This is a genomic window from Stutzerimonas stutzeri (assembly GCF_009789555.1).
Taxonomy (GTDB): Bacteria; Pseudomonadota; Gammaproteobacteria; order Pseudomonadales; family Pseudomonadaceae; genus Stutzerimonas; species Stutzerimonas stutzeri_R.
Genome location: NZ_CP046902.1, coordinates 510,218 through 625,560 on the forward strand (window position 1 = coordinate 510,218; position 115,343 = coordinate 625,560).

The window sequence follows — 115,343 nt, forward strand, 5'->3', positions numbered from 1 at the left end:
TCATGATGTGTGCCGGGCTGAAGAAATGCAGGCCCACGACCTGCTCTGGGCGCCGGGTCGCGGCAGCAATGGCATCGATATCCAGCGCCGAGGTGTTGCTCGCCAGGATACCCGTCGGCTTAACGATTGCGTCCAGCTCGCGAAAAATGGCCTGCTTGAGTTCAAGGTTCTCGTACACCGCCTCGATCACCAGGTCGACGTCGGCCAGCGCCTGGTAACCGTCTGCCTTGCTGATGCAGGCACGACGGGCTTCAGCCTGCGCCTCGTCGATACGTCCCTGGCGCACGTTGTGCGCGTAGGTATCGGCGACCACGCCCAAGGCTTGTTCGAGCATGGCCGGGTTGTTGTCCAGCCACAGCACCTTCACACCGGCGTTGGCCAGGCTCATCACGATGCCGCGGCCCATGGTGCCTGCACCGATAACGGCAGCGGTCTGGATATCGAAGCGGGTTTGGCTCATTGCAGCAGTCCTCGTCGCAAGGCAGAAAAAACAGAAGACCTACCTTAGTTGATGACGCTACTATTTTTGAAATTTAGTCTTGTGATACTTCCGATTCATCCGATGAATATCTATAACTTCGATCTCAATCTACTCCGCGTGCTAGACGCCTTGCTCCGCGAACGCAACGTGTCACGCGCCGCCGAACGTCTGTCGCTCAGCCAGCCGGCGGTCAGCAATGCGCTCAATCGCTTGCGCGAGCTGCTCGATGATCCGCTGCTGGTACGCGTGGGCCGCGCCATGCAACCCACCCCGCGCGCACTGAGCCTGGAGGCGCCGATTCGTGACGCACTGCAACAGATCGAGCACACCCTCAATGCCGGGGACCTGTTCGATCCGGCCACCAGTCATCAACGCTTCGTCATCGCCGTGACCGATTATGTCGAGCTGATCTGCATGCCCGCCCTCATGGCGCATCTGGCGCGAGTGGCCCCGGGTATCCAGTTGGCGATCCAGCACCTGACTCCTTGCTTGCCGTCCGAAGCGCTGGACAACGGCGAGCTGGATCTGGTGCTGGGCCGCTTCCTCGAGGTCCCGACGCGCTTCCACACGCGCCGCTGGGCCACCGAAACGTTGCAGGTCGCGGTGCGCCGCGGCCATCCGCTGATGGGCGAAACGATGGACCTGACGGGCTTCCTGCGGCTGCGCCATCTATGGGTGCATGGTGGGCAAACGCGTGGGATGGTCGATCAATGGCTGGAAGACAATGCGCTCGCCCGCGAGGTGGTCTACACGACGCCTAATTACCTCCAGGCTGCCCATATTGTCGCCAGCAGCGACCTGGCCGCCGTGCTTCCCACCCAGTTGGCCCGGCATTTCGCCAAGCTGCTGCCGCTTCACCTGTTCGACCTGCCCTTCGATCTGGGCTCCTTTCAGCTGGATATCGTCAGCGTGGCTCAACGGGAGCGGGATGCGGCTTTGCAGTGGCTGATCGAGCAGATCGTCGCCGTCGCTCGCCGCTGACGGCCACGCGCCTTGCTCGACAAGGCCTAACGCAGACCGTCCGATGGAGCGGCTGCGGCGCTGCGATCAGACGGTGCGCCAGTAGCCGGGACGGTTTTCTGCAGACAACAAAAAACCCGCCGAAGCGGGTTTTTCCTGACCATTTCGAATCCGTTCGACTACCGTCCTGGCGTGGCCGATCATCCGTGATCCTGAGCGCGTCCTGCGCTTCAGAGTGGGTGTAGATTAATTATTCGAGACCCCGGAGTGAAGCGGCGAATGGCGATCTCTTTTGTAAGCCTTTCGCTATAGATGCGTGGGCGTGGTGCGTCCCGACGGCTTGAGCAAAAACGGGCCTGAAGCGGAACGCACCGACTGCAGGGCGCGGTCGAGAGCGCTTTGACTGATCCGCCCGGATGCGCGGTCGCCCGATGCCCGACTCGCGCCACACAGCGGGCAGGCACACCACCGGATGCAGGCGGATCGCCAGGAAATTGCGCGTATTAGCTCTATGGCGCGGATCGACCAGGACACGCGTGTCGCCGCGACGGCCTTCCGAAAGACCCGACTGAGCGGAGCGCGGCAACGTCGCGATCCGGAGCGCTTGGGTGACGGTCGCGGCACTGCTGGAACGGCCCGGCACGCCGCCGGGCTCGGGCCCTAGCGGTCGAGTTCGTCCTGCTTTTCCAGGAATTCCTCCTCGAGCATGGCATCCTTGACGGCTTGTGGCTGCTCGTCTCGCAACGGGTCGTTGAGCTCGCCGCCGGACAGAACCTTGCTGTCCAGCTTGCCCATCACATGTTCGAGCGCATGGCGCATCTTTTCCGCCGCGCCATCGACCGCCAGCTGCAGCGATTCGGCCTTGTGGGTAACGGAAACCGCCTGGTAGCCCTTGGGCCGTGCCTCGATCTGGCAACGCTTGTCATCGGCGCCAGCCTTCTGCGCGTTCTCGTCGCTGACGTGCACCTCGACCCGGGTCAGGAAATCATCGAAGCGCTCCAGCCGCTCCTCTACGGTCGAACCCACCCATTCATGCAGCTCGACACTACCGGGTATGTGATGGCTGTTGACTTGAACATGCATGCGACTACTCCTGATTGATGGCGTATCTACACAGATTCGAGGCGTCTGGACCGTCGAGGTTCAGCAGCTTCGTCTGATCGGATTGTCACACCGGTGCGGTCGCCACGCCTGACCCAGATCAGTGAATCGCCGCCAGCCGCGGGGGCCGCACGAGGCGCTAACCACGCTCAGCCATCGCTGCCGCGCTGGAACGGTCGGCGCGTGCGCCCAGAAACCAGCCCACGGCACCCCAGACCCCGGCACAGACGGCACCGACCAGCGCCACCAGCGCCGCGCCCTGGCCGAGGCTGTCGAGCAGGCTCTTGGCCCATCCGCTCAACGCATCGCCGCCGCGATAGACCACCGTGTCGATGAAGTTCTTCACCTTGTATTTGCTCTCTGCGTCCAGCGGGGCGAACAGCATTTCCCGCCCAGGACGAACGAAGGCGTACTCGCCGATCCTGCGCACGATCATGACCGCCGCCAGAACGGCGAAGGTCGGAGCCAGTGCCAGGCCGACGAAGCCCAGGCAAACCAGTGCCGGCACGGCCGTGAGCAGTACCCGCACACCGAGGCGTTGGGCAATGTGTCCGGTGATGAACAGCTGAGACAGCAGCGCACCGGCCTGGACCACGAAATCGATGACGCCGAATACCCGCACCTGCTCGGATCGGTCCTCGAACAGCTCGGCGACCAGTCGCGCCTGCTCGAAATAAAGAAAGGTGCTGGCCGTGGTCAGCAGAAGGACGAACACGGCGATGCCCATCAGATAGCGCGAACCGAGTACCCGCGTGAGTCCGCTGAAGGGATTGCCAGCCACCGGTCGGCGAGGGCTTTCGGCCGTTTCGGCGCCGGGTCGGCCCGCGCCAAGCACCTCGCGCCAGGCCATCAGGTAATGCTTGAGCGCTACGGCAACGGCCAGCAGCAGCGCCGCCAGCAGCATCAGGCCGAACTGCCCCAGCAGCCCCACCAGCAATGCACTCATGGCAGGCCCGAACAGGCCGCCGACGCTGGCGCCCGCCGCGATGAACGCAAACAGGCGACGGGCCTGCGGCGCATCGAACACGTCGGCCATCAGACTCCACGCCACGGACACCACGAACAGGTTGTAGACCGATATCCACACGTAGAACACCCGCGCCAGCCAGAGGCTGTCGCGCAGCACGTAGAACAAGCCGGCGAACAGCATCAGGTTGAGGCAGAAGAAGCCGTATACCCAATCGATGTAGTGAATGCGCGCCACCCGTGAGTTGAGCCAGGCGAACAGCGGCACCGCCAGCAACATGGCGAAGAAGGTGGCGGTGAATAACCATTGCAGGTTGTCGACACCGCCCTGAATGCCCATCGATTCGCGGATCGGCCGCAGCATGAAGTAGCCTGTGAACAGGCAGAAAAACAGCCCGAACCCTGCCAACGCCGCGCGCAGCTCTCCGGGACGGGCGTTGATCGATGTGCAAAATCGCGTAACCAGATCTGCGAGCACGCGGCCTCCCGTCGGCTTCGATCCCAAGCGGCCTTACCGCAGCAATCAGCTGAAGGCGTCGATGATCAGCCGCCGTTGCCGCTCATCCGGCAAACGGCCCTGCCCCGCCATGAGGTTGTCGGCCATGTAACGCGGATTGGAGGTCGCCGGGATCACGGCGGTAACTGCCGGCGCGGCGAGGATGAACTTGAGCAGCAGCTGCGCCCAGGAACTGGCATCGATTTCGGCCGCCCAGTCGGGCAGTGGCATGCCCCTGACCCGCGAAAGGAGGTTGCCACGGGTAAAGGGTCGATTGATCAGCGTGGCGATGCCCTTGTCGGCGCAATAGGGCAACAGCCCCTTCTCGGCATTGCGCTCGCCGACCGAATAGTTGAACTGGACGAAGTCGACAGGCTCCTTCTCGAGCACATCGAGCAAGCGCTCATGCGCCGACTCCAGGTAGTGAGTGATACCGATGTAACGAATGCGACCCGCCTCCTTCAGCTCGCGCAGCACACCGAGCTGTGTGTGGGTGTCCTGCAGGTTGTGCACTTGCACCAGATCGATGCTGTCGGTCTGCAGCGCCTGGAACCCCGCCTCGATCTGCGCCAGACCGCGCTCGCGTCCCGTGGAGGACACCTTGGTCGCCAGGAACACCCGCTCACGGGCGTTCTGTTGCCGCACCAGCTCGCCCACCACGCGATCGGCATTGCCATAGCTCGGGGCGGTGTCGATCACCCGCGCACCGCCTTCTGCGAATACCCGCAGCACATCGAGCAGTGCGCTCATCTCGGCATCATCGAGGCCGACATCATGGGTGCGCGAGGTGCCCAGCCCGATCACCGGCAGCTTCTCACCCGAAACGGGTATCGGCCGCATGTGCAACGATTGCGAAGCCCGCGTGACCGTTGGCATCAATGGCCCAAGGGCGGCGATCGCCGTCAGCACGGCGGTACGGTGAAGAAGCTGGCGGCGCGTCTGCATGAGCGGATTCTCCAATTCGTGGCGACGACGACGCTTGAGTATGGTCGACCTGCGCCGATGCATCGGCGCGTGCCCCGTCCAGAGCTTTTCCGTTTGTTTCAAAAGGCTGCCAGACGGGCGTCGATGGCGACCCGGACGGTTTTACGCGGCGCAGACGCCGCAATGCTGGCAAATAGCCTGCATTTCAGGTCTACTTTACGGGCGCAACGGCTACTACATTGCGCCCGCCCGCAGGTGGCGGTGCAGGTTCGCAACAGATCGAGACACAATGCCCAGCCATCCGCCCAAACCCAACCAACCGTTATCGGCGCCGCAGCCCGAACCCCGGGACCGAGCTGCCCGACCACTCGAGACCCAGCGGCGGCGCCGCCAGAAACTGGTCAGCCTGGCCTACACGCTTGGTCTTTTGTTGGTATTCATCGTCAGCCTGCTTTTATTGCCCGCCGACACCGGCCTCGGCAAGGTGCTGCGCGGCGCGCCGGGGGCGGGACCGATCGTTTCCCAATAGGTGCCCCGGCAGTGCCTGCCAGGGCCACTCGCTTCAGACGCGAAACCGACCGACCAGTGTCGCAAGCCGTTGCGATAGCCCGGAGAGCTGCTGGCTGGCACGCATCCCCTGGGCGGAGTTGGCGGCGGCATCGTTGGACACATCACGGATATCGGTGATGTTCCGCGCGACCTCTTCGGTCACGCTGCTCTGCTCCTCGCAGGCCGCCGCGATCTGCGCGGCCATGTCGTTGATGCGCTGCACCGCGAGCGTTGTGTCAGCCAGTACCTGGTCGACGCCGCTCGCGCGCTCGACACTGTCGCGGGCGATGCCGCTTCCCACCTGCATCGCCTGGACAGCCTTGCCCACGCCGTCCTGAAGGCGCGCGATGCGAACCTGAATGTCTCGGGTCGATTCCTGGGTCCGCGCAGCCAACGCCCTCACCTCGTCGGCCACCACCGCAAAACCTCGCCCTTGCTCACCGGCACGCGCGGCCTCGATGGCGGCGTTGAGTGCCAGTAGATTGGTCTGCTCGGCAATGCCGCGAATCACATCCAGGACCGCCCCGATGCTGGACGCCTCCTGCGCCAACGCCTCGATCGTGCGGGCGGCACCTTCCACTTCCCCGGCAAGCTGGCGAATCGACTGAATGGTGTCGCTGACCACCGCGGCGGCCTTGCGCGACTGAATCTCGGCCTGGCCCGCGGCATCGGAGGCGTTCTGTGCATTGAGCGCAACCTCATGCACGGCGGCGCTCATTTCGGTGGCGGCGGTGCTGACCTGGTCGACGGCTGCATGCTCACTGCTGATCAGCCGGTCATTGCTCGCGGCCATGTCCGCCATGCCCCGCGCCGCGCCCTCGATGTCGGCGGTGACCCGTCCAACGTCGGCGATCAGTGGCTGCAGCTTGTCTAGAAAACCGTTGAAGGCATCGCCGAGCTGGCCCAGCTCATCGGCCGAACGCACCTCCAGCCTGTCCCGCAGATCACCGTCGCCTTCGGCAATCTGGTGCATGCGCTCAAGCAACCGTCGCAACGGCCGCAACACCACCAGCGGTAGCCCGAGCACGAGCAGCACGCAGCCGAGCAGGCCGGCGCTCAGAACCATCGCCTGTTGCCTGGCCGTTGCCGCCCCCTCGGCAATCGCCGCCTCGCCTTCCCTGGCGGCGGCCTGGTCTTCAAGCTCGCCCAGTTTATCGATGGCATCGCGCATGGCATCGAAGCGCGCTTCGCTGTCACCGAAGCTCAGCGCGCTGGCCGCCAGCGGGTCAAGGTCGACCTGATCGATGACACGCCGCGAGACGTCCGCCCATTGCCGGAATCCACGGTTGAATTGCTCGACCAGCGCGAGCGCCTCGCTGCTCGGCTGTTTGGCGGCGTATGCCTGGACGCGCTCATAGGCCTGCCGGAGATTTTCGGCATGGCTGTCGTGCAGTTCCTGCCGGTATTCGCCAGCATCGCTGTCGAGCATGCTGCGCTCGGCAATGAACGCCTGGTACAGGTCTCGGTCGGCATTGAGCAGCAAGCTGATGGCAGGCAAGTGCCGCGTCGCCAACCGCTGGCTGGACTCTGCGACGTGCTCGATACCGCGCATGCCGAAGACGCCCATCAGCATCAGCAGCAGGGCCAGAACACCTATCGGCAGGGTGATTTTCCAGCGGAAACCGAGATCGGCGAGAACGCGGGGCATGGCGGCGCTCCTTTGAGGGGGTGTCTGGCTATCGGCCATTTCCCCAACCGCAAGAGGCCGCTGGTCGACTGTTCCATGCGCTCGGCAAGCGCACCTTCGGCCCGGAACACCGGCACGCTGATGCCGCAGAGAAACGTGTCAGCACCGCGGAGCCGCCAGCACAGGCAGCAAGGCAAGCGCGACGGCGAGACATTTCAATCAATGACGCTCATTGGAATCGACAATTATCGTTAGCAGGCTTACTACTTCTACGATGACCGGGTTCCTGAATACAACCATAAGCGAAGCCGGATCGGGTGATGCGGCTTGTGAACAGGACAGACATACGAACCAGAAACAGGATGCTTGCCATGCGCTTTACCCTAGCGACCTCTGCCCTTTTGCTCTCCTTCGCCTCGCTCGTTCATGCCAATAGCGGCGAACCGGAAACCTACACGTACGGCACCAAGGTCGATATCGCCTCGGTCCTGTCGATCAAAGTCGAGCCGACCCCTTATTGCGAAGTCACCGACGCGGTCATGACGTACCGCGACTCCGCGGGCGAGGTGCGCAAGCTGTCGTATCGGACCCTGGCCGACACCTGCAAGAACCAGAACTGAAAGGCGGTATCCCCCGCTCGGCGAATTGCGGCCAGAGGCCGCAACCCAGGGGTCGAACAGTCAGGAACGAGCAGGTTGGCGTGACTGATCCCTGGCCCAGCCGGCCTACCCCAACGGTGCAAGCCGACCGACCGTCAAAACGAGGTGCCCTCTCGGGTGCCCCGTTTTGACCTGGTCAGAAGCGATCGCGGATGATCACCTCGTCGAACGGCAGCTTGCCGACACGAGGTTTCGGCTCGACGGTGCGCTTGCCCACCGCGACCATCATGGCAATGACATGGTTGTCCGGCAGGTTGATCAGTTTGCCCACCGCCTCGAAATCGAAGCCGTCCATCGGGCAGGAGTCCAGGCCCTTGCCCCGTGCGGCGAGCATCAGCGTCTGCGCCATCAGGCCGCAGCTGCGCATGGCTTCGTCACGCTGCACCTGGGGTTTGTCGCGGTAGTAGGTATCGATCGCGCCGGCCATGTAATCCTGCACGTCCGGCGGCGTGCCCTCCCAGACCCGACGCACATTCTTCTCCCAGCTATCGACCTGCGCGCAGACCACCACCAGCATCGAGGCATCGGTCATCTGCGCCTGGTTCCAGCCCACCTCGCGAATCTGCGCGCGCAGCGCCGGATCGCTGACTTCAACGAAACGAACGTGCTGAAGATTGAACGCCGACGGCGCCAGCAATGCCAGTTGCAGCAGCTCGTTCTTTTCTTCCTGGCTCAGCTGGAAGTTCGGGTCGTAGGCTTTGACGGCGCGGCGTGTCTGGATGGCTTCTTCGATATGCATGAACGGCTCCACGGGCTGGAAAGGGGATGGCCATGCTAAGCGCAGTGGATTGATCGAATCCATGCGTCTTTCTCGATGGGATTCATCATCTACGTCGATCCCTAGCGCAGGCAAACCCCGATGCGCGCCCACGAAAAAGCCGCCCGAAGGCGGCTTTTTTCATGCAGCGGGGCTTAGAGCTGCGGGCCGGCGGCCTTGATGGCGTCGGAGACATCGAACTTCTTGAAGTTTTCGATGAACTTGTTCGCCAGTTCCTTGGCCGCCTCGTCGTAGGCATGCTGGTCGGCCCAGGTGTTGCGCGGGTTGAGCAGCTGAGTGTCGACGCCTTCGACGGCCTTTGGCACGTCCAGGTTGATGATCGGCAGGTGCTCGGTTTCGGCACCCACCAGCGCACCGCTCTGAATCGCCGCGATCACCGCACGCGTGGTCGGAATGTTGAAACGCTTGCCGACGCCGTAACCGCCACCGGTCCAGCCGGTATTGACCAGATAGACCTTGGAGCCGAACGCCTGGATGCGTTTGATCAGCAGCTCGGCATAAACACCAGCCGGACGTGGGAAGAACGGCGCGCCGAAGCAGGTGGAGAAGGTCGACTTGATGCCGCTACCCGAACCCATCTCGGTGGAGCCGACCAGCGCGGTGTAGCCGGACAGGAAATGGTAGGCCGCCTGCTCGTTGTTCAGGATCGACACAGGCGGCAGTACGCCGGTCAGGTCGCAGGTCAGGAAGATCACCGCGTTCGGCTCGCCGCCGAGGTTCTTCTCGGAACGCTTCTCGACGTGCTCCAGCGGATAGGCGGCGCGGCTGTTCTGGGTCAGGCTGTCATCGGCGTAATCGGCGATGCGCTCCTCGTTCAGTACGACGTTCTCGAGCACCGCACCGAACTGGATGGCCTTCCAGATGACCGGCTCGTTCTTCTCGGACAGATCGATGCACTTGGCGTAGCAGCCGCCCTCGATGTTGAACACCACGCCGGTGCCCCAACCGTGCTCGTCGTCGCCGATCAGGTAGCGCGACTCATCCGCCGAGAGGGTGGTCTTGCCGGTGCCGGAGAGGCCGAAGAACAAGGTGACGTCGCCGTCTTCGCCGATGTTCGCAGCGCAGTGCATCGGCAACACGTCGGCTTCGGGCAGCAGGTAGTTCTGCACCGAGAACATCGCCTTCTTCATTTCGCCGGCGTAGCGCATGCCCGCGATCAGGACTTTCTTCTGAGCGAAATTGATGATCACGCAGCCGTCGGAATGGGTGCCGTCGCGCTCAGGGGAACACTCGAAATTGGCGACGTTCAGCACCTGCCATTCGTCTTTGCCGGCCGGGTTGTACTGCGCCGGGTTGATGAACAGCTGGCGGCCGAAGAGGTTCTGCCAGGCCGTCGCGGTGGACATCTTCACCGGCAGGTAGTGACCTTCCGAAGAGCCTACGTGGACATGGGAAACGAAGTGGTCCTGGGCCTTGTTGAAGGACTCGACACGATCCCACAGGGCATCGAATTTGTCGGCCGGGAACGGTCGGTTGATCGGTCCCCAGGCGATGGAACCCTGTGTGCCGGGCTCTTCGACGATAAAACGATCGGCAGGCGAGCGACCGGTCCGGTGGCCGGTTTTCACGACGAGCGCGCCGTTGGCGGCCAATTCACCCTCACCGCGCTTGATGGCTTCTTCGATCAGTTGGGCGATGCTGATATCGGTGTACACGGCGTTATTGGCTTGCGTCATGAGTTCCCCGTCGGCCCTGGGCCGATTCCTCCATGCTGTTGTAGCCCGCCCGAAGGGGGACTACATCGAAAAAAGTGCGCGCGATTATGACAGAAAAGGCGCTGCGCTGGGTATGAGCCCGTGATGGCGAAAAGGTTCCTGGCAGCCAAAGCCTTTAGTGTCGGGTGCCGGAAGGCCCTTCGATGCCCGCGCCGGCAAACAGCTGGGCGACATCGGCAGCATCGAAACGATAGCTGTGATTACAGAACTGGCAATCGATCGTGATCGCGCCGCCCTGCTCCTCGAGCAGCTGTTGGGCGTCATGCTGGCCGAGGCTCACCACGGCGTTGGCCGAGCGTTCGCGCGAGCAGCTGCAGCGGAACGTGATCGGGCGCGGCTCGAATAACCGGACCTGCTCTTCATGATAAAGACGGTGCAATACGGTCTGGGTGTCCAGGGCCAGCAATTCCTCTGTCGACAAGGTGTCGGCCAGCGTGCGCAGATGCTGCCAGCTGGCCTCTCTAGCCTCGCCATCGCGAATGCGATCGGCCGGCAACTGCTGCAGCAACATGCCGCAGGCACGACGCCCGTCGGCGGCCAGCCAGAAACGTGTCGGCAATTGCTCGGACGAGGCGAAATAGCTCGACAGGCTGTCCGCCAGGTCGACGCCGTCCAACGCGACGATTCCCTGATAGCGCTGGCCGTTGGCGGGGTCGATGGTCATCGCCAGCACCCCGTCGGGCATCAGCTCGGCCAGCGTGGCCCCCGGGGCCAGTTGTTCGGCGTGATAGCGGGCAATGCCGCGCAGTTCCCGGTCGCTCGAACACTCCACCATCAGCAGAGGCACCGCACCGGCCGATCGCGCCTGAAGCACCATCAGGCCATCGAATTTCAGCGTGCCGACCAACAGGGCGGCGGCGGCGAGCAGCTCGCCCAGCAGTTGCGCCACCGGCTCGGGATACGGGTGTTTGGCCAGCACCTCGGCATAGCTTCGCTCGAGCCCGACCCACTCACCACGCACATCGGTGTCATCGAAAAGGAAACGCTGGGTGTAATCGGAATCGAGCATGGGCATGACCAGAGCAGGTTGAAGGCCGGAGCCAGTGGCTGGGGCGCCGAGCGTGATCGGCTCGGTCAACGCCCACGGCGCCTGAAAGAAGGGACCGCATTCTAGGTCGAAAGTCGCGACTCTCCAACCGCTGCCGCTCAACCGGCGTCGGAGCGAAACCGCTGCAAGGCACGCCGCTGCTTCTTGCTCGGCTTGCCGTCGGTTTCGACACCCAGGGTCCCGGCCTTGCGCATCGCGGCGGCATGCTCGCGGCGGGCCAGGCTTTGCGCGGTTTCCTCATACAGCAGTTGTGCTTCTGGCGCGCCTCGGCGTACCGAAGACAGCGCCCGGATGACCACGGTGCGCTCGTCGAATCCGGCTCGAATCACCAGCTCCTCACCGATTCTGGGTTCCTTGCCCGGCTTGCAACGTTCGCCACGGCAATGCACCTTGCCGGCCTCGATGGCGGCCTTTGCCAGGGCGCGCGTCTTGAAGAAACGCGCGGCCCATAACCATTTGTCCAACCGGACCTTGCCATCGTCTTTTTCGCTCATCGCTCAACTCGGTCAGCCGTCGTGTTGTCATAGAGTCGTACAGGTAGATGCGGTTGTCATGCACCCCGTCTAGAATGCGCGGAAATCTACTGGATACCTGTTTTTGAACGAACCCGACCCTCAGATAATCATCGGTTTGCGCGAATGGATCGCCCTGCCCGAACTTGGCGTGGTCGGGCTGCGCGCGAAAATCGATACCGGCGCCAGCACCTCTGCCTTGCATGCCACCGATATCAGCGAATTCGAACGCGGCGGCAAACGCTGGGTCCGATTCACCGCACACCTTGGCACGCTGGTGCAGCGACGCCACCGCTGCGAAGCGCCGCTCGTCACCCGCAAGATCATCAAAAGCTCCAACGGCCAGGTTCAGACCCGCTATGTGGTGCGCACACTGCTGGCGCTGGGCACGCATCTGTGGCCGGTGGAATTTACCCTTACCTGTCGAAAGACCATGCGCTATCGCCTGCTGTTGGGATCAAAAGCCCTGATGGACGGCAAATGGCTGGTCGACCCTGCTCGCACCTACGTGCAGGAAAAACCCCAGACCCTTACCTCTCCCGGTGCCCAATGAAAATCGCCGTGCTGTCGCGCAACCCACGCTTGTATTCGACCCGCCGCCTGGTAGAAGCCGGCCAGCAACGTGGCCATGAAGTGGTGGTGATCGACACCCTGCGCGCCTACATGAACATCGCCAGCCACAAGCCGCAGATCCACTATCGTGGTCGTCCGCTCGAAGGGTTCGATGCGGTGATCCCGCGGATCGGCGCCTCTGTCACCTTCTACGGCTGCGCGGTGCTGCGCCAGTTCGAGATGCAGGGCGTGTTCCCGCTCAACGAGTCGGTGGCCATCGCTCGCTCGCGGGACAAGCTGCGCTCGCTGCAGTTGCTCGCGCGGCGCGGCATCGGCCTGCCGGTGACCGGATTCGCGCACTCACCCGACGATATCGCCGACCTGATCCGAATGGTCAACGGCGCGCCGCTGGTGATCAAGGTGCTCGAAGGCACCCAGGGCATCGGCGTGGTCATGTGCGAAACCGCCACCGCCGCCGAATCGGTCATCGAAGCATTCATGGGCCTGAAACAGGACATCATGGTGCAGGAATACATCAAAGAGGCCGGTGGCGCCGATATCCGCTGTTTCGTCGTGGGCGACAAGGTGATCGCCGCGATGAAACGCCAAGCCAAGCCCGGAGAGTTCCGCTCCAACCTGCACCGTGGGGGCACCGCCAGCCTGATCAAGATCACCCCGGAAGAACGCATGACCGCCATTCGCGCGGCCAAGGTGATGGGCCTGAGCGTGGCAGGCGTCGATATCCTGCGCTCCAATCACGGCCCGCTGGTGATGGAAGTGAACTCCTCGCCGGGCCTGGCAGGGATCGAAGAAACCACCGGCAAGGATGTCGCCGGACTGATCATCCAGTACCTGGAAAAGAACGCCGGCCCGCACCTGACCAGAACCAAGGGAAAGGGCTAGGCAAGCGCCGGACGCCGGAACAACCGCCGGACCGGCCGGCTGCTGGCGCGCCTATTCCTTCCTCGCATCCCGAGGCAGCAGCAGGCCCAGCGGCAGGCTCACGCGCGCCTCCAGCCCACCGCCTTCGCGGTTGCGCAACTCGACCACGCCGCCGTGCTGCGAGGCGATGCGCTTGACGATCGCCAACCCCAGCCCGGCGCCCTGCCCACCGCGCGCGCGGTCGCCGCGGATGAACGGATTGAAGATTTCCCCCAGTTCGCCCGGATCGATGCCGACCCCACGGTCAAGCACGCTGAGCACCACATAGGGCGCGCTGCTGTCGCCGGAGACATGCGCGGCGACTTCGACGCCGTGGCCGCCGTAGCGCAGGGCGTTCTCGATGAGGTTGACCAGCAGTCGCTTGATCGACACCCGACGCAGCGCCAGCGGCGGCATCGGCTCGACGCACAACCGTACGTTTTCGCTGTACTGGTTGTAGGGCGCCACCACTTCGCGCACCAGTTCACCGAGGTCGACGCTTTCGACCGGCTCGTCGCTGCCGTCGCGGACGAAGGCGAGAAACTGGTCGAGAATGGCGTTCATGTCCTCGATATCGCGCACCATGTCTTCGGTGAGCTCGGAGTCGCTGGTCATCAGCTCCAGCGACAGGCGCAGGCGGGTCAGTGGCGTGCGCAGGTCGTGGGAGACCCCGGCGAGCATCAATTCGCGCTCGCGGCCAGCCTGCTCGACATCTTCGGCCATCTGGTTGAAGGCGCGATAGACCTCTGTCATCTCGCTCGGCGTATCGCTGATGGGAAGCCGCACACGTCGGCCCTTGCCGATCTGCCGGGCCGCATAGACCAGGCGCTTGAGCGGCAGGTTGAGCTGGCTGACGAAAATCCACGCCGCCGCGGTGGACAGCAGGCCGATGCCGAGGAACCAGCCGAGCACGCTCCAGATCCGTTGTCCGCGCAGCGGATACGCGTAAAGCGGCACCTGCAGCCAGTCTGGCCCGAGGCTTGGGGCCCGTACCCAGATCGCCGTCTGCGGCTGAATACGCACCCGCACTTCGGTTTCGATACCCAGTTCGGTCTGCATCTGGCGCTGGAAGATTTCCGTGTAGGGCCAGTGGTATTCGCTGGGCGGCACGTCGGCGGCGCTGACCCGCTGCAGGCCGGCCGCCTCCGCAATGCGCTCGCGGTTCTGCTCGTCGGCCGCCCAGTAGGCGCGCAGTGTCAAGGCCGCTCCGTGGCTGTACTGGCGGTCGACCATGACGTCCTCGTTCATCATCAGGTACACCAGCATCAGTACCTTGGAGAAGAGCACGACGATCAGCACCATCCAGAGGGTGCGTGCGAAGAAGCTTTGCGGGAACCAGAGCGGGGTTTTCATCGGAACGGCAGAGTCAAGCTACGCGCCTCGCGCTACAGGGTGAACGCAGGGGTGCGTTGGCACCACCGCGCTTGCGGCACATCGCCCAGGGTCTGCCAGTCACTTGTTGCCGTCCGGCACGAACACGTAGCCCACGCCCCAGACGGTCTGGATATAACGCGGTTTGGATGGGTCCGGCTCGATCAACCGACGCAGACGGGAAATCTGCACGTCGATGGAGCGCTCCAGGGCATCCCACTCGCGACCGCGGGCCAGATTCATCAGCTTGTCGCGGGTCAGCGGCTCACGTGCGTGCTGGACCAGCGCCTTGAGCACGGCAAATTCACCGGTCGTGAGCATGTGTACCTGGTCGCCCTTCTTCAGCTCGCGAGTGCCGAGAAACAACTCGTAGTCACCGAAGGTCACCGTCTGGTCCTCACTGCCTGGCGCCCCCGGCACGACAGGCGCCTGGCGGCGCAGCACCGCACGAATCCGCGCCAGCAGCTCGCGCGGATTGAAAGGTTTGGCGAGGTAGTCGTCTGCGCCCTGCTCCAGTCCCTGAATCCGGCTGGCCTCGTCGCCCTTGGCGGTGAGCATGATGATCGGGATCTGGTTGCCACTCGCACGCAGCCGGCCGCAGGCGGAAAGGCCGTCCTCACCGGGCATCATCAGGTCCAGCACGACCAGGTGGAACAGCTCGCGGCTGAGCAGGCGGTCCATCTGCTCGGCGCTCTCCACGGTGCGTACGCGATAGCCCTGCTCGTCGAGAAAGCGCTCGAGCAGGCGCCGCAGACGCGCGTCGTCATCGACTATCAGAATCTTTTCGCCTTCGCTGGCGGACGCAGTGCTGCTCATGGGAACCCCCGAAAAATTCATCGGCGCATTATGCGCGCAGTGAGACAAACGCAACTGGCAGCCATTGTTAGCAGATTTTGCGGAACAGGCGGCCAGGAACCGGACTTTGAACAGCGCATCGGCCCCTGTCTTGCGGCGATCGATCGATACCGATAGAACGCGCAACAGGTGGCTCTGTCAGGTTTTTCGTCCAGCTTCGAGCTTCACGCTTGCCGCTGCCTTTATAATCCCGCCCTTTCGCGCAGGCTCGGCCTGCATGGTTTGACTGACCCAGGTAGGTTCATGGACAGCATCAATTCCCGCATCGCCGCAGAACTGGGCGTGCGCCCGCAACAGGTTGCCGCCACCGTGGCGCTGCTCGACGAAGGGTCCACCGTGCCCTTCATCGCCCGTTACCGCAAGGAAGTCACCGGCAGCCTGGATGACACCCAGCTGCGTACGCTCGAAGAGCGCCTGCGCTACCTTCGCGAGCTGGACGACCGTCGCGTCTCGATCCTGGCCAGCATCGAGGAACAAGGCAAGCTCACGCCCGAACTGAAGCGCGAGATCGACCTCGCCGACACCAAGACCCGGCTCGAAGACCTCTACCTGCCCTATAAGCAGAAGCGCCGCACCAAGGGCCAGATTGCCCTGGAAGCCGGGCTCGGCGAGCTGGCCGACGCGATATTCGCTGATCCCGAGCTGAATCCGGATACCGAGGCCGCGCGCTTCGTCGATGCCGAAAAGGGCTTCGCCGACATCAAGGCCGTCCTCGAAGGTGCCAAGTACATCCTCATGGAGCGCTTCGCCGAAGATGCCAACCTGCTGGCCAAGCTGCGCGACTTTTTGACCCACAACGCCACCCTGAGCGCGCGTCTGATAGCGGGAAAGGAAAACGAAGGCGCCAAGTTCAGCGACTATTTTGAGCACGACGAACCGCTCAAGAGTGTGCCGTCGCATCGCGCCCTGGCGATTTTCCGTGGCCGCAACGAGGGTGTGCTCAGCGTCAGCCTGAAAGTCGGCGACGAAGCCCCGGGCACCCTGCACCCGGGCGAGGTGATGATCGGCGAGCGCTTCGGCATCGCCAACCGTGGCCGTGCGGCGGACAAGTGGCTCAGTGAAGTGGTGCGCTGGACCTGGAAGGTCAAGCTCTACACTCATCTGGAAACCGATCTGCTCGGCGAGCTTCGGGAAAAGGCCGAGGACGATGCCATCGGCGTGTTCGCCCGCAACATGCATGACCTGCTGCTGGCTGCGCCGGCTGGCCCGCGCGCCACCCTCGGCCTCGACCCGGGCCTGCGTACCGGCTGCAAGGTGGCGGTGGTCGATGCCACCGGCAAACTGCTCGATACCGCGACCGTCTATCCACACGCCCCGCGCAACGACTGGGACGGCACGTTGGCGGTGCTGGCCCGGCTCTGCGCCAAACACAGCGTCGATCTGATCGCCATCGGCAATGGCACCGCCAGCCGCGAAACCGACAAACTCGCGGCCGACCTGATCAAGCAGGTGCCGGGCCTCAAGCTGACCAAGGTGATGGTGTCCGAAGCCGGCGCCTCGGTGTACTCGGCGTCGGAACTGGCCGCCAAGGAGTTCCCGGATCTGGACGTGTCGATCAGAGGCGCGGTCTCCATCGCCCGCCGCTTGCAGGACCCGCTCGCCGAGCTGGTGAAGATCGAACCCAAGGCCATCGGCGTCGGCCAGTATCAGCACGACGTGTCACAACTCAAGCTGGCACGCTCGCTGGATGCGGTGGTCGAAGATTGCGTGAACGCCGTCGGTGTCGACGTCAACACCGCCTCGGTAGCCTTGTTGGCGCGCATCTCCGGCTTGAATACCACGCTTGCGCAGAACATCGTCGCCTATCGTGACGCCAATGGCGCCTTCGCCGCGCGCAGCGAGCTGAAGAAGGTGCCACGCCTGGGGGAAAAAACCTTCGAGCAGGCCGCCGGCTTCCTGCGCGTGATGAATGGCAGCAATCCCTTGGACGCCTCGGCCGTGCATCCGGAAACCTACCCACTGGTCAAGCGCATCGCGTCCGATACCGGTCGCGATATCCGCTCGCTGATCGGTGATTCGGCGTTTCTCAAGCGCCTGGACCCGAAGCAGTTCACCGATGAACACTTCGGCCTGGTCACCGTCAGCGACATCCTTCAGGAACTGGAAAAACCCGGTCGCGACCCGCGCCCGGAATTCAAGACCGCCGAGTTCCAGGACGGCGTCGAGAAACTCAGCGACCTCACGCCCGGCATGGTGCTCGAAGGCGTGGTGACCAACGTGACCAACTTTGGTGCATTCGTCGATATCGGTGTCCACCAGGATGGGCTGGTGCACATCTCCGCCCTGTCGGAGAAGTTCGTCAAGGACCCCTACGAGGTGGTCAAGGCCGGCGACATTGTGAAAGTCAAAGTCATGGAGGTCGACATCCCGCGCCAGCGCGTCGGGTTGTCCATGCGCATGAGCGACACCCCAGGCGAGAAGGCCGACACGATGCGGGGCGGCAACAACCGGGGCGGCCAGGCGCGCGGCGAGCGCAAGCCCGCCAAGCCAGAAACCAGGCCGGCACCGGCCAACAACGCCATGGCGGCACTGTTCGCCAATGCCAAGAGCCTGAGGAAATAAACGTGCGCGAAGTCGAAACGGTGGGAAGCAGCAGCGCCTTCGGGCGCCTGCTGGGCCTTGAGATTCTCAAGGCCGAAAACGGCGAAGCGGTGCTGCGCCTGGTGATGCACGACGGCCTGCGCAACCTGCACGGCAAGCTGCACGGCGGCGCACTGTTCTCGCTGATCGACACGGCCATGGGCCAGGCCAGCCACAGTCTGAACGGCGGCGAGCCGAACAGCGTGACGCTCGAATGCAAGGTCAACTACATCCGCCCGGTTACCGACGGCGAGCTGCTTTGCCGCGCCTGGGTGGTGCATGGCGGACGCCGCACCCAAGTGCTGGAGGCCGAAGTTCATCTCGGCGAGAAGCTCGTGGCCAAGGCGCAATCGACCTTCGCCTGCCTTTGAGTGCACGCGGGGCATATGCGCGCCCCGCCGTGCTTCTTCTTGATGCCTGTGGCTTGAAGCTTGTCACTCGCCGCCCCATATTGTGCCGACTGATGCGTGAAGGAACCCAAACTTGAGCGACCTCCTCTCCCACCGCCTGGCATTGCTGGCCGAGCACCCCAACCTTGAGCTGCTCTCACAATGCCTGCACGGGATCGAACGCGAGTGCCTGCGCGTCGACGGTCAGGGCGCGCTGGCAATGACACCGCACCCTCGCGCGCTGGGCTCGGCACTCACGCATCCGAAGATCACCACCGATTATTCCGAGGCGCTGCTGGAGTTCATCACCGGCACCGAGACCGACCCGCAGCGAACGCTGGCCGAACTGGACGCGATTCATCGCTACACCTACAGCAAGCTTGGCGATGAATTTCTCTGGAGCCCGTCGATGCCCGGCCATTTGCCGGAAGAGTCGCAGATCCCGATCGCCGAGTACGGCAGTTCGAATATCGGTCGGCTCAAGTATGTCTACCGGCAGGGGCTGGCGCTGCGCTACGGCAAGACCATGCAGTGCATCGCCGGCATCCACTACAACTTCTCGCTGCCCGAGGCGCTGTGGTCGTTGCTCCAGGCCGACGAGGATGACCAGCGCTCGCCTCAGGACTACCAGTCCTGGCGCTATATCGCGCTGATCCGCAACTTCCGTCGCTACAGCTGGCTGCTGATGTACCTGTTCGGCGCCTCGCCCGCACTGGATGCGAGCTTCATGCGGGGCCGCGCGCACCAGTTGCAGCAACTCGATGACGACACGCTCTACCTGCCTTGGGCGACCAGCCTGCGCATGAGCGACCTGGGCTACCAGAGTAACGCCCAGGCCGGCCTGACGCCCTGCTACGATGACCTGCCGAGCTATACCAGCAGCCTGCACAACGCGGTCTCGACGCCCTACCCCGAATACGCGGCGCTGGGCACCAAGGATGCGGATGGCCGTTGGCAACAGCTCAACACCAACATCCTGCAGATCGAAAACGAGTACTACTCGAACATCCGCCCCAAGCGTGTCACTGCCACCGGCGAGCGCCCGCTGCATGCCTTGCGCTCGCGCGGCATCCAGTACATCGAAGTGCGCTGCCTGGACATCAACCCCTTCCTGCCGTTGGGCATCGACGTCTGCGAGGCCCGCTTCCTCGATGCCTTCCTGCTGTTCTGTGCGCTGCAGCAGAGCCCCTGCCTTGTCGAAGGCGAATGCCGCGCCAGTAACGATAACTTCCTCAAGGTGGTCAAGGAGGGCCGCAGGCCTGGGCTGGAACTGCATCGCGGTGGCGAACACGTCACGCTGCAAGCCTGGGCCCGCGAGCTGATCGATGAGATCGGCAAGGTGGCAGCGGTTCTGGACCAGAGCCACGGCGGCGAACAACATGCCCTGGCCGTGGCCGCCCAGCAGGCGAAGATCGCCGACAGCTCGCTGACGCCGTCGGCGCAGGTGCTCCATGCGCTACGCAGCAATGGCGAGACGTTCGGCCAGTTCGCCCTGCGCCAGACTCGCCAGCACGCCGAGAATTTCCGCAGTCGCGCATTGCCCGCCGCAGATGCGGCCTGGTTCGACGGAACTGCGCGCGACTCGCTGGCCCAACAGGCCGAGATGGAAGCAGGCGATACCCAGGACTTCGACAGCTTTGTCGAGGACTACCAGCGAAGCCTGACCAGCCTGACGCCTTCCTGACCCACAGCCCCATGGCCGCCCGGACGCGACCATGGGGATCATGCCGCCGCGCTTACAGTGCCTTTTCGAAGATTTTCGAGTTGCGCTGGAAGTTGTACAGCGAAGCCCGCGCGGCCGGCAAACGCTCCACACCGCTGGGCTCGAAGCCGCGCTCGCGAAACCAGTGCGCCGTACGCGTGGTGAGCACGAACAGGGTTTTCAGCCCCAGCTTGCGCGCCCGCGCCTCGATGCGCTCAAGCAGCTCGTCGCCTCGACCGCCGTGACGGTACTCCGGATTGACCGCCAGGCACGCCAGCTCGCCTGCATCGGAATCGGCGATGGGGTACAGGGCGGCGCAGGCGATGATCAATCCGTCACGTTCGACGATGCTGAACTGCTCGACCTCACGCTCCAGCACTTCGCGCGACCGGCGCACCAGGATGCCCTGCTCCTCCAGCGGCGTGATCAGATCGATCAGCCCGCCGACGTCTTCGATGGTCGCCTCGCGCAGCTGCTCGAACTGCTCCTGGGTCACCAGGGTGCCGTCACCACCATCGCGGGTGAACAGTTCGTTGAGCAGTGAGCCATCTTCGGCGTAGCTGATCACGTGGCTGCGCCGCACGCCGCCCTTGCAGGCTTGCGCCGCGGCGTCGAGCAACTCGCCCTGGTAGCTGCTGCCGAGCCGCTCGATATACGCCGGAATCTGTTGAGGCCGTAGCTCGCGAACCAGCTTGCCAAGTTCGTCGCGCAGGCCGCGCTCGGCGCCGTAGAGCACCAGCTTGTCGGCCTGCAGATCGATGGCCGCGCGCGTGGCGATGTCTTCACAGGCGATGTTGAAGATTTCGCCGGTCGGGGAATAACCGAGCGGCGAAAGCAGGACGATGGTGCGCTCGTCGAGCAGACGGCCAATACCCTTGCGATCGACCCGACGCACCTCGCCGGTGTGGTGGAAATCCACCCCGTCGAGGACGCCAATCGGGCGCGCGGTGACGAAATTGCCACTGGCCACGCGCAACCGTGCGCCCTGCATCGGCGAAGCGGCCATGTCCATCGACAGCCGTGCCTCCAACGCGATACGCATATGGCCGACGGCATCGATCACGCATTCCAGGGTTGCCGAATCGGTAATGCGCAAGTCGCGGTGATAACGCGGCTCGATGCCACGCGCGGCCAATCTCGCCTCGATCTGCGGGCGCGAGCCGAACACCAGAACCAGCCGCACGCCGAGGCTGTGCAACAGCACCAGGTCATGGACGATGTTGGCGAAATTGGGGTGTTCCAGGCCATCGCCTGGCAGCATGACCACGAAGGTACGGTCGCGGTGCGAATTGATATAGGGCGATGAGTCGCGAAGCCAGGTGACGTAGTTGTGCATTGCAGAAAGCCTTCAGATAACCGCTGTTCCAGCCCGGTAGCCGGGTCGAATGATAAGGAGCCGGGAGCAGATCCATGCTGCGAAGAAGATCGCGGGGGCCTGCTCCTATCCTCGGCCCGCCGGGAGCAGGCAGTAATGTTCGATCATCGCGCGCAGCAGCCTTACGGTGGGTTCGATTCTGTCGAGGTCCAGGTATTCGTCTGGCTGGTGGGCACAGGCGATATCGCCCGGGCCCAGCACCAGGGTTTCGCAGCCCAGTTGCTGAAGATAAGGCGCTTCGGTGGAGAAGGCCACCGCCTCGGCGACATGGCCGGTAAGCCGCTCGGCCAGTTTCACCAGTTCACCCTCGGCGGGCTGTTCGAAGGGCGGCACGCTGGGAAACAGTGGCGCCAGGTCTATCTTCACCTGATGCCGCTCGCCCACCGGACGCAAACGCTGGGCAATGACGTCGCGAAGCTGCTCCGGCTGCATGCCCGGAAGCGGCCTCAAATCGTACTCCAGCGAGCACTGGCCACAGATTCGGTTGGGGTTGTCGCCCCCATGGATGCAACCCAGATTCAGCGTCGGCTGCGACACGTCGAACAGTGGATTGCGGTACTGGCTCTGCCACTCGCGGCGCAGCGCCAGCAGCTCGCCCATCACCTCATGCATGGCCTCCAGGGCGCTGTGTCCGTAATCCGGATTGGATGAATGCCCGCTCTGGCCGCGAATCTCGATGCGTTCCATCATGATGCCTTTGTGCAGGCGCACCGGCCGCAGCCCGGTCGGTTCCCCGATCAGCGCCGCGCGCCCCAGCGGCCGACCCGCCTCGGCCAGCGCACGCGCGCCTGCCATGGAGCTTTCCTCGTCGCAGGTCGCGAGTATCAATAACGGTTGCCTGAATGGTTGCTCGAGCAGCGGCAGCACGGCTTCGATGATCAGGGCGAAAAAACCCTTCATGTCACAGCTGCCCAGGCCGTACCAGCGATCATCGGCTTCGCGCAGTTGCAGCGGGTCTGCGCTCCACAGCTCGGCATCGAAGGGCACGGTGTCGCTATGCCCGGCCAGGACCAGGCCACCCGGACCGGTGCCGTAGCTGGCGAGCAGGTTGAATTTGCCGGGCGCGACTTCCTGCGTCTCGCAGGCGAAGCCGAGATCGCCGAGCCAGCCGGCGAGCAGCTCGATGACCGGTCGGTTGGTCTGGTCCCAGTGCGCCTGAGTGCAGCTCACCGAAGGTGCAGCGACAAGCGCGGCAAACTGGTCTTTGAGCGAAGGAATGGGCACCGGATACCTCCGTGGCGGGGTCGGAACAGAGCCCTCAGTGAAACATGAAACGCCCCGTGAGGGGACCCAGACGAAAACGCCCCGTCAGATTGAAGGGGCGTTTGGGTGATGGCCGATACCGCGGACGATCAGGTGAAGATGCCGCGCAGAACCAGGAAGAAGATGATCGCCAGCCCCGCACCGACCGGCAGGGTAACCAGCCAGGACATGAAGATCTTGCCGACCACGCCCAGGTTGAGCGCGCCGATACCCCGCGCGATACCCACGCCCAGCACCGCACCGACCAACGTATGCGTGGTCGATACCGGCAGGCCAATAGCCGAGGCGCTGACCACCGTGGTGGCCGTCGCCAGTTCCGCAGCGAAGCCGCGGCTCGGCGTCAGCTCGGTGATCTGCTTGCCGATGGTGGCGATCACCTTGTAGCCGTAGGTGGCCAGACCAATGACGATGCCGACCGCGCCCAACAGCAGCACCCAACCCGGCACGGCCGATTTGGCAGTGATCGCAGCGCCGCCTTCCGATTGCAGGACGCCGACCACCGCAGCCAGCGGGCCCACGGCATTGGCCACATCGTTGGAGCCGTGGGCGAATGCCATGGAGCAGGCGGTGAAGATCATCAGGACGGCGAACACCTTTTCAACACTGGAGAAGTGGAATGCCTTATCCGCCTCGACGTCCACCTTGATGCGCGTCAGCAGCACGATACCGATCAGCATCACCAGCACGCCGACGCCGACCGCGAGCATGAAGCTCTCACCCCCGCTGAGGTCCAGACCAATGTGCTTGAGGCCCTTGGACAGGGTCATCAGCGCAACCATGAATCCGGTGAGGAACATATACAGCGGCACGAAGCGCTTGGCGTTATGAAACGGGTCCTCGGTATCGATGATCAGACGCTGCACGCTCATAAATACGCCGAAGGCGATGGTTCCGGACAGCACCGGCGAAACGACCCAGCTGGCGACGATCGGACCGACGCCGCTCCAGTGCACCGCATCCACCGAGACGCCCACCGCAGCGAAGCCGATCACCGCGCCGACGATCGAGTGGGTGGTCGACACCGGCCAACCCTTCATCGAGGCCACCAGCAGCCAGGTACCGGCCGCCAGCAAGGCGGACATCATGCCCAGCACCATCAGGTCCGGCGGTATCATCGAAGCGTCGACGATACCGCTCTTGATCGTCTCGGTGACCTCGCCACCAGCCAGATAGGCGCCACAGAACTCGAACACCATCGCCACGAGGATGGCCTGCTTGATGGTCAGCGCCTTGGAGCCGACCGAGGTGCCCATGGCGTTGGCCACGTCGTTGGCGCCCACGCCCCAGGCCATGAAGAAACCGAAGACGCAGGCGAGCACCAGGAGTACGAAGCCGTATTCCGCGATAAAGGACATAAGGAATTACCTGTTGAACCCAGAAAGGATGCTGGCGCCTCAGCGCGCCAGCAGTTGTTCCAGACGGTTGCCGACGCGCTCGGCGCGGTCAGCCACGTCACCGATCCATTCGATGATCTTGTAGAGGAACATCACGTCTACTGGAGGCAATTCCTTTTCCAGCTTGAACAGCGCACGGCGCACCGTGATTTGCATGCGGTCGGTTTCGCGCTCGATTTCCTCGAGCTCCTCGACCATTTTCTCCACCAGCGTGGCCTCGCGACCGCTGAAGCCGGTCTCGAGCAGGGAATCCAGTTCCTTGAGCGCCTTGAGGGCCTGGCAGCTGGCGTCGACGCTACGCTGGACGAATGCGATCATTTCCGGCTGCAGCGCCAACGGAATGGTCATGCAGCGCCCCAGCATCAGGCCGGCGATGTCCTTGGCGCGGTTGGCGATTTTGTCCTGTACACTCAGCAGCTCCAGCAAATCCGAGCGCGGCACCGGCAGAAACAGGCTTTTCGGCAGATGCTGGCGGACGCTCTTCTTGAGCTTGTCGGCCTCGTTTTCCAGTCGGGCCATCTCTTTCTGGATCTGTTCGACCCGTTCCCAGTCTTCTGCCGTGATCGCCTGGAAAAGCGGTACCAAGTTGGCGGCACATTCGTGAGACTTGGCCATGTGCTGCTGCATCGGACCGATGGGTGAGCGCCCGAACAGGCTGACGAAAGGATTGATTGGCATAGGGAACACCCCGGCTTCAGAAGGCGGCAAGTATACGGATGACCTCAAAGGGCCGCTACCGCGTGACATCAGTCACACTCAAACATAGGCATCATCTGGGCATCATGCAGAAAGAAACCGAAATCAAACTGCGCGCCAGCCGCGAAACCCTGCTGGCGCTGCGCGATCACCCGCTACTGAAAAAACGCAACAAGGGCGGCTGGCAGCGGCATGAACTGTTCAACCAGTATTTCGACACGCCTGAACGCCAACTTGCTCAGGCCAAAGTGGCGCTGCGCCTGCGTCGCGACGGCGATCAGTTCATTCAGACGCTCAAGAGCCGGGGCCAGAGCGTAGCCGGTCTGTCCGAGCGCAACGAGTGGGACTGGTACCTGGACAAGGCCAAGCTCGACCTCAGGAAGCTCACCGACGATTGCTGGCCCGCCAGCCTTGCCGAGCTGGACAAGAAAACCCTGAAACCCATCTTCACCACTGACTTCGTCCGTGAAAAAGCGGAAATCGCATGGGGTCGGGGCAAGGCCAAGGTGGTCATCGAAGCCGCATTGGACCTGGGCAAGGTCGTGGTCGGCAAACAGAGCGAAGAAATCTGCGAGCTTGAACTCGAGCTGCGCCAAGGCGAGCCCGACGCCCTGCTGGAACTGGCTGCCGAACTGGCGGCCGACCTGCCGCTGATGCCCTGCGACATCAGCAAGGCCGAGCGCGGCTACCGCCTGTATGACGCCGACAGCTACTCGCTGAGCCTGCCAGCGCCGATGCTGGAGGCCGCGATGCCGCTGGATGACGCCTTCGCCGCGCTGGCCTGGCAACTGCTGGGCAACAGCCAGCGGTTGGCCGAACAGTACCGCTTCAACGGACGCTGGAAGCTGCTCGGCGAATGGCTGCAGCAGCTGATCGAGCTGCGCGCCCTGCTCGGCAGCCTCGGCCAGGCCGCACCGCGCGCCACCAGCCGCGAACTGCGCGAGCAGCTCGACGCACTGATACACGACTGGCGCCCGCGCATCGAAGCCGGCCAGGATGACGAACGTGTCCGCCAGGCTGCACCGGAGCACTTCACCGCCGAATTGGCCCAGCCGCGCTGGGGCCTGTTCTCGCTGAACGCCTCGCTGTGGCTGTTGCGCCGAGGCTGGACCGCAGCGCGTAACAACCGCGGCAATCGGCAGGGCGCCGCCGAGCTGGGCAACTGGTTGCCACGCCTGTTGGGCGAAGAAGCCGCAGCCCTGCAGCTGCAACGCTATCAACAGCAACCCGAAGACCTCGCCGAGCAACGTCCACGCATGGAACGCTTGCTGGTCTGGCTGCATCTGGCCCGCACGACGCTGGAGCTGCCGGAAAGCGACCGCCTCTATGGTGAACTGGCCAAGCTCTACGCGCTGACGCAGGAGCCGTTGACCAACGAGCTGCTCGACGCCCGGGTGGCGCAGGCGCATACGGTCTGGACGCTCAAACCCTGGAAGCAGTTGCTCAAATAGCGACAAGCAGGCGCAGCGCAAGCCGGCCCTGTCCGACGAACCTGCGCCTGCGCCTGCGCTGCATCGATTCGATCGCACGCCAACGATGCCCTAAAGTTGAACCGCCCCGGCAGACAGGGCGTGCGTTTATCGGCAAGCTTGGCCTACGTCTCCGCCATGATCGAAGGGCCCCATGTCCGTGTTGAATTCCACCGCCCAGGACCGCTTCCTCGACCTCAACGACCTGCTGCGCGATCTGGTCGGCCAGGGCCGGTTGCAGCAGGAAACCGCCGAACACTGCATGACCCTTCGGCGCAGCGCGGCGAACGCCCAGCAGCATCCGCTGGAGTTTCTGGCCGCACAACAGCTCGATGACCTGGCGCGACCGGGCAGGAAGCTCGACCTGGAGGCCCTGACCCTCTGGCTGGCCGAGCAGGCGGGACAACCCTACCTGCGCATCGATCCGCTGAAGATCGACGTGGCCGCGGTCACGCCACTGATGTCTTATGCCTTTGCCCAGCGCCACAAGATCCTCGCCGTGGCGGTGGACAGCTCGGCCGTCACCATCGCCAGTTGCCAGCCGTTCGTGAAAAGCTGGGAAGCCAACCTGACCCATGTGCTCAAGCGCCCGATCAGGCGGGTCGTGGCCAACCCGGTCGACCTGCAGCGCTTTACCGTGGAGTTCTACCGCCTGGCCAAATCGGTCAGCGGAGCCACCGCAACCGATCAGAAAATCAGCGGCACCGGCAATTTCGAACAGTTGCTAAACCTTGGCGCCAGCGATCAGGAGCCGGACGCCAACGACTCGCACATCGTCAACATCGTCGACTGGCTGTTCCAGTACGCCTTCGACCAGCGCGCCAGCGATATCCACATCGAGCCGCGGCGCGAACAGGGTACGGTGCGCTTTCGCATCGATGGCGTGCTGCACAACGTCTATCAGTTCCCGCCACAGGTGGCGATGGCCGTGGTCAGCCGGCTGAAGACGCTGGGACGGATGAACGTCGCGGAAAAACGCAAACCGCAGGACGGTCGGGTCAAGACCAAGACACCCGACGGCGGCGAGGTGGAGTTGCGGCTGTCGACACTGCCGACCGCATTCGGCGAGAAGATGGTGATGCGGATCTTCGATCCGGACGTGCTGCTCAAGGGGTTCGACCAGCTGGGGTTCTCCGCGGAGGACCTGCGCCGCTGGCAGAGCATGACCGGCCAGCCCAACGGCATCATCCTGGTGACCGGGCCCACCGGCTCGGGCAAGACCACTACCCTCTATACCACGCTCAAGCAACTGGCCACGCCGGAAGTGAATGTCTGCACCATCGAGGACCCGATCGAAATGATCGAGGGCGCGTTCAACCAGATGCAGGTGCAGCACAATATCGACCTCACCTTCGCCAGCGGTGTGCGCGCGCTGATGCGCCAGGACCCGGACATCATCATGGTGGGCGAAATCCGTGACCTGGAAACCGCCGAGATGGCGATCCAGGCGGCACTCACTGGCCATCTGGTGCTGTCCACCCTGCACACCAACGATGCACCCAGCGCCATCACCCGCCTGCTCGAACTGGGCGTACCGCACTACCTGCTACGCGCCACGCTACTGGGTGTCATGGCGCAACGCCTGGTGCGCACCCTGTGCCCGCACTGCAAGGCGCCGGTACAACTCGATGCAGACGACTGGCAGGCCCTGACCAGGCCCTGGAACGCACCGCCACCGGGTCATGCGCAGCAGGCGGTGGGCTGCATCGAATGTCGCGAAACCGGTTACCGCGGCCGCGCCGGGGTCTACGAGATCATGCTGCTCAACGATGCGATCAAGCCCTTGATAACGGCCGACACGGACATCGTCGCCCTGCGCCGCCAGGCCTTCAAGGACGGCATGCACAGCCTGCGCCTGTCCGGCGCTCAGAAAATCTCGGCCGGCCTGACCACGCTGGAGGAAGTGCTGCGGGTAACGCCGCAGAGCGAGCAGAAATAGCCGCCGAGCTGGAAGCTCATCGGCCAATGCACCGGACCCTGGCGCGCGAAGCCTGTCAGCCTGTATGACCGGCTTCCATGGACAAATGCCCGGCTTGCAGCTGGACTACCCCTGCCTTGCCGCCAATATCCCCGCCACGCGCGAAGGCTCGCAGTTCAGGTAGGCCGAGGACTGCAACCACTGCCGATCGGGATACCAGGAAAACATGAACTGGCCGCCCTTCAGGCTATCGACCACCATGCGCGCCACTTCCGGACGCACCGCTGGGCACCCCTGGCTACGGCCGATGCGGCCTTGCGTCTCGATCCAGGCGGGATTCACGTAGTCGGCGGGGTGGATCACGATGGCCCGCTCACGCGCCAGATCGTTCACGCCGGGCTCAAGCCCATCCATGCGCAGCGAATAGCCATGCTTGCCGCTGTAACTCTCGGCGGTGCGGAACAAACCCAGGCTCGACTGATGACTGCCGAGCACGTTGGAGAAGCGCGTGGCGAGGTTGTCGCCGGACTTCATGCCGTGGGCGACAAACTCTTCCAGCAACAATCGCCGCTGTTTCAAGTCAAAGATCCAGAGTCGACGCTCCGAGGACGGCAGAGAGAAATCGATCACCGCCAGCCGCTTCGCGGCACTGGCGCCGTTGTTTACCGCGCACTGCATGGCCGCTACGGCATGGGTAAGCACTTCGGGGTTCAGTGTCGGTGCCAGCGGGGACAGTTCGTCGACCACCGGCTGATATGAAGGGCTTGCGGCCAGAAGCGGCGCTGAGAGGAACAGGCCAGCCAAGAGACAAAGGCGGCGCAACGAAACCATCATGTATCGCAATACCTCGTCGACGCCCACGCCGAACCACTCGTTCGGCTGGCGCCTTGATACACCGCCGACCCGCACAGGCGGCAGCGGAAGAAAAAGAGGGCAGACGGGCGCGAGCAGCGCCCATGTCGTCTGACAGATCATGTTGTAATGGCCCGCAAGGGTCTGGTATTCCCAAAACCGCAGCGGATCAGCGGCGGAGTCTAGCAGTCGGTGGGACGACCGGGAGTGAAGCGTTGTACAAAAAACATGCATTTCGTCTGGTGAGCGCGCTGTTGTTTGCGCCTTTTCTGGCGCTGGCACAACCCGCCAGCGAACCAGCCACCCCGCTACAGCGCGCGTTGCAGATATTGCCCAACGCCTGCGACGGCCCCCTCGCCGGCATCGACCGTACCGCTCAGGGACAACTGACCGAGCTTTATCGCCGAAACGGATTCGAAGCACTGTGGGCCACCTACGGGCAGCTCGACGCATTGCTGGAACAGCTCGAAGCGCTGGCCGATGACGGGCTGAACCCCTCGGCCTACCACCCCGAACTCATTCGCCAGGCCATGCACACCGCCACGGACGACCCTCGACACCGCGAATGCAGTGACTTCCTGGCCAGCCATGCCTATCTTCTGGCGCTCCGCCACCTGACCCAGGGACGCTTGACGCAGGACCGCCTCGAGCCGGTCTGGCGCAGCCCCGATGCCGCGGCCCAGCAGCAGGCCGATAGCCGGTTGCTGGACATAGCCCACGATGGCCTGTCGCGTCCCGGACACGCCTTCGACAAGGCACGCCCTGCGCTCGAGCAATATCACAACCTGCGTAAAGCCCTGGCGCGCCTGCGTGCCGAGCCCCCACGCGAATGGCAGCCGATTCCCGCCGGGCAGACCTTGCGACCCGGCATGTCGGACCTGCGGGTGGCCGTGTTGCGTCAGCGCCTAGCCTATGAGGGTTACCTGGCAAATGCCGCCGCGCTGCCGGGACTCGATACACGCTACGACGGCTCTGTCGAACAGGCGCTCAAAGCCTTTCAAGGCCGCCACGGATTGCAGGAAGACGGCGTTCTGGGCGCCGATACGCTGGCTGCACTGAACACGACGCCGAGCGACCGGCTGAATCAACTGAAGATCAATCTGGAGCGGTTTCGCTGGCTGTCCCGCGATATCGAGGCGCGCTCGTTGCTGGTGGATATCGCCGGTGGACGGGTCATCTATTTCCGCGATAGCCGTCCGCGCTGGGAGGCGAGAAGCCAGGTAGGCCGCGACACCCGGCAAACGCCGGCGATCAAATCGACCGTCACCCGCCTCACCCTCAACCCGACCTGGACCGTGCCACCGACCATCCTGCGAGAAGACAAGCTTCCCAGAATCCGCGAGGACCTGAACTATCTCGCCGCGCAAAACATGCAGGTGCTCGACTACCAGGGCAACGTCCTGGACCCGCAACAGGTCGACTGGAACAATCCCGGCAGGGTGCTCCTGCGCCAGGCAGCCGGGCCCGGCAACCCGCTCGGACGCCTGGTCATCCGCTTCGCCAATCCCTTCTCGATCTATCTTCACGACACGCCGAGCCAGAGCCTCTTCGCTCGTTCCCAGCGGGCGTTCAGTTCCGGCTGTGTCAGGGTCGAGTCGGTGATGCAACTGGTCGATCTGCTGTTGATCGACGACGAGCGCGAGCGATTCGCGCGACTGCTCGCGACGGGCCAGACGCACGAATTCCGTCTGGCCGAGCCAACGCCCGTCCTGCTGGCCTACTGGACCGCCGAAGCGGATGGTGACGGCCACGCGCACTACCGACCGGACGTCTATCACCGCGACCCCGAGCTGTTGGCGGCGCTGCGCAACGCCGACCGGCAACCGTGATGCGATTGCCGGCCACCGCTGCCGGCAGCCGATATCGACCGGACGATCGAGTCGGTGGCCCTGCAACCGGACCGGCGGCACTGGTAGTTTGTCGGCCGAGCGGGGTCTACTGGCCACAATCATGCACGGGCACCTTTCGCCAGTAATCATCGCCGACAGATAATCAAGCAACACCGCCCGATGCGACTGCTCGGTAGCCTTACGGCTGAGCACGCCATTCTTGCCGCCATGGATAGCCGAAAAGAAATCTTGAACGTGGAGAACGCAGACAATACGGGGAGCGGCGCTGACCGACTGGTTACGCTGAGCCGCTACCACATCCTCGATACCCCGCCGGAAGCGGCGTTCGACGATCTGGCAATGCTCGCGGCGCAATTGTGTGGCTGCGCGAGCGCGGCCATCGTGTTCATCGACGGGCAACGCCATTGGATCAAGGCGTCCGCTGGCGACGCGGTCGACTCCCTCGCCCCCGATCCGACGCTTTGTGAGCGCGCCATCAGCGCTTCGCAGCCCCTGGTTCTCACCGATCTTCGCGATGACCCGCTGGCCGCAAACCTGTCCGGTTTTTTCGCCGCCGTAGCGCTGCGCAGCCCGGAGGGCGTGCCGCTCGGCACGCTGTGCGTGATGGACCGGCAGCCGCAGCGGCTATCGGAACGGCAATCAGAGCAGCTACAGACGCTGGCCCGTCAGGTCATGGCGTTGCTCGAGCTGCGTCGCGACCCTCGCGAAGACACTCTCGACAGTACGCCAGGCCACGCGGCGTCGGTTCGCGAGGCGGAGGTGCGCTACCGCGCGCTGGTGGATCTCAGCCCGCAGGTGATCTGGCAGTGCGATGCCAGCGGCTCGCTGATCTTCTGCAACCGCTACTGGCGCGACTTCACCGGGATGTCGGCCCACGAATCGGCTGGCTGGGGCTGGCTCGAGGCCGTCGCGCCGGATCACCGGAACGCGGTGCTGCAGCAGTGGGGCGCGGCACTGAAAAGCGGCAAGCCCGGCAGTTTCGAAGTGCCCCTGCTCGCCGCCGACGGTTCCCCGCGCTGGTTCCAGGGCAGTGGCGCTCCGGTCTACGACCGTGACGGTCGCCTGTTGCACTGGGTACTGGTGGCCCAGGACATACATGAGCGGCGCCGCGCCGAAACCGAGCGACTCGAAAGCGAGGCGTTCACCCGACGCCTGCTGGATTCGGCCAGCGAAGGCTTCTACTCCGTCGATACCCAGGGCTGCGTCACGCTGTGCAACGAGGCATTCGTCCGGCTGCTCGGCTTTGCCAGCAAGGAGCAGGTGCTCGGGCGCCAACTGCACCACGTCGTCCACCACAGCCACCCGGACGGCACGCCCTATGCCATCGAAGACTGCCCGATCCAGCGTACCGCCAGGTCGGGCGAACCGGCCCATGTCGATCACGAACTGTTCTTCCGACAGGACGGCAGCAGCCTGCCGGTCGAATACCGGGTCGCGCCGCTGTATCGCGACGGCGTGCTGCAAGGCGCGATCTGCACCTTCACCGATATCACCGAGCGTGCCCGTGGCGAGGCGCAGCAGACGTATCTGCTGGACCTCAGCGACCATCTCCAGGACACCGAAGGTCGCGTCGAACTGAGCGACATCATGGCCGAGCAGCTGGCTCGGATGATGGCGGTCGAGTGCATTGCCGTCGGCCATCTAGACGATAACGGTGGATTGCTCATCGACAAGCAGTGGCCGCAGGAGGGCGGCCAGCGCCGGCCCGTCCCGTTCCCCCTTGGCGACTGCGCGGCGACCCTGCGCTCGCGCCTGGCGCAAGGGCTCGTCGTGCCATTCGACGACCTCCTCCAGGAGGCCGGCTGTCGCCAGCACTGCGGCGCGCTGCATGACCAGCTCGGCTACCGCAGCCTGCTGCTGGCTCCGTTGCTGGAGCAGGCCACTCGGTGCAGCTTCCTTCTGTTCGCCTGCGCCGAGCCGCGCCGCTGGAGCCCGGCGGACATTTCGCTGGTGCGCGAGGTGGCCGAGCGCATCCACGCCGCCGCCGACCGTTCGCGAGCACGCAAGGCACTGCTGGAGGCCGAACAACGGGTCAGCCTGGCCAACGAAATTGCCTCGATCGGCGTCTGGGAATACGACTTCGAAGGCAATTCGCTGCATTGGGATGCGCAGCTCAAGGCGCTTGCCGGCCTTGCACCGAACGAGCCGGCGCTGTCTGTCGACGAATTCCTCACGCGGGTCCACGCCGATGATCGCCGAGCCCTGCTCGACGCGTTCCGTAGCGCCCTCGAAGGCATCGGCGACGGGGAGCTGAGTCTCGACTATCGGGTCTACGACGAGCGCAGCGGTCGGTTTCGCTGGCTGACCAACCGTGGCCGTCGCCTGGTCGATGCCGACGGCAGGATTCGGCTGCTCGGAACCGCCCGGGACATCACCGACGAACGCAATGCGGAACTCAAGCTGCTGCGCATGAACGCCTTGCTCGAAGAACAGATACAGGAGCGCCAGATAGCCGAGCAGCGGCAATCGGTGCTCATGGAGCTGGGCGACCTGCTGCGAGGGCAGCCGGACAGCATCACCATCGTCACCGCTGCCGTGCGCGCCCTGGGCATGACGCTGAACGTGACTCGCGCAGCCTTCCTGACCGTGGACCCCGGCGGCCAGTACGCCACCGTCGAGCGATACTGGAGCGACGGTGCGCTGGGTGAATACAACGAGCGCATGTGCTTCGCCGACTACGGCGACTTCATCTACGACCTGCAGCATGACGAGCTGGTGGTGGTGGAGGACGTACTGCACGACACCCGTACCGTCGCACAGGCGGCAAGCCTGAGGCTGCGGCGCATACAGAGCCTGGTCTGCGTGCCATTGCAGGAGCAGGGACGCTTGAGCGCGGCGCTGATCCTGCTGCAGGACCGCCCGCGGCAGTGGGCCGAAGAAGACATCTCCTTCATCCGGGAGGTGGCCGACCGCGCCTGGACGGCCGACGAGCGGATGCGCGCTGAACGGGCCTTGCGTGCCAGCGAGGAGCAATTCCGTACCCTCGCCGACAACATGAGCCAGTTCGCCTGGATGGCCGATCCGGCGGGCCGCATCTACTGGTACAACAAGCGCTGGTACGACTACACCGGGACCACGCTTGAAGCCATGCGCGCCCTGGGCTGGCGTTCAGTGCATCACCCCGATCACCATGTACGCGTCAGTGCCTCGATGAAACGGGCCGTGGCGATCGGCTCGATCTGGGAGGAAACCTTTCCGTTGCGCGGCAAGGACGGCCAGTACCGCTGGTTCCTGTCGCGCGCCGTGCCCATTCGCGACGATTTCGGCCAGGTGACCCGCTGGTTCGGCACCAACACCGACATCACCGCGCAGGTGGCCGCCGAAGAGGCCCTGCGCGAGCTGAACGATAACCTCGAGCGGCGCGTTGCCGAGCGCACCCGCGAGCTGGCGGAGATCAACCACCTGCTGCACCTGGAGATGGGCGAGCGCGAGCGCGCCGAGGAAACCCTTCGCCATGCACAGAAGATGGAAGCCATCGGCCAGCTCACCGGCGGGCTCGCGCACGACTTCAACAACATGCTGACCGGCGTGCTGGGCGCTCTCGACCTGATCCAGCGACGAGTCGCCAGCGGACAGGTGAACGATCTCGGCCGCTATGTCGACGCCGCGACCAGCTCGGCCAACCGCGCCGCCGCGCTGACCCATCGCCTGCTGGCTTTCGCCCGCCGCCAGTCGCTTGATCCACAGCCGGTCGACGTCAACCAGTTGGTGCTCTCGATGGAAGACATGCTGCGCCGAACCATGGCCGAGCATATTGCCTTCGAAACCGCTCTGCAGCCGGAGCCCTGGCTGGCCTATACCGACGCGCACCAGCTGGAAAACGCCCTGCTCAACCTGGTGATCAATGCCCGCGACGCCATGAGCGACGGCGGCAGGCTGGTCATCCAGACCGGCAGCGTACACATCCACCATACGCACGCCGACGGGCCCGAGCCGGGCGATTACGTGACCCTCAGCGTGGCGGACAATGGCGCCGGCATGCCGCCCGAAGTGGTCGCCAAGGCCTTCGACCCCTTCTTCACGACCAAACCCATCGGCCAGGGCACCGGGCTCGGCCTGTCGATGGTTTATGGCTTCGTCAAGCAAACCGGCGGTCACGTGCGTATCGACAGTACGCCCGGACAGGGCACGCTGATCACCCTGTTCCTGCCCCGCAACCGGACGCAACCGGACCTCGGCGAACATCACCGGGCGCCCGTGGCAATACAAGGCGCGCGCACCGATGAAACCGTGCTGGTCGTGGAGGATGAGGCCGCGGTCCGTATGCTGGTGGTCGAGGTGTTGCAGGAGCTGGAGTACCGGGTCCTCGAAGCGGTGGATGGCGCCAGCGCGCTGCCTTATCTGCAGGGCGGACAGCGTATCGATCTGCTGGTCAGCGACTTCGGCTTGCCGGGTATCAACGGTCGCCAACTGGCCGAAATCGCCCGCCAGTACCGGCCCGATCTGCGCGTCCTGTTCATCACCGGGTATGCGCCTAACGCCGAAGTTCGCGGTGAATTCCTGGCACCGGGCATGGACATGCTGGCCAAGCCCTTCAGCATCGACGTGCTCGCGGCCAAGGTTCGCCAGTTGATCGAGCGCAGCGGGTAACCGAGGAACTCTGCCGGCCGCCTCGCACTCTCTAGAGAAGGATCAAGTGGAGGCATCAATCATGCGCAGAACGATACTCGCGGCAATCACCCTGAGCTGCATTCCCTTTGGCGCGGCGATGGCGGACAGCAGCTTCGTCCGGCAGATTCTCTCGTCGGGCGCGACCACCGCCACCACTTACATGACCTTCCGCGACGACAAGCTGGTCGCCGCCGCGCAGGAAGACGCCGGCAGCTTCGTCGCCAGCGATGGCGCCATTCGCGGCCCCTATCTCGAAGCCATGCTCTTGAAACTACGCAGCGAGCAGCCGCAGTTGCAGGCCAGTGACATGCAACTGGCGAACGCCATCCTCGCAGCCGAACAGCAGTAAGCGACGAAGCAGGCCGACCGACGCGATCGGCCGTCTTGCTCCGCGTGCAGGCACCCGGCGGTCAGCACCGCCATCCGACCACACGCAGCACATCCGGAGGAGACATGAAGAAAACCGCATCCGCCGTCTGGCAAGGCGACCTGAAAAACGGCAAAGGCACCATCAGCACCCAAAGCGGCGCGCTGAAGGACAACCCCTATGGTTTCAATACCCGCTTCGAGGGCGCGCCGGGCACCAACCCGGAAGAATTGATCGGCGCCGCGCATGCCGGTTGTTTTTCCATGGCACTGTCGATGATGCTCGGCCAGGCCGGCCTTACCGCCGAGCGCATCGACACGACAGCTGAAGTCACGCTGGACAAGGTGGGCGACGGCTATTCGATCACCGCTATCGCGCTGACGCTCAACGCCAGGGTGCCCGGCGCGAGCGAGGACCAGTTCCAGCAGATCGCCAACCAGGCGAAGGAAGGCTGCCCGGTGTCCAAGGTGCTCAACGCGCAGATCAGCCTAAGCGCGACCCTGGAAAACTGATCAGGCTGAAACGAGAACGCCGCCCGATGGGCGGCGTTTTCGTTTCGGACGGATTCCGGCGATCAGCCGCGAATGTTGTAGATGTCCTTTTCGTTCAGCTCGGCGTATTCGTACAGACGCTGGAGATAGGCGCGTTGCTGGTCCCAGACCTTCTTGGCAACCGGATCGGCGGCAGCCGAGGCATCGACCACTTCGGCCGCGACTTCTTTCAGGCGGGCCAGAACGTCATCGGGCAGGCGACGGACTTCGACGCCTTGCTCGCGCAACTGCTCCAGCGCCTCCATGTTCTTGGCGTTGTAATCGTCGAGCATGTCGCCATTGACCGCGCGGGCTGCGGCTCGAACGATGGCCTTGAGATCCTCCGGCAAGGTTTCCCAGGCCTTCAGGTTGACGTCCAGTTCGAAGGTCACGTTCGGCTCCTGCCAGCCCGGCGTGTAGTAATACTTCGACGCCTTGTGCAGGCCCAGCGCCAGATCGTTGTACGGCCCGATCCACTCGGTGGCATCGATGGCGCCGGTCTGCAACGCGGTGAAGATCTCACCGGCTGGCATATTCACGACGGTTCCGCCCATCTTGGTCAGCACTTCGCCGCCCAGGCCGGGCGTGCGCATTTTCAGACCATTGAAGTCGTTGACCGAATTTATTTCCTTGTTGAACCAGCCAGCGGTCTGCACGCCGGTCGCGCCACAGGCCATCGGCAATACGCCGTAAGGTTTGTAGACCTCTTCCCACAGCTCCATGCCGCCACCGCGATGCAGCCAGGCGTTCATTTCCTGCGCGTTCGGGCCGAACGGCAAGGCACAGAAGAATTGCGCAGCCGGCACCTTGCCCTTCCAGTAATAAGGCGCGCCATGGCCCATCTCGGCAGTACCCCGGGAGACGGCATCGAAGACTTCCAGCGCCGGCACCAGTTCCCCGGCCGCATACACCTTGACCGTCAACCGGCCGTTGCTCATCTCATTGACCAGCTTGGCGAAGTTTTCCGCTCCGACACCGACGCCGGGGAAGTTCTTCGGCCAGGAGGTGACCATCTTCCAGTTGAATTTCTCGGTGCTGGCGGTGCCCTCGGGCTTGGCAGCGGTCTCGGCTTCCTTGTTGCAACCGGCCAGGGCCGTAGCGGCCAGGCCGACGCCTGCGGCGGCCAGAATTTGACGACGTTTCATGGGGTAACTCCTTGTTGTTGTAATACTGAATATCGGAATCCCGTACTCAGGTGGTTCTAGCTATCATATGGCTATCTCTGGCTCAAGCGCCGCGACTACGTACAACGACTACGTACGTAGTACTGCCGGTTGCGACACCCTCGTACCGCCGCCTAGAATCGCCGGCCTTCTGGGCCATAACAATAAAGGATCTGCAATGTCGAAACATGCCCCTCCTCTGCTCGGTCTCGCCAGGCTGATCGATGCGGTGAACGCCCGCTTCGGACAGGCTTGCGCCTGGCTGACCCTGTTCCTGGTCCTCGGCACGGCCGTGGTCGTCGTACTGCGCTACGGTTTCGGCATCGGCGCCACCGCCCTGCAGGAAGCCGTCCTATACGCACACGCACTGGTGTTCATGGGCGCCGCTGCCTGGGTCCTGCAGCGCAACGGACATGTACGCGTCGATATCTTCTACCAGCGATTCAGCCCGCGCTACCAGGCGTTGGTCGAACTGTTGGGCACCCTTCTGTTTCTGTTGCCGGTCTGCCTGTTCCTCGGCTGGGCCAGTTGGGATTACGTCAGCAATTCCTGGGCGACGCTGGAAGGTTCCAGCGAATCGGGCGGGCTGAAATTCGTCTTCCTGCAGAAAAGCATCATTCTGGTTCTGGTGGTCTGCCTGATTCTCCAGGGCGTTTCCGAAATCATCAAGGCTGCCTATACCGCCGCCGGACGCCTGCCCGCGCCGGAGGTGAAGCATGGCTGAGTTGATGGCAATACTGCTGTTCGTCAGCATCTGCGCGGCCTTGATGGCGGGCTATCCGGTAGCCTTCACGCTCGGCGGCGTCTCGCTGCTGTTCGCCGGCATCGGCATACTCACCGGCACCTTCGACGGCGGCTACCTGAGCGCACTGCCGAACCGTCTGTTCGGCATCATGAACAACCAGACGATGCTGGCCGTGCCGCTGTTCGTATTCATGGGTGTGATGCTCGAAAAGAGCCGGGTGGCCGAGGATCTGCTCGAATCCATGTCGCGACTGTTCGGCACCCTGCGCGGCGGGCTGGCGATTTCCGTGTGCGTGGTGGGCGCCCTGCTCGCCGCCAGCACCGGCATCGTCGGCGCCACGGTGGTGACCATGGGCCTGCTGGCGCTGCCAACCATGCTGCGCCGCGGCTACGACCCGGCCATTTCCACCGGCACGCTCGCGGCTACCGGCACCCTGGGGCAGATCATTCCGCCTTCGATCGTGCTGGTATTGCTGGGTGACGTAATGTCCAGCGCCTACCAGCAAGCGCAGTTGAAGATGGGCATCTTCTCGCCCAAGACCGTCTCGGTCGGCGACCTGTTCGTCGGCGCGCTACTTCCCGGCCTGCTGCTGGTCGGCATGTACATCCTCTATATCATCGGCGTCGCCGTGCTGCAGCCGAAGAAACTGCCAGCCCTGCCACAGGAAGAGCTCGGTCCGATCGAATGGGGCAAGCTGGTCAACGCACTGGTGCCGCCGCTGCTGCTGATCAGCGCCGTGCTCGGCTCGATCCTCGCCGGCTACGCAACGCCGACCGAAGCTGCTGCGCTGGGCGCGCTCGGCGCCATGATCCTGGCTTTCTACAAGGGCAAGCTGAACTTCGGCCAGCTGCGCGATGTGGCCTACGGCACCACGGAAATCAGCGCCATGGTGTTTCTGATCCTGATCGGCGCCTCGCTGTTCTCGCTGGTGTTCCGCGGTTTCGGTGGCGAAGTGCTGATCGAGGATATCTTCGCGCAACTGCCAGGCGGCGTGCTCGGCGCCTTCTTCCTGGTGATGGTGGTGATTTTCCTGTTGGGCTTCATCCTGGACTTCATCGAGATCACCTTCGTGGTCGTCCCGATCGTCGGCCCGGTGCTGCTGGCCATGGGGCTGGACCCGGTGTGGCTCGGCGTGATGATCGCGCTGAACCTGCAGACCTCGTTCCTTACCCCGCCCTTCGGCTTCGCCCTGTTCTACCTGCGCGGTGTCACGCCAAAATCGGTACCCACCAGCACCATCTACAAGGGCGTCGTACCGTTCATCCTGATCCAGATCCTGTTGCTGGTGATCGCCTACCAGTTCCCTGGCCTGGTCACCTGGCTGCCCGAGCAGGTCTACGGTAAATAGTCCCGCGCAGGCGCCCGTTTCGACGGGCGCCTGCTTTTCGGCGACCTGTTTCGGCGCGATCATAGGCGCGAAGTCATCATCGCCGAGCCCTCATGCACAGCCACTCCTTCAGCCACGCGCAGCTGGCCGAACGCTTTCAGCAGCTCGACGCGTTCTTGCAGCGGCATCAGGCGTTATGGCGTCCGCGCCCCTTCACCTGCCGTCGCATGGGCTGGGAAACGGACCACCCCGAGTTGGCTCGCTGGCTGCGCAACCGCTCTCTGGATGACGCCGAAGCGGCGCACAACCATCCCGCCAGCCTGAAGGCGCCCACCCCGTTCCCACCGCTGGCCGAGCAGGCCACGGCGCTGAGCCACATGGGTGAGCTGCCACGCTCATTGAGCCACGGGGCCGATGCCCGACAGCCAGTCGATGTGCCCGGCCGCAAATGGCTGCAGATTCGCGCATTCGACTCGGCGCTTTCATTCAGCGAGCCGCCGCGACATTGGCTCGACTGGTGCGCCGGCAAAGGCCACCTGGGCCGTCAACTGGCGGCCGGCGGCGGCGCATTGACCTGCCTCGAACGAGACCCGGCACTGGTGACAAGCGGCGCGCGGCTCAGCCAGCGCTTGAATCTAGACGCGACCCATCGCCAACAGGACGTGATGAGCGACAGCGTATGCGCAGCACTCGACCCGACGGTAACGCCGGTGGCGCTGCACGCCTGCGGCGATCTGCATGTACGCCTGATCGGCCTCGGCATCGCCCAGGGCTGCCGCCAGATGGCAATCGCGCCCTGCTGCTACAACCGCATCCAGACCGACCGTTACCAGCCCCTCTCGTCGCTCGCCATGCGCTCGTCGCTGGTGCTGTCGCGCGACGATCTCGGGCTACCGCTCAGCGAAACGGTGACCGCTGGCGCCCGGGAGCGGCGCCAACGCGACCAGTCGATGGCCTGGCGCCTGGGCTTCGACCTGCTGCAGCGCGACCTGCGCGGCATGGACGACTACCTGCCAACGCCGTCGCTGCCGGCAAGCTGGTTGAAGAAAACCTTCGAGCAGTACTGTCGCGACCTGGCTGCATTGAAGCATCTGCCGGAATCGCCTCCACGAGACTGGTCCGCGCTCGAACGAAACGGCTGGCAGCGTCTTGCCGAGGTCCGCAACCTGGAACTGCTGCGCGGCCTGTTTCGCCGTCCACTGGAACTCTGGCTGCTGCTCGACCGCGCACTGCTGCTGGCCGAACACGGCTATGCGGTGAGGCTCGGCACCTTCTGTCCCGTGGAGCTGACGCCACGCAACCTGATGCTCATCGCAGAACTCGACGACCCCCGTGCAAATGCATGAAGGAACTCATGCAAACAACTGGCAACAAACAGTTTACTCGCCGCGAGCAATGGCTATAATGGCGCCCATCTTTTAGCCGGTATAGCTCAGCTGGTAGAGCAACTGACTTGTAATCAGTAGGTCCCGAGTTCGACTCTTGGTGCCGGCACCATATGAAACAACGACTTAGGCTCACCGCAAGGTGGGCCTTTTTTGTTTACGGGATCGCCCCGCGGGATGCGACTCGCGCCTGCGGACGTCTGGGCTCAAACAAACAAAAAAGCCCCGTATCTTTCGATGCGGGGCTTTTCCGCTTGGGCTGGGTCCTGTCCCTTCGGCCGCTTCCAGCGGCAATTCCTTGCGTCCGTCCTGGCGCTTGCGAGTCCTTCGCGGCAGCTTCCTGACAGCCCAATGCGTGGTGGGCTGTGCGCCGTGCTAGGCGGTCAATGACGCGAGCGAACGGGTCACGGACCGGCCAGCAACGGCAGCAGGGTTAAGAGCGGCCATGATGGCAAAAGTTCCACTTTTGGAATGAAAAAGCCATCAGATTAAGGGCAGCGCCATACGCAGGTGACCGTTGCCGCTATTTCGAGCGACGCAGCCCGTCGGAGCACGGTCTTGGCCCGGCCGTGCTGGCCCGGACGGCTTAATGCGGCGTCTCGCTCGTACAGCCCCCGTCAGCGCTGACTATACAGTCGATGACAGCTCTGATGGCCTATCGCCGGGTCGAGGAAGTCAACCGCCATACGGTGCATTTCCATTCGTCGGATGCCGGAACATGCCGCCCGATTCGCGGTCAGCTGTCCGTCGCCACACTCCAGCGCAACTGAAAGGCAATGCTTGCCACCACGGAGCCAGCCTTGAGGAGCCGGGCCACTCGATGACCGCGATCAATACCCTTTTCAACAAGCTCAAGCTCTACCTGTTCAATGCCTCATGGATGATGGCCGAGCGGCTGCTGCATATCGGCGTAGGGTTTCTTACGGCGATCCTGCTGGCGCGGTATCTGGGGCCCGAGCAGTTCGGCATCCTGTCTTATGCGATCTCGATGACGGCGATCTTCGCCTCCGCCGGTCACATGGGCCTCGCCGGACTGGTGGTCCGCGAGGTGGTGAAACAGCCGGAAAAGGTGCCGGAGACCCTGGGCACCACCTTCGTTCTGAAACTTTCCGGGATGACGCTGGGCTTCACCCTGATCTTCATTTATGCGCTGTTGTTCGAAAAAGTCGGTGGCACGGAGTTCTGGATGCTGCTGATCGTCGCCTCGGCGATCTTCTTTCAGACATTCGATGTGGTGGAGTACTGGTTCCAGTCGCAGGTTCAGGCCAAGTATCCGGCCATCGCCAAATCCAGCGCGATCCTGCTTTCAGCCGGACTCAAGCTGCTCCTGGTGTTCAGCGGCGCTGGCGTCGTGGCCTTCGCATTTGCCCATACCGCGCAGTTCGTAATGGCCGCCGCGATCCTGGCGATTCTCTACAAGGGCACCACGACCGTCTCGGTGATGAGCTGGACGGCCAGCTTCGCCAAGGCGAAGGAGCTGCTCAGCCAGGGCTGGATTCTTTATGTCGGTTCGATCTTCGCGGTGATCTACATGAAGATCGATCAGGTCATGCTCAAGTGGATGGTCGGCGCCGAGGAGGTCGGGGTCTATGCGGTGGCCGCGCAACTCTCCGAGGCCTGGTACTTTTTACCGACTGCCATCGTTGCCTCCTTCTTCCCCAAGCTGATCAAGCTCCACGCCGCCGACGCGGTGCGATTCAACCAGCGCTTCCAGCAGTTGTTCGATGTGCTGTTCATTCTCGCCATCGCTGTCGCGGTGTTGGTGACGCTCCTCGCCGGGCCGCTGATTTCGCTGCTGTTCGGCGCTCAATACCAGAACTCTGCCGCGATCCTCACCATCCATATCTGGGCGGGCGTGTTCATCTTCATGCGCGCGGCGTTCAGCCGCTGGATCCTGATCGAAGGCGCGCTGATGTTCTCCCTGGTTACCCAAGGCCTCGGCGCGCTGGCCAACATCGGGCTGAACGCGCTGCTGATCCCGCGATACGGCGGCGAGGGTGCCGCCATGGCGACGCTGATTTCCTATGCGATTGCCTCCTATGCCGCATTGCTGGTGCACAAGAAGACCCGACCGGTGTTCTACATGATGACCAAATCGATGTTCAGCCCTTTCCGTTATGCATTCAGTGCCGCAGGAGCCGCCCGATGAGCCTCAAGTCCTTCGCCAGAGCCCTGCCCGATCCGGTCAAGACCGCGATCAAGGCGACCCGGGACAGCACCGGCCTGGCCCTGGTCCGGCTGTTTTCCAGCAATGGTTTTCTCTCGTCGTTGTATTACTGCTTCATCAGCCGCGAGTTCTACCGCGAACACCGCGCCGTGCTGCTGGGACGCCTGCAGTTCGCCCGGTTGATGCGCAGCAAGGGCGAGAACGATGCCTTTCTGCGGCGCAATGTGCATCGCCTCGAGAAGGGCCTGATCATGCGCCCGCGGCGCAGCACCTTTGCCGAGGACTACATCGGCCCTACGGTTCGTTGCTACGCCGATGCTACCCGGGCGGGCGTCATCAATGGGCAGCAGCGCTGGGCCGGCGATGTGCTCACCGACTATTTCTCCGCGGTCGGCAGCACGCCTCGCATCGACTCGGCCAAGCAGGCTTTCGCCGGCACGCAGAGCGTCGATGAAACCAGCCGCCGTGTGCCCTATCCGCACAGCCAGTTGCCGCAATGCCCGGTCAGCTATGACGAGCTGATGGTGTTGTTCCGCCGCCGCCGATCGGTTCGCTGGTATCTGGACAAGCCGGTCAGCAACGAGCTGATCGAGCAGGCCGTCCGGGCGGCGGCCCTCGCGCCGTCCGCCTGTAACCGCCAGCCGTTTCGTTTTTATGTCAGCAATGACCCGGCCAAGGCCGCCGATGTCGCCAAATGCGCCGGCGGAACCGCAGGGTTCCATGACAACCTGCCCTGCGTGATCGCGGTGGTCGGCGACCTTGGCTGCTATCCGGAGGCGCGCGACCGCCACGTGGTCTATATCGACGGATCGCTCGCCGCGATGCAGCTGATGCTGGCGCTCGAGAGCCTCGGCCTGTCCAGTTGTTCGATCAACTGGCCGGACGTGGAGGCAAAGGAACGCCAACTGGCGAAAAAACTGGGCCTGGCCTATTACGAGCGCACGGTGATGCTGCTCGCGGTGGGTTATGCCGATCCAACTGGAGGGATCCCCTATTCGGACAAGAAGACCGAGAAAGACTTGATCGTATACAACTGAGGTAAGCGATGATTATCGAGATCAGAAAGGCAGGCTTCGTCAATAAAGGCGCTGAGCTGATGTTGCATGCGGCATTGCAGAAACTGAAGACCCGGTATCCCGACGCTACCTACGTCATGGCACCGACACCGAAAAAGGCCGAACAGCCATTTCGCAAGCTCGTGCAGTTGGGCTTTTATCCCAAGGCATGGCTGTGGCGCTACGGCATCCAGTGGGGTGGCCTGGCGAACTTCGCGCCCCGCCCGCTACGCGAGATGTACGGCGTGGTGCTGGACCGGGAAGTCGATGTGGTCATCGACGCCGCCGGTTTCGCCTACAGCGACCAATGGGGCGAAAGCCCTTGCGCGGAGTTGGCGCAGTCGACCCGGCGCTGGAAGAAGAACGGTACCCGCGTGATTCTGTTGCCGCAGGCGCTGGGCCCGTTCGAATCGGAAAAGAACCAGGCGGCAATGAAAACCGTGGTGAAGAACACCGACCTGATCTTTCCTCGCGAACGCATATCCTATGAACACCTGACGAAGCTGGTCGGCGAGCAGCCCAAGATCAGGCAATCGCCGGATTTCACCAACCTGGTCACCGGGGTGGTGCCGCCAGGCTTCGATGCCGAGCAGAACCGTTTCTGCATCGTTCCCAACTGCCGGATGCTGGACAAGACCGATCAGCAGACACGCGAGGCCTATCTGCCGTTTCTGGTGACATGCACGCGCTATCTGCTGAAGAAAAACGCCAAACCCTTCGTACTGGTGCACGAAGGCAAGGACGACCAGCGGCTGGCCGAACAGCTGTCCGCCGCGGTGGGCGGCATTCCGATCATCCAGGAGAGTGGCGCGCTGGCGATCAAGGGCATCCTCGGCGCTTGCAGCGGCACGCTGGGCAGCCGCTTCCATGGTCTGGTCAGCGCCTTGTCGCAAGGCGTACCGGCGTTGGCGACCGGTTGGAGCCACAAGTACCAGATGCTGTTCGAAGACTATGGTTTCCCCGATGGACTGGTCGAAGTCACCACGGACGAGGCGCAGATCGAACGCAAGATCGATCTGGTCACCGACGACGCCGCGCGGATCAAGGCGTTGATCGAGACTCGCACCGAGCAGCTCAAGCAACAATCCGAGCAGATGTGGCAGGAGGTCTTCGCCGTGATCGACCAATGCGACCGCAGCCGCCAGGCTCGGCACGAAACGGTGGGCGCGGCCTGAATCGCTCGCCGCGCCGCTTGCAGCGAGAGCGAGCGGCGTCGCGTTACACGGGCCTCGCCTAACCGGCCGAAGCGCCGTTGCGGCGGTCCTGAAGGAGGCCAAAGAGCAGATAAAGCCCACCCATCAGGTAGGCGCTGCCGCCGAACGCCAGCATGATCACGCCGCCCAGATGCTGATCCTCCAGCGCACTCAAGCCTGACGCAGCAGAGCCGCCGTGATCGAACAGCGGTCGACTGGACAGGGTCAGCAGCACGCCAAGCAATGTCATGTGCATGGACGTCAGCAACAGGCCGGCGATGCCAGCCAATGCGCGACGGCCTTCACCGCCGAGCGCCGCAAGCCATACCAGTAGCCCGACGAACAGGTAGCTGCCTTGCTCCAGCCATTGCGCGGCCGGGACGGTGCGGGCCGCGTGATGCAATGCCGGTACGTGCCAGGCCCATACGACGAAAAGCTCGATGACCGAGGCCAGAATCGGTGAGAACAACATGGGGACTCGACCAGAGAAGTCCAGCCGACCTCCAGCAAGACCCATCGCCAGCAACGGCGCCGCAACGGCTACGACCATCACGTGCATCAACATGTGCCCGACGAACAGCCGATCGGCCATTGCCGGCAGCGGACCGAGCCAGACGGCCATCAACGTGCTCAGGCCAAGCATGAGCGACAACCTGCGCCAGATCATGCGCAACGCTGGATGAAGGCACCGCGCAACGCGACCGCAGCCACGGCAACCGGCAAGGCCGGAGGCCGCTTGACGCGGTGTCGGCACCGCCGCGCGCTCGGGTGGTCATGACGCGGATGAAGGGGCATGGTCCGGCTCGTCGAAGGTCTCGTTCGTGTGACCTTCGCACAAGTCGAAAAGTCAGCCGATGACCCTGCCCGCTTCATCCGCTCGCAGCCTCAAGGGCGTGCGGAGCTTTCGATCCGCTCGACCGCGTCGGGTGCTTCGCGATGCGTCGTGATGCCGATGCGCCGCAAGTACCAGAGATAGGCCAGATGGGAGCAGCCCCAGCCAAGCAGCACCCCGAGCGTATTGGCCAGCATGTCGCCCAGCGATGCCCAGCGGTTGGGTAGAAAGCTCTGGGCCATCTCGATCAGCAGCGCGGCGCAGAGACTGGTGACGATGACCCAGACCACGCGCCACTGCGAGAACGCCAGCCGCAGCGTAAAGGTGAGCGCGGCGAAGCCCAGCATATGATGCAGCTTGTCCTGCTGGTCGAAAACCTGAGGCACCGGCTCGGGCCGCAGTCCGCTGTAAAGGATGACCGCCAGGACCACCAGGAACGGCACGACACGCAAATGATTCATAGACAAAACGGACACTCTCGCAGTGATCGAAATGGGCGTATGGCTGGCAGGGCCCGAACGGGCTGAACTAAGGGAGCGTCGAACCGGTGGCGAAAAATAGCAGACGCACGAGCCATGGCGTACCGACCAGGGCTACCGGTTGCACGCTATGGAGGGCGATTGGCGCCGATAGTTCGACCGTGGCTGTAACAAATTGCACAGGCGGTTGACCGGGCCGCACGTTTCGCCTGGCATCTGCGACACATTAAACGGAGCCGCGATCGCAGGGTCCGAACTGATAGGATCAGGAAAAAGCTGCGACCTCCAGGCATCGCCTCGACGGTGCACGCAACACGGGGAACCACTTTGACGCATGCCATTTCGCCGCCCGGCAGTCTACGGCGGCACCTGAACAGTGACACCCAGGCCGCCACCTTGACAATCGGCGGCGATTGGTCATTGAAGCACTACGCGGCCTTGCGGCGTGAGGTCGAGCGGGTCCGTCGCCAGGTTACCGAAGCCGATCAGGTCGACCTCAACGCTGTCGGTGAACTCGATACCGCCGGCGCCGGACTGCTGGTCGAACTGCTCGGGCCGGCACGCGTCGCGCGCCTGCAGGATTGGGCGCCGCAGTTACCCGCGGAACGGCAAGCACTGCTGCGCACCGTCGCCGCCGCGCTGGACAAGCCGCAGGCCAGGCAGACACCCGAGACCAACGGGCTGGCCGACGTGCTGGCTCACGTTGGCCGCACCGTTGCCAGCGTCTGGAACCAACAACGCACCCTGCTCGGCTTTATCGGCCTGACCCTGCAGACACTGTGCGCGGTGGTGCTCAACCCGAGGCGCTGGCGCGTGACGGCGCTGGTTGCGCATATCGAACAGACCGGCCTGGACGCCATCCCGATCGTCGCGCTGCTGACCTTCCTGGTCGGCGCTGTCGTCGCCTTCCTCGGCGCCACGGTGCTGGCCGATTTCGGCGCGACCATCTATACGGTCAATCTGGTAGCCTTTTCCTTCCTGCGCGAATTCGGCGTGCTGCTGGCTGCGATCCTGCTGGCCGGACGCACCGCCAGCGCCTTCGCCGCGCAGATCGGTGCCATGAAAGCCAACGAGGAGATCGACGCCATCCGCGCCCTGGGCCTCAGCCCGATCGAGCTGCTGGTATTGCCGCGGGTACTGGCGATGCTGATTACACTGCCGATCCTCACGTTCATCGGCATCCTCAGCGGCATCATCGGTGGGTTGACGGTCTGCGCGCTGGCGCTGGATATATCGCCGGCGATGTTCTTCACCATTCTGCAGCGCGACATACCGCTCAACCATTTCCTGGTGGGGATCGGCAAGGCACCGGTGTTCGCCTTCCTGATCGCGGTGATCGGCTGCCTGGAAGGCTTCAAGGCCAGCGGCAGCGCACAGTCGGTGGGCGAGCACACGACCTCGAGCGTTGTGCAGTCCATCTTCATGGTGATTTTGCTCGACGCTGTCGCCGCCTTGTTTTTCATGGAGATGGGCTGGTGATGACGAACGAACCCGTGATCCAGGTCCGCGGCCTGGTGAACCGCTTCGGCAGCCAGGCGGTGCACGTCAACCTCGACCTGGACATCCGCCGCGGCGAGATCCTCGGCGTTGTCGGTGGCTCCGGGACCGGCAAGTCGGTGTTGCTGCGCAGCATCGTCGGCCTGCGCCGGCCGAACGCCGGCAGCGTCAGGGTGTTCGGCGAGAACCTGCTGAAGCTGCCGCCCCGACGACGCTCGGAAATCGAGCGACGCTTCGGGGTGCTGTTTCAGCGAGGGGCATTGTTCACCTCGCTCAACCTGCAGGAAAACGTCGCCCTGCCGCTGATCGAGCACATCGGCCTCAAGCGCGCCGATGCCGAGCACCTGGCGCGACAGAAACTGGCGCTGGCCGGCCTGCCGCCGGACGCGGCCTGCAAGTACCCGGACGAGCTATCCGGGGGTATGGTCAAGCGCGCCGCCCTGGCGCGCGCACTGGCGCTGGACCCCGAAGTGCTGTTTCTCGACGAACCGACCGCTGGGCTCGACCCCATCGGCGCAGCGGCTTTCGACCAGTTGATCCTGACCCTGCGCGATGCGCTGGGTTTCAGCGTGTTCCTGGTCACGCACGACCTGGATACGCTCTACACCATCTGCGACCGCGTTGCGGTGCTGGCGCAAAAGCGTGTGCTGGCGGTCGATACCCTGGAAGCGGTGGCCGCCACCGACGACGACTGGATTCGCGCTTACTTCCACGGCCCCCGCGGTCGAGCCGCGCACCAGGCCGCGCTCAAGCTGGAGACACCCTGAATGGAAACCCGTGCTCATCATGTCCTGATCGGATTGTTCACCGTGATTGCGGTCGGTGGCGCATTGCTGTTCGCGCTGTGGCTGGGCAAATCCAGCATCGATCGCGAATACAGCTATTACGACATTGGCTTCAGCCAGGCGGTCAGCGGACTGTCCAGCGGCAGTTCGGTGGAGTACAGCGGCATCAAGGTTGGCGATGTCACCCGGTTATGGCTGGAGCCCGATGACCCGCGCAAGGTCCGCGCACGCATACGCGTCTATGGCGATACGCCGATCAAGACGGACACCCAGGCACGCCTGGCACTGGCCAACATCACCGGCAGCATGATCATCCAGCTGCACGGCGGCACACCGCAGAGTCCGCGTCTGGAGGGGGACGCGGACAACCCACCGCTGATCGTCGCCGACCCTTCCTCGCTCAGTGCGTTGCTGGAAAACGGCGAAGACCTGATGAGCAATATCAACAACCTGCTGGTCAGCGCCAATGAGATCTTCTCGCAAGAGAACACCGCACGTCTGAGCCGTACCCTGGAACATCTGGAGCAGGCCACCAGCGTGCTGTCGGACCAGCGCGGCGACCTGGCCCAGACGCTGCAGCAGTTCAATCAACTGAGCCAGCAGGCCAATACCGTCATGGCCGACCTGTCGAGCCTGGCGCGCAACGCCAATGGCCTGCTCGATGAGCAGGGGCGCAGCGTGCTGGACAGTGCCGCGCATTCGATGACCGCGCTGGACCGCACCACCGCCCGGCTGGATAGCCTGCTCGCCGAGAATCAGGGCGCGCTGCACAACGGTATGCAGGGCTTCAACGAACTGGGCCCCGCGATCAACGAGTTGCGCTCGACCCTTGGCGCCTTGCGCCGTGTGACACAGCGCCTGGAAGACAATCCGAGCGGGTTTCTGCTCGGGCGAGAGAAACTGCAGGAGTTCACCCCATGAGCCATCGCCTTTCCCTGCCCCGCCTCGCCCTGGTCGGATTGCTCGCAACGCTCTCGGCGTGTTCGATACTGCCTGACTCGGAACCGTTGCGAATCTTTCTTCTGCCCACCACGACACCGCCGCCGCAGAGCGACGAGCCGACGCTGCACCATGCATTGCGCATCAACACCCCACAGGCCAGCCGCATCCTGTCCGGCCCGCGCATCGCAGTGGTCCCGCAGGGCAACCAGATCAGCGCCTATCAAGGTGCCCGCTGGAGCGATGCGGCTCCGGTCCTGCTGCGTGACCGTCTGATCGAAGCTTTTCAGCGCGACGGCCGGATGCCCTCGGTGAGCAACGAAGACGTCAATCTCTACGCCGATATTGGCCTGCACAGCGACCTGCGGGCCTTTCAGAGCGAATACGTCGATGGCAAGCCAGAGGTACTGATTCGGCTCGACGCTCGACTGGTCAACAGCGAAACCCAGCGCACCCTGGCCAATCGACGGTTCGAGGTTCGCCAGCCGAGCGTCGATCCCCGTGTCGAAAGCGTCGTTGAGGCGTTCGGACAAGCCAGCGACACCCTGAGCCGCGAGGTACTCGAATGGACCCTTTCGCACGCCCGTCGGTCGCCCTGAACCGCCGCAGTGACGGGGTATCAGCGGCAATATTGATCCAGATGAACGCGCAACGGTTGGGAACCACCTAGGATTGACGGACCATTCGTTCAGTCGGAGCGCTTCAATGAACCAGGCACGCCTTCGGACACTGCTCAAACCCTTGGCGATACTCGGCGTGCTTGCGATCGTCGGCGCGCTGCTCTGGGCCGAGTTGCGCCCACGCGGCCTGGCCGAAGGTTTCGTCAGCGGCAACGGACGCATCGAGGCGACCGAAATCGACATCGCCACCAAGACGGCGGGTCGGGTTATACAGATCGAGGTCGAGGAAGGCGACTTCGTCCAGCCCGGCCAGGTTCTCGCGCGGATGGACATCGAGGTGCTCAACGCCCAGCTGAATCAAGCGAGCGCCCAGGTCCGCCAGGGCGAAAATGCCGTACTCACCGCCCAGGCCACCGTGGCCATGCGCGAAAGCGAGCGAGCCACCGCCGAGGCCGTGGTGACCCAACGCCGCGCCGAACTGACCGCTGCGCAGAAGCGCCATCAACGTACCGAAACGCTGGTGGCACGCAACGCCATGGCGCGCCAGCAACTCGATGATGACCTGGCCGCGATGCAGAGCGCCCAGGCCGCACTGGCAGCGGCGCGTGCACAGGTACTGTCCGCCGATGCCGGCATCGCCGCGGCGAAATCCCAGGTGATCGAGGCGCAATCGGCGGTCGAAGCGGCCCGCGCGAGCGTCGAGCGCCTGCAGGCCGATATCCGCGACAGCGAATTGAAGAGCGATCGCGTGGCACGCGTGCAGTATCGGGTGGCGCAGCCCGGTGAAGTTCTGGCGGCGGGCGGCAAGCTGCTCAACCTGGTGGACCTGGCGGACGTCTACATGACGTTCTTCCTGCCCGAACGTCAGGCCGGTCGAGTCGCCATCGGCGCCGAGGTACGCATCGTGATCGACGCGGCGCCGCAGTACGTGATTCCAGCCAGCGTCAGCTATGTGGCGAGCGTCGCCCAGTTCACACCGAAAACCGTGGAGACCGAAAGCGAGCGCGAGAAGCTGATGTTCCGGGTCAAGGCCCGTATCGATCCCGAACTGCTCAAACGCCACATGGAACAGGTCAAGACCGGCCTGCCGGGAATGGCTTATCTCAAGCTCGACAGCGATGCCGAATGGCCCGCCAACCTTCAGATCAATGTCACACCATGAGCGAACCCCTGGCCAGTGTCGCGCAGCTTTCAGGGGTCGTCCTGGAGTACGGCAAGACCCGCGCGCTGGACGACCTGACACTGACCGTGCCGGCGCACTGCATGGTTGGTCTGATCGGTCCCGATGGCGTCGGCAAATCCAGTCTGCTGGCCCTGATCGCGGGTGCGCGCAAGATTCAGCAGGGCGAAATCCAGGTTCTCGGTGGCGACATCGGCGACGCCCATCACCGCCGCGAAGTCTGCCCGCGCATCGCCTATATGCCGCAAGGGCTGGGCAAGAACCTCTATCCGACGCTGACCGTTTTCGAGAACCTCGAATTCTTTGGCCGCCTGTTCGGTCAGGCCGCTGATGAACGTCAATGGCGCATCGCCGAACTGACGCGCAGCACCGGCCTTGCACCCTTCGTCGATCGTCCGGCGGGCAAACTGTCTGGCGGCATGAAGCAAAAGCTCGGCCTTTGCTGCGCACTGATCCACGACCCGGACCTGTTGATCCTCGACGAGCCAACGACCGGCGTCGATCCGCTGTCACGCAACCAGTTCTGGGAATTGATCGAACATATCCGCGAGGGCCGTCCGCAGATGAGCGTGCTGGTGGCCACCGCATATATGGACGAAGCACAGCGCTTCGACCATCTGCTGGCGATGGATGCCGGACGCGTTCTCGCCATGGGCAGTCCGGACGAGCTGCTCGCGCGCACCGGCAGCGAAAATCTGGAGGAAGCCTTCATCCAATTGCTGCCGGAAGCGAAACGCAGCCAGCACAAGGAATTGCAGATTCCACCCCGCGAACACAGCGACGGCGTCGCCATCGAAGCCCACGGGCTGACCATGCGTTTCGGCGATTTCGTCGCGGTGGATCACGTCAACTTTCGCATCGAGCGTGGGGAAATCTTCGGCTTCCTCGGCTCCAACGGCTGCGGCAAAAGCACCACAATGAAGATGCTCACCGGCCTGCTACCAGCCAGCGAAGGCGATGCCTGGCTGTTCGGCAAGCCCGTCGATCCACGTGACATGCATACCCGCCAACGCGTGGGTTATATGTCCCAGGCATTTTCGCTGTACAGCGAGCTGACGGTCCGGCAGAACCTCGATCTGCATGCCCGGCTGTTTCATCTGCCAGCCGACCAGCGCAAACCCCGCATCCAGGAGATGCTTGAGCAGTTCGACCTGCTCGGCGAGTCCGACAGCCTGCCCCCGGCGCTCCCGCTCGGTGTGCGCCAACGTCTGTCGCTGGCGGTGGCGATGATCCACAAGCCGGAAATCCTGATCCTCGACGAACCCACCTCGGGCGTCGACCCGATTGCCCGTGACGGGTTCTGGGAAATGCTCGTTCAGCTTTCGCGTGAAGAAGGCGTGACCATCTTCATTTCCACCCACTTCATGAACGAAGCGTTGCGTTGCGACCGTATCTCACTGATGCATGCGGGCAAGGTCCTGGATAGCGATACGCCTCAGGCGCTGATGAAAAAGCGTGGCTTACCGACGCTGGAAGCCACCTTTATCGCCTATCTCGAAGACGCCATGGCACAAAGCGCCGACGCCGAATCCCAGGCCAACGCGAACACGGCCGAGGTTGCCCGCCCGGCAACGGTCGCGACGAGTGCGCAACTGCAGTCGCGTTTCAGCTTGCGCCGCCTGCTCAGTTACACCCGCCGAGAATCCATGGAGCTACGCCGCGACCCGATCCGCGCGACGCTGGCCATGCTGGGCACCGTGATGCTGATGTTCATCATGGGCTATGGCATCAGCATGGATGTCGAGGATTTGACCTACGCGGTGCTGGACCGCGACCAGACCACCACCAGCCAGGCCTACACGCTGAACATCAGTGGCTCTCGCTATTTCATCGAGAGGCCGCCGCTGAGCAGCCACGCGGAACTGGACGCACGAATGCGCAGCGGCGAGATCAGCATGGCCGTCGAGATACCGCCGGGCTTCGGTCGCGACCTCAAACGCGGCGCCGCGCCTCAGGTCGGCATCTGGATCGACGGCGCGATGCCCATGCGCGCCGACACCATCAAGGGCTACGCACAGGGCCTGCATCTGAGTTATCTACAGGAACTGGCGCGCAGTGCCGGGATGCCGAGCAGCGGCCTGGCCGATGTCGCCGTGCGCTTTCGCTACAACCCCGATGTGCAGAGTCTGCCGGCAATGGTCCCGGCGATGATTCCGATTCTGCTGATGATGATCCCGGCAATGCTCACCGCACTGGGTATCGTGCGCGAAAAGGAACTCGGTTCGATCACCAACTTCTACGTGACACCCGTCACCCGGCTGGAATTTCTGATCGGTAAACAACTGCCCTACATTGCACTGGGGATGGTGAACTTCACGACCCTGATGCTACTGGCTGTGTTCGTCTTCGGCATTCCGATCAAGGGTAGCCTGCCGACGCTGATCATCGGCGCGCTGCTGTATGTCACCTGCGCCACCGGCCTGGGTCTGCTGATGTCGTCGGTGTTGAACAGCCAGATCGCGGCGATCTTCGGCACCGCCATCGCCACCCTGCTGCCCGCTGTGCAGTTTTCCGGCCTGACTTATCCGGTCTCGGCCCTTGAAGGGGCCAGTGCCTTCTTTGGCCAGATCTATCCGACCAGCCACTTTCTGATCATCAGCCGTGGGGTATTTTCCAAGGCGCTGGGGATGAGTGATCTGTACGGGTATTTCATCCCATTGCTCCTGGCGATTCCGCTGCTGACCCTGCTCAGCGTCGCCGGCTTGCGCAAGCAGGAAAAATGACATGCGCACCCTCACCAATATCATCCAGTTGGGCATCAAGGAGTTGCGTAGTCTGTACCGCGATCCGGCATTGCTGGTGCTGATCATCTACGCCTTCACCCTGGCCATCCATGTCAGCGCCACCGCACTGCCGGAATCGCCCCATCGCGCCAGCGTTGCGATCGTCGATGAAGACCAGTCGCAAGCCTCTCAACGAGTCATCAATGCGTTCCTGCTGCCCTACTTCATGCCACCCGAACTCATCGACCTGCACCAGATGGACACGGGCATGGATGCCGGCTTCTATACCTTCACCCTGAACATTCCACCGAACTTCCAGCAAGACCTGCTGGCCGGGCGCAGTCCAACGATCCAGCTCAACGTCGATGCTACCCAGATCAGCCAGGCGTTTACAGGTGCCGGGTATATCCAGCAGATCGTCAACGATGAACTGGAAGGCTTCGTCAAACGCTACCGCAGCGTCGATGCCATGCCCGTAGAAGCGGTGATGCGCACCGTTTTCAACCCGAACCTGACCCGCTCCTGGTTCGGCGCGGTAAACGAGGTGATCAACCAGATCACCATGCTGTCGATCATTCTCACCGGCGCTGCACTGATCCGCGAGCGCGAACACGGCACCATCGAGCATTTGCTGGTGATGCCCGTGACGCCTGTCGAAATCATGCTGGCCAAAGTCTGGGCAATGGGGCTGGTCGTGCTGCTGGCCTCGGCGTTCGCCCTGCGCTTCATCGTCGAAGGCTGGTTACAGATTCCGATCCAGGGATCACTGTTACTGTTCATGGGCGGAGCGGCTTTGCACCTGTTCGCCACTACCTCCATGGGAATTTTCTTCGGCACCGTTGCCCGCTCCATGCCGCAGCTGGGGCTGCTGATCATCCTGGTGCTGATACCGCTGCAGATTCTGTCGGGCGGGATGACGCCACGTGAAAGCATGCCGGACCTGGTACAGCACATCATGTGGGCGGCGCCGACCACGCATTTCGTCGAACTGGCCCAGGCCATCCTGTTCCGCGGTGCCGGCCTGTCGGTCATCTGGCCACAACTGCTGGCGCTGCTGGCGATCGGCGCGGTGTTTTTCCTCGGTGCGCTGTCGCGCTTGCGCAGCTCATTGCGTTAGTGATCCGATGCATCTTTCCCCGGGCTTTGCACACGGTCGTCGGTGTCTGTACAAAGGCCCGCTTGCGGCTGGTCCAGACCCGGGACGCAAGGCGCGACGGCCGGCTCAAGCGCGTGGGCCTTTTGATCGAACGCCGAGCGGATCGCCGACACGCGGGACACCATGCGACGACTGGCGATGCGGACGGCCGGGTCCTCGCTGGCCATGAGTTCGAAAGAGAAGGTCGTCAGTGCCTCAGCCAGCTGGGACATGCTGTGCGAGGTGAGCGTCAGTAGCTCGGCGAGTCGGTCGTTGCGCATAGGCATTCCATTGCTACCGATCAGGGGCGTTGACGCGAATAGTACTCAATTGAGCCTTCCACGCCACGCTCCCTTTCGCCGTGAATGCCATTTTTGTGCGCTCGTCTTCGGCCGGGTACCGGGGCGCGTCGGTGTTTTGCCTCGCCGCGCCGCAGTCGGATGATTGTCTGTCGGGCAACACTGCCTCAAACTTTTGCCCGAGGTCATCATCGCCACGCCGTGGCCGGGAATTTTTACATTTCCGGCAGGTCTATCCTGCCGACATGCCAAGAGCTTGCTGCTCTGTAGCGCGCCAAGGAAGCCTATCAATCATGCGCATACTTGTAACCGGCGGAGCCGGATTCATCGGCTCTGCTCTGATCCGCCATCTCATCCAAGACACCGACCACAGCGTCCTCAACCTGGACAAGCTGACCTACGCCGGCAATCTCGAGTCGCTGGCCGAGGTTGAGAACAGTGAACGCTATCAATTTCTCCAGGCCGACATCGCCGACCGCGAACGGGTGAGCGAAGCCCTGCTGGAATTCCAGCCGGACGCCATCATGCACCTGGCCGCCGAGTCGCACGTGGATCGCTCCATCGACGGGCCGGCCGAATTCATCCAGACCAACATCGTCGGTACCTACCAGTTGCTCGAAGCGGCGCGCGCCTATTGGCAGACGTTGCCCCAAGCCCGCCGCGATGCGTTCCGCTTTCACCATATCTCCACCGATGAGGTCTACGGCGACCTGCATGGCGTCGATGACCTGTTCACGGAAACCACGCCCTATGCGCCCAGCTCGCCCTATTCGGCCAGCAAGGCGTCCTCGGATCATCTGGTCCGGGCCTGGCAGCGGACCTATGGCCTGCCGGTGCTGATCACCAATTGCTCGAACAACTACGGGCCGTATCACTTCCCCGAGAAGCTGATTCCACTGGTCATCCTCAACGCGCTCGACGGCAAGCCGCTGCCGGTGTACGGCAACGGCACGCAGGTGCGTGACTGGCTGTTCGTCGAGGATCACGCGCGCGCGCTGTTCAAGGTCGTCAGCGAAGGCAAGGTCGGCGAAACCTACAACATCGGTGGCCACAACGAGCAGAAGAACATCGACGTGGTGCGCGGCATCTGTGCGCTGCTCGAAGAACTGGCTCCGCGCAAGCCCGACGGGGTGGCGCGCTTCGAAGACCTGATCACGTTCGTCAAGGATCGTCCGGGCCACGACCTGCGCTACGCCATCGACGCCTGCAAGATCGAGCGCGAACTTGGCTGGGTGCCGCAGGAAACCTTCGAGAGCGGCTTGCGCAAGACCGTGCAGTGGTACCTGAACAATCTGGAATGGTGCCGTCGCGTCCAGGACGGCAGCTATCAACGCGAGCGCCTCGGCGCGCTGGAGAACGCATGAAAGGAATCATCCTCGCCGGGGGCTCAGGCACCCGCCTGCACCCCATCACCCTTGGCGTATCCAAGCAGTTGCTGCCGATCTACGACAAGCCGATGGCCTACTACCCCATCTCGGTGCTGATGCTTGCCGGCATTCGGGACATCCTGCTGATCTCCACGCCGCAGGATCTGCCGCAGTACCGCAACCTGCTGGGCGATGGCAGCCAGTTCGGGGTCAATTTCAGCTACGCCGAACAACCGTCACCGGACGGACTGGCCCAGGCGTTTTTGATTGGCGAACAGTTCATCGGCGATGACTCGGTGTGCCTGATCCTCGGCGATAACATCTTCCACGGCCAGCACTTCACCGAGAAGCTGCAACGCGCATCGAGCCAGCCAAAGGGCGCGACCGTGTTCGGCTACTGGGTCAAGGACCCGGAGCGTTTCGGCGTCATTGATTTCGACGAGAACGGCAAGGCCTTGTCGATCGAGGAAAAGCCTGCGAAACCGAAGTCCAGCTACGCGGTGACCGGCCTGTACTTCTACGACAATGACGTGGTCGAGATCGCCAAGTCGATCACGCCATCGCCGCGCGGCGAGCTGGAGATCACCGACGTCAACAACGCCTACCTCAAGCGCGGCGACCTCAACGTCGAGCGCTTTGGTCGCGGCTTCGCCTGGCTCGACACCGGCACCCATGACAGCCTGCTGGAAGCCTCGCAGTACGTACAGACCATCGAACATCGCCAAGGGCTGAAGGTTGCCTGCCTGGAAGAAATCGCCTATCAGCACAAGTGGATCGACCGCGAGCAGCTGCTGCGCCGCGCCGATGCCCTGGGCAAGACCGGCTATGGCCAGTATCTGTTCAAGCTGGCCGGGGAAGACGCATGAAGGTCATCGAAACGGACATCCCCGATGTGCTGATCATCGAGCCCAAGGTGTTCGGCGATGAGCGTGGGTTCTTCTATGAGAGTTTCAACGCCGCCGCGTTCGAGGCCGCGACCGGACTCAAGCGCACCTTCGTCCAGGACAACCATTCCAAATCCCAGCGTGGCGTTCTGCGCGGCCTGCACTACCAGATCCAGCAACCGCAGGGAAAGCTGGTTCGGGTGGTGGCAGGCGAAGTCTTCGACGTGGCCGTGGACCTTCGCCGTAGCTCGCCCAGTTTCGGCCGCTGGGTCGGCACTCACCTGAGCGCCCAGAACCAGCGCCAACTGTGGATTCCGGAAGGCTTTGCGCACGGTTTCGTGGTCCTCAGCGAAAGCGCCGAATTTCTCTACAAGACCACCGACTACTACGCGCCTGCCCATGAGCGGTCACTGCTCTGGAACGACCCGCAGATCGGCATCGCATGGCCGTTCCAGGAACTACCGCAGCTGTCGCCCAAGGACGCCGCGGGGAAGATCCTCAGCGAGGCGGAGCTATTTGCATGAAAATCCTGATCACCGGTAGCAAGGGGCAACTGTCTCAGGAGCTGCAACTGGCGCTTGCCGGTGAAGGGAAAGTGCTTGCCCTGGGCCACAAGGTGCTGGATCTGGCAGTACCGACGCAGATTCGCCAACAGATTCGCTTGCTGCGCCCGGACCTGATCATCAACGCAGCCGCCTATACCGCGGTCGACCCGGCCCAGGACGACCGCGATCGGGCCTTTGCGGTAAACGCCGTCGGCCCTGGCGTGTTGGCCGAAGAAGCGGTGGCGCTGGGCGTGCCGCTGATCCACTACTCCACCGACTACGTGTTCGATGGGCGCAAGACCGAGCCGTACCAGGAAGAAGATCTACCGGCCCCGCTGAGCGTTTACGGGGCCAGCAAACTGGCGGGCGAGCAGGCGATTCAGGCCGTCGGCGGGGAGCATCTGATCCTGCGTACCAGTTGGGTCTACTCACTGCACGGGCGCAACTTCCTGCTCACCATGCAGCGTTTGCTGCAAGAACGCGACTCGCTGTCGGTGGTGGAAGACGAGGTCGGCGCACCGACCTGGGCCGGTACGATCGCCGCCGTCACGGCCGAGATGGTCCGCAAGTGGCGAAACGGAGCGGGCGGGCCCAACGGCTTGTACCACCTGACCGCCACTGGCGAGACGTCCTGGTACGGTTTTGCCTGCAGCATCGCCGAGCACCTGGAGCGACAGGGCCTTCTGCGCGCCAGGCTCGAGCCGATCCTGTCCACGGACTACCCGACCGCTGCGCAGCGCCCGCTGAACTCCCGCCTGAGCTGCGCTCGCCTGCAGCGTGACTGGGGCATCGCGCTACCGGACTGGGAAACCGCGCTGCATCAATGCCTCGCCAATGCACGCGACGTTCCGGCCGATCAAAGCGTGCAGGCCATTCAAAGCGTCTGAGTTCGCCAGCAGGTCGAGGCGCTTGCGCCGACCTCGGCCGGTGGTCGGCTGAACGTGCATAATGTCGCCCGAATCACAGGCGCATCCGCATGACATCACCCGAATCTCCCCGCCGTCCTCGCTGGCGCAACCTGGCCCTTGTCGCCCTGTTACTGGCGCCACTGCTGTGGCCGTTACAGCAGCTGGCCGAGCGCTATTACAGCAACGAGCTGATCGAGCAGAACCGGCAAACCCTCGATCTGTACGTGGCCAACCTGCTCGGCTCGCTGCGCCGCTACGAGGTGCTGCCGCGTATTCTTGGCGATCTGCCGACCCTGCGAACCGCGCTGCGCCAGCCGCACGACCCGGTCATCAAGGACCAGGCCAATCGCCTGCTGGATCAACTGCGCAAGGAAACCGGCGCCGATGTGATCTACCTGATGGCACCGGATGGCAACACGCTGGCCGCCTCGAACTGGAACGACGAGGACAGCTTCGTCAACCGGAACTTCGCGTTTCGCCCCTACTTCAGAGAAGCCATGGCCGGTGAGCTGGGGCGTTTCTTCGGCCTGGGCACCACCTCGGGCAAGCGCGGCTATTACTTCGGAGCCGCCGTGCGCGATGGCGACCAGGCACTCGGCGTGCTGGTGGTGAAAGTCGACCTGGACTACACCGAAACCCTCTGGGGCACGACGCCCGAACAACTCATGGTGACCGATAATTTTGGCGTTGTGATCCTCACGTCCAAGCCGCAATGGCGGTTTCGTGCCAGCCGGGCGCTGGATATCGATGAGCGTGAGCAGATCGCGTCCGTGCGTCCCTATCCAACACTCGACCCGCAGGACCTGACGCTCGATATCGACACCTGGCTGATCCAGAGCCGCGAGCTCAAGGAAACCGGCTGGACCGTGCGCATCCTGGCGCCGATCAGCCTGGTCGTGCGACCGGTGCAGACCGTCGTGGCGATCGGGGCGGCCACCCTGGCGGCGCTGTTGCTGCTGCTCGGGCTGTTGATGCAGCGCCGCCGCCACTACCTCGAACGCATCGCGCTGGACGCCAAGGCACGCCAACAGCTGGAACGTCGCGTGCAAGCCCGCACACAGGATCTGGAAGCGCTGAACAGCCGGCTCAGGCAGGAAGTTCTGGAGCGCGAACAGGCGCAGCAGGAGCTGGTCCGTGCTCAGGACGAGCTGCTACAGGCGGGCAAGCTGTCGGCGCTGGGCACCATGTCGGCCAGCATCAGCCATGAACTCAATCAGCCGCTGGGCGCGATCCGCAGCTACGCGGACAACGCCGGCGTGCTGCTCGATCAACAGCGGAACGAGGAAGCACGCGACAACCTCAGGTTGATCAGCGAACTGACGGCGCGCATGGCCTCGATCATCGCCCATCTGCGCGCCTTCGCCCGCCGCGATCGGCATGCGCCGGAGCGGGTCGCGTTGCAACCGGCGCTGGACGATGCGCTGGCCCTGCTGGCCAAGCGTCGGCAAGCCATGGGCGTGGAATTGATCCGTGATCTTCCGGAGGCGACGCTATGGGTCCAGGCGGGCGAGACGCGGCTGCGGCAGATTCTTTCCAATCTGCTGGCCAATGCGCTCGATGCGCTCAACGAGCGCCCACCGGTGCGGCGCATCTGGCTGCGCGCCGAACGCCAGGGTGACGGCGTGCTACTGACCCTGCGCGACAACGGGCCGGGATTTACCGCCGAGGCGCTGCAACGCGCCCGCGAACCCTTCTTCACCACCAAGACCAGCGCGCAAGGGCTGGGGTTGGGGCTGGCCATCTGCGATACCCTGACCCGGGCCCTGGGCGGCGAGCTGACGTTGGCCAACCATTCCGAAGGCGGCGCCCAGCTGAGCCTTTACCTGCGCTCCGCCGCCCCTGGCGTCGCCTTCCCGAGCGAGGACTAGCATGACCAGCCAGATCGACCCGCAGTGCCAGGTAGTCCTGGTCGACGACGACCCTCACCTGCGCAAGGCCCTGAGCCAGACACTCGACCTCGCCGGGCTGAAGGTGCTCAGCCTGGGCGACGCGCGCGGCCTGCCGGCCATGCTGCCAGTGGACTGGCCCGGCGTGGTGGTCAGCGACATCCGCATGCCCGGCCTCGATGGCCTGGCGCTCCAGCAACAACTGCAGGCGCTCGACAGCGAGCTGCCGGTTCTGTTGATCACCGGCCACGGCGACATTCAACTGGCGGTGCAGGCGATGCGCGCCGGCGCCTACGACTTCCTCGAAAAACCCTTTCCCAGCGAAGCGCTGCTCGATGGGGTACGCCGCGCCCTGGCCCTGCGCCAGCTGGTCCTGGACAACCGCAGCCTGCGCCTGGCGTTGGCCGACCGCCAACAGCTCTCCACCCGGCTGCTTGGCCAGTCGCCCGCCATGCGGCGCCTGCGAGAACAGATCGGCGCGCTCGCCAGCACGCAGGCCGACGTACTGATCCTCGGTGAAACCGGTGCCGGCAAGGAAGTCGTCGCGCGCGCGCTGCATGATCTGTCCAGCCGGCGCGCTGGCCCCTTTGTCGCCATCAATGCCGGCGCGCTGGCCGAATCGGTGGTCGAAAGCGAACTCTTCGGCCACGAGGCGGGCGCCTTCACCGGTGCGCAAAAACGCCGCATCGGCAAGTTCGAATTCGCCAACGGCGGCACCCTGTTCCTGGACGAAATCGAGAGCATGAGCCTCGATGTGCAGGTCAAACTGCTGCGCATGCTCCAGGAGCGGGTCGTCGAACGCCTGGGCGGCAACCAGTCGATCGCGCTGGACATCCGGGTCATCGCCGCGACCAAGGAAGACTTGCGCCAGGCTGCCGACCAGGGCCGTTTCCGCGCCGACCTCTACTACCGGCTGAACGTCGCGCCGCTGCGCATCCCGCCTCTGCGAGAGCGCAGCGAAGACCCGCTTTTCCTGTTCCAGCATTTCGCCGAAACCGCGGCCAACCGCCACGGCCTGCCAATCCGTGAACTGCGCCCGGAGCAGCGCGGGCAGCTTCTCAGGCACAGCTGGCCCGGCAACGTCCGCGAGCTGCAGAACACCGCCGAACGCTTTGCGCTGGGGCTGCAGCTGGGGCTGGACGACCCGGCCCTGGTTGCCGAGGGTGGGGTCGCAACGACGGGAAGTGCCTTGAACGAGCAGGTCGAAGCGTTCGAGCGCGCGCTGATCGCCGCCGAGCTGGCACGCCCGCACAGCTCGTTGCGCAGCGTTGCCGAGGCCCTTGGCCTGCCACGCAAGACGCTTCACGACAAGCTTCGCAAACACGGCCTGGTTTTCAACGATGCTGGCGGAAGCCCGCCCGAGGACGGCGAGTAGTTGGCGGTTTTCCGCCATGATGGCCGCTTTCCAGCGACCCTCAAATCCTGCGGTTGTGTGCCACACCGTTGCAACAATACTCCGGCTAGCTGGCGCAGGCGCACCGGCGATTGCACAGGTGGCCCGCCGAAGGTGCGCGCTAGACGCGCTGGCTGAGAAATATTCGTCAGCATTTTGCCACTACAACGGTAAACTCCGGTTCCACGGGGGCAATATCCGTGCATTTGGCACAGCGCTTGCTCTCGCAAACCCCATGAGTTGGTGATCAGGTCTGCCGACGGTGCCGCGACTTTTCTTCGAGGACGCCTAGACTTGTCTTGCTGACTACAGCCGAGCCACCGCTCCACGCGGCAGCTCAATTCACAACAAGAGGAAAACAACAATGTTCAAACTGACCGCCACGGCGCTCGCCTGCGCCTTGTCACTGGGAATCGCAGGCCTGGCCCAGGCAGCCGACCCGATCCTGATCAAGTTCTCCCACGTGGTTGCCGAAAACACGCCGAAAGGCCAGGGCGCCAATCTGTTCAAGAAGCTGGTGGAAGAACGCCTGCCCGGCAAGGTCGAGGTTCAGGTCTACCCGAACTCGTCGCTGTTCGGCGACGGCAAGGAAATGGAAGCGCTGCTGCTGGGCGACGTGCAGCTGATCGCACCTTCGCTGGCCAAGTTCGAGCACTACTCCAAGGGCGTCCAGGTATTCGACCTGCCGTTCCTGTTCGACAACATCCAGGCGGTTGACCGCTTCCAGCAGAGCGAAGCCGGCCAGGGCCTGCTGCGCTCCATGGAAGACAAGAACATCACCGGCCTGGGCTACTGGCACAACGGCATGAAGCAGTTGTCCGCCAACAAGGAACTGCGCGCGCCGAAAGACGCTCGTGGCCTGAAGTTCCGCGTTCAGGCCTCTGCCGTACTCGACGAGCAGTTCAAGGCCCTGCGCGCCAACCCGCGCAAGATGAGCTTCGCCGAGGTTTACCAGGGTCTGCAGACCGGCGTGGTGAACGGTGCCGAAAACCCCTACTCGAACATCTACTCGCAGAAGATGCACGAGGTGCAGAAGCACATCACCGAGTCCGACCATGGTCTGCTCGACTACATGCTGATCACCAACACCAAGTTCTGGAACGGTTTGCCGGCTGACGTACGCGGCGAGCTGGAAACGATCCTGGACGAGGTGACCGTCGAGGTGAACAAGCAGGCTGACGCGCTGAACCAGAAAGCCAAGCAGGACATCCTGGCCGCTGGCACCACCGAAATCCTCGTACTGACCCCGGAAGAGCGGGCCGAGTGGCGCGAAGCCATGAAGCCGGTCTGGAAGAAGTTCGAGAACGAAATCGGTGCTGACCTGATCAAGGCCGCCGAAGCGGCAAACGCTCAGTAAAACCCAACCGCAGGGGGCGGGCTCGCTCGCCTCCTGCGTTGCGCAACGGCAATACCGACAGCTCAGTGAAAAACACAACGACCAGGCGCGCATGACGGCGAGTTGTTTCACGCCTTGCGCCTCGTCCAGAACAAGCCTTTCATTGCTCTGTCATCCGGTAACCAGACCGGATCATGGCGCACGTTCCGTACGCCCATCGAACAATGCAATCCATCGGGAGATGTCATCCATGAACGCCCTCTGGCGCGTCTGGGACCACTTCGAGGAAGGCTTCATCGCCTTTCTGCTGGCCGCCATGACTCTGGTGACCTTCGTTTACGTGGTCCTGAACAACCTCTATACCGTTTTCTACAGCCTTGGCGATAGCTTCGAAGCCGCCAGCGATTTCTTTTTCGCCCTGGGCGACTTCACCATCGGACTGGCACAGTCGATGACCTGGAGCACAGCGCTGACCAAGGCCCTGTTCGCCTGGCTGATCTTTTCCGGCCTCGCCTATGGCGTACGGACTGCCGGCCACATCGGCGTCGACGCACTGGTCAAACTGGCGCCGCGCCACGTGCAGCGTTACATCGGCGTGCTCGCCTGCCTGTTCTGCCTGGGCTATGCCGCCCTGTTGACCGTGGCCAGCTACGAGTGGATCCAGGCGTTGTTCATTGCCAACATCGGCGCCGAAGACCTTGGCCATATTGGCATCAAGCAATGGCATATCGGGATGATCGTGCCCTTCGGCTTTGCCATGGTGTTCATCCGTTTCGTGGAAATCCTGCTGCGCATCCTGCGCAACGAGCAAACCGGACTGGGGCTGGCCGATGAGGCTGCCGAAGCGGCCAGGCTCGGTGAAGAGGAGCCGAAGTAATGACTATCCTGTTCCTCTTCCTGGCGCTATTCGCGCTGATGTTCATCGGTGTGCCGGTCGCCATCTCGCTCGGTCTGGCCGGTTCGCTGACCATTGTCTTCTTCAGCCCCGACTCGGTGCGCTCGCTGGCGATCAAGCTGTTCGAAACCTCCGAACACTACACCCTGCTGGCCATCCCGTTCTTCCTCCTGGCTGGCGCGTTCATGACCACCGGCGGTGTCGCCAAGCGTCTGATCGATTTCGCCAACGCCACGGTCGGACACATCCGTGGTGGCCTGGCCATCGGCGCGGTAATGGCGTGCATGCTGTTCGCCGCGTTGTCCGGTTCCTCGCCGGCCACCGTCGCCGCGGTCGGCTCCATTGCCATCGCCGGCATGGTGCGCTCCGGTTACCCGCAGGCCTTCGGCGCGGGCATCGTCTGTAACGCCGGTACCCTGGGCATCCTGATCCCGCCCTCGATCGTCATGGTGGTCTACGCCGCGGCGACCGAGACCTCGGTTGGCAAGCTGTTCATGGCCGGCGTGGTACCCGGTATCCTGCTCGGCCTCGGGCTGATGATCGCGATCTACATCGTCGCGGTGAAGAAGAATTTGCCGGCCATGCCGCGCGCGAGCTTCCGCCAGTGGCTGTCGGCGGCACGCAAGGCGCTGTGGGGCCTGCTGTTGATGTTCATCATCCTCGGCGGCATCTACTCGGGCATGTTCACACCGACCGAGGCGGCGGCCGTGGCGGCGGTTTATTCGGCCTTCATCGCGCTGTTCGTCTACAAGGACATCACCCTGCGCGACTGCCCGCGGGTGCTGCTCGAGTCGGGCAAGCTGACGATCATGCTGATGTTCATCATCGCCAACGCCATGCTGTTTGCGCACGTGCTGACCACCGAACAGATCCCGCAACAGATCACCGCCATGGTGCTCGAGGCGGGTCTTCAGCCATGGATGTTCCTGCTGGTGGTAAACATCGTGCTGCTGGTGGCCGGTGCCTTCATGGAGCCGTCGGCGATCATCCTGATCCTGGCGCCGATCCTGTTCCCGATCGCCGTACAGTTGGGAATCGACCCGATCCACCTCGGCATCATCATGGTGGTGAACATGGAGATCGGCCTGATCACGCCACCGGTGGGGCTGAACCTGTTTGTCGCGTCAGCCGTGACTCGCATGCCGGTGACTCAGGTGATTCGCGCGGTCCTGCCATGGCTGGCCCTGATGCTGGGCTTCCTGGTACTGATTACCTACGTGCCGGCGATCTCCCTCGGCCTGCCGAACCTACTGGGGATGTAACCGCCCCGAACGTACGCGTTCCCTTCAGCCCGGCCTCGCGCCGGGCTTTTTCATGCCTGCATCAAAGGGCCAGCACGTCCGTTGGGCGGCGCCGAAACCAACCGGTCAACGATAGGCGGTCGGCCTGGGTCACCAGGACCTCGTGAGGAAAGTCAGCCGACAGGAAGATCAGCAGATCGCCTGCCAGCGGTGCGATATCGAGACTCGACCCATCGGCGAAATGCATCCGCAGTTCACCGCCATCGGCGGGTTGCCAATCCGGATTCAGGTACAGCACTGCGCTGACGCAGCGGCTGTCGTCGTCGCGAAAACGATCCAGATGCGTCTGGTAAAAGGCGCCAGGCGGATAGAGGGCGAAGTGGCACTCGAACTCTTCCAGGCCGAGAAACAGCTCGCGATTGAGCGTCTGTCGCAGCCCGTCCATCAGCGCCAGGTAGACATCGCAAACCTCCGCCTGCCCCTCTTCCACCCAATGGATATGGTCGCCGCGAATGCCTTCGCGTACCGCCTGCTCCTCGCCTCGACCGACACCAGCGGGCGCCAGCGTACCCTCGGCATACCGTTTGCGGCACTCGTTGGCCAGCTTTTGGGTCACATCACTGGACAGGAAGGAACTCTGCAGCGACCAGCCGCGCGCGGCCAGGTCGTCGATGATCGTAGAGAACGGCAAGGAAAGTGACTCCGATGGTCAGGTTGGCGTTTCCCGGCGGCCTCGGCGGGCCCGTGGGGAAACAGCGACTGAGTCTAGCAGCAGTGCTTTCGCTCCTCGACAAGCCCGGGTCGCGGCGCTGAAAATAAACCGCCCGCCACAGAGGAGCTTCCATGCGCGCCCTTATTGCTTGTGTATTACTCGCCTTCAGCCTGACCACGCTGGCCGACAGCTACGATGAACTTTACGAGGCCGCGGGCTGGACGGAACAGCGCGCCAACTTTTCCGATGCCCTGACAGCCGCCCAGCAGCGTTACAAGAGCAGCCTGCCGCCGGCGGTCTTCCAGGCGTTGGTGACCAATAGCAACCGGCGCTTCGCCGTCGACGCCATCGACCAGCGCGCACAGCAGGCACTGCGGCAGAACTTGCCAGACCCTCAGCCCGCGCTGGATTTCTTTCAGTCGCCGCTGGGCCACAAGGTGGTTGCGGCCGAAACACTGGCGGGACGACGCGAACAGTTGGCGCGTTATGAAAATGGCCTGCCACGGATGCAAGCCGGCAGTAATCGGCAATTACTGATCCGCCACCTGGCCCAGGCGCTACCGGCCGCCGAAGCCGGTGCCGAGGTCAGCCTGGCACTGGCCGGCGTCGCCGCTGACAGCCTCAGCCAGATGATTCCCGGCCTGCTCGGCGGCGGACAGGCGCAGGGTCTGCTGGACAGCCAGCGCGAGCGCTTGCAGCAACAGGTCGAAAGCGACCTGGATAACACCTTGCTGTTCATCTATCGCGACCTTTCCGACGCCGAGCTGGAACAATTCGTCGAGTTCGCCCAATCGGAAGCGGGCCAGCGCTACTACCGGGCCGCGCTGCAAGCCCTGCGGGCAGGCCTCGCGGTCGGCATGAGCAGCACGGACATCCAGGCCCGGACCGGCGCTGCGGACAAGCGACTCGAGGCTACTTCAGCCGCTGGCTGAGGTAATCGAAGTATTCGCGGCGTATCGCTTCACGCTCGTTGACCAGATGATGGCGCGCGTCGGGCAGTCGGAGCACGTCCGGCGAGGTGAATTTTCGCTCGAGGACAGGGAGGTTGTGCTGCCAGTCCACGGTCATGTCAGCGCCACCCTGGACGATGATCGGGCTATGCGGACTGCGCGGCGCACCTTCTATGCGCGGAATCCAGCGTGACAACGCACCGACCCAGGCGGTAGGCAGGATGTTGGGCTGCAGCGGGTCGCTGGATTGGATGAACGTGAGAAATGCCGGATCACCCGAGTTCTCGCTGAAGCGCCGGGGGATCTGCTTGACGAAGCGACGCATCACCTCGTAACTGAGTCTGGACCAGCCCCAGGCGCGTGGACGCACCAGCGGCGCCAGCAATATCCCGCGGCCCAGCTGAGGCTGCTCCGGGTGACCGAGCAGATAATCCAGCACGATGGCAGCGCCAGTGCTTTGCCCCAGCAAATGCCAGGGCCTGGGCAATTGCAATTCGGCGGCCTCGTGAAGCAGCCCCTCCAGTACCGCCTGGTATTCATCGAACTCGTTGATGCTGGCGCGCGGCCCGCTGGACAGCCCATGCCCTGGCAGGTCGCAGGCGAGCACGGCAAAGCCCATATGCAGCGCCCAGTCCACCACGTGCCGGTACAGGCCCATGTGGTCGTAGTAGCCATGCAGGATGAGCAGCGTCGCCAACGGTTGCTCGGGACACCAGGCCTGCGCAGCCACCTCGTATCCGTGTACGGAAAAGCAGCCCAGGCGTCGCTTGACGTTGCGCTGATGAGGCAGATCCAGACCGTAGTAGGCTTGATAGAACTGGGCATCGTCGCTGAGGGCAGCGCCACGGCTGAGCGGACGTAACTGCGCGCGAAGGGCGTCGGGGTCGATTCGTGAGGGCATGTGGGGTTTTCTGGCTCCTGTTGATCCGAATATTCAGCTCAAAGGCACAACGTGGCAAGCTGGCGGCTCTTATGAAGAGTGCCGTCATGTCCGTACGCCACAAATACCTGATCGCCATTCTGATCGCGCTGCTCTGGGGCGCAGCCATGCTGGCCGCCTTCTGGTGGTTTGAGGCCCGTTACCTGAGGCCCTTCGAAAGCGAGCGCACGGCGCTGTTCTCCGGCGAGAAACTGACCTTGCCCGAGGCTTTGACAGGCCCCGGACCGATCCGCGTGGTGCATTTCTGGGACCCCGCGTGCCCTTGCAACGCAGGCAACCAGCAACACCTGGCTGAACTGATGCAGCGCTTCGGCGCACGCGGCGTGCAGTTTTACGTGCTGCAAAAACCAGGCAGTCGCGGTCGGTTACCCGACCCATTGAGCGGCCTGCAACCCCTGGACGCCCTGCCCGGTTCGCACGGCCTGCCTGCCAGCCCGGCCGTGGGCATCTGGGATGGGAGCGGCCAGTTGGCCTATATCGGGCCCTACAGCGAGGGAGCGGTGTGCAATTCCAGCAACAGCTTCGTCGAGCCAATCCTCGACGCGGTGCTGGCCGGACGTCAGGTCAAGGCGACCCACTCACTCGCGGTGGGCTGTTTCTGTGACTGGATCGATGTTGCACCGGCACCGACGTGAAATGCCGCTACAGTTATCGATCGCACTGCCGACAGATCGATAACGTGTCACCACCAGGCAAGGACGGATTCGATGCCCACACCCTTTCACCATCAGGCCGACCGCATCATGCTGGCCGTGCTCTGGACGATGGCCCTCTATTCGCTGGGGTTGGCTCTGTGGCATGACAGCTGGCCGGCTGCGCTGATCATCGGCGGCGGCACAGCGATCTGCCTCACCGCACTGCGCTCGCTGATTGGCGGCACCCGCCTCTTTCGCTGCCTGATGGGCACCGCCTTCATGGTCCTTTGCGCCCTGCATATTCAGCAGAGCCACGGCATGATCGAAATGCACTTTGGCATCTTCGTGCTGCTGGCGATCCTGGTCTATTACCGCGACTGGTTGCCCATCCTGGTGGCCGCCGGGGTCATCGCGGCGCATCACGTTGGCTTCTTTTTGCTGCAGCAAGGGAACGAGGGCATATGGGTAGTCCAGGCCGACGCCGGCTGGCCGATCATCCTTGTGCATGCCGGTTACGTCGTGGTCGAGAGCACGATTCTGGTAATCCTGGCGCTCCATGGCGCTCGTGATGCGGCCATCGGCGAGCATCTGCAACTGACCTCGGCGCATCTGCTGCGCGAGGGCCAACCGATCGATCTCACCTATCGCAGCGCGGCGACCGACCCATCGGCGCAAGGCTTCAACCGGCTACTGGGCGAGCTCGACGGCCTGGTCAGTCGCGTGGTCGGGGCAGGCACGGAGCTGCACGGCACGAGCGGCCACCTGGCCTCGACGACCGGCCGTCTGAACCAGGGCGCCGAAGCCCTGCAGGCCACGACCGGACAGATAGGCCAGAGCGTCGAGCAACTGAGTGCTGCGGTGATGCAGGTATCGGAGGAAACCGAACGTGCCGCCCAAAGCGCGCAGAAGGCCGACAGCGACGTTGCGGCCGGCATTAGCGCAGTGGCTGATGCGCAGAACGGAATCGTCGAACTAGCCAGCGAGATCGGCGTATGCAGCGAGGTGGTGCATGCGCTGGCAGAAGATACCCAACAGATCAATCGCGTGCTCGACGTCATTCACGCGGTGGCCGACCAGACCAATCTGCTGGCGCTCAATGCCGCCATCGAAGCCGCACGCGCCGGTACGCACGGCCGTGGCTTCGCCGTGGTCGCCGACGAGGTCCGTCAACTCGCCCAACGCACCCAGGAGGCCACCGGCGAAATCCAGACCATGATCGCCCGCCTGCAGGAAGGATCGGCCAATGCAGTCGAGGCCATGAGCCAGAGCAAAGATGGGGTACAGCGCTGCGTTGGCCACACCGAACGCATTGCACAGCTGCTCGAGGACATCGATCGATCCATCGAAGCGGTACAGTCAATCGGTGTGTCGACCCGCGAACAACTGGCCAGCGCCGCCGAACTGAGTGCCCTGGTGGAACAGGTGCGGGCGGTCGCCGAGCAGTCGGCCTGCGATGCAGAGGGCGTGTCAGGCGACAGCCAGCGCCTGGAGCACCTGGCCAGGCATCTGCTTGAGCTTTGCAGGCAATTCGAGGTCAGCGGAGAGGCGCAACCCGAGCCTGCGCTGGCGGGCGATGCCCTGGCCCGCCCCGCTTAAAAAGGCCGGCGCCCGGCAGCCCGCCGCCGCGCACCGGCTCCCGATCAGCTATGCGCGGAGGGGGGAGTCTTCACGGTGTCGTCCACCGCCGGGCGCCAGCTCTGTTGGGTCCCCTCGTCCATGGCCTGGCGCATCGCTCGCACGCGCCTTTTCTCGGTGCGACGGCTGATGTACCAGGCGATGAAAGTCGCCAGCGACACCACCAGCAGGATCAGACTCGCCACCGCGTTGATCTCGGGTTTCACACCGAGGCGGACCGCGGAGAAAATTTCCATCGGCAAGGTGGTCGAACCCGGCCCGGAGACAAAGCTGGCCAGCACCAGATCGTCCAGCGACAGGGCGAACGAGAGCATTCCTCCCGCCGCCAGCGAAGGAGCAATCATGGGCATGGTGATCAGGAAGAACACCTTCCAGGGCCGCGCACCGAGGTCCATCGCGGCCTCCTCGATCGACTGGTCGAGTTCGCGTAGCCGCGCCATCACCACCACCGCGACATACGCCGAGCAGAAGGTGGTGTGCGCGATCCAGATCGTCGTGATGCCCCGCTGTGCCGGCCAGCCGATCAACTGCGCCATCGCCACGAACAGCAGCAGCAGCGACAGACCGGTGATCACTTCGGGCATGACCAGCGGTGCCGTGACCAGCCCGCCGAACAGCGTACGACCGCGGAAATTGGGAATCCGCGTCAAGACGAACGCCGCCATGGTGCCCAGCGCTACCGCCGTTACCGCGGTGTAGAGCGCGATCTCCAGGGAGCGCATCACCGCGCCCATCAGTTGGCTGTTATCCAGCAGACCGGCGTACCACTTAAGCGACCAGCCGCCCCACACCGTCACCAGCCGCGACGCGTTGAACGAATAAATGACCAGCAACACCATCGGCAGGTAGATGAACAGCAGCCCGAGCACCAGTATCAGGTTGGAAAAGCTCCAGCGCTTCATAGCTTGCCCTCCAGCGCCTTCGCCTGGTTGCGGTTGAACAGGATGATCGGTACCAGCAGGATTGCCAGCATCACCACCGCCAGCGCGGAAGCCACCGGCCAGTCACGGTTGTTGAAGAACTCCTGCCACAGCACCTTGCCGATCATCAGCGTTTCCGGCCCGCCGAGCAGTTCGGGAATGACGAACTCACCCACGACCGGAATGAACACCAGCATGCAGCCAGCAATGACCCCGTTCTTCGACAGCGGCACGGTAATCTTCCAGAACGCGCTCAGGTTGCTGGCCCCAAGGTCGGAGGCCGCTTCCAGCAGGCTGAGGTCGTGCTTCACCAGGTTGGCGTAGAGCGGCAGGATCATGAACGGCAGGTACGAATAGACAACGCCGATGTACACCGCGAGGTCAGTGTTGAGGATCTGAAGCGGTGCGTCGATCAGGCCCATCCCCTGCAGCACGCCATTGAGGATGCCATTGCTGCTGAGAATGCCCATCCAGGCATAGACGCGAATCAGGATCGCCGTCCACGTCGGCATCATGATCAACAGCAGCAGCACCGTCTGCAAATCCTTGCGCGCACGTGCGATGGCATAGGCCATCGGATAGCCGATCAGCAGGCACAGCAGGGTGCTGAAAAAGGCGATCCGCAGCGACCCGGCATACGCGGCCCAGTAGAGATCGTCCTCGCTGAGAAAGATGTAGTTGCCGAGGTTGATCACCACCTGCAACTGCTGTTCAGCGTAGGCGAAGATGTCGGTATAGGGCGGGATTGCAACGTCCGCCTCGGAGAAACTGATCTTCAGCACGATGGCAAACGGCAGCAGGAAGAACAGCATCAGCCAGAGGAAGGGCACGCCGATGACCAGTCGGCGCCCGGCGTTCAATGGCGAACGCTTCATGCCTGCAGCACCACGCCGCTGTCGTCCCACCAATAGACGAACACCTCTTCCTCCCATGTCGGCAGTTTCACGTGGCGTTCGGCATTGGCCATGAACGCTTGCAGGATGCCGCCGGAGGGTAGCTTGATGTAGTAGACCGAGTGGCCGCCCAGATAGGCGATGTCGTGCACGACGCCCTTGGCCCAGTTGTAGCCGGGCCGCTCCAGCTCGGGCAGCTCAGTGCCGATCAGCAGTTTTTCGGGACGCAGCGCGTAGGTGATCTGCTTGTCCTGGGCGCGAGTGCTGATGCCATGCCCGACGTAAATCGGATTTTCCAGGCCTGGCGAGGCGATGACCGCGTGGTCGCCCATGTCTTCGATCAGCTCGCCGTCGAACAGATTGACGTTGCCGATGAATTCGCAGACCAGGCGGCTCGCCGGGGTCTCGTAGATGTCCATCGGGCTGCCGACCTGAGCGATCCAGCCCAGGTGCATGATTGCGATCCGCTCGGCCATGGTCATGGCTTCTTCCTGGTCGTGGGTGACCATCACGCAGGTCACACCGACTCGCTCGATGATCTGCACCAGTTCCAGCTGCATCTGCGAACGCAGTTTCTTGTCCAGCGCGCCCATGGGCTCGTCGAGCAGCAGCAGCTTCGGTCGTTTGGCCAGCGAACGCGCCAGCGCCACGCGCTGGCGCTGGCCGCCCGAGAGCTGATGCGGCTTGCGCTTGGCGTACTGGGTCATCTGCACCAGACCGAGCATTTCCTTCACGCGCGCCTGCACTTCGTCCTTGGGCAGGCCGTCCTGCTTGAGGCCGAAGGCGATGTTCTGCTCCACGCTCATGTGTGGGAACAGCGCGTAGGACTGAAACATCATGTTGATCGGCCGCTCGTAAGGCGGCATATCGGTGATGTCCTGACCGTCCAGGAAAATACGACCCTCGGTGGGTCGCTCGAACCCTGCGAGCATGCGCAGCAAGGTCGACTTGCCCGAGCCCGAGCCGCCCAGCAACGCGAAGATTTCGCCCTGGTGAATGCTCAACGAGACATCATCGACGGCCACCGTTTCATCGAACTTCTTGGTGACGCGATCGATCTTCAGCAGCACCTGTTTGTTTTGGCTCTCACCGGAGAGGGCCTTTTTGTAGGCGCTGGAGGCTACGGCCATGCGCGAACTCCCGATAGAAAAATGGACCCGGTTTACGCCGGAGAAAACCTGTTGGAACAAGCGCGGCGGATGACGTACGCCATGTGCCGCGCCCGGTATCGCTACTGGCCGGACTTGATCTTGGTCCAGCTGCGCGTCATCAGACGCATGATCTTGGGCGGCAATTCGGCCGACACGTAGAGCCGGTCGAGCACCGCCTGCGGCGGGTAGACGGACTCATCGTTGCGGACCTCCTGATCCATCAGCTCACCCGCCTTGAGATTGGGGTTGGCGTAACCGACGTAGTCGCTCACCGAGGCGATCACGTCGGGCTTGAGCAGGTAATTGATGAAGGTGTGGGCCTCGTCGACATTCTGCGCATCCGCCGGGACGGCCAGCATGTCGAACCACAGGTTGCCGCCTTCCTTGGGAATCGAATAGGCGATGTCGATGCCCTTGCCCGCTTCGTCGGCGCGGGCGGCCGCCTGGAAGACGTCGCCAGAGAACCCGGCGGCAATGCAGATATTGCCATTGGCCAGATCGGAAACATACTTGGAGGAGTGGAAATAGCGGACATAGGGTCGCACTTCCAGCAGTTTGGCCTCGGCCTTGGCGTAGTCGTCCGGGTTTTCGCTGTTGGGGTCCAAGCCCAGGTAATTGAGCATGGCCGGGATCATTTCGTCGGCCGAGTCGAGAAAGGCGATTCCGCAGCCGGCAAGCTTCTTGGCATTTTCCGGCTCGAACAGCACCGCCCAGGAATCGACCTTCTCGATGCCCAGCGCGGAAGTCACCTGCTCGACGTTGTAACCGATGCCGTTGGTGCCCCATAGATAGGGCACGGCATGGGCATTACCCGGGTCGTTCTTTTCGAGTTGCTTGAGCAGCGCCGGGTCCAGGTTGTCCCAGTTCGTCAGTTTGCTGCGATCGAGCTTCTGGAACGCGCCGGCACGGATCTGCTTGCCGAGAAAATGGTTGGAAGGCACCACCACGTCATAGCCGGTGCGGCCGGCGAGCAGCTTGCCTTCCAGGGTCTCGTTGGAATCGAAGACGTCGTAGACAGGCTTGATGCCGGTCTCTTTCTCGAACGCTTCCAGCGTCGTTTCGCCGATGTAGTCCGACCAGTTGTAGATATGTACGGAGGCAGCCTGGGCCGAGGCGGCACCGCTAACGGCAACGGCGACGATAAGCGACTTCAGTGTCGAGCGCATGGAAATGTCCTCTTGTTCAGCCGCCAGAGCCTCAGCGGCGCGAAAGGCGGGCTGTTTATTTGAAAAACCTCTAAAAATCAACCGGAAAGATGCAACTGGCATGCACTCATGCCGGGGCCGTACTTCGCAGGGTGCCCATCAGCCAGAACAACGCGCTCCCGTGCACGCATCCGCACCGCCTGCACATCCGCTGCTGGCCGACTTCATACGCTCCCGGACGACAGGCCCGAGGGCCTGCCGGAACGGCGACCGCGTCAACGGCCGGATTTGATCTTGGTCCAGCTACGCGTCATGGTGCGCTGGGTCTTGGAGTCCAGGTCGGGGAAGGTGTAGAGCTTCTTCAGCACGTCCTGCGACGGGTAGACGCCCGGATCGGTGCGGATCGCTTCGTCGACCAGCGGCGTTGCGGCGGCGTTGCCGTTGGGGAACTGCACGTAGTTGGTGATGGAGGCCATGACATCCGGCTTCATCAGATAGTTGAGGAACACGTGGGCGTTCTCGACGTTCTTCGCATCGGCCGGAACGGCGAGCATGTCGAAGAAAGTACCAGCGCCTTCCTTGGGAATGTTATAGCCCACCGTGACACTGCCGCCCGCTTCTTCGGCGCGCGCCTTGGCCTGATAGATGTCGCCGGAGTAGCCGATGGCGACGCAGACGTTGCCGTTGGCCAGGTCCGAGATGTACTTGGACGAATGGAAGTAGGCCACGTTCGGGCGAATCTGCATGAACAGCTCTTCGGCCTTCTTCAGTTCGTCGGTCTTGCTGCTGTCCGGCTCATAGCCGAGATAATGCAGCGCGGCTGGCAGGATTTCCGTCGGTGAGTCGAGGAAGGAAACGCCACAAGCCTTGAGCTTTTCCATGTTTTCCGGCTTGAAGACCAGATCCCATGAATCGACCGGAGCGTCTTCGCCAAGCGCAGCCTTGACCTTCTCGGGGTTGTAGCCGATCCCGATGGTGCCCCACATGTAGGGAACGGCATACAGGTTGTCGGGGTCGCTCGGCTGCAGGGCCTTGAGCAGGTCCTTGTCGAGGTTTTCCCAGTTCGGCAGTTGGCTCTTGTCGAGCTTCTGGAACACGCCGGCCTTGATCTGCTTGGCCAGGAACGGGTTGGACGGCACGACCACGTCATAACCGGAGCTGCCGGCGAGCAGCTTGGCTTCCAGCACTTCATTGGAGTCGAAGACGTCGTAGACAACCTTGATGCCGGTCTCCTTGGTGAAGTTCTCCAACGTGTCCTCGGCGATGTAGTCGGACCAGTTGTATACGTGCAGCACCTTTTCTTGGGCCTGCGCAGCGCCGGCGGCGGTGCCGGCCAGCGTCATGGCAACGAGTGTCTTGGCAAAGGGTTTCATCCGTGCAGCTCCTGTTTGTTCGTCGTTCGTATCGGGGCTAGGGACTGGAGAAAATGAGTGCCATCTTCACCGCTTCCCGGCAGCTAACTGAGGCTGTGCCGGCATCGACACACCCCTCGGTAAGTCAGGCCAGAGCACGCGCGCAGTCTGGCAAGGTCAGTGTCCGTTTTTCAACCGTCCGCACGCGCTTTGCACGCTCTTTGTTCGCATCGTCCGGACGTCCTCCTGCATCGCCGGGATACATCGCCCGGTCACCCGAGCGCATCCTTTGCGGTGGCATCGAGGCATTGCCGCACCTTGTCGATCAACTCATCGATCTGCGCTTCGTTGATGACCAATGGCGGCGAGATGATCATGGTGTCGCCCACGGCCCGCATCACCAGGCCGTTGCGGAAGCAATGTTCACGACAGAGCATGCCCACGCCGGGATCGGCGAAACGTTCACGGGTCTTCTTGTTCTTGACCAACTCCAGCGCACCCAGCATTCCCACACCACGCGCCTGCCCCACCAGCGAATGCTCGCTCAGCTCCTGCCAGCGAGATTGCAAATAAGGTGCCGTCTTCGTCCTGACCTGCTCGACGACCTTCTCCTCGCGCATGATGCGGATGTTTTCCAGCGCCACCGCGGCCGCCACCGGGTGCCCGGAGTAGGTGAAGCCGTGGTAGAACTCACCGCCTTCGTTGAGCGTATGCACCACTTCGTCGCGCACCACCACGCCCCCCATCGGCAGGTAGCCGGAGGTCAGCCCCTTGGCGATGGGCATCAGGTCCGGCGCGTTGCCGTAGTAGTCGCTGCCGAACCATTCGCCGGTCCGACCGAAGCCACAGATGACCTCATCGGCAACGAAGAGGATGTCGTAACGGGCGAGAATTTCTCGAATCCGCGGCCAGTAGCTGTCCGGAGGGATGATCACTCCGCCGGCCCCCTGGATCGGCTCGGCGATGAACGCGGCGACCCGGTCTTCACCGACCTCGAGAATCTTGCGCTCCAGCTGATCGGCCACGCGAACGCCGAACTCGTCCGGGTCGAGATCGCCCCCTTCCCCAAACCAGTAGGGCTGGTCGATGTGCTCGATCCCCGGGATCGGCCCGTCACCCTGCTCGTGCATCGCTTTCATCCCGCCGAGGCTGGCGCCGGCGACGGTCGAGCCGTGGTAGCCATTCCAGCGGCCAATGACCACCTTCTTCTGCGGCTGGCCCTTGATCGCCCAATAGTGGCGCACCATGCGCAGCACCGTATCGTTGGCCTCCGAGCCAGAGCCGGTGAAGAACACATGATTCATGCCTTGCGGGGCGATCTCGGCAATCGCTCGGGCCAGCGCCAGCGCAGGAGGATGCGCGGTCTGGAAGAACAGGTTGTAGTAGGGCAGTTCGCGCATCTGGCGGGTGGCCGCCTCGACCAGTTCCTCACGGCCATAGCCGAGGTTGACGCACCAGAGGCCGGCCATGGCGTCGAGAATCTTGTGACCTTCGCTGTCCCAGAGGTAGACGCCTTCGCCCCGGGTGATGATGCGCGTGCCCTTGGCGTTGAGTGCTTTGAAGTCGGTGAAGGGCGGCAGATGATGGTCGCGGCTCAGGGCTTGCCACTGAAGGGTTTGCGAATCGCTCATCAATTACCTCCTGGTAAGAATCGTTGGCGCGAAGCGTTAAAGATAGCGAGCGGCTGGCGTCCAGCTGCTTGTCAAACCGACAACATCAGGAACTCGCGCTCCCACGAACTGATGACCCGGTGGTAGTTCTCCTGCTCGGCGCGCTTGACCGCGACGTAACCGGTAATGAATTTGGGACTCAGGTATTTCTCCAATTGACGGCAGTTCTCCATGCGCTCCAGCGCGGCCTCAAGGGTCAACGGCAGGCGCAGGTTGCGGCGTTCGTAGCCGCGGCCCTTCACCGGCTGGCTCGGCGTCAGCTCCTCGACCATACCGATGTAGCCGCACAGGAGGCTTGCGGCGATGGCCAGATACGGATTGGCGTCGGCGCCCGGCAGGCGGTTCTCGACACGGCGGTTCTGCGGGTCGGAATCCGGCACCCGCAAGCCGACGGTGCGGTTTTCCTCGCCCCATTCGACGTTGACCGGGGCCGAGGTGTCGGGCAGGAAGCGGCGGAACGAGTTGACGTTCGGCGCGAACAGCGGAAGCAGCTCGGGGATATATTTCTGCAACCCGCCGACGTGGTACAGGAACAGCTGGCTCATGGTGCCGTCGCTGTTGGAGAAGATGTTGCGGCCCGTCTCGTCGACCACACTCTGATGCAGATGCATGGCGCTGCCCGGCTCGCCGGTCATGGGTTTGGCCATGAAGGTGGCGGCGACGTTGTGCTTGAGCGCCGCCTCGCGCATGGTGCGCTTGAACACCAGAATCTGGTCCGCCAGGTGCAACGCCTCGCCGTGACGGAAATTGATTTCCATCTGCGCGGTGCCTTCCTCATGGATCAGTGTGTCCAGATCCAGCCCCTGCGCCTCGCACCAGTCGTACATGTCTTCGAACAACGGATCGAATTCGTTGGCCGCGTCGATGGAAAACGACTGGCGCCCCGTCTCCTGGCGACCGGAACGACCAATCGGCGGCTGGAACGGCAGGTCCGGGTCCTCGCAGCGCTTGGTCAGGTAGAACTCCATCTCCGGCGCGACGATCGGCTGCCAGCCCTTGTCGGCATACATTTTCAGCACGCGCTTGAGAATGTTACGGGGCGAGATTTCGATGGGGTTGCCCATCTTGTCGTAGGTATCGTGAATCACCTGGGCAGTCGGCTCGATTGCCCAGGGCACCAGGAACACCGCATCGGGGTCGGGCCGACAGAACATGTCGATATCGGCCGGATCGAGCAACTGGTAATAGATGTCATCCTCGACATAATCACCGGTGACGGTTTGCAACAGCACGCTTTCCGGCAGGCGCATGCCCTTCTCGTCAAGGAATTTGTTGGTGGGAGAGATCTTGCCGCGGGCGATGCCGGTCAGGTCGCTGATCAGGCATTCCACCTCGGTGATCTTGCGTTCTTTCAGCCAGCCGGTGAGCTGGTCGAGCTTGCTGGACATATCGACCTCAGGATGATTGAGACAGCGCCGTGCCGCCGGGGCTCAGCGGCGCTCAGCGCGTTCCCGGCAAGCTCGGGCGAAGCCCTGAAACAGCGCCAGGTAATGGGGGTTTTCGTGAACTTTCCACTCCGGATGCCATTGCACGCCGAGCGCGAAGCTTGCCGCCGCCTCGACGGAGAAGGCTTCGATCAGCCCGTCGGGTGCCAGGGCTTCGATGCGCAGCCCCTCGCCCAGGCGCTCGACACCCTGACCGTGCACCGAATTGACCTGGATGTGCGCCGGCAACCCCAGACGCTCCAGCAGCCCTCCGGGCTGTACATGCAACTCGTGGCTGAACCCGTACTGGATGTCGACTGGGTCTTCTGGCCGTTCACGGTGATCGGCGTAGGGTCCGGCCTCGTGCACGTTCTGGTGCAGGCTGCCGCCGAACGCCACGTTCATTTCCTGGAAACCGCGGCAAACACCGAACACCGGAATCCCGGCTTCGACCGCCGCGCGGATCAGCGGCAGCGTCAGCTGGTCGCGAGAAGGATCGTGATGCGTTCCCTCGGCACTGGCGGGACCCCCATAGCGGTGAGGCTCGACATTGGACGGCGAGCCGGTGAACAGCAGCCCGTCTACGCTATCGAGTAGCGCTGCCGGATCGATGAGTTCGCTGAGCGCCGGTATGACCAGCGGCAGACCCGCGATGGCGGCTGCGCGAAGGTACTTGTCCCCGGCGATATGGAAGCTGTGGTGGCCGATCTGCCTGGTACAGGCGCAAACGCCGATCAATGGCATGCGTGACATGGGATACTCGTCTTTCCGGATGGGGCTCATCGGAGAGTAGTCTTGTTCATTTTTATAGACAATAGCCGACCGAGTGACCTTCCGAAAGCGATCGAAGCGTCGATGTTTTTTTTTCGGCATTGCCCCAAAACCGGCCATTACGGGCTTACACGGGGCACTTTGAGGCGCTATTGACAGCGACTTGGCTTTCCGATTGACTCCAAGACATGTTGTCGGATGATTGAAATTTTTAACAATTAAGGTGTTTTCATCATGCTTCCGCCGCCGCGTGCCGTTCAGCTCAATGAAGCGAACGCGTTTCTTAAAGAACACCCGGAGGTCCAGTACATCGACCTGCTGATTGCAGACATGAACGGTGTCGTGCGAGGCAAGCGCATCGAGCGCGCCAGCCTGCACCGGGTGTATGAAAAGGGCATCAACCTCCCCGCCTCACTGTTCGCCCTCGACATCAATGGCATCACGGTGGAAAGCACCGGTCTGGGGATGGACATCGGCGATTCGGACCGGACCTGTTTTCCGATTCCCAATACGCTGAGCAACGAACCCTGGCAAAAGCGCCCTACCGCACAGTTGCTCATGACGATGCACGAGCGCGACGGCTCGCCGTTCTTCGCTGATCCTCGTGAGGTGCTGCGCCAGGTGGTGAGCAAGTTCGACGAACTGGGACTGACCATCTGCGCCGCCTTCGAACTCGAGTTCTACCTGATCGATCAGGAGAACGTGAACGGCCGCCCGCAACCGCCGCGCTCGCCGATTTCGGGCAAGCGGCCGCACTCCACCCAGGTCTATCTGATCGATGACCTCGACGAATATGTCGACTGTCTGCAGGACGTCCTCGAGGGCGCCAAGGAACAGGGCATTCCCGCCGATGCCATCGTCAAGGAAAGCGCCCCGGCGCAATTCGAGGTCAACCTCCACCACGTCGCCGACCCGATCAAGGCCTGCGACTACGCGGTACTGCTCAAACGGCTGATCAAGAACATCGCGTACGACCACGAAATGGACACCACCTTCATGGCCAAGCCTTATCCGGGCCAGGCCGGCAATGGGTTGCACGTGCACATTTCGCTGCTGGACAAGAGCGGTAACAATATCTTCGCCACCGACAATCCGCTGGAAAGCGAAACGCTGCGTCATGCCATCGGCGGCATTCAGCAGACCATGGCCGCCTCGATGGCGTTTCTCTGCCCCAACGTCAACTCTTACCGCCGTTTCGGTGCGCAGTTCTACGTACCGAACGCGCCCTGCTGGGGCCTGGACAACCGCACCGTCGCACTGCGGGTCCCGACCGACAGCCCGGACGCCGTGCGCATCGAGCACCGCGTCGCGGGGGCCGATGCCAATCCCTACCTGCTGCTGGCCAGCGTCCTTGCCGGCATCCATCACGGCCTGACCAACAAGATCGCACCGGACGAGCCGATCGAGGGTAATTCCTACGAGCAGGTCGAACCGAGCCTGCCATCCAACCTGCGCGACGCCCTGCGCGAGCTGGATGACAGCGAAATCATGGCCCGCTACATCAGCCCGCAATACATCGATATCTTCGTGGCCTGCAAGGAAAGCGAACTGGAGGAGTTCGAGCATTCCATTTCCGATCTGGAATACAACTGGTACCTGCACACCGTCTGATCGCCCCTCGGTAGGATGGCCCGGACGCACCTGACCGCACACGCCCCAGACAGGGCGGGCGCGGTCGATGCCATCCGAATGCCGATTGCAACGGGACCTTCATGTGGCTTCCAATAGCCACCATGAAAACACCCGACCGTTCCCCTCGTCCCGCGACCAGCCGCAAGCCCCGCGCCAGCAGTCAGGCCCGTATCGCTCAGATTCTTGCCGCCGCGCGCGAACGGCTGGCCGAGCAGGGCGTGGCCGGGCTTTCGATCTACAGCGTCGCTGAGCACGCTGGGATTCCGCCCTCCTCGGTCTATCACTTCTTTGCCAGCGTCCCGGCGCTGCTCACTGCGCTCACCGCCGACGTGCATGCCGCCTTTCGCGCCAGCCTCGAGCAACCCGTCGACCATCAGGCACTGGGCAACTGGCGTGATCTGTCCCGACTGATCGAGGGACGGATGCTGGCGATCTATGACAACGACGCCGCCGCCCGACAGCTGATTCTCACCCAGCACGGCCTGACCGAGGTTACCCAGGCCGATCGCCAGCACGACATCGAACTCGGCGAACTGATGCGGGTCCTTTTTGTACGCCACTTCGAGCTGCCGCCACTGCCCGACGACATCGGCGTGTTCGCCCTCGCGCTGGAGCTAGGCGACCGGGTTTACGCGCGCTCCGTGCACCAGCACGGTTGCATTACCCAGCGGATGGCAGAGGAAGGGATGCGGGTGTTCGATGCGTACCTGGGGCTGTACCTGCCGCCATTCCTGCCCAAACGCGTCCAGCCAGGCGACTGACGGATACTTATCGGCAAGCCAGTCGTCAGGTCTGCCATGACGCACAAAATAATGCTTCAAATCCGGATAAGTATCGAATAGATTTCGCAGCACCCGTGGCCGGGTTCACTTACGCCAGCATTCGCGAGGTTTTCAATGTCCCGCACCGTTACCGTCGCCGCTACCCAGATGGCTTGCTCCTGGGATCGTCAGGCCAACATCGCCAACGCCGAGAAGCTGGTCCGTGAAGCGGCCGCCAAGGGCGCGCAGGTGATCCTGATCCAGGAGCTGTTCGAGACGCCCTATTTCTGCCAGAAGCCGAACCCGCAATACCTGCAATTGGCCACGACGGTCGAGCAGAACCCCGCGATCCAGCACTTCCAGAAGGTGGCGGCCGAATTGCAGGTGGTGCTGCCGATCAGCTTCTTCGAGGTTGCCGGCCGCGCGCGCTTCAATTCCATCGCGATCATCGATGCCGACGGCAAGGTGCTGGGTGTCTATCGCAAGAGCCACATTCCGGACGGCCCCGGCTACCACGAGAAGTATTACTTCAATCCGGGCGATACCGGCTTCAAGGTCTGGAATACCCGCTACGCCAGGATCGGCGTGGCGATCTGCTGGGACCAGTGGTTCCCGGAAACCGCGCGCAGCATGGCGCTGATGGGTGCCGAGCTGTTGTTCTACCCGACCGCGATCGGCAGCGAGCCGCATGATCCGAACATCACTTCGCGCGACCATTGGCAGCGCGTGCAGCAGGGTCACGCCGGTGCGAACCTGATGCCGCTGATCGCCAGCAACCGCATCGGCACCGAGGAGCAGGACGGCTACGACATTACCTTCTACGGTTCGTCCTTCATTGCCGACCAGTTTGGCGCCAAGGTCGAGGAGCTGGACGAGACCAGCGAAGGCGTCCTGGTGCACGCGTTCGATCTCGACCAGCTGGAGCATATCCGCAGCGCCTGGGGCGTGTTCCGTGATCGTCGACCGAACCTGTACGGCCCGATCAAGACGCTCGACGGATCGCTGGAGTCCTGACCCGACCCTTGATCGGCAAAGGGTGCAGCCGTACGCCTCGTTGCGGCTGAATCCGTCGCGCTGTGGTCAGATAATCTGCCGCTGATGGCGCGATCGCATCCGGACCTCGACAACTGCTGCCTTTTCCCAGGTAATACGATGACCACCCTGACCACGACCCCGCGTGCCGACGATTACCACATGCCCGCCGAATGGGCGCCGCACAGCCAGACCTGGATGGTCTGGCCTCAGCGTCCGGACAACTGGCGCGACCAGGGCACGCCGGCACAAGCGGCCTTTACCGCAGTGGCCAAGGCCATCGCGCGCTTCGAGCCGGTCACGGTCTGCGCGACCGCCGAGCAATACGTGGCCGCTCGCGAGCAGCTCGACGACCCACGCATTCGTTTGGTGGAAATGAGCAGCGACGACGCCTGGGTGCGTGACACCGGCCCGACCTTCGTGATCAACGGCAAGGGCGGGCTACGGGGCGTCGATTGGACGTTCAACGCCTGGGGCGGGCTCGATGGCGGACTGTACGAAGACTGGCAGCGCGACGACGAGGTGGCACGCAAGATTCTCGAAATCGAACGCTGCGACCGCTACCGCACCGAGGGCTTCGTGCTCGAGGGCGGTTCGATTCACGTCGATGGCGAAGGCACCTTGATCACTACCGAGCAATGCCTGCTCAATCGCAATCGCAACCCGCATCTGACGCGCGAGGCAATCGAAGCGGTACTGTCCGACTACCTGGCGATCGATAAGGTCATCTGGCTGCCGCTCGGCCTGTACAACGACGAAACCGACGGGCATGTGGACAACTTCTGTTGCTTTGTCCGCCCCGGCGAGGTGCTGCTGGCCTGGACCGACGACCCGGACAACCCCAATTACGAGGCATGCCAGGCCGCCATGCGCGTGCTTGAACAGGCGCGTGATGCCTGGGACCGCCCGCTGCGGGTACACAAGATGCCGATTCCGGGCCCACTGCACGCCAGCGAAGCGGAATGCGCCGGTGTCGTGCCGCTGATAGGCAGCCAGCCGCGTGACCCCTCGATTCGCCTGGCCGGCAGCTACGTGAATTTTTTGATCGTCAACGACGGCATCATCGCGCCGTCCTTCGATGACCCGCTCGATGCCGAAGCCGAGCGCATTCTGGCGCAGCTCTTCCCGGACCATCAGGTGGTGATGGTGCCTGGCCGTGAAATCCTGCTCGGCGGCGGCAATATCCATTGCATCACCCAGCAGCAGCCGCTACCGGCTCAGCGCCAGGGCGCGAACCCGCAAAGAACGCGAGCGTGACGCAGCTGCCGTTGCCGGACATTGTCCGCCAGCGGCTGCGGCGCGCCGCTCGATCCATCGCCAGAATGGCTGCTAGCTGACGATCACCTGATTCTTGCCCAGGCGCTTGGCGGTATACATGGCGGCGTCGGCACGAGCGAAGAGCGCACTGAGGTCAGGATCGCTGGCCCGCAGGTAGGTCACCCCAAGGCTGATGGTGACGCCGAAGCGCTGGCCGTCCGGGCTGGTAAAGACCAGCCGCTGGATCTCGCGCTGGAGGCGGTCGGCGATCTGTTCGGCCAGGTCGGGCTGACAACCGGGCAGCAGCAAGGCGAACTCTTCGCCTCCGATGCGACCGAACAGATCCCCCCGGCGCAGCACGGACGAACCGCAATGCGCGACGCGTTGCAACACCTGATCGCCCACCTGGTGGCCATGGGTGTCGTTGATCCGCTTGAAGTCATCGATGTCCAGCAACTGAAACGCCAGCGGGCTGGCGTATTGCCGAGCACGGTCGAACTCGCGCTGGGCGCATTCGAAGAAGTATCGGCGGTTGCTGCTCTGGGTCAGCACGTCGATGGTGGCCAGACGCTGCAATTCGCCTTCGAGCTGCTTTTTCTCCGTGATGTCCTCGGCGATCCCGACGATGATCGGCCCCCGCGAACTGTCCGCGTTGCGGGCGATGAAACATTTGTCGCTGAGCCAACGCAACTGCCCATCCGCGCGGATGATGCGGTACTCGCGCGCTTCGATGGCGCCCTTGTCGAGCACCTCGAGCATGCTCTGCTGGGCGTAAGCGAGGTCGTCCGGATAGATGCTGTTGCGCCATTCGCCGAAATCGGCCAGCAACAACGCGGCCGAGCGACCGAACACCTGCTCGTAGGCCGGGCTGACATAGATCATCTGCTGGGCCTGCCAATCGAAGGCCCACAGCACCGCATTGACAGCCCCCATCAGGGTGCTGAACAGCTGCTCTCGTTCGCTCAGACGCTCGACTTCGGCGCGAGCGTGCAGCAGTGCCAACAGGGTTTGCGCCTCGGTCGGGGGAACGATGCCACCCCCCGATTCGCTTCGCTGGTTCACGGAATTCATACCTGCGTTTCCAAATGGCGCCAGGCACCAGCGGAAACCCGCAGGGGCAGCTGTCGCGTAAGCACCAGAATGCCAATCAGAGAGTGCCGATCGAGCAAAGTTCCAGACGCCTCGCCCGGCGTCGGGCGCGTTGATCGAATATCAGGCAAGCGCGACCGCAGGCTGCAGCGAATAGGTTCGCAGGTGCTCGGCGAACTCGCGTAGCGACTGGATCCCGCTGGCTTCGGCGTCCTGCACCCACTGCTTGATCGCCGCGAGCATCTCGTGCCCGTTGGCGCTGGTTCGGGTCCAGATCTGCTGCAAGGCCAGGCGCTGTTCGTAAATCACTCGCAACGACTGGCTCTGCTCCAGGATCGCCGCGATGCGGGCCTGCTGCTCGTGCTGTAACAAGCTCGGCTCGCGGGACAACAGTCGCTTGGCCCGGCGGAATTGATGGCGCATCGACGCATCGGCGCGTTCGAGTTCCAGGCGCACCAGCGGCTTGATAACCAATCTGCGGTACTGCGCCATGATCTGGAAGCGGTTGTTGAGAATCGCCATGGCGCTGTCCATGTCCAATTGGTGCTTGGGCTTGACGCGATGGGCGATGGGCGCGGTGCGGTTTACCTTGGCCAGGCCGAACAGGCTGAACAGCTTGATCCAGGCCCACCCCATGTCGAACTCCCAGGCGCGAACCGACAGCTTGGCCGAGTTCGGGTAGGTATGGTGATTGTTGTGCAGTTCTTCACCGCCGATGAGGATGCCCCAGGGCACCAGGTTGGTCGCCGCGTCGCGGCATTCGAAATTGCGATAGCCAACCGCATGCCCCAGCCCGTTGACCACCCCGGCGGCCCAGAGCGGTATCCAGATCATCTGCACCGCCCAGACGGTAAGGCCGATCACGCCGAACAACGCGAGGTCGAGGCCAAGCATCAGCACGATGCCTAGGTTGGGGAAGCGCGAGTACAGGTTGCGCTCGATCCAGTCATCCGGGCAGTTCTTGCCGTAGATGCGAAGCGTTTCTTCGTTCTTGGCCTCTTCCATGTACAGCTCGGCGCCACGGCGCAGCACCGTGCCCAGCCCCTTTTGCACCGGGCTGTGAGGGTCGTCCGGCGTTTCGCATTTGGCGTGGTGCTTGCGGTGGATGGCCGTCCATTCGCGGGTATTCATCGCCGTGGTCAGCCACAGCCAGAACCGAAAGAAATGCTTGAGCCCGGCGTTCAGTTCGAGCGAGCGATGCGCGGAATAACGGTGAAGGTAGACGGTGACGGCGACAATCGTCACGTGAGTCAGAAGCAGGGTGGCCGCGACCACTTCCCAGCTTGAGAGGTCGAGAAAACCGTTGTACCACATAGTGTTGCAGCCTCGCAGTGAAGATAACCATGGGCCGGCATCCGCCGACGCCCGACCATTATCTGCCTATGGCGGCGCTTTGCCGCACCCGCCCGTCGCGCAGGCCCGTATTTTCAATGCCGCCTGTGACCGTTTGGCGGCCATCGAACGCTGCCGATGCGACACGCCATACGCCGCGCCCAGGGGCCAGGTATGTGCGACGGGCTCTAATACGCGCGTTGTAGCCGCCGGGCGCGTGGGGATCGCGGCGGTCTCCGATTCGCGGTCAGGGTCCGGCGAGGTGCGCGCGCGGCACGCCAGGAAATTCTCGCCTGGAGGTGAAGTCGAACCCTGAGCGGCCAGTCGTCGATGTCCGAGCGTCACGCCGCGCTACCCGGCGCCAAGGGTCGGTGCTGTAGCAGCCGTTTCGTCAGGATTTGCGGGCGCCTCCAGCGGCCAGGCTATTTTTCGCGAGCGATGTGCCAGCAAGCCAACAAGCTGGCAAACTGCTTGTTTCGGACGCTCGAGAAACAGTTGTCGGAGGTCTTGCATGACCGAGCTGAAACGGATTCTGCACGTCGAGGACGACCCGTCCATCCAGGCCGTCGTCAAGGTCGCACTGGAGGCCATCGGCGGTTATCAAGTGCTGTCCTGCTCCTCCGGGCGGCAGGCGCTGGAAGAGGTCGAGCGGTTCGTGCCGCACTTCATTCTGCTCGATGTGATGATGCCCGGCATGGGCGGCACCGAGACCCTCACCAGGCTCGGCGAGCGGGTTGATCTGGCCCAGGTGCCGGTGGTTTTCATGACCGCCAAGGTCCAGCCGGGCGAGATAGAGCATCTACGCAAACTCGGTGCACGCGACGTGATCGTCAAGCCTTTCGATCCGATGCGCCTGGCCAGCCAGATACAGGCCATCTGGGACGCCGGCGGCGCCTAGCCGCCGCCCAGCCCTCAACCCAGCGAGACAGGAACGCCAGATGGAGCCACCGAAATCGATGCCGGCGCCCTCTGCGCCCCGAGAGCTGTCCCGACTCGCCGCACTGCTGCGCTACGATATCCTCGACACGCCCGATGAGTCGGCTTTCGACGATTTCGCCGAGCTGGCCGCCTATATCTGCGACACCCCCATCGCCCTGATCTCACTGGTCGACGATCATCGCCAGTGGTTCAAGAGCCGCCTCGGCCTGGATGTCAGCGAAACCCCGCGAGACATTTCCTTCTGCACCCATACCATCGAAGGCCAGGGCATATTCGAGGTCCAGGACGCGCGCGAGGACCAGCGCTTTCGTGAAAATCCGCTGGTGACCGGCGATCCACACATCCGCTTTTATGCCGGCGCGCCGCTGACCTCCCCGGATGGTTACAACCTCGGTACGCTCTGCGTGATCGATCGCCAGCCGCGCCAGCTCAACGATGCCCAACGCGGGGCCCTGGTGCGTCTGAGCCGCCAGATCATGCGATTGTTCGAGGAACGCCTGCAGGCCCACCGCTACGCCGAGCAGGCCGCGCTGCAGCAAGCCCTCATCAACAGTGCCGCCAGTGCCATGCTGGTCACCACCGCCGACGGACGCATATCCGGCGTCAACCCGACCGCCGAGCGCCTGTTCGGCTATGGCGAGCAGATGTTGATCGGCCATCCGCTGACGTCCGCGTTGTTTCCACCGGACGCCCTGGCGCGTCGTGCGGCCATCCTCAGCGCCGAGCTGGGCGAGACGGTCGAACCGGGCTTCGCCGTGCTCACCGCACCCTTGCTCGAAGGGCGGCGCGAAATGCGTGAATGGCGTTTGCGGCATCGCAATGGCGACAGCGTGCCGGTGCTGCTGAACGTATCGGCGATCCATGACGAGCACGAGTTGCTGCGCGGCTACATCGTCAGCGCCTACGACCTGGCCCACCAGGAACACCTACAACTGCGTCTGCAGCAGATCGCGGCGCAGGTGCCGGGTCTGCTGTTCCAGTTCTGCTGGCGGCCCGACGGCAACAGTTCTTTCCCCTACCTCAGCGAAGGCGTGGAGGACATCTACGGCCTGAGCGCGACCGAAATCGCCTCGAACATCGGCCCGATCTACGGCAGGGTCCATTCCGATGACCGCGAACATGTACTGGCCAGTATTCGTCATGCCGCTTCGACCCTGACGCCATGGCATTTCGAACACCGAATCGACCACCCGCGCAAGGGCGTTATCTGGGTGGAGGCCCGCGCCACGCCGATGCGCCAGCCCGACGGCTCGGTGCTCTGGCATGGGCTGGTGACCGATATCACCGAGCGCAAAGCCGAACAGCTGGAACTGGACAAGCAGCAGGAAATGAACAGACGCCTGCTCGAAGCGCTGTCCGAGGCCGTCGTGGCCTGCGATGCCGAGGGCAACCTGACCCTGTTCAATCACACCGCCCGGCGCTGGCACGGGCTCGATGCACAGCGTCTGGCGCCGGAGCAGTGGCCCGAGGTCTATCACCTCTATCACGCGGACGGCATAACGCCGATGGCCTACGACGAGGTCCCGCTGATGCGGGCGCTGCGCGGCGAGCATATCCGCAACGTCGAAATGGCCATCGTGTTCAATGGCACGGTCCGCCATCTGCTGGCCAATGCCGATCCGATGTATGCCTCCAACGGACAGCAGAACGGTGCGGTGGTCGTGCTGCACGACATCACCGACCGCAAGCAGATCGAGACGTTGCAGCGCGATTTCGTCTCGACGGTCAGCCATGAGCTGCGCACGCCGCTGACATCCATCACCGCGTCGCTGGGACTGATCTGCGGCCAGGTGATCGGCGAGGTGCCCGAACATTTGCAGGAACTGCTGGAAATCGCCCACCAGAACAGCAAGCGCCTGAGCGCCCTGATCGACGATCTTCTGGATATCGACAAGCTATACGCCGGCAAGATGCGCTTCGAGCTGCAGCTACAACCGTTGCAGCCTCTGCTCGAACAAGCGCTGCGCAGCAACCACGGCTACGCCGAGAGCTATGCTGTGACCATCGAGCTGGGCAGTTGCCCGGCGGTTTCGATCAAGGTCGATACGATGCGTCTGGAGCAGGTGCTGAGCAACCTGCTGTCCAACGCATCCAAATACTCGCCACCGGGCGAAACGGTCGAGCTGTGGGCCGAAGCGGTCGACGCCGGCAAGGTAAGGGTCAGCGTGCGCGACAAGGGGCCGGGGATCGCCGTTGCGTTCCGCGAGCGCATCTTCAGCAAGTTCGCCCAGGCAGATGCCTCCGACACACGCCAGCAAGGCGGGACCGGTCTTGGCCTGGCCATCAGCAAGGAGTTGATCGAGCATATGGACGGACAGATCGGTTTCGATTCGATACCTGGCCGAGGCGCCTGCTTCTGGTTCGAGCTGCCCTGCGAGCCTCTGAACGAGCCCCAGCCGTGAGACCGCTACGACGGATTCTTCATGTCGAAGACGTACCATCCATTCAGGTGGTAACCCGGATCGCCCTGGAAAAGCTCGGCGGTTTCGAGGTGCTAAGCTGCGCTTGCGCGCAGGAGGCGATAGATAAGGTCAGGTCGTTTGCACCGGACATGATCCTGCTGGACCTGATGCTTCCACACATGAGCGGCATGGACTTGCTGCGCCAGCTGGAAGGATTGGTCGACCTGCAGCAAACGCCGGTGGTGCTGTTGACCGGCCAGCCGGACGACCCTGCCGATCCTGACGAACTGCGACGACTCGGCGTGCGCAAGCTGTTGCACAAGCCCTTCGATCCGCTACGACTGGCGGCCCAACTGGAAGTCATATGGAATGCCGAACATGAATGACGGCGCCAAGCAGGCGCTGCACGACCAACTGCGGGTACTGAACGAGCAGTATGCCGATCGCCTGGGCCCGGCGCTGGCGGAGCTGGAACAGCTCGCCCGGCAACTCGCGCAGGTACGCGAGCAGGAGCAACGTCGACAGATGGTGCTCGATATTCACCAACGCCTGCATCGTCTCGCCGGCACCGCCGGAACCTTCGGTTTCGCCACGCTGGGTGAGCAGGCCCGCGTACTGGAGCAGCGCTGCAGTTCATGGCTGGAGGCAGCCAGACCCAGTGGCCAGGCGCTCGCGCTGTGGGTGCAGGCCATCCACCAACTGGTCGACGCCGCCCGCACAGGGATGCCGGATGGCGAGCCGGTCGAGCAACCCGAGGCGCACGACAACCTGCCGGCCGGCAGCCGAATCTATCTGCTGGATAAAGATATCGAAGCCGGGCAGGAAATCGCCCGGACGTTGAGTGACTTCGGTTACGACGTGCTGCTGTTTGCAGAACATCCCCATCTGCTCGCCGCCGTACAAGGGCAGCTGCCGGACGCCCTGATCGTCAGCCAGTACGACGGAGAGCTCGACGACATGAGCGCGTTGCAACGGAGCCTGGCATCGCCGCTTCCGCTGCTGGTCATCGCCCACCGCATCGATTTCGACAGCCAGTTGGCGGCCGTACGTGCCGGCGCGAAAGGCTACTTCACGCGGCCGCTGGACATCACGCAGCTGGAAAACACCCTGGAGAACTGCCTCAACCTGCAATTGAGCGAGCCATACCGGGTACTGATCATCGACGATGACACCGATCTGGTGGCGCGCTACAGCCTGGTGCTGCGAAAGTCGCGGATGCTGGTCGAGACCCTGACCGATCCCAGCCAGTTGTTCGAGGTCATGCGGACGTTCAATCCCGAGGTGGTGCTGCTCGACATGAACATGCCGGACTTCACCGGACTCGAGCTGGCACAGATGATTCGCCTCAATGACGAATGGCTGCGCGTGACGATCATCTACCTGTCTGCCGAAACCGACATCAACCGGCAGATGGAGGCGCTGCTCAAGGCGGGCGACGATTTCATCACCAAACCGATCAGCGACAACGCCCTCACCGCCGCAGTCTATTCCCAGGTCCAGCGGGCACGCGCGCTGAGCATGGCGCTGTCGCGCGACAGCCTGACCGGATTGCTCAAGCACGCCGACATCAAGGAACAGCTGGCCCTGGAAGTGGAGCGTTCGCTGCGCAGCGGCCATCCGACCAGTGTCGTCATGCTCGACCTCGACCATTTCAAGCAGGTCAACGACCAGTACGGACATGCTGCCGGCGACAACGTCATCCGCTCGCTGGCGAACCTGATGCGGCAACGGCTGCGCTGCGTCGACAGCCTCGGTCGCTACGGTGGCGAGGAATTCGTCGCGGTGCTGCCCAACTGCAAGCTGGAACAAGCCAGGCAGGTCTTCGACGAGATTCGCCAGCGCTTTTCGGCGATCCCCTTCCACGCCGACTCCAGGGTGTTCTACGTGTCCCTGAGTGCCGGCATCAGCGAGACCGATGGGCTTTCCAGCCCCGCAGCCTTGTTGGAGCGCGCCGACAAGGCCCTCTACCGGGCAAAGGACCGAGGCCGGAACCAGATCCAGATCGCACCACGGCACTGAACACCCTGTCGCAAAAGGACCCAGCGAGCCGCTACGATGTCCAAGCGGACTACACTTGAATGAATACTGCGACCGACCCGACCCGGGTTGGGCTTGGCGCAAGCCGACACAGTATCGCCACCCGTGCCGTTGTTACCGGCGAAAGGAGTTCCGGTTTGCCTGCAAGACTCGCGATACGTTGGCATCCGCTGGCTTTCTCGTGCGCCTTCATCCTGCTCGCCGCGCTCGGCTGGCAGAGCAAGCGTACCCAGGAAGCCGTCTTGGCGACCAACCAATCGGTGAGCCAGAGCCTGGAAGTGATCACGGCCGCCCAGGCGATGCTGTCATCGTTGCAGGACATCGAGACCGGCTCACGCGGCTTCGTCCTGACCGGGGAGCGCGAATACCTGGAGCCGTACGAGGCCGGCCTGCGGCAACTCGAGGCACACCGTCGCGGATTACAGACGCTCCTGGCGGATCGACAATACCCGGACCTGCGCTGGTTCACTCAGCTCGACACCCACATCGCCGACCTGGTGGTGATCGCCGCAGACAACATCCAGACGCGTCGCGACGTCGGTCTGCAAGACGCGGCCGATCATGTGAAAGAGGCAGGCGGCAAGCAGATCATGGACCGCCTGCGGGTGCTGCTGGGCGCGGTGCAACTGCACGAGCGCAGGCAACTCTCCATGGCGAACCGCGCCGTGTCCCATACCGTGGAACACAGCAGACGCCTGGCCATCATCGGGAGCCTGATGGTCGCGGCATTGTTCTTCGCGGCCCTGTGGGCGATCCGGCACAACCTGCGGATTCGCCAGGTACTGATGGCGGCGGCACGCGCCGGCGAGGCGCGCCTGGCTGCGCTGCTGCAGGCGGTCCCGGACAATCTCTATGCGATCGATCGACAACGGCAGGTGACTTATCTTTCCCAGGCAAACGGCAATCGCGCGCCCGGCCCCGGGGCCATCGAACCGTTGTTGCTGAGCCTGCTGGAGGAAACCGGAGACCCACTGCAACTGCGCCAGACCACCTGGTGTGACACCAGCCGGCGACGTACCTTCGAGGTTCGCCTGGTGCCAACCGGCCTCGGCGACCATCTGGCCATCGCCCGCGACGTCACCGAACTGCAGCGCAGTCGAGACACGCTCGAAGATCAAAAAGTGTTCCTGCGACGCGTCGTCGACAGCGACGAGAATCTGATCTTCGTGCGCGACCAGACGGGTCACTTCCTGCTGTGCAACAACGCCTTCGCCGCACTCCTCGACAGCCGGCCGCAAGCCATCGAAGGCCGCCGCGCCGAGGACATTGCCGGCGGCCAGCTGCTGCTTCCGCTGTTGCAGGGCGAAGCCGAACTGCTGCGCAATGGCGGCGAGCTGCACATCGCCGAGCTGGGCATTACCGACGCCCACGGCGAGGAACGTTGGCTGCAGGTGGACAAGCGGCCCATGACCATGTCCAACGGCACCTGTCTGTTCGTGACCGTTGCGGTGGATATGTCGCTGCGGCGGCGCATGGAGCAGATGAAAACCGAGTTCATTTCCACCGTCAGCCATGAACTGCGCACCCCGCTGACCGCCATCCGAGGTGCACTGGGCATGCTGCTGGGGGGCATCGCCGGCGAGATCAGCGACACCGCCCGGCCCCTGCTGGACATCGCCCACAAGAACAGCGAACGCCTGGTGCGCCTGATCAACGAACTGCTGGACATCGAGAAGCTCGAGGCCGGACGCCTGCTGTTCCGTTTCAGCCGCTGCGACGTGCCGGCGCTGGTCGAACAATCGCTCACGGACATCAAGCCCTACGGCGACGAATATGGCGTCAGCCTGGCCGCGGTGCTGCCGGACGGCCCGCTTCAGGCCGAGGCGAATCTCGACCCGGACCGCTTCGCCCAGGTCATGGCCAACCTGTTGTCCAATGCGATCAAGCACTCGCCCACCGGCGGAGTCGTCAGTGTCGATCTGCGCCGCGACGGGGACACCGTAGAGATCGGCGTCCAGGATCAGGGAGAAGGTATCGCGACGGAGTTCCGCTCGCGCATATTCGAACGTTTCGCCCAGGCCGACTCCTCCGATGCGCGCAAGCGCGGTGGCACCGGGCTCGGGTTATCCATCACCCGTTCGCTGGTCCAGCAGATGAATGGGCAGATCGGCTTCGATTCAGCACCAGGCCAGGGCACGCGATTCTGGCTGCGACTGCCCGTGCTGCCGGCACCGTCGCCGCCCGACGCCACGGCGAGCCCGCTGGCGCCTCGCATCCTCGTGGTCGAGCCCGATACGTTCGCCGCCGAGCAACTGGCCCGCGCGCTGCAGCGTCATGGTTATGCCACGCTGGTAGCCACCACCGCAGCCCAGGCGCGCGAACGGTTGGTCGAGTTCGACATTCTGGCCCTTACCCTCAGCCCTGCGCTGGGCGACGAAAGCAGCATCGCCTTCCTCCAGAATCTGCGCAGCCAGGACGCCTATCGACACCTGCCGGTGCTGATCGTGAACCTGCAACCACAGCGCCGCGACGACGACGATGGCGCCTTGCGCGGCGGCGCAGTGGGGGTGATCGATTGGCTGCACACGCCCGTGGACCTTTCCCGCATCATGGAAGCGGTGCGCACCGGCCTGCCCGTCGATTGCGCCGGCTCGCGGATCCTGCACGTAAACGGGGACCCGACCTTGCGCATGCTGCTGGCCCGCCTACTCGCGCCGCTGGCGATCGAGTTGCAGGAAGCGGCCACCCTGGCCGATGCTCGCAGGCTGCTCGACGAGCACCCCTACGCGCTGGCGATCATTGACCTGTCGCTACTCGATGGGGATGGCAGCGAGCTGTTCGATCAACTGACCCAGTCCCAGCCGCCGCCCCCAGTGATCATCCTGTGCGCAGCGGATTCGCCGGAGCAGGACGGCGGCCGGGCGTTGCGCCAGCTGCTCAGGTCGCGCCATGACGGCGATGAACTCGCCATGATGATCCAGCGACAGCTCCACGTTTGGCCGCCTGGCCGGCCCCTGAATTCCGATGAGGTGAATGCATGAGCGATTCCGCAAGCCAGCGCATCCTGATGGTGGAGGATGAGGAAAACATCGCGTTCCTCATTCGGTTCATGCTCGAACGTCACGGGTTCATCGTCGAGCATGCCGCCGATGGCCGTCAGGCGCTGGAAAAGCTGAGCAGCTCGAGCCCTCCCGACCTGACGTTGATGGACATCATGCTGCCCTACCACGACGGCCTGGAATTGATCGAACGCCTTCGCGCGCAGCCTGGCTGGGAATGCGTGCCGGTGCTGATGCTTACCGCCAAGGCGCGCGAAGTGGACATCGTCCGGGCCCTCGAACTCGGCGCGGACGATTACGTGACCAAGCCCTTCCAGCCGGAGGAATTGCTGGCACGCATCCGCCGGCTGCTGAGGAGGCCACGATGACGCGACGGGTTCTGGCGTTGGCACTGTCGTGCTGTCTGTTCCCGCCGCTGGCATTGGCTGATGTCGCCGTTGCCCAGCGCCAGGTCGAGGCGCAGCAACTCGATGCCGCGCGAACGACCCTCGAGGCGCATCTGACGCACCACCCGGACGACAGCGAAGCCCGGTTTCTCCTGGCACGCGTTCACGCCTGGCAAGGCGCGTCCGAGCAGGCGCTGTCGCTCTACGAGCAGTTGCTGCAACGCGAGCCGGACAACGCCGACTATCTGCTCGGCCAGGGCCAGGCGCTGCTTTGGGCCGGACGCCCGCAGGCAGCGCTGGTTCCACTTGAACGGGCAGCCGAGCTAGCGCCGGACTACGCCGAAGTCCAACAGGTGATCCAGCAGGCACGTGCCGCACTGACCTCGCCGGTGGCCGCTGCTGCGCCAGTCGCCACAGCGCCGGCGCAACGCCGCCACGAGCTTGAGTTGTCCGCTCGCCAGGATTGGCTCGACAGCGGCTTCGACAACTGGCGACGCCAGCGCCTGGACTACGCCTCGACACAACCGGATGGCCTCGGCTGGTACGGCGCACTGTTGCGTGAGCAGCGTTTCGGCGAGTGGGACCAGGGCGTCGAGGCCGGCGGCGTGATCGCATTGGACGATTACTGGACGCTGCAGCCTGAGGTCGGCTATCAGCCATCGCCCTACTTCCTGCCCGAATGGCATGCCGATCTGCGCCTTCAGCGACGCTTGCCGGCAGGCTTTCTCGCGGCCGCCAGCGTTCGTCGTACCGAATACGAAACCACCCGCGTCGACCGCCTGGCCCTCGGTGCCGAGCGCTATTGGGGTTCCTGGCGAGCCGGATACACCCTGAACATCACCGATGTCGCGAACGCAGGGACGCCGATCGGCCATGACCTGGCGCTCGATTACTATTACGACGGTCTCAGCCATGCCGGCGTGCGCCTGACAACCGGCGAGGAGGAGGCGGTCGAGGAGCAGCGGCTGATCACCAGCGACGTGCGCGCGATCAGCCTGCAAGGCCGTCATTGGCTGGACAGCCGCTGGGCAGTGACGTGGGAGCTTGGGCAGCACCGCCAGGGCGATTACTACCAGCGCCGCTGGCTCCAGCTTGGCCTGCGTCATGCCTTCTGAATGGACGGTGCGCTGCCCGATCTGGCTCTGCGAAATGCCGGGCCGGGCCTGGCTGGCAATCTGGCCGGAAGACAGCAGGCTACAACTGGTGCTGTATTGCGCGCTGGGCCTGGGCGGCTTGACCCTCCTGGTGATGCTTCAGGTCATGCTGCTGGGAGAGGTCGCACGGCGCCGCTCGGCACGGCGGCAATCGTTCAACGACCAGTGGCGTCCGTTCTTTGCCCTCTGTTGCCTCGACGACGAATTACCGGAGCCAGTTCCCGAGCTGCCTCGCAATCGCCAGTTGTGGTTTCTTCTGCAATGGAACCGTACCCAGTTGCAGTTGCGCGGTGCGGCCAGGGCGCGGATGAATCGTGCCCTAGCCGCGCTCGGCATGGACCATCAGGCCCTGGCGCTGCTGCGTGGGCGGGTACGCGCCAAGCTGATCGGGCTGACCTGCCTGCGTCACCTGGCCGATCCTGCCCACTGGGAGGCGGTACAACCGCTGCTTATGAACCACAACGTGATCGTCTCGCTGGCCGCGGCGCAGACGCTGATCGCGATGGACGCTCCCCGCGCGATGCAGCTGATCCTGCCTGCTGCCGTAACGCGTCCAGACTGGGCTTTGCCGCGCCTGGCCAGCCTCTGCCAGCAAGCCGGTGAACAGGCGGTGACGCTGCCCTTGCTGATCACGCTGAACGGTTCCGAAGATCCTCGACGCGAGCGGCTGGTCGCCCTGCTGGTTCATGGCGACCCCTGCCACGCGGCGCCCTGGGCACGCGCACGGCTCGAGGAAGATGCCGCGCCGGAGCAACTGCAGGTCGCGCTGCGTTGTCTCTGCGAGCTGGGCGATCCCCGCGACCGTGACCGGCTGTTACGCGCCATGGACCACAGCCATGCCGATGTGCGCCTGGCGGCGCTCAAAGCCCTGCACCATCAGGCGCGCAGCGACGACGGAGCGCTTTTCCTACGGTTGCTGGGCGATGCCAGCTGGTGGGTTCGCCAGACTGCCGCCGATTGCCTGGTCACGCTGCCAGGCATGACCCCCGAACGGCTGCACGCATTGCTGGGTCAGGTGCACGACCGCTACGGACAGGACGCGCTGCGCCGCGCCATTGCGGAGATCAGACCGTGAACATCGACTGGCTCTGGTGGCTGCAACTGGGTTTCATCCTCTATTTCCTGTTGCTCAACGGCATGTACCTGTTACTCAACGTGCTGTCGATGGCCAGCCTCACCCATTACATTCGCCAACGCGCCGAAACCGGTGAGGTCGCGCCTTATCTCGGCGTGGAACCTCCCGTATCGGTGCTCATGCCGGCGTTCAACGAAGAAACGACGATTCGCACCTCGGTGCGCTCGATGTTGCAGCTTCAGTACCCTGAATTCGAAGTGGTGGTCATCAACGACGGCTCGAAGGACAACACACTGGCCGTGCTCATCGACGAATTCGATCTGGTGCCCCATCCGGAGCCGCTGCGCCAGGCGGTGTCGCATCAACCGGTACAGGCGATCTATCGCTCACGGCGCTACGCCAACCTTCGGGTGATCGACAAGCTCAACGGCGGCAAGGCCGACGCGCTCAACGCCGGCATCAACGCCGCCCGCCATGGCCTGTTCTGCGGCGTCGACGCCGACTCCATCCTCCAGCGCGACAGCCTGCTGCGGGTGGTCCAACCCTTTCTCGAAGACGAGCGCACCGTGGCCGCTGGCGGCACCGTGCGTATCGCCAACGGATCAGAGGTGCGTGGCGGTTTCCTGATCCGCGCCGGGTTGCCGGACAACTGGCTGGCGCGCTTCCAGATCGTCGAATACCTGCGGGCCTTTCTGTTCGGCCGCCTCGGCTGGTCGCCAATCAACGCGGTTCTGATCATTTCGGGCGCCTTCGGCCTGTTCGATCGCGAGCGGGTCATGGCCGTCGGAGGCTATCGCACCGACACTGTCGGCGAAGACATGGAGTTGGTGGTGCGGCTGCATCGATATCATCGCGAACACCGCATTCCCTACCGCATCCGTTATCTCCCGGACCCAATCTGCTGGACCGAATGCCCAGAAGACATCGGCACCCTCGGGCGCCAGCGCAGCCGCTGGCAACGCGGGCTGGCCGAAAGCCTGAGCCGTCATACGCGCCTCGCCTTCAGCCTGCGCGGCGGCACGCCAGGCTGGCTGGCCTGGCCGTTCATGGCGCTGTTCGAGTGGCTGGGCCCGCTGATCGAGCTGGCCGGCTATGGCTTTATGATCGGTGGGTTCGTGCTCGGCGTCGTGTCTTATCCAGCAATGACGGCCTTTCTGCTGGTGGCCATCGGAATGGGCATCCTGCTGTCGGTCAACGGCCTGCTACTGGAAACCATGTCGTTCCATGTCTACGACCGACGGCGCGACATGCTGCGGCTGTTCCTCATGGCCGTGCTGGAGAATATCGGCTATCGCCAGTTGAACACCCTGTGGCGTTGCCGTGGGCTCTGGCAATGGTTCTCCCGGCGCAAGCATCATTGGGGCGCGATGCGCCGCAGCGGACGTTGGGGACAGTAGCCGCTGGAGCTGGCCAGCCTGGAGGCGAGCGGGCGCTGCCAAGCCGGGCGGCGTTCCTTCAAGGCGCAGGACACCGGCCCAGCCCTCGTGGCTTCGCGTCGCTCGGTCACAGCTTGATCCACGTCGCCTTAAGCTCAGTGTATTTGTCGAACGCGTGCAGCGACTTGTCACGGCCATTACCGGACTGCTTGAAGCCGCCGAACGGTGCGGTCATGTCGCCGCCATCGTACTGATTGACCCAGACGCTGCCGGCACGCAGCGCCTTGGCGGTCAGGTGGGCCTTGGACAGGTCCGACGTCCATACCGCCGCCGCGAGGCCGTACGGGGTGTCGTTGGCGATGGCGATCGCCTCGGCCGCCGTGTCGAAGGTAATCACCGACAGCACCGGTCCGAAGATTTCTTCCCGTGCGATTTTCATGGCATTGCTCACGCCATCGAAAATCGTCGGCTCCACATAGAGACCGCCGGTTTCCTGCAGGGTCCGCTGCCCACCCAACAGTACCTGGGCGCCGTCGTTACGACCTGCCTGGATGTAGCCAAGCACGTTATCGAGCTGCTGGGTATCGACCAGCGCGCCGACATTGGTCGCCGGGTCCAGCGGGTTGCCCGGCTTCCAGCCCTTGAGCGCCTCGACCACCAGCGGCAGGAAGCGTTCTTTCACCGAACTCTCCACCAGCAGACGTGAACCGGCCGTGCAAACCTCGCCCTGGTTGAAGGCAATGGCGCTGGCCGCCGACTCCGCAGCCGCCTGCAGGTCCGGTGCATCGGCGAATACGATGTTCGGGCTCTTTCCGCCGGCTTCCAGCCAGACGCGCTTCATGTTCGATTCGCCAGCGTAGATCATCAGTTGCTTGGCGACCCGCGTGGAGCCGGTGAACACCAGCGTATCGACATCCATGTGCAGCGCCAGCGCCTTGCCGACTGTGTGTCCGTAACCCGGCAGCACGTTGAGCACTCCGGGCGGGATGCCGGCTTCGATGGCCAGCTGCGCAACGCGAATCGCGCTCAGTGGTGATTTCTCGGAGGGTTTGAGGACCACCGAGTTACCGGTGGACAGCGCCGGACCGAGTTTCCAGCAGGCCATCATCAATGGGAAGTTCCAGGGCACGATGGCCGCCACCACGCCGACCGGCTCGCGCGTGACCAGGCCCAACTGGTTATGCGGGGTGGCCGCCACTTCATCGTAGATCTTGTCGATGGCCTCTCCAGACCAGCGTAACGCCCGCGCCGCGCCGGGAATATCCACACCCAGGGCGTCGCTGATCGGCTTGCCCATGTCGAGGGTTTCCAGCAATGCCAATTCCTCGGCATGCGCTTCGAGCAAGTCGGCGAAACGGATCATCACGGCCTTGCGCCTGGCCGGCGCCAGCCGCGACCAGACACCCGACTCGAACGCCATCCGCGCGCTGATCACAGCCCGGTCGGCGTCGGCTTCGTCGCAACTGGCCACTTGCGCCAGCACCCGACCGTCGACCGGGCTGATGCAATCGAAACTGGCGCCAGCGCTGGAAGCCGTGTATTCGCCCTGGATGAAGGCCCGGCCTTCGATGCGCAATTCGCGGGCACGCTGTTGCCAGTCGGCGAGAGTCAGGGTGGTCATGGGGCGTCCTCTGGTAGTCATCGGATAAACAGAAAGGCACCCTAAACCAGCAGCGCCGGGCCTATCAATATTTTTTACGAAGCCGCGATTTCTGCCTTGTTTTGTTCGTTTTATTAAACATAGACTCGCCGAAACCGCTGAGCGCTCACAGACGTCGCGTTACAGCATAGCCGTCAAACCTGTCCTGTCGGAGCGACTCATGGCCAACGATCTGCACGCTGCCGCGTCTGCCGAACATTTCTGGATGCCCTTCACTGCCAATCGCCAGTTCAAAGGCAGCCCGCGCCTCCTGGAGCGCGCCGAAGGCCTGTACTACACCGACACCAGCGGCCGCCAAGTGATCGACGGCACCGCCGGCCTCTGGTGCTGCAACGCCGGCCACGGTCGGCGCGAAATTACCGAAGCGGTGAGCAACCAGATCGCGCGGATGGATTTCGCGCCCACCTTCCAGATGGGTCATCCGCTGGCCTTCGAACTGGCCGAGCGCCTGGCTCAGATCGGTCCGGCCGGATTGAACCGGGTCTTTTTCACCAACTCCGGCTCGGAATCGGCGGACACCGCGCTGAAAATCGCGCTGGCTTACCAGCGCGCCATCGGCCAAGGCAGTCGCACCCGCCTGATCGGCCGCGAGTTGGCGTATCACGGGGTCGGCTTCGGCGGCATTTCCGTGGGCGGCATGGCCAACAATCGCAAGGCCTTCGGCGCGCTGCTACCGGGCGTCGATCATCTGCCGCATACCCTCGACGTGCACCGCAACGCGTTCAGCCGTGGCCTGCCGTCACACGGCGTCGAGAAGGCCGACGAACTGGAGCGCCTGGTCACCCTGCATGGCGCCGAGAACATCGCGGCGGTGATCGTCGAACCGATGTCCGGTTCGGCCGGGGTGGTCCTGCCGCCGGCGGGCTATCTGCAGCGCCTGCGGGATATCACCGCCAAACACGGCATCCTGCTGATATTCGACGAGGTGATCACCGGCTTCGGCCGCGTGGGTGAAGCCTTCGCCGCCCAGCGCTGGGGCGTGACCCCCGATATCATCACCTGCGCCAAAGGCCTGACCAATGGCGCAATCCCGATGGGGGCGGTATTGGTCGACGAGAAGATTCACGACGCGTTCATGCACGGTCCCGAAAGCGCCATCGAATTCTTCCACGGCTACACCTACTCCGGGCATCCGGTGGCCTGTGCTGCCGCGCTGGCGGCGCAGGAGATCTACCAACGGGAAAACCTTTTCCACAGGGCCATCGAGATCGAGGATTACTGGCAGGACGCTCTGTTCAGCCTGCAGGGTCTGCCCAACGTCACCGATATCCGGACGGTCGGCCTGGTGGCCGGTATCCAGTTCAGCAGTCACGCCGAGGGCGTCGGCAAACGGGGCTATGAGGTGTTCCGCCAGTGCTTCGAAGATGGCCTGCTGGCCCGCGCCAGCGGCGACACCATCGCCCTGTCACCCGCACTGATCGTCGAACGCGAACACATCGATGCCATGGTCGAGCGGCTCGCCGGCGCGATCCGCAAGGCGGCCTGACGGCGCGATCGCCAGAAATGAAAAAACCCGCCGATTGGCGGGTTTTTCCTTCAAGGGCCGATCAATTACTTGATCTTGGCTTCCTTGTAGATCACGTGCTTACGCACGACAGGATCGAATTTCTTGATTTCGAGCTTGTCGGGGGTGGTGCGCTTGTTCTTGTCGGTGGTGTAGAAATGGCCGGTACCGGCGCTGGACACCAAACGGATCAGGTCACGCATGATAGTTCTCCTTAAACCTTTTCGCCGCGAGCGCGGAGTTCAGCCAGAACGGCGTCGATGCCACGCTTGTCGATGACGCGCATGCCCTTGGCGGTCAGGCGCAGACGTACGAAGCGGTTCTCGGACTCGACCCAGAAGCGATGATGCTGCAGGTTCGGCAGAAAACGACGACGGGTTTTGTTGTTCGCGTGGGAAATGTTGTTCCCGGTTACCGGACCCTTACCGGTAACTTGACAGACTCTCGACATGCCTCAGCCCTCTAAAACCACATGCCCAACCCGGCATGGGTTGGCCGCTTGAATTCAATTGTCTTTTGGCGCTCAGCGCCGCGTTTCGTTGGGGTCTTACCGGCCACGCGGCAAGCGAAGAAACCGGGCCCCTAGAAAAGAGCGCTGCTTTATATCAGAAAGGGTCCCAGGCAACAAGCTCGGATTGACTTTTCCTGATCTGCACCACATCCGTGAACGCCCGTCAGGCCGCCGTCAGGAGGAGCCTTACCACCATGCGCCGTTCGTCGGCTCGCAGCCCTCCCATTGAAGGTCCCATAGCCGGGCAGGATGCCGCAGCGCCAACGTCATCGGCACCCACTAACCCCATGAGCCTTCGTCCGGTAGCGACCCCGCAGGGCGAGGCATCGCCCAGTGGCGGATTCGGATGCCTGCAACATCTATAGCGAATTTTTGTTTTACTGTGCGGAACGATGGATCGATTTTTTCAGCTACTATGGAATAAGCTTTATGCAGCGGCGCGATCAAACCAGGTCGTTGAGCGAAAGCGACCACCTGCAGACGCCTGCACTGCCGGCCTTAAGGGCGATCTGCTATCGTTCGCCCCCGCTGCCCACTACCAGACAGACCGACACCACCATGAGCGACGTTGAAGACATCGAGAACCCCAAGGACCGCAAATTCGTCGAGGCCCTGTCCCGCGGGCTGGACGTGCTGCGCGCCTTCACCCACGGTTCGGTGGTGATGGGCAATCAGGACATCGCACGTATCACCGGGCTGCCCAAGCCCACCGTGTCGCGTATGACGTATACCCTGACCAAGCTCGGCTATCTCAGCTATTCGCAGCAACTTGAAAAGTATCAGCTCGACTCCGGCGTGCTGGCGCTGGGGTATGCCTATGTGTCCAATCTGCGCGTGCGGCAGCTGGCCAAGCCATACATGGACGAGTTCGCCCGGCGTACCAATACCTCCGTCGGCCTCACCTGCCGCGATCGCCTGTCAATGATCTACATCGAGAATTGCCGCCCTGCAGAGGTTTCGACCCTGCGCATGGACGTTGGCGTGCGCCTGCCGCTGGCCACCACCTCGGCAGGTCGCGCCTTTCTCGCCGCCACCCCGGAAAAGGAGCGCGAGCATCTGATGGCCGCGCTGGAAACCAAGTACGGGGACGATTGGCCGACCATGAAACAATCGCTGGAGGAGTCGTTCGAGGAGTTCCGCCAGCATGGCTTCTGCCTGTCGCTGGGCGACTGGGATCGCAACGTGAAGGCGGCAGGCGTGCCGCTGCGCCTGGCCGATGGCAGCATCATGGCGCTGACGTGCGGCGCCCCGTCGTTCCAGCTCAGCGAAGAAACCCTCAGAAGCTCGCTGGCGCACCAGCTGGAAATGCTCGCGCGCGACATCGAAAGCCTGGGCGTCTGACGTCACGAGCAACGCGGCTAGGCTTTGACGCTCGCCCAGGCGATCTCGGCGAGCAGCTCGCGACAATCGGCCAGCGACGTCCGTGAGCGCCCGGCCAGCCAATTGCGCGCCATGTCGTGACAGGGCCCGATCACCACCGCGAGAAAACAGTCGCCCGGCATACGCCGAAACGCACCGCTGTCGCGATGGCGCCGTAGGATCGCGGCGACTCGCTCGCCGTGGCCGCGATTCACTTCTCGCAGCTGTTCACCCAGCTCCCCGGCTTCGACCCGGCCCCGGTTGTGCAACACGAAGCGTGCCCAGTCCGGGTTCGCCACCACCCAGTCGATGTAGCGCGTGACGAACAGCTTGACGCACGCTTCGGCATCGAGCGTCTCGATCAGCCCTTCCTCCAGCAGCCTGGCGTATTCGCCGATGCCCTCCAGATAAAGGGCGGCGATGATCCGCTCGCGATTGCCGAAATGGTGGTAAAGGCTACCGATGCTGGCGCCGGAACGGTCACGGATCATTTCGATGGTGGTGGCCTCCACCCCATGCTCGGTAAAACAGGCAAGCGCGGCCTGTAGGATTTCCTGCTTGCGACTACTGCGGGCCACTCAACCTCCGACTAGAATATTTTTCTAGAATTTAATTCTACCGTTCGTATACTGCACCGTTCCAGGCCATAGAAAAAGACCGGAGAACAGGCATGGCGACGATACAAGCGCAAACCCTCACGCTCGACAACGGAAACGGCCACGCCCTGGCCACCTGCTGGTACCACCCGCTCGGCAGGCCATGCGGTGCCGTGTTGATCGCGCCGGCGATGGGCGTCCAACAGCGATTCTACGCGGACTTCGCGACCTGGCTCGCCGAGCGCGGATTCCTGGTGGTGACGTTCGACTATCTCGGCATGGGCCAGTCCCGCCAGACGCCCTTGCGCCAACTCGACGTGGACATCCTCGACTGGGCCCGCCATGACTGCAGCGCGGTACTGGCCAAGGTCGCAGAAGCAGTCGATGAGCTACCGCTTTACTGGATCGGTCACAGCGTCGGCGCGCAGATCATCCCGCTGGTGAAGGGCCATGAGCGCCTGACCCGCATCGTCACGATCGCCGCCGGTAGCGGCTACTGGCGAGAGAACAGTCCGCAGATTCGTCGCAAAGCCTGGTTGCTCTGGCATGGTGTGGCCCCGCTACTCACGGCGCTGGCAGGCTATTTTCCCGGCGACCGGATCGGTGCGGTCGGTGACCTGCCCGCCGGTGTCATCCGTCAGTGGCGCCGCTGGTGCCTGCATCCGGACTATCTGGTAGGGGTCGAAGGCGAACCCATGCGCCGTGCGTTCGCGGCGGTGCAGACCCCACTGACCTCACTGTCCTTCGCCGACGATGAAATGATGTCGGCGCGCAACACCGAGTCGCTGCACGGCTTCTATACGGGCGCACCGAAGCGGCTGGTGCGCATCGCGCCGAGCGAGATCGGAGCGGACCGCATCGGCCACTTCGGATTCTTCCGCAAGTCGTTCGCCCCGACCCTCTGGGCCAACTGGCTTCTCCCCGAGCTGAGCCATGAGCGCGAGGCCGCTGCCTAGACCCGCGTCACCATCCGGGCAGACATGAAAAACCCGCTCCGAGGAGCGGGTTTTCACTGACGCCGATCCGGGCTGCTTACGCGACCTGCATCAGCTTCGCGTAAGCCTTCAGGTGATGATCGTCGTCGCCGAACTGGTGGGCGATCATGACCAGGCGCTTGGCGTGATGGGCGAGGTTGTATTCCCAGGTCATGCCGATGCCGCCGTGCAGCTGGATCGCTTCCTCGGCGACCTTGCGCGCCGCGCGGGCGCAGACGTACTTGGCCGCAGCGAGGATGCGCCGACGGTCGTCGTTGTCTTCGCCATCGGCAAAGGTCGCGGCGAGAATCGCCATGCTGGTGGCCTGCTCCAATTCGGTCTGCATGTCCACCATCCGGTGCTGCAGAACCTGGAACTTGCCGATCGGCACGCCGAACTGCTTGCGCGTTTTCAGATAGTCGAGCGTCAGCTTGCACGCTTCGTCCATGCTGCCCAGCGCGTCGGCACACTGGGCGGCGATCGCGCGGCCCTGCTGATAGCGCAGCGCGGGCATGGCGTTGCCGACCTCGCCCAGCACGTCTTCGGCCGCGACCTGAACATTGTCGAGCACCAGCTCGCAGCCCTTGCGACCGTCGATGGTGGGATAGACGCGGCGGCTGACGCCCTGAGCGTTCGGATCGACCAGGAAGAGGCTGACGCCCGCTTCGTCGCGGCTGTCGCCAGCGGTGCGTGCCGAGACGATGATCCGTCCGGCGCTGTGCCCGCCAATCACCACGGCCTTGCGACCGGACAGGCGATAGCCGCCTTCGGCAGCCTCGGCGCGCGTCTGCACGTCGTTGAGGTTGTAGTGGCTTTGCGGCTCCTCGAAAGCCACCGCCAACTGCAATGAGCCGGCCGCCACCTGCGGCAGCAAGTCCTGCTTCTGCGCGTCGCTGCCAAGCTGGTTAAGCAACCCGCCACCGAAGATGACCGATTGCAGGTAGGGTTCGAGCGTCAGGCCGCGACCCAGCTCGGTCATCACCAGCATGGTTTCCACGCCGCCGCCGCCAAACCCGCCGATCTCCTCGGAAAACGGCACGGCGGTCAGGCCCAGCTCACCCAGCTGCCCCCAGAACTCGGCGGAAAAACCCAGCTCGGACTCGCTGAACTTCTCACGCTGCTCGAACGGATAGGCGTCGCGTACCAGGCGCGCCGCTGTGTCTTGCAGCATTTGCTGCTCTTCAGTCAATTTGAAGTCCATTGCGGTGCCCCCTTACAGCTCGAGAATCATCTTCGAGACGATGTTCTTCTGGATTTCGTTGGAGCCGCCGAAAATCGACAGCTTGCGCATGTTGAAGTAGTCGCCGGCCAGCGCCGCGCTGTAGTCGGCGTGCAGCAGCTCACCGTCGTAACCGAGTTCCAGCTCCTCTTCGAGGAACGGCAGCGCGTACGGGCCGATGACCTTGCGCAACAGGCTGGTGATGGCCTGACGGATCTCGGTGCCCTTGACCTTGAGGATCGAGGACTCGGCACCGGGCACGCCGCCCTCCTTCGCCGCCGCGAGAATGCGCAGGGTGCTCATCTCGATGGCCATCAGCTGCATTTCCACGTCCGCGACCTGCGCGCGGAACAATGGGTCCTCGAGCATCGGCTTGCCGTCGCAGACCTCTTTCATGGCAATGCGCTTGAGGTGCGCCAGTGCCGCTTTCGAGGCACCGATACCGGCCAGCCCCGTACGTTCGTGGGTCAGCAAATATTTTGCGCAGGTCCAACCCTGGTTTTCTTCGCCGACCAGGTTTTCCACCGGTACGCGAACGTTATCGAAGAAAACTTCGTTGACCTCGTGATCGCCGTCCAGGGTGATGATCGGTCGCACGCTGATGCCCGGCGTGCTCATGTCGATCAGCAGGAAGCTGATGCCGCGCTGTTGCTGGGCCTCGGGGTCGGTGCGCACCAGGCAGAAGATCATGTTGGCGTGCTGGCCCAGCGTGGTCCAGGTCTTCTGGCCGTTGACCACATAGTGGTCGCCATCGCGAACAGCCCGGGTTTTCAGGCTCGCCAGGTCCGAGCCCGCACCGGGTTCGGAGTAGCCCTGGCACCACCAGTCCTCGCCGGAAAGGATACGCGGCAGGTAGTAGTCCTTCTGCTGCTGGGTGCCGAACTTGATGATCACCGGTGCGACCATGTTGACGCCGAATGGCACCGTTCGCGGGGCGCCGAACGCGGCGCATTCTTCGTCGAAGATGTGTTTTTCCACGGGGCCCCAGGTGGTGCCGCCGAATTCCACCGGCCAGCCCGGCGCGTACCAGCCGCGCTTGACCAGTATCTGTTGCCAGCGCTGGTGGTCCTGCTTGGACATGTGCTTGCCGAGCTTGACCTTCGCGGCGATGTCCGCCGGCAGTTCGCTTTTCAGGAAGGCGCGCACTTCATCGCGAAAGGCGAGCTCTTCAGCCGTGTAGTTGACGTTCATGAATAGGTCCTCGATGTCCGATCGGCAGATGACAGGCGGGCGTCGCTCATTGCCCGGCCTGCCATTCGGTGAAGGTGCGGCCTTCAGCGGCCAGTTTTTCCAGCAGCGGCGCCGGCTTCCACCAGTCGCCGCAACGTGCATGCAGCTCCTTGACCCGCGCCAGCACCTTGTCCAGGCCGACGCTGTCGGCGTAGTACATCGGGCCGCCCCGGAAGGCCGGGAAGCCGTAGCCGTTCAGGTAGATGACGTCGATGTCGCTGGACCGTTGGGCGATGCCCTCTTCGAGGATTTTCGCGCCTTCGTTGACCAGCGCGTAGATCGTCCGCTCGACGATGTACTGCTCGTCCAGCGCGCGACGCTCGATGCCCTTTTCCCGCGACGCTGCTTCGAGCATAGGCGTCAACTCGGGGTTCTCCAGCGGCGTACGGTTGCCCGGCTCGTAGCGGTAATAACCGGCCCCGGTCTTCTGCCCGAGCATGCCCGCAGCGCAGAGCTTGTCCGAGACGGTGGGGAAGTCCAGATGCGCCGGCAAGGTCGCGCGCTGCCGCTTGCGAATGGCCTGGCCAATGTCGAGGCCCGACAGGTCGCGCATGGCAAAAGGGCCCATGGCCATGCCGAAATTGCGCAACGCGCCATCGACCTGCTGCGGGGTGGCGCCCTCCTCGAGCAGGAACTCCGCCTCGCGGCCATACTGGAAAACCATGCGGTTGCCGACGAAACCGTCGCAGACGCCGACCACCACCGACACCTTTTTAAGTGCCTTGCCGATGGCCATCGCGGTCGCCAGCACTTCATGGCTGGTCTTCTGACCACGCACCACTTCCAGCAGGCGCATGACATTGGCCGGGCTGAAGAAGTGCAGGCCCACCACGTCCTGGGGACGCCGGGTGAAGGCGGCGATGGCATCCAGATCCAGCGACGAGGTGTTGGATGCGAGCACCGCACCCGGCTTGCACACCGCATCGAGCTGTTCGAACACCTGCTGCTTGACACCCATTTCCTCGAACACCGCCTCGATCACGACGTCGGCTTGCGCCAGGGCGCTGTAATCCGTCACGCCTTCGACCAGTCCGAGGCGCGCTTGCATCGCCTCCTCGGTCAGGCTGCCACGCTTGACGCTGGCGGCGTAGGTATCGCGGGCGCGTTGCAACCCGCGCTGCAACGCCTCCTCGTTGATTTCCAGCAGCTTTACCGGGATGCCGGCATTGGCGAAGCTCAGGGCAATTCCGACACCCATGGTGCCGCCGCCAATGACCGCGGCGGACGTGATCGCACGTGGTTTCACATCGGCAGGCAAATCGTTGATCTTGCTGGCCTGGCGCTCAGCGAAGAACGAATGGATCAGCGCGCCGCGCTGCGGCGAGTTCAGGCACTCGGCGAACAGTTCACGCTCGCGCTTGAGGCCTTCGGCCAGCGGCAGCCGGGTAGCCGCCTCGACCGCAGCGATGCAACGCAGCGGCGAAAACAACCCGGGCATGCGCTTGGCGACTTCGGCGTGCTTGGCCCTGATCAGGGCCTCGTTGTCGGCATTTTCCAGCCCGCGGGTCTGCTCGCCACTGCGGCGCGGTGCGAACCCCTGCTCGACCATGCGACGGGCATAGGCCAGGCCGGCCTCGTTCAGGTCGCCGTCGAACAGTTCATCGACGATATGGTGCTCAACGGCCTCCGCCGCGCCGATCGGCGCGCCACTGACGATCATGTCCAGCGCTTTGGCAACCCCGGCCAGACGCGGCAGTCGTTGCGTGCCGCCAGCGCCCGGTAACAGCCCCAGCTTCACTTCCGGCAGCCCCACCTTGGCGTCCCGCCTGGCAATGCGGTAATGGCAGCCCAGCGCGACCTCGAGACCGCCACCCAGGGCCGTGCCATGGATCACCGCGACGCTCGGCTTGCTGCTGCCCTCGATGACCTCGATCACCTCTGGAAGGCTTGGCGCCTGCGGCGGCTTGCCGAATTCCTTGATGTCAGCGCCGGCGATGAAGGTGTTGCCTTCGCAGACCAGCACGACGGCGCGGACCTGGGGGTCCGCCTCGGCACTCTGGAAGGCTTGCAGCAGCCCCTGGCGCACGGCATGGCCGAGCGCGTTGACCGGTGGGTTGTTGACCGTGATCAGGGCAACGTCGCCCTGTAGTTCGAGCCGTACGGCGTCCGTCATGAGAGGCCTCCGCTTGTGAAATGATGATTGGATTTGTAATTTCACGGAATCGCGTTTCGCACAGCAGAATAGTCGAGTCATTTCCGCATGTCGAGAGCGTCGCAATAATCCTCTCGACTGGCAAGCGCCATACGCCCGCACGAATCCGTCGACACGTCGTTTCCGTTCGGTTTCGCCGCTGATCGGTGCGCCAGCCTCTCGAAGCGGTGTCCAGGCCTCGCCGCGAGCACCGGACCCGAAACAAAAAAGGAGCCGACCCCAAAGGGAATCGACTCCTCGTGGTGCCGCCCGATCTACAGTCCCAGGCAGAGGTACTTGATTTCGAGGTAATCCTCGATGCCGTACCGGGACCCCTCGCGGCCAAGACCCGACGACTTGACGCCGCCGAAGGGCGCCACCTCCGTGGAAATCATGCCGGTGTTGATGCCGATCATCCCCGACTCGATCGCCTCGGCCACTCGGAAAACCCGGCCGAGGTCGCGTGCATAGAAATACGCGGCCAGGCCGAACTCGGTGTCATTTGCCAGGGCAATGCCCTGCGCCTCGTCCTTGAAGCGGAACAAGGGAGCCAGTGGGCCGAAGGTCTCTTCCTTGGCCACCTTGGCATCGTGCGGCACGTTGACCATCAGCGTCGGCTCGAAATAGCTGCCGCCCAGGCTGTGCGCCTTGCCCCCGGTGACCACCTGGGCGCCATTGGCGACGGCATCCTCGATATGCTCCCGGACCTTGGCGGCGGCGCGCTCATCGATCAGCGGGCCGATATCGACACCCTCATCGAGGCCATTGCCGATCTTCAACCTCTCCACCGCCGCCTGGAATTTTTCGGCGAAGGCGTCGTAGACACCGTCCTGAACGTAGATGCGGTTGACGCATACGCACGTTTGTCCCGCGTTGCGGTACTTGGACTGCATGGCACCTTTGACGGCCTCATCGAGGTCGGCGTCATCGAACACCAGGAACGGCGCGTTGCCGCCCAGTTCCAGCGAAACTTTCTTGATGCCAGGTGCGCACTGCGCCATCAGCTTGGCGCCGACTTCGGTAGAGCCGGTAAAGCTGATCTTGCGGACCGTCGGGTTGGCGGTCAGCTCGTTGCCGATATCACCCGCCGAGCCGGTCACGACGCTGAATACGCCCCGGGGGATGCCGGCGCGCTCGGCCAGTTCGGCCAGTGCCAACGCGGAGAATGGCGTCTGGCTTGCAGGCTTGAGTACCATCGTGCAACCGGCCGCCAGCGCCGGACCGGCCTTGCGGGTAATCATCGCCGCTGGGAAATTCCACGGCGTGATGGCGGCAGTGACGCCGATAGGCTGCTTGATGACGATGATGCGCTTGTCTTTCTGATGCCCAGGGATCGTGTCGCCGTAGACGCGCTTGGCCTCCTCGGCGAACCACTCGATAAAGGACGCCGCGTAGGCGATCTCACCCTTGGACTCGGCCAACGGCTTACCCTGCTCCAGCGTCATCAGGCGACCAAGATCGTCCTGGTTCTCCATCATCAGCTCGAACCAGCGGCGCAACTTCTGCGACCGCTCCTTGGCCGTCAGGTCGCGCCAGGCCGGCAGCGCGCGCTCGGCGGCTTCGATGGCGCGGCGCGTCTCGGCGGCGCCCATCTTCGGAACCGCGCCCAGGGTCTCGCCACTGGCCGGATTGTTCACCTTGATGGTCTGGCCGCTGTCCGCGTCCTGCCAGGCTCCGTCGATATAAGCCTGCTGGCGGAACAGCGATGTGTCTTTGAGTTGCATGGCAGTCTCCTACGAGCCGGCAGGGCGCCGGGAAGTGAACCAAGGCCTGGTGGCCGATGCGCGACGATTGAAATGGAACCGCTCGAACTGGATCAGAGCGGCGCCCGCCCCCCCGGGTTCCGGTTGCGCCACGACGCGTTTGAAATCTCGAACGCATGCTAGGCCGGTCGCGCGACGGCAGGCAACATCATGTTCGGAAAAATTAACGCACCATAGCCCAGCCTGATGACCGCCTCGATCGCCACCCACCGCTCACGCGATCGGCTTCCAGCCGCCGAAGCGCCATGGACGGCAGCGGAGTAGATGCGTATGATTGCGCCCGCAACGCATCCGTAGCTCAGCTGGATAGAGTACTGCCCTCCGAAGGCAACACTCGTCGAGTTGAGAAGGGTGTCAGCTAATGGTCAAATAGACCGCCGCAACACATACGCACCAGTAGCTCAGCTGGATAGAGTACCGCCCTCCGAAGGCGGGGGTCGTGGGTTCGAATCCCGCCTGGTGCGCCATATCTATCTGATTTATCAGGCTTTTTTACAGAAGCCCGAACCATCACTCCGCACCAACCACTCCTAGCGCCGAAGCTAGCTTACCGAGCTAACCCGCTGCCTCGTGATACGTATTTGTCCTGGCGGTGGATCCCATTTAATGGTCCGAAAGGCTACGTCATTCGAATCGAGTGAGTGAGTGAGTGAAAGACCGGGCCCGTCGAGGTTTAACGATTTATTCCGGGGCGCATGCTGGATATTGGCAATATAAAAGACAGAAAGGCCCCAGGAGCAATCCTGGGGCCTTTTGTTTTCCTGAATCCAACCAGTATTTTTGGTAGAGGGTGCCCTCACCACCACAGCCTAGACGGATCAGCCCTCCTGCAGCGCCCGCGGACGGCTGCTGCGCTGCTCAGCCTGTGGTGCCGGCGCTTTCTGCAGCTGGAAGTCGAAGTCCACTTCGGCGAAGCGGCCTTCCACTCCACGGGCACATGCAGCTTCGGCGTCTTCGTTGAAGCGAATGTCGCCGACCAGGCCATCGCGGGTGGCGTAGGCAAAGTCGTCCCACAGGTATTCGTCGCCCGACAGATTGATCTGCGTGGTCAGATGGCGATGGCCCGGTGCAGATATGAAGAAGTGGATGTGCGCCGGACGCTGGCCATGACGACCCAGCAGATCCAGCACTTCCTGGGTCGGGCCATCCGGCGAGCAGCCATAACCGGACGGCACGATGCTGCGCGCGCGGTAGCGGCCTTCGGCGTCAGTAACGATGCGGCGGCGCAGATTGTAGTCGGACTGGCTCTTGTCGAAGTAGGAGTAGTTGCCCTGGGTATTGGCGTGCCACAGATCAACGACAGCGCCGGCCAGCGGCTTGCCATCGGGTCCGGTGACGTTGCCCTGAAGGAACATTACCGTGGCAGCCCCATCTTCGCTGCCGTCATCCATACGGACTTCGCCTTCAGCGATCGGCGCACCGGCTACGTACAGCGGGCCTTCGATGGTACGCGGGGTGCCACCGGTCAGGCCGATCTGCGCGTCCTTGGCATCTTCGAGCAGGTCGAGGAAATGTTCGAGGCCAAGCCCGGCCACCAGCAAGCCCGCTTCATTGCGTCCCCCGAGACGGTTGATATAGTCCACGGCTTTCCAGAATTCATCCTGGGTAATTTCCAGGTCCTCGATGATCTTCACGCTGTCCAGCAGCACGCGGTTGATGATGGTCTTCAGGCGGGTGCTGCCCTGATCATTGTCGAAGCCGCTGGCTTCCTTGAAGAACTGCTGGATTTCAGGGGAATGGGAGATTTTCACGGTCATGGCTCAGGCCTCATCTTGTAATTTTTGGTCACGCTGACAACGGACCGGCGCACCCGGTCGATTGAATAACAGGATCAGCTATCGTCTTCACGGATCGACGAGGGATGCCGGCAAAGGGCGTTGACCTCGATCTCCATGTAGGGATAAAGCGGGAGCTGCATCAGGGTATCGTGCAGCTCCTGCACGCTCGCCACGTCGAACACGCTGTAGTTGGCGTACTGGCCGGCGATGCGCCACAAGTGGCGCCACTTGCCTTCACGCATCAAACCCTGGGCCAGCTCCTTTTCGTCGACCTTGAGCTTGGCGGCCTTGGCGGCGTCCATGTCCACCGGCAGTTTTACGATCATCTTTACGTGGAACAGCATCTTGTCAGCCTCCGGTTACTTGCGACTGAAGAACGCCAAGCGCTCTTCGTCCAGGGTCAGACCCAGGCCCGGCGTGCGCGGCACTTCCAGCTGGAAGTCGCGGTAGACCGGCGCC

General features: G+C 63.4%; 98 protein-coding genes and 2 tRNA genes (2 of these 100 running past the window's edge). 57 read left to right on the forward strand and 43 right to left on the reverse strand.

Annotated features, from left to right (window positions below):
- Window positions 1-460 carry the 5' portion of a 3-hydroxyacyl-CoA dehydrogenase gene (locus GQA94_RS02300; RefSeq protein ID WP_158186550.1) on the reverse strand. It extends 782 nt beyond the left edge of the window, so 460 of the gene's 1,242 nt are visible here — the first part of the coding sequence; its start codon is at window positions 458-460; its stop codon lies beyond the left edge, outside the window.
- 102 nt (window positions 461-562) lie between these two features.
- Between GQA94_RS02300 and GQA94_RS02305 the strand changes: the two genes are divergently transcribed.
- The gene (locus tag GQA94_RS02305) at window positions 563-1,462 is read left to right on the forward strand and encodes a LysR family transcriptional regulator (RefSeq protein WP_158186551.1); all 900 of its coding nucleotides are present in this window, start codon (window positions 563-565) and stop codon (window positions 1,460-1,462) included.
- A gap of 639 nt (window positions 1,463-2,101) precedes the next feature.
- On the opposite strand, the gene GQA94_RS02310 is transcribed toward GQA94_RS02305, so the two are convergent.
- The 3 genes from GQA94_RS02310 to GQA94_RS02320 form a co-directional block, all read right to left on the reverse strand.
- The gene (locus tag GQA94_RS02310) at window positions 2,102-2,524 is read right to left on the reverse strand and encodes an HPF/RaiA family ribosome-associated protein (RefSeq protein ID WP_158186552.1); all 423 of its coding nucleotides are present in this window, start codon (window positions 2,522-2,524) and stop codon (window positions 2,102-2,104) included.
- A gap of 157 nt (window positions 2,525-2,681) precedes the next feature.
- The gene (locus GQA94_RS02315) at window positions 2,682-3,986 is read right to left on the reverse strand and encodes an NTP/NDP exchange transporter (protein WP_158186553.1); all 1,305 of its coding nucleotides are present in this window, start codon (window positions 3,984-3,986) and stop codon (window positions 2,682-2,684) included.
- A gap of 45 nt (window positions 3,987-4,031) precedes the next feature.
- A complete protein-coding gene (locus GQA94_RS02320; protein ID WP_158186554.1) occupies window positions 4,032-4,949 on the reverse strand; it encodes an aldo/keto reductase in 918 nt (305 codons plus the stop codon).
- A 268-nt stretch (window positions 4,950-5,217) separates the two neighbouring features.
- Between GQA94_RS02320 and GQA94_RS02325 the strand changes: the two genes are divergently transcribed.
- Window positions 5,218-5,457, forward strand: a complete 240-nt coding sequence (locus GQA94_RS02325) for a hypothetical protein (protein ID WP_158186555.1) — start codon at window positions 5,218-5,220, stop codon at window positions 5,455-5,457.
- Between the two features lie 33 nt (window positions 5,458-5,490).
- On the opposite strand, the gene GQA94_RS02330 is transcribed toward GQA94_RS02325, so the two are convergent.
- Complete coding sequence (locus GQA94_RS02330) at window positions 5,491-7,125, reverse strand: methyl-accepting chemotaxis protein (RefSeq protein ID WP_158186556.1); 1,635 nt, start codon at window positions 7,123-7,125, stop codon at window positions 5,491-5,493.
- Window positions 7,126-7,475: 350 nt separating this feature from the next.
- Here GQA94_RS02330 and GQA94_RS02335 point away from each other — a divergent pair, with 350 nt between their 5' ends.
- Window positions 7,476-7,724, forward strand: a complete 249-nt coding sequence (locus tag GQA94_RS02335) for a DUF2790 domain-containing protein (protein WP_158186557.1) — start codon at window positions 7,476-7,478, stop codon at window positions 7,722-7,724.
- 175 nt (window positions 7,725-7,899) lie between these two features.
- Here the strand turns inward: GQA94_RS02335 and GQA94_RS02340 are convergent, their stop codons facing one another.
- The 4 genes from GQA94_RS02340 to GQA94_RS02355 form a co-directional block, all read right to left on the reverse strand.
- A complete protein-coding gene (locus GQA94_RS02340) occupies window positions 7,900-8,502 on the reverse strand; it encodes a nitroreductase family protein (protein ID WP_158186558.1) in 603 nt (200 codons plus the stop codon).
- A 173-nt stretch (window positions 8,503-8,675) separates the two neighbouring features.
- Window positions 8,676-10,217 (reverse strand): phosphoenolpyruvate carboxykinase, encoded by a 1,542-nt coding sequence (locus tag GQA94_RS02345; RefSeq protein ID WP_158186559.1) that lies wholly within the window; start codon window positions 10,215-10,217, stop codon window positions 8,676-8,678.
- Between the two features lie 154 nt (window positions 10,218-10,371).
- Window positions 10,372-11,265 carry an Hsp33 family molecular chaperone HslO gene (gene hslO, locus GQA94_RS02350; RefSeq protein WP_158186560.1) on the reverse strand — a complete coding sequence of 298 codons (894 nt, stop codon included), beginning with the start codon at window positions 11,263-11,265 and terminating at the stop codon, window positions 10,372-10,374.
- Between the two features lie 137 nt (window positions 11,266-11,402).
- Window positions 11,403-11,798, reverse strand: a complete 396-nt coding sequence (locus tag GQA94_RS02355; RefSeq protein ID WP_158186561.1) for an RNA-binding S4 domain-containing protein — start codon at window positions 11,796-11,798, stop codon at window positions 11,403-11,405.
- 103 nt (window positions 11,799-11,901) lie between these two features.
- Here GQA94_RS02355 and GQA94_RS02360 point away from each other — a divergent pair, with 103 nt between their 5' ends.
- Window positions 11,902-12,369, forward strand: a complete 468-nt coding sequence (locus tag GQA94_RS02360) for an ATP-dependent zinc protease (RefSeq protein WP_158186562.1) — start codon at window positions 11,902-11,904, stop codon at window positions 12,367-12,369.
- Window positions 12,366-13,271 (forward strand): 30S ribosomal protein S6--L-glutamate ligase, encoded by a 906-nt coding sequence (rimK, locus tag GQA94_RS02365; protein ID WP_025243607.1) that lies wholly within the window; start codon window positions 12,366-12,368, stop codon window positions 13,269-13,271. The genes GQA94_RS02360 and rimK overlap by 4 nt, the downstream gene beginning before the upstream one ends.
- A gap of 51 nt (window positions 13,272-13,322) precedes the next feature.
- On the opposite strand, the gene GQA94_RS02370 is transcribed toward rimK, so the two are convergent.
- Window positions 13,323-14,642, reverse strand: coding sequence for an ATP-binding protein (locus GQA94_RS02370; protein WP_158186563.1), 1,320 nt, complete (start codon window positions 14,640-14,642; stop codon window positions 13,323-13,325).
- A gap of 99 nt (window positions 14,643-14,741) precedes the next feature.
- Window positions 14,742-15,476: a two-component system response regulator OmpR gene (ompR, locus tag GQA94_RS02375; RefSeq protein ID WP_158186564.1), complete on the reverse strand. Its 735-nt coding sequence runs from the start codon at window positions 15,474-15,476 to the stop codon at window positions 14,742-14,744.
- 282 nt (window positions 15,477-15,758) lie between these two features.
- Between ompR and GQA94_RS02380 the strand changes: the two genes are divergently transcribed.
- The 3 genes from GQA94_RS02380 to gshA all read left to right on the forward strand — a co-directional run bounded on the left by GQA94_RS02380 (window position 15,759) and on the right by gshA (window position 20,168).
- Window positions 15,759-18,077, forward strand: coding sequence for a Tex family protein (locus GQA94_RS02380; RefSeq protein WP_158186565.1), 2,319 nt, complete (start codon window positions 15,759-15,761; stop codon window positions 18,075-18,077).
- Window positions 18,078-18,079: 2 nt separating this feature from the next.
- Complete coding sequence (locus GQA94_RS02385) at window positions 18,080-18,466, forward strand: PaaI family thioesterase (protein ID WP_158186566.1); 387 nt, start codon at window positions 18,080-18,082, stop codon at window positions 18,464-18,466.
- A gap of 112 nt (window positions 18,467-18,578) precedes the next feature.
- Window positions 18,579-20,168: a glutamate--cysteine ligase gene (gene gshA, locus GQA94_RS02390; RefSeq protein ID WP_158186567.1), complete on the forward strand. Its 1,590-nt coding sequence runs from the start codon at window positions 18,579-18,581 to the stop codon at window positions 20,166-20,168.
- A gap of 52 nt (window positions 20,169-20,220) precedes the next feature.
- On the opposite strand, the gene argA is transcribed toward gshA, so the two are convergent.
- The 4 genes from argA to GQA94_RS02410 all read right to left on the reverse strand — a co-directional run bounded on the left by argA (window position 20,221) and on the right by GQA94_RS02410 (window position 24,896).
- A complete protein-coding gene (argA, locus tag GQA94_RS02395; protein WP_158186568.1) occupies window positions 20,221-21,522 on the reverse strand; it encodes an amino-acid N-acetyltransferase in 1,302 nt (433 codons plus the stop codon).
- A gap of 105 nt (window positions 21,523-21,627) precedes the next feature.
- A complete protein-coding gene (argE, locus tag GQA94_RS02400; RefSeq protein ID WP_158186569.1) occupies window positions 21,628-22,785 on the reverse strand; it encodes an acetylornithine deacetylase in 1,158 nt (385 codons plus the stop codon).
- 128 nt (window positions 22,786-22,913) lie between these two features.
- Window positions 22,914-24,179, reverse strand: a complete 1,266-nt coding sequence (locus tag GQA94_RS02405) for an inorganic phosphate transporter (protein ID WP_158186570.1) — start codon at window positions 24,177-24,179, stop codon at window positions 22,914-22,916.
- A 39-nt stretch (window positions 24,180-24,218) separates the two neighbouring features.
- Entirely contained in the window at window positions 24,219-24,896 is a 678-nt protein-coding gene (locus tag GQA94_RS02410; RefSeq protein ID WP_158186571.1) for a TIGR00153 family protein, read from the reverse strand.
- 104 nt (window positions 24,897-25,000) lie between these two features.
- Between GQA94_RS02410 and GQA94_RS02415 the strand changes: the two genes are divergently transcribed.
- Together GQA94_RS02415 and GQA94_RS02420 are read left to right on the forward strand one after the other, a co-directional pair.
- Window positions 25,001-26,365, forward strand: coding sequence for an inorganic triphosphatase (locus GQA94_RS02415; RefSeq protein ID WP_158186572.1), 1,365 nt, complete (start codon window positions 25,001-25,003; stop codon window positions 26,363-26,365).
- A 172-nt stretch (window positions 26,366-26,537) separates the two neighbouring features.
- On the forward strand, window positions 26,538-28,322 hold the full coding sequence (locus GQA94_RS02420; protein ID WP_158186573.1) for a GspE/PulE family protein: 1,785 nt from the start codon (window positions 26,538-26,540) through the stop codon (window positions 28,320-28,322).
- Window positions 28,323-28,427: 105 nt separating this feature from the next.
- On the opposite strand, the gene GQA94_RS02425 is transcribed toward GQA94_RS02420, so the two are convergent.
- Entirely contained in the window at window positions 28,428-29,135 is a 708-nt protein-coding gene (locus tag GQA94_RS02425; protein WP_158186574.1) for a murein L,D-transpeptidase catalytic domain family protein, read from the reverse strand.
- 233 nt (window positions 29,136-29,368) lie between these two features.
- On the opposite strand from GQA94_RS02425, the gene GQA94_RS02430 reads away from it, so the two are divergent.
- The 4 genes from GQA94_RS02430 (at window position 29,369) to GQA94_RS02445 (ending at window position 36,493) form a co-directional block, all read left to right on the forward strand.
- Window positions 29,369-30,982 carry a L,D-transpeptidase family protein gene (locus GQA94_RS02430; RefSeq protein WP_199270088.1) on the forward strand — a complete coding sequence of 538 codons (1,614 nt, stop codon included), beginning with the start codon at window positions 29,369-29,371 and terminating at the stop codon, window positions 30,980-30,982.
- A gap of 255 nt (window positions 30,983-31,237) precedes the next feature.
- Complete coding sequence (locus tag GQA94_RS02435; protein ID WP_423835364.1) at window positions 31,238-35,593, forward strand: PAS domain S-box protein; 4,356 nt, start codon at window positions 31,238-31,240, stop codon at window positions 35,591-35,593.
- Window positions 35,594-35,654: 61 nt separating this feature from the next.
- Entirely contained in the window at window positions 35,655-35,963 is a 309-nt protein-coding gene (locus GQA94_RS02440) for a DUF2388 domain-containing protein (protein WP_158186576.1), read from the forward strand.
- Window positions 35,964-36,067: 104 nt separating this feature from the next.
- A complete protein-coding gene (locus GQA94_RS02445) occupies window positions 36,068-36,493 on the forward strand; it encodes an OsmC family protein (protein ID WP_158186577.1) in 426 nt (141 codons plus the stop codon).
- Between the two features lie 62 nt (window positions 36,494-36,555).
- On the opposite strand, the gene GQA94_RS02450 is transcribed toward GQA94_RS02445, so the two are convergent.
- Window positions 36,556-37,656, reverse strand: a complete 1,101-nt coding sequence (locus tag GQA94_RS02450) for a TRAP transporter substrate-binding protein (protein ID WP_158186578.1) — start codon at window positions 37,654-37,656, stop codon at window positions 36,556-36,558.
- 196 nt (window positions 37,657-37,852) lie between these two features.
- Between GQA94_RS02450 and GQA94_RS02455 the strand changes: the two genes are divergently transcribed.
- The 7 genes from GQA94_RS02455 to GQA94_RS02485 all read left to right on the forward strand — a co-directional run bounded on the left by GQA94_RS02455 (window position 37,853) and on the right by GQA94_RS02485 (window position 45,528).
- Window positions 37,853-38,398: a TRAP transporter small permease subunit gene (locus GQA94_RS02455; protein WP_158186579.1), complete on the forward strand. Its 546-nt coding sequence runs from the start codon at window positions 37,853-37,855 to the stop codon at window positions 38,396-38,398.
- The gene (locus GQA94_RS02460) at window positions 38,391-39,767 is read left to right on the forward strand and encodes a TRAP transporter large permease (RefSeq protein ID WP_158186580.1); all 1,377 of its coding nucleotides are present in this window, start codon (window positions 38,391-38,393) and stop codon (window positions 39,765-39,767) included. The genes GQA94_RS02455 and GQA94_RS02460 overlap by 8 nt, the downstream gene beginning before the upstream one ends.
- 92 nt (window positions 39,768-39,859) lie before the next feature.
- Window positions 39,860-41,092 (forward strand): methyltransferase, encoded by a 1,233-nt coding sequence (locus GQA94_RS02465; protein WP_158186581.1) that lies wholly within the window; start codon window positions 39,860-39,862, stop codon window positions 41,090-41,092.
- 75 nt (window positions 41,093-41,167) lie between these two features.
- Window positions 41,168-41,243 (forward strand) — tRNA-Thr (locus tag GQA94_RS02470).
- 708 nt (window positions 41,244-41,951) lie between these two features.
- Window positions 41,952-43,280, forward strand: a complete 1,329-nt coding sequence (locus GQA94_RS02475) for a flippase (protein WP_158186582.1) — start codon at window positions 41,952-41,954, stop codon at window positions 43,278-43,280.
- Window positions 43,277-44,335, forward strand: a complete 1,059-nt coding sequence (locus tag GQA94_RS02480) for a nitroreductase family protein (protein ID WP_158186583.1) — start codon at window positions 43,277-43,279, stop codon at window positions 44,333-44,335. The genes GQA94_RS02475 and GQA94_RS02480 overlap by 4 nt, the downstream gene beginning before the upstream one ends.
- A gap of 8 nt (window positions 44,336-44,343) precedes the next feature.
- Window positions 44,344-45,528, forward strand: coding sequence for a polysaccharide pyruvyl transferase family protein (locus GQA94_RS02485; RefSeq protein WP_158186584.1), 1,185 nt, complete (start codon window positions 44,344-44,346; stop codon window positions 45,526-45,528).
- Between the two features lie 58 nt (window positions 45,529-45,586).
- Here the strand turns inward: GQA94_RS02485 and GQA94_RS02490 are convergent, their stop codons facing one another.
- On the reverse strand, window positions 45,587-46,189 hold the full coding sequence (locus GQA94_RS02490) for a cytochrome c oxidase assembly protein (RefSeq protein WP_233270209.1): 603 nt from the start codon (window positions 46,187-46,189) through the stop codon (window positions 45,587-45,589).
- Window positions 46,190-46,431: 242 nt separating this feature from the next.
- Window positions 46,432-46,839 (reverse strand): VanZ family protein, encoded by a 408-nt coding sequence (locus GQA94_RS02495; protein WP_158186586.1) that lies wholly within the window; start codon window positions 46,837-46,839, stop codon window positions 46,432-46,434.
- Window positions 46,840-47,226: 387 nt separating this feature from the next.
- On the opposite strand from GQA94_RS02495, the gene GQA94_RS02500 reads away from it, so the two are divergent.
- The 7 genes from GQA94_RS02500 (at window position 47,227) to GQA94_RS02530 (ending at window position 55,718) form a co-directional block, all read left to right on the forward strand.
- Window positions 47,227-48,336, forward strand: a complete 1,110-nt coding sequence (locus GQA94_RS02500; protein ID WP_233270242.1) for an MlaE family ABC transporter permease — start codon at window positions 47,227-47,229, stop codon at window positions 48,334-48,336.
- Window positions 48,336-49,121 carry an ABC transporter ATP-binding protein gene (locus tag GQA94_RS02505; protein ID WP_158186587.1) on the forward strand — a complete coding sequence of 262 codons (786 nt, stop codon included), beginning with the start codon at window positions 48,336-48,338 and terminating at the stop codon, window positions 49,119-49,121. The genes GQA94_RS02500 and GQA94_RS02505 overlap by 1 nt, the downstream gene beginning before the upstream one ends.
- A complete protein-coding gene (locus tag GQA94_RS02510; RefSeq protein ID WP_158186588.1) occupies window positions 49,122-50,060 on the forward strand; it encodes an MlaD family protein in 939 nt (312 codons plus the stop codon).
- Window positions 50,057-50,677, forward strand: a complete 621-nt coding sequence (locus tag GQA94_RS02515; protein WP_158186589.1) for an ABC-type transport auxiliary lipoprotein family protein — start codon at window positions 50,057-50,059, stop codon at window positions 50,675-50,677. Before GQA94_RS02510 ends, GQA94_RS02515 begins: the two co-directional genes overlap by 4 nt.
- 106 nt (window positions 50,678-50,783) lie before the next feature.
- Window positions 50,784-51,860: an HlyD family secretion protein gene (locus GQA94_RS02520; protein WP_158186590.1), complete on the forward strand. Its 1,077-nt coding sequence runs from the start codon at window positions 50,784-50,786 to the stop codon at window positions 51,858-51,860.
- Complete coding sequence (rbbA, locus tag GQA94_RS02525; protein WP_158186591.1) at window positions 51,857-54,601, forward strand: ribosome-associated ATPase/putative transporter RbbA; 2,745 nt, start codon at window positions 51,857-51,859, stop codon at window positions 54,599-54,601. Before GQA94_RS02520 ends, rbbA begins: the two co-directional genes overlap by 4 nt.
- Window position 54,602: 1 nt before the next feature.
- Window positions 54,603-55,718, forward strand: a complete 1,116-nt coding sequence (locus tag GQA94_RS02530) for an ABC transporter permease (RefSeq protein ID WP_158186592.1) — start codon at window positions 54,603-54,605, stop codon at window positions 55,716-55,718.
- Here the strand turns inward: GQA94_RS02530 and GQA94_RS02535 are convergent.
- Window positions 55,715-56,017 carry a hypothetical protein gene (locus tag GQA94_RS02535; protein ID WP_158186593.1) on the reverse strand — a complete coding sequence of 101 codons (303 nt, stop codon included), beginning with the start codon at window positions 56,015-56,017 and terminating at the stop codon, window positions 55,715-55,717. The genes GQA94_RS02530 and GQA94_RS02535 overlap by 4 nt on opposite strands.
- Before the next feature lie 311 nt (window positions 56,018-56,328).
- Between GQA94_RS02535 and rfbB the strand changes: the two genes are divergently transcribed.
- The 9 genes from rfbB to dctM all read left to right on the forward strand — a co-directional run bounded on the left by rfbB (window position 56,329) and on the right by dctM (window position 66,511).
- A complete protein-coding gene (gene rfbB, locus GQA94_RS02540) occupies window positions 56,329-57,399 on the forward strand; it encodes a dTDP-glucose 4,6-dehydratase (RefSeq protein ID WP_158186594.1) in 1,071 nt (356 codons plus the stop codon).
- Complete coding sequence (gene rfbA / locus GQA94_RS02545; RefSeq protein ID WP_158186595.1) at window positions 57,396-58,268, forward strand: glucose-1-phosphate thymidylyltransferase RfbA; 873 nt, start codon at window positions 57,396-57,398, stop codon at window positions 58,266-58,268. The genes rfbB and rfbA overlap by 4 nt, the downstream gene beginning before the upstream one ends.
- Window positions 58,265-58,810 (forward strand): dTDP-4-dehydrorhamnose 3,5-epimerase, encoded by a 546-nt coding sequence (gene rfbC / locus GQA94_RS02550; RefSeq protein ID WP_158186596.1) that lies wholly within the window; start codon window positions 58,265-58,267, stop codon window positions 58,808-58,810. The genes rfbA and rfbC overlap by 4 nt, the downstream gene beginning before the upstream one ends.
- The gene (rfbD, locus tag GQA94_RS02555) at window positions 58,807-59,718 is read left to right on the forward strand and encodes a dTDP-4-dehydrorhamnose reductase (protein WP_158186597.1); all 912 of its coding nucleotides are present in this window, start codon (window positions 58,807-58,809) and stop codon (window positions 59,716-59,718) included. Before rfbC ends, rfbD begins: the two co-directional genes overlap by 4 nt.
- Window positions 59,719-59,807: 89 nt before the next feature.
- Window positions 59,808-61,607: a sensor histidine kinase gene (locus GQA94_RS02560; protein ID WP_158186598.1), complete on the forward strand. Its 1,800-nt coding sequence runs from the start codon at window positions 59,808-59,810 to the stop codon at window positions 61,605-61,607.
- A 1-nt stretch (window position 61,608) separates the two neighbouring features.
- Window positions 61,609-63,000, forward strand: a complete 1,392-nt coding sequence (locus tag GQA94_RS02565; RefSeq protein WP_158186599.1) for a sigma-54-dependent transcriptional regulator — start codon at window positions 61,609-61,611, stop codon at window positions 62,998-63,000.
- Window positions 63,001-63,382: 382 nt separating this feature from the next.
- A complete protein-coding gene (gene dctP / locus GQA94_RS02570) occupies window positions 63,383-64,375 on the forward strand; it encodes a C4-dicarboxylate TRAP substrate-binding protein DctP (RefSeq protein WP_158186600.1) in 993 nt (330 codons plus the stop codon).
- 229 nt (window positions 64,376-64,604) lie between these two features.
- Window positions 64,605-65,231 (forward strand): TRAP transporter small permease, encoded by a 627-nt coding sequence (locus GQA94_RS02575; RefSeq protein ID WP_158186601.1) that lies wholly within the window; start codon window positions 64,605-64,607, stop codon window positions 65,229-65,231.
- The gene (dctM, locus tag GQA94_RS02580; protein WP_158186602.1) at window positions 65,231-66,511 is read left to right on the forward strand and encodes a C4-dicarboxylate TRAP transporter large permease protein DctM; all 1,281 of its coding nucleotides are present in this window, start codon (window positions 65,231-65,233) and stop codon (window positions 66,509-66,511) included. Before GQA94_RS02575 ends, dctM begins: the two co-directional genes overlap by 1 nt.
- Before the next feature lie 61 nt (window positions 66,512-66,572).
- Here the strand turns inward: dctM and GQA94_RS02585 are convergent, their stop codons facing one another.
- The gene (locus GQA94_RS02585; protein WP_158186603.1) at window positions 66,573-67,181 is read right to left on the reverse strand and encodes a 2OG-Fe(II) oxygenase; all 609 of its coding nucleotides are present in this window, start codon (window positions 67,179-67,181) and stop codon (window positions 66,573-66,575) included.
- 152 nt (window positions 67,182-67,333) lie between these two features.
- Between GQA94_RS02585 and GQA94_RS02590 the strand changes: the two genes are divergently transcribed.
- On the forward strand, window positions 67,334-68,134 hold the full coding sequence (locus tag GQA94_RS02590; RefSeq protein WP_158186604.1) for a DUF2059 domain-containing protein: 801 nt from the start codon (window positions 67,334-67,336) through the stop codon (window positions 68,132-68,134).
- Here the strand turns inward: GQA94_RS02590 and GQA94_RS02595 are convergent.
- Entirely contained in the window at window positions 68,115-69,053 is a 939-nt protein-coding gene (locus GQA94_RS02595; protein WP_158186605.1) for an alpha/beta hydrolase, read from the reverse strand. The genes GQA94_RS02590 and GQA94_RS02595 overlap by 20 nt on opposite strands.
- Before the next feature lie 86 nt (window positions 69,054-69,139).
- Here GQA94_RS02595 and GQA94_RS02600 point away from each other — a divergent pair, with 86 nt between their 5' ends.
- Window positions 69,140-69,727: a DUF6436 domain-containing protein gene (locus tag GQA94_RS02600; protein ID WP_158186606.1), complete on the forward strand. Its 588-nt coding sequence runs from the start codon at window positions 69,140-69,142 to the stop codon at window positions 69,725-69,727.
- 72 nt (window positions 69,728-69,799) lie between these two features.
- Window positions 69,800-71,323: a methyl-accepting chemotaxis protein gene (locus tag GQA94_RS23565; protein ID WP_158186607.1), complete on the forward strand. Its 1,524-nt coding sequence runs from the start codon at window positions 69,800-69,802 to the stop codon at window positions 71,321-71,323.
- Between the two features lie 44 nt (window positions 71,324-71,367).
- Here the strand turns inward: GQA94_RS23565 and GQA94_RS02610 are convergent, their stop codons facing one another.
- From GQA94_RS02610 to GQA94_RS02645, 8 genes are all read right to left on the reverse strand, one after another.
- The gene (locus GQA94_RS02610) at window positions 71,368-72,264 is read right to left on the reverse strand and encodes an ABC transporter permease subunit (RefSeq protein ID WP_158186608.1); all 897 of its coding nucleotides are present in this window, start codon (window positions 72,262-72,264) and stop codon (window positions 71,368-71,370) included.
- Window positions 72,261-73,157, reverse strand: a complete 897-nt coding sequence (locus GQA94_RS02615; RefSeq protein ID WP_158186609.1) for an ABC transporter permease subunit — start codon at window positions 73,155-73,157, stop codon at window positions 72,261-72,263. Before GQA94_RS02615 ends, GQA94_RS02610 begins: the two co-directional genes overlap by 4 nt.
- Window positions 73,154-74,305 carry a polyamine ABC transporter ATP-binding protein gene (gene potA / locus GQA94_RS02620; RefSeq protein ID WP_158186610.1) on the reverse strand — a complete coding sequence of 384 codons (1,152 nt, stop codon included), beginning with the start codon at window positions 74,303-74,305 and terminating at the stop codon, window positions 73,154-73,156. The genes GQA94_RS02615 and potA overlap by 4 nt, the downstream gene beginning before the upstream one ends.
- A gap of 101 nt (window positions 74,306-74,406) precedes the next feature.
- Complete coding sequence (locus GQA94_RS02625; RefSeq protein ID WP_158186611.1) at window positions 74,407-75,492, reverse strand: polyamine ABC transporter substrate-binding protein; 1,086 nt, start codon at window positions 75,490-75,492, stop codon at window positions 74,407-74,409.
- Window positions 75,493-75,746: 254 nt separating this feature from the next.
- Entirely contained in the window at window positions 75,747-76,844 is a 1,098-nt protein-coding gene (locus tag GQA94_RS02630; RefSeq protein ID WP_158186612.1) for a polyamine ABC transporter substrate-binding protein, read from the reverse strand.
- A 251-nt stretch (window positions 76,845-77,095) separates the two neighbouring features.
- The gene (locus GQA94_RS02635) at window positions 77,096-78,454 is read right to left on the reverse strand and encodes an aspartate aminotransferase family protein (protein WP_158186613.1); all 1,359 of its coding nucleotides are present in this window, start codon (window positions 78,452-78,454) and stop codon (window positions 77,096-77,098) included.
- A gap of 71 nt (window positions 78,455-78,525) precedes the next feature.
- Window positions 78,526-79,881, reverse strand: a complete 1,356-nt coding sequence (locus GQA94_RS02640; protein ID WP_158186614.1) for a glutamine synthetase family protein — start codon at window positions 79,879-79,881, stop codon at window positions 78,526-78,528.
- Between the two features lie 42 nt (window positions 79,882-79,923).
- Window positions 79,924-80,670, reverse strand: a complete 747-nt coding sequence (locus GQA94_RS02645; RefSeq protein WP_158186615.1) for a gamma-glutamyl-gamma-aminobutyrate hydrolase family protein — start codon at window positions 80,668-80,670, stop codon at window positions 79,924-79,926.
- 252 nt (window positions 80,671-80,922) lie between these two features.
- Between GQA94_RS02645 and GQA94_RS02650 the strand changes: the two genes are divergently transcribed.
- From GQA94_RS02650 to aguA, 4 genes are all read left to right on the forward strand, one after another.
- Window positions 80,923-82,299 (forward strand): glutamine synthetase family protein, encoded by a 1,377-nt coding sequence (locus tag GQA94_RS02650; protein WP_158186616.1) that lies wholly within the window; start codon window positions 80,923-80,925, stop codon window positions 82,297-82,299.
- Window positions 82,300-82,400: 101 nt separating this feature from the next.
- Window positions 82,401-83,081 carry a TetR/AcrR family transcriptional regulator gene (locus GQA94_RS02655; protein ID WP_233270210.1) on the forward strand — a complete coding sequence of 227 codons (681 nt, stop codon included), beginning with the start codon at window positions 82,401-82,403 and terminating at the stop codon, window positions 83,079-83,081.
- Between the two features lie 135 nt (window positions 83,082-83,216).
- Window positions 83,217-84,095 carry an N-carbamoylputrescine amidase gene (gene aguB, locus GQA94_RS02660; protein WP_158186617.1) on the forward strand — a complete coding sequence of 293 codons (879 nt, stop codon included), beginning with the start codon at window positions 83,217-83,219 and terminating at the stop codon, window positions 84,093-84,095.
- 138 nt (window positions 84,096-84,233) lie between these two features.
- Window positions 84,234-85,370, forward strand: a complete 1,137-nt coding sequence (aguA, locus tag GQA94_RS02665) for an agmatine deiminase (protein WP_158186618.1) — start codon at window positions 84,234-84,236, stop codon at window positions 85,368-85,370.
- 72 nt (window positions 85,371-85,442) lie between these two features.
- Here the strand turns inward: aguA and GQA94_RS02670 are convergent, their stop codons facing one another.
- Window positions 85,443-86,441 (reverse strand): GGDEF domain-containing protein, encoded by a 999-nt coding sequence (locus GQA94_RS02670; RefSeq protein WP_158186619.1) that lies wholly within the window; start codon window positions 86,439-86,441, stop codon window positions 85,443-85,445.
- 141 nt (window positions 86,442-86,582) lie between these two features.
- A complete protein-coding gene (desA, locus tag GQA94_RS02675; protein ID WP_158186620.1) occupies window positions 86,583-87,773 on the reverse strand; it encodes a delta-9 fatty acid desaturase DesA in 1,191 nt (396 codons plus the stop codon).
- A 529-nt stretch (window positions 87,774-88,302) separates the two neighbouring features.
- Here desA and GQA94_RS02680 point away from each other — a divergent pair.
- The 9 genes from GQA94_RS02680 to GQA94_RS02720 all read left to right on the forward strand — a co-directional run bounded on the left by GQA94_RS02680 (window position 88,303) and on the right by GQA94_RS02720 (window position 100,180).
- Complete coding sequence (locus tag GQA94_RS02680) at window positions 88,303-88,689, forward strand: response regulator (RefSeq protein WP_158186621.1); 387 nt, start codon at window positions 88,303-88,305, stop codon at window positions 88,687-88,689.
- A gap of 40 nt (window positions 88,690-88,729) precedes the next feature.
- Window positions 88,730-91,132 (forward strand): PAS domain S-box protein, encoded by a 2,403-nt coding sequence (locus tag GQA94_RS02685; RefSeq protein WP_158186622.1) that lies wholly within the window; start codon window positions 88,730-88,732, stop codon window positions 91,130-91,132.
- Complete coding sequence (locus GQA94_RS02690) at window positions 91,129-91,518, forward strand: response regulator (RefSeq protein ID WP_158186623.1); 390 nt, start codon at window positions 91,129-91,131, stop codon at window positions 91,516-91,518. The genes GQA94_RS02685 and GQA94_RS02690 overlap by 4 nt, the downstream gene beginning before the upstream one ends.
- Window positions 91,511-93,151 (forward strand): diguanylate cyclase, encoded by a 1,641-nt coding sequence (locus GQA94_RS02695; RefSeq protein WP_158186624.1) that lies wholly within the window; start codon window positions 91,511-91,513, stop codon window positions 93,149-93,151. The genes GQA94_RS02690 and GQA94_RS02695 overlap by 8 nt, the downstream gene beginning before the upstream one ends.
- A 155-nt stretch (window positions 93,152-93,306) precedes the next feature.
- Window positions 93,307-96,150: an ATP-binding protein gene (locus tag GQA94_RS02700; protein WP_158186625.1), complete on the forward strand. Its 2,844-nt coding sequence runs from the start codon at window positions 93,307-93,309 to the stop codon at window positions 96,148-96,150.
- The gene (locus GQA94_RS02705) at window positions 96,147-96,536 is read left to right on the forward strand and encodes a response regulator transcription factor (RefSeq protein ID WP_158186626.1); all 390 of its coding nucleotides are present in this window, start codon (window positions 96,147-96,149) and stop codon (window positions 96,534-96,536) included. Before GQA94_RS02700 ends, GQA94_RS02705 begins: the two co-directional genes overlap by 4 nt.
- A complete protein-coding gene (locus GQA94_RS02710) occupies window positions 96,533-97,669 on the forward strand; it encodes a YaiO family outer membrane beta-barrel protein (protein WP_158186627.1) in 1,137 nt (378 codons plus the stop codon). Before GQA94_RS02705 ends, GQA94_RS02710 begins: the two co-directional genes overlap by 4 nt.
- Window positions 97,670-97,703: 34 nt before the next feature.
- Window positions 97,704-98,783, forward strand: a complete 1,080-nt coding sequence (locus GQA94_RS02715; protein ID WP_336508014.1) for a HEAT repeat domain-containing protein — start codon at window positions 97,704-97,706, stop codon at window positions 98,781-98,783.
- Window positions 98,780-100,180 (forward strand): glycosyltransferase family 2 protein, encoded by a 1,401-nt coding sequence (locus GQA94_RS02720; protein ID WP_158186629.1) that lies wholly within the window; start codon window positions 98,780-98,782, stop codon window positions 100,178-100,180. The genes GQA94_RS02715 and GQA94_RS02720 overlap by 4 nt, the downstream gene beginning before the upstream one ends.
- A gap of 106 nt (window positions 100,181-100,286) precedes the next feature.
- On the opposite strand, the gene GQA94_RS02725 is transcribed toward GQA94_RS02720, so the two are convergent.
- Window positions 100,287-101,780, reverse strand: a complete 1,494-nt coding sequence (locus tag GQA94_RS02725; protein WP_158186630.1) for an aldehyde dehydrogenase — start codon at window positions 101,778-101,780, stop codon at window positions 100,287-100,289.
- A gap of 199 nt (window positions 101,781-101,979) precedes the next feature.
- Here GQA94_RS02725 and GQA94_RS02730 point away from each other — a divergent pair, with 199 nt between their 5' ends.
- Window positions 101,980-103,305 (forward strand): aspartate aminotransferase family protein, encoded by a 1,326-nt coding sequence (locus GQA94_RS02730; protein ID WP_158186631.1) that lies wholly within the window; start codon window positions 101,980-101,982, stop codon window positions 103,303-103,305.
- Between the two features lie 65 nt (window positions 103,306-103,370).
- Here the strand turns inward: GQA94_RS02730 and rpmG are convergent, their stop codons facing one another.
- A complete protein-coding gene (gene rpmG, locus GQA94_RS02735) occupies window positions 103,371-103,526 on the reverse strand; it encodes a 50S ribosomal protein L33 (protein ID WP_131649089.1) in 156 nt (51 codons plus the stop codon).
- Between the two features lie 11 nt (window positions 103,527-103,537).
- Window positions 103,538-103,774, reverse strand: coding sequence for a 50S ribosomal protein L28 (rpmB, locus tag GQA94_RS02740; protein WP_019339373.1), 237 nt, complete (start codon window positions 103,772-103,774; stop codon window positions 103,538-103,540).
- Window positions 103,775-104,392: 618 nt separating this feature from the next.
- On the opposite strand from rpmB, the gene GQA94_RS02745 reads away from it, so the two are divergent.
- A complete protein-coding gene (locus tag GQA94_RS02745; RefSeq protein ID WP_158186632.1) occupies window positions 104,393-105,175 on the forward strand; it encodes an IclR family transcriptional regulator in 783 nt (260 codons plus the stop codon).
- 17 nt (window positions 105,176-105,192) lie between these two features.
- Here GQA94_RS02745 and GQA94_RS02750 read toward each other — a convergent pair whose 3' ends face one another.
- Entirely contained in the window at window positions 105,193-105,771 is a 579-nt protein-coding gene (locus GQA94_RS02750) for a TetR/AcrR family transcriptional regulator (RefSeq protein WP_158186633.1), read from the reverse strand.
- Between the two features lie 92 nt (window positions 105,772-105,863).
- Here GQA94_RS02750 and GQA94_RS02755 point away from each other — a divergent pair, with 92 nt between their 5' ends.
- Window positions 105,864-106,745: a serine aminopeptidase domain-containing protein gene (locus GQA94_RS02755; RefSeq protein ID WP_158186634.1), complete on the forward strand. Its 882-nt coding sequence runs from the start codon at window positions 105,864-105,866 to the stop codon at window positions 106,743-106,745.
- Window positions 106,746-106,821: 76 nt separating this feature from the next.
- Here the strand turns inward: GQA94_RS02755 and GQA94_RS02760 are convergent, their stop codons facing one another.
- The 4 genes from GQA94_RS02760 to gabD form a co-directional block, all read right to left on the reverse strand.
- On the reverse strand, window positions 106,822-107,964 hold the full coding sequence (locus tag GQA94_RS02760; protein ID WP_158186635.1) for an acyl-CoA dehydrogenase family protein: 1,143 nt from the start codon (window positions 107,962-107,964) through the stop codon (window positions 106,822-106,824).
- A 12-nt stretch (window positions 107,965-107,976) separates the two neighbouring features.
- Window positions 107,977-109,173 (reverse strand): acyl-CoA dehydrogenase family protein, encoded by a 1,197-nt coding sequence (locus tag GQA94_RS02765; protein WP_158186636.1) that lies wholly within the window; start codon window positions 109,171-109,173, stop codon window positions 107,977-107,979.
- A gap of 46 nt (window positions 109,174-109,219) precedes the next feature.
- Window positions 109,220-111,325, reverse strand: a complete 2,106-nt coding sequence (locus tag GQA94_RS02770; RefSeq protein ID WP_158186637.1) for a 3-hydroxyacyl-CoA dehydrogenase NAD-binding domain-containing protein — start codon at window positions 111,323-111,325, stop codon at window positions 109,220-109,222.
- 293 nt (window positions 111,326-111,618) lie between these two features.
- Entirely contained in the window at window positions 111,619-113,067 is a 1,449-nt protein-coding gene (gene gabD / locus GQA94_RS02775; RefSeq protein ID WP_158186638.1) for an NADP-dependent succinate-semialdehyde dehydrogenase, read from the reverse strand.
- Between the two features lie 429 nt (window positions 113,068-113,496).
- Between gabD and GQA94_RS02780 the strand changes: the two genes are divergently transcribed.
- Window positions 113,497-113,573, forward strand: a tRNA-Arg gene (locus GQA94_RS02780).
- Between the two features lie 351 nt (window positions 113,574-113,924).
- Here the strand turns inward: GQA94_RS02780 and catA are convergent.
- The 3 genes from catA to GQA94_RS02795 form a co-directional block, all read right to left on the reverse strand.
- Window positions 113,925-114,863 carry a catechol 1,2-dioxygenase gene (gene catA, locus GQA94_RS02785; RefSeq protein WP_158186639.1) on the reverse strand — a complete coding sequence of 313 codons (939 nt, stop codon included), beginning with the start codon at window positions 114,861-114,863 and terminating at the stop codon, window positions 113,925-113,927.
- A gap of 74 nt (window positions 114,864-114,937) precedes the next feature.
- The gene (gene catC, locus GQA94_RS02790; protein ID WP_158186640.1) at window positions 114,938-115,228 is read right to left on the reverse strand and encodes a muconolactone Delta-isomerase; all 291 of its coding nucleotides are present in this window, start codon (window positions 115,226-115,228) and stop codon (window positions 114,938-114,940) included.
- Window positions 115,229-115,243: 15 nt separating this feature from the next.
- On the reverse strand, window positions 115,244-115,343 hold the 3' end of the coding sequence (locus GQA94_RS02795; protein WP_158186641.1) for a muconate cycloisomerase family protein. It continues 1,022 nt past the right edge of the window; 100 of the gene's 1,122 nt are visible here — the last part of the coding sequence; the start codon falls outside the window, past its right edge; the stop codon is at window positions 115,244-115,246.

Excerpts from the sequence above, each read along its gene's own strand:
- GQA94_RS02405 (WP_158186570.1), bottom strand. The coding sequence starts at position 24,179 with ATGTCCTTTATCGCGGAATACGGCTTCGTACTCCTGGTGCTCGCCTGC.
- GQA94_RS02520 (WP_158186590.1), top strand. The coding sequence starts at position 50,784 with ATGAACCAGGCACGCCTTCGGACACTGCTCAAACCCTTGGCGATACTC.
- rfbD (WP_158186597.1), top strand. The coding sequence starts at position 58,807 with ATGAAAATCCTGATCACCGGTAGCAAGGGGCAACTGTCTCAGGAGCTG.
- GQA94_RS02670 (WP_158186619.1), bottom strand. The coding sequence starts at position 86,441 with ATGAATTCCGTGAACCAGCGAAGCGAATCGGGGGGTGGCATCGTTCCC.
- GQA94_RS02655 (WP_233270210.1), top strand. The coding sequence starts at position 82,401 with ATGTGGCTTCCAATAGCCACCATGAAAACACCCGACCGTTCCCCTCGT.
- GQA94_RS02650 (WP_158186616.1), top strand. The coding sequence starts at position 80,923 with ATGCTTCCGCCGCCGCGTGCCGTTCAGCTCAATGAAGCGAACGCGTTT.
- GQA94_RS02730 (WP_158186631.1), top strand. The coding sequence starts at position 101,980 with ATGGCCAACGATCTGCACGCTGCCGCGTCTGCCGAACATTTCTGGATG.
- GQA94_RS02425 (WP_158186574.1), bottom strand. The coding sequence starts at position 29,135 with ATGATGGTTTCGTTGCGCCGCCTTTGTCTCTTGGCTGGCCTGTTCCTC.
- rimK (WP_025243607.1), top strand. The coding sequence starts at position 12,366 with ATGAAAATCGCCGTGCTGTCGCGCAACCCACGCTTGTATTCGACCCGC.
- dctM (WP_158186602.1), top strand. The coding sequence starts at position 65,231 with ATGACTATCCTGTTCCTCTTCCTGGCGCTATTCGCGCTGATGTTCATC.
- GQA94_RS02765 (WP_158186636.1), bottom strand. The coding sequence starts at position 109,173 with ATGAACGTCAACTACACGGCTGAAGAGCTCGCCTTTCGCGATGAAGTG.
- GQA94_RS02335 (WP_158186557.1), top strand. The coding sequence starts at position 7,476 with ATGCGCTTTACCCTAGCGACCTCTGCCCTTTTGCTCTCCTTCGCCTCG.
- GQA94_RS02345 (WP_158186559.1), bottom strand. The coding sequence starts at position 10,217 with ATGACGCAAGCCAATAACGCCGTGTACACCGATATCAGCATCGCCCAA.
- GQA94_RS02565 (WP_158186599.1), top strand. The coding sequence starts at position 61,609 with ATGACCAGCCAGATCGACCCGCAGTGCCAGGTAGTCCTGGTCGACGAC.
- GQA94_RS02535 (WP_158186593.1), bottom strand. The coding sequence starts at position 56,017 with ATGCGCAACGACCGACTCGCCGAGCTACTGACGCTCACCTCGCACAGC.
- GQA94_RS02330 (WP_158186556.1), bottom strand. The coding sequence starts at position 7,125 with ATGCCCCGCGTTCTCGCCGATCTCGGTTTCCGCTGGAAAATCACCCTG.
- GQA94_RS02680 (WP_158186621.1), top strand. The coding sequence starts at position 88,303 with ATGACCGAGCTGAAACGGATTCTGCACGTCGAGGACGACCCGTCCATC.
- GQA94_RS02440 (WP_158186576.1), top strand. The coding sequence starts at position 35,655 with ATGCGCAGAACGATACTCGCGGCAATCACCCTGAGCTGCATTCCCTTT.
- rfbA (WP_158186595.1), top strand. The coding sequence starts at position 57,396 with ATGAAAGGAATCATCCTCGCCGGGGGCTCAGGCACCCGCCTGCACCCC.
- GQA94_RS02460 (WP_158186580.1), top strand. The coding sequence starts at position 38,391 with ATGGCTGAGTTGATGGCAATACTGCTGTTCGTCAGCATCTGCGCGGCC.
- GQA94_RS02640 (WP_158186614.1), bottom strand. The coding sequence starts at position 79,881 with ATGTCCAGCAAGCTCGACCAGCTCACCGGCTGGCTGAAAGAACGCAAG.
- GQA94_RS02490 (WP_233270209.1), bottom strand. The coding sequence starts at position 46,189 with ATGCTTGGCCTGAGCACGTTGATGGCCGTCTGGCTCGGTCCGCTGCCG.
- GQA94_RS02415 (WP_158186572.1), top strand. The coding sequence starts at position 25,001 with ATGCAGAAAGAAACCGAAATCAAACTGCGCGCCAGCCGCGAAACCCTG.
- gabD (WP_158186638.1), bottom strand. The coding sequence starts at position 113,067 with ATGCAACTCAAAGACACATCGCTGTTCCGCCAGCAGGCTTATATCGAC.
- GQA94_RS02590 (WP_158186604.1), top strand. The coding sequence starts at position 67,334 with ATGCGCGCCCTTATTGCTTGTGTATTACTCGCCTTCAGCCTGACCACG.
- GQA94_RS02755 (WP_158186634.1), top strand. The coding sequence starts at position 105,864 with ATGGCGACGATACAAGCGCAAACCCTCACGCTCGACAACGGAAACGGC.
- rbbA (WP_158186591.1), top strand. The coding sequence starts at position 51,857 with ATGAGCGAACCCCTGGCCAGTGTCGCGCAGCTTTCAGGGGTCGTCCTG.
- GQA94_RS02450 (WP_158186578.1), bottom strand. The coding sequence starts at position 37,656 with ATGAAACGTCGTCAAATTCTGGCCGCCGCAGGCGTCGGCCTGGCCGCT.
- GQA94_RS02510 (WP_158186588.1), top strand. The coding sequence starts at position 49,122 with ATGGAAACCCGTGCTCATCATGTCCTGATCGGATTGTTCACCGTGATT.
- GQA94_RS02485 (WP_158186584.1), top strand. The coding sequence starts at position 44,344 with ATGATTATCGAGATCAGAAAGGCAGGCTTCGTCAATAAAGGCGCTGAG.
- GQA94_RS02530 (WP_158186592.1), top strand. The coding sequence starts at position 54,603 with ATGCGCACCCTCACCAATATCATCCAGTTGGGCATCAAGGAGTTGCGT.
- GQA94_RS02645 (WP_158186615.1), bottom strand. The coding sequence starts at position 80,670 with ATGTCACGCATGCCATTGATCGGCGTTTGCGCCTGTACCAGGCAGATC.
- GQA94_RS02630 (WP_158186612.1), bottom strand. The coding sequence starts at position 76,844 with ATGAAACCCTTTGCCAAGACACTCGTTGCCATGACGCTGGCCGGCACC.
- ompR (WP_158186564.1), bottom strand. The coding sequence starts at position 15,476 with ATGAGCAGCACTGCGTCCGCCAGCGAAGGCGAAAAGATTCTGATAGTC.
- GQA94_RS02480 (WP_158186583.1), top strand. The coding sequence starts at position 43,277 with ATGAGCCTCAAGTCCTTCGCCAGAGCCCTGCCCGATCCGGTCAAGACC.
- GQA94_RS02745 (WP_158186632.1), top strand. The coding sequence starts at position 104,393 with ATGAGCGACGTTGAAGACATCGAGAACCCCAAGGACCGCAAATTCGTC.
- dctP (WP_158186600.1), top strand. The coding sequence starts at position 63,383 with ATGTTCAAACTGACCGCCACGGCGCTCGCCTGCGCCTTGTCACTGGGA.
- rfbC (WP_158186596.1), top strand. The coding sequence starts at position 58,265 with ATGAAGGTCATCGAAACGGACATCCCCGATGTGCTGATCATCGAGCCC.
- GQA94_RS02610 (WP_158186608.1), bottom strand. The coding sequence starts at position 72,264 with ATGAAGCGCTGGAGCTTTTCCAACCTGATACTGGTGCTCGGGCTGCTG.
- GQA94_RS02340 (WP_158186558.1), bottom strand. The coding sequence starts at position 8,502 with ATGCATATCGAAGAAGCCATCCAGACACGCCGCGCCGTCAAAGCCTAC.
- GQA94_RS02705 (WP_158186626.1), top strand. The coding sequence starts at position 96,147 with ATGAGCGATTCCGCAAGCCAGCGCATCCTGATGGTGGAGGATGAGGAA.
- GQA94_RS02595 (WP_158186605.1), bottom strand. The coding sequence starts at position 69,053 with ATGCCCTCACGAATCGACCCCGACGCCCTTCGCGCGCAGTTACGTCCG.
- GQA94_RS02325 (WP_158186555.1), top strand. The coding sequence starts at position 5,218 with ATGCCCAGCCATCCGCCCAAACCCAACCAACCGTTATCGGCGCCGCAG.
- GQA94_RS23565 (WP_158186607.1), top strand. The coding sequence starts at position 69,800 with ATGCCCACACCCTTTCACCATCAGGCCGACCGCATCATGCTGGCCGTG.
- GQA94_RS02560 (WP_158186598.1), top strand. The coding sequence starts at position 59,808 with ATGACATCACCCGAATCTCCCCGCCGTCCTCGCTGGCGCAACCTGGCC.
- GQA94_RS02310 (WP_158186552.1), bottom strand. The coding sequence starts at position 2,524 with ATGCATGTTCAAGTCAACAGCCATCACATACCCGGTAGTGTCGAGCTG.
- GQA94_RS02445 (WP_158186577.1), top strand. The coding sequence starts at position 36,068 with ATGAAGAAAACCGCATCCGCCGTCTGGCAAGGCGACCTGAAAAACGGC.
- potA (WP_158186610.1), bottom strand. The coding sequence starts at position 74,305 with ATGGCCGTAGCCTCCAGCGCCTACAAAAAGGCCCTCTCCGGTGAGAGC.
- GQA94_RS02455 (WP_158186579.1), top strand. The coding sequence starts at position 37,853 with ATGTCGAAACATGCCCCTCCTCTGCTCGGTCTCGCCAGGCTGATCGAT.
- GQA94_RS02420 (WP_158186573.1), top strand. The coding sequence starts at position 26,538 with ATGTCCGTGTTGAATTCCACCGCCCAGGACCGCTTCCTCGACCTCAAC.
- rpmB (WP_019339373.1), bottom strand. The coding sequence starts at position 103,774 with ATGTCGAGAGTCTGTCAAGTTACCGGTAAGGGTCCGGTAACCGGGAAC.
- GQA94_RS02710 (WP_158186627.1), top strand. The coding sequence starts at position 96,533 with ATGACGCGACGGGTTCTGGCGTTGGCACTGTCGTGCTGTCTGTTCCCG.
- GQA94_RS02515 (WP_158186589.1), top strand. The coding sequence starts at position 50,057 with ATGAGCCATCGCCTTTCCCTGCCCCGCCTCGCCCTGGTCGGATTGCTC.
- GQA94_RS02410 (WP_158186571.1), bottom strand. The coding sequence starts at position 24,896 with ATGCCAATCAATCCTTTCGTCAGCCTGTTCGGGCGCTCACCCATCGGT.
- GQA94_RS02685 (WP_158186622.1), top strand. The coding sequence starts at position 88,730 with ATGGAGCCACCGAAATCGATGCCGGCGCCCTCTGCGCCCCGAGAGCTG.
- argA (WP_158186568.1), bottom strand. The coding sequence starts at position 21,522 with ATGCACAACTACGTCACCTGGCTTCGCGACTCATCGCCCTATATCAAT.
- GQA94_RS02575 (WP_158186601.1), top strand. The coding sequence starts at position 64,605 with ATGAACGCCCTCTGGCGCGTCTGGGACCACTTCGAGGAAGGCTTCATC.
- GQA94_RS02380 (WP_158186565.1), top strand. The coding sequence starts at position 15,759 with ATGGACAGCATCAATTCCCGCATCGCCGCAGAACTGGGCGTGCGCCCG.
- rfbB (WP_158186594.1), top strand. The coding sequence starts at position 56,329 with ATGCGCATACTTGTAACCGGCGGAGCCGGATTCATCGGCTCTGCTCTG.
- rpmG (WP_131649089.1), bottom strand. The coding sequence starts at position 103,526 with ATGCGTGACCTGATCCGTTTGGTGTCCAGCGCCGGTACCGGCCATTTC.
- GQA94_RS02600 (WP_158186606.1), top strand. The coding sequence starts at position 69,140 with ATGTCCGTACGCCACAAATACCTGATCGCCATTCTGATCGCGCTGCTC.
- GQA94_RS02615 (WP_158186609.1), bottom strand. The coding sequence starts at position 73,157 with ATGAAGCGTTCGCCATTGAACGCCGGGCGCCGACTGGTCATCGGCGTG.
- GQA94_RS02320 (WP_158186554.1), bottom strand. The coding sequence starts at position 4,949 with ATGCAGACGCGCCGCCAGCTTCTTCACCGTACCGCCGTGCTGACGGCG.
- GQA94_RS02760 (WP_158186635.1), bottom strand. The coding sequence starts at position 107,964 with ATGGACTTCAAATTGACTGAAGAGCAGCAAATGCTGCAAGACACAGCG.
- GQA94_RS02505 (WP_158186587.1), top strand. The coding sequence starts at position 48,336 with ATGACGAACGAACCCGTGATCCAGGTCCGCGGCCTGGTGAACCGCTTC.
- GQA94_RS02355 (WP_158186561.1), bottom strand. The coding sequence starts at position 11,798 with ATGAGCGAAAAAGACGATGGCAAGGTCCGGTTGGACAAATGGTTATGG.
- GQA94_RS02695 (WP_158186624.1), top strand. The coding sequence starts at position 91,511 with ATGAATGACGGCGCCAAGCAGGCGCTGCACGACCAACTGCGGGTACTG.
- GQA94_RS02305 (WP_158186551.1), top strand. The coding sequence starts at position 563 with ATGAATATCTATAACTTCGATCTCAATCTACTCCGCGTGCTAGACGCC.
- GQA94_RS02495 (WP_158186586.1), bottom strand. The coding sequence starts at position 46,839 with ATGAATCATTTGCGTGTCGTGCCGTTCCTGGTGGTCCTGGCGGTCATC.
- GQA94_RS02465 (WP_158186581.1), top strand. The coding sequence starts at position 39,860 with ATGCACAGCCACTCCTTCAGCCACGCGCAGCTGGCCGAACGCTTTCAG.
- GQA94_RS02370 (WP_158186563.1), bottom strand. The coding sequence starts at position 14,642 with ATGAAAACCCCGCTCTGGTTCCCGCAAAGCTTCTTCGCACGCACCCTC.
- hslO (WP_158186560.1), bottom strand. The coding sequence starts at position 11,265 with ATGCTCGATTCCGATTACACCCAGCGTTTCCTTTTCGATGACACCGAT.
- GQA94_RS02725 (WP_158186630.1), bottom strand. The coding sequence starts at position 101,780 with ATGACCACCCTGACTCTCGCCGACTGGCAACAGCGTGCCCGCGAATTG.
- GQA94_RS02475 (WP_158186582.1), top strand. The coding sequence starts at position 41,952 with ATGACCGCGATCAATACCCTTTTCAACAAGCTCAAGCTCTACCTGTTC.
- desA (WP_158186620.1), bottom strand. The coding sequence starts at position 87,773 with ATGTGGTACAACGGTTTTCTCGACCTCTCAAGCTGGGAAGTGGTCGCG.
- GQA94_RS02625 (WP_158186611.1), bottom strand. The coding sequence starts at position 75,492 with ATGCGCTCGACACTGAAGTCGCTTATCGTCGCCGTTGCCGTTAGCGGT.
- GQA94_RS02770 (WP_158186637.1), bottom strand. The coding sequence starts at position 111,325 with ATGACGGACGCCGTACGGCTCGAACTACAGGGCGACGTTGCCCTGATC.
- catC (WP_158186640.1), bottom strand. The coding sequence starts at position 115,228 with ATGCTGTTCCACGTAAAGATGATCGTAAAACTGCCGGTGGACATGGAC.
- GQA94_RS02635 (WP_158186613.1), bottom strand. The coding sequence starts at position 78,454 with ATGAGCGATTCGCAAACCCTTCAGTGGCAAGCCCTGAGCCGCGACCAT.
- catA (WP_158186639.1), bottom strand. The coding sequence starts at position 114,863 with ATGACCGTGAAAATCTCCCATTCCCCTGAAATCCAGCAGTTCTTCAAG.
- GQA94_RS02715 (WP_336508014.1), top strand. The coding sequence starts at position 97,704 with ATGCCGGGCCGGGCCTGGCTGGCAATCTGGCCGGAAGACAGCAGGCTA.
- aguB (WP_158186617.1), top strand. The coding sequence starts at position 83,217 with ATGTCCCGCACCGTTACCGTCGCCGCTACCCAGATGGCTTGCTCCTGG.
- aguA (WP_158186618.1), top strand. The coding sequence starts at position 84,234 with ATGACCACCCTGACCACGACCCCGCGTGCCGACGATTACCACATGCCC.